Origin of the sequence: Neorhizobium sp. S3-V5DH (genome assembly GCF_004343065.1) — a bacterium.
Classification (GTDB): Bacteria; Pseudomonadota; Alphaproteobacteria; order Rhizobiales; family Rhizobiaceae; genus Neorhizobium; species Neorhizobium huautlense.
In genome coordinates this window covers 1-115,343 of sequence record NZ_SMCL01000015.1, presented here as the reverse complement: position 1 = coordinate 115,343, position 115,343 = coordinate 1, and the positions used below count along the sequence as shown (strand labels likewise).

The following is a 115,343-nucleotide window of genomic DNA, read 5'->3' as shown; positions in this document are numbered from 1 at the left end:
CGGCCTTCAGCTGCAGGCCCTCGACGCCTTTGAAACGAGCGGAACCAGAAGCAAGGCGATGTCGTCCATCACCCGCAGCCTGCGGTATTGCATCCAGATCATCACCCTCGCGGCCGGGGCCTATCTTGTGCTTCAGCAGGAAATTACGCCCGGCGCCATGATGGCGTCGAGCATTCTCGTCGGGCGTCTCCTGATCCCCTTCGATTCGATCATCGAGAATTGGCGGCAATGGGTGTTGGCGATCGCCGGCTGGCGCCGCATCGAGGCCCTTCTGGGCGCGGACCTCGCGGTCCGTCAGTCGATGCCCACCCCGCACTCGTCGGGCGACCTCGTGGTCGATAAACTCCTCTATGCGGCTCCCGGGCTGGAAGTGCCGATCATCAAGGGCATTTCCTTCTCCCTCTCTCCGGGCGAAGTTCTGGGCGTGATCGGTCCCTCGGCAGCCGGCAAATCGACGCTGGCGCGCCTGCTGGTCGGTATCTTGCGCCCCACATCCGGCGGCGTCTTCCTCGACGGCAACAATACCTACCTTTGGGAGCGTGGCTCGTTCGGCGAGGTAGTGGGATATCTACCGCAGTCCGTTTCGCTTCTGGAAGGCACCATTCGGGAGAACATCGGCCGGATGGCCGACAGTGATCCCTACAAGGTGCTGGAGGCGGCGCGACTGGCCGACATCCACGAAATGATCGGGCGCCTGCCGCTCGGCTATGACACGCCCGTCGGCGACGGGCATCTTACCTTGTCTGGAGGACAGCGTCAGCGTATCGCCTTGGCCCGTTGCCTCTACAACCAGCCTCGCCTCATCGTGCTCGACGAGCCGAACGCAAATCTCGACGCGATCGGCGAGCGGGCCCTTATCCGCGCGATCGAGCGCGCCCGCGAAGGCGGCGCCATCGTCATCATCATCGCCCACAGGCCGGCCATCATGCAGGTCGCCGACAAGCTGCTCGTGCTCGAGAACGGCCGCATCACCCAATTCGGACCGCGCACATCCGTTGTCACCACCACGATTCCGGGCGAAATACACCGCGAGGTAGCCGCGATATGATTGAAAAGAACCCAGTTGCGGTCCGCCCCGATCTTTCCGAACGCCGCCTCCAGCGGTATCAGCCAATGTCGCCGGATGCCGGTTCGCCGGATCTGGAAGCCGATCCGTTTGACAACCGCTCGCCGCTCCGCCGCCTCGTCGTCGCGGGGCTCGCCACCGTCCTCGTGTCCTTCGGCGGATTTTTTGCCTGGGCCTTTTCGGTCGAGCTCAGCAGCGCCACAGTCGCCAACGGCACGGTCATCGTCGATTCGAAGCGGAAGACCATCAGCCATTTCGAGGGCGGCGTGATGAGCCGGCTGCTCGTTCAGGAAGGCGATAAGGTTTCCGCAGGCCAGCCTCTGATCGAATTGGAGGATACGAGAGCCCGCTCCAGCCTGCAGTCACTCCAGATCCGACGCATCGGCCTAATCGCGAAACTGGCGCGATTGAAAGCCGAGCAGACTGACGCGCCTCAAATCAGCTTTCCGCGCGAGTTCGGCGACGCTCGGGACGCTACGATCGATGATGCCGTCAGGGCGGAGACGATATTTTTCGAAAAGCGGCGCGACACCAAAGTCGGACGTGTCGAGGTCCAGCAAAAGACCATCGAGGAGCACCTCGAACATGCAACGTCACTGGATATCCAGATCCAGGCCGCCGACCAGCAAATCGGTTTCATCAAAGAACACCGGACGGCGACGGAAATGTTGGTGAAAAAAGGCGCGATACCGCGCACGCAACTCATCGAGATCGACTCCAAGCTAAGCGAGCTTGCGAGGGAACGGGGGGAACTCGTCGGCAACCGGGCACAGGCCGAAAAAGCCGCAGCAGGCGCACAGCTCGCACTGACCGGGATCGAAAGCGACTTTCAGTCGACGATTGCTGGCGAAATCACCACGGCACGCATCGATCTCGCCGACGTCGAGGAGCAGATCACTGCTTCGAAGGACGTGCTGCGGCGCCTTGAGATCCGCTCTCCGCAGGATGGCATCATCAGCGATATCCTGTTGCGCACCCCCGGCAGCGCGGTCACGCCCGGCCAGCCGTTGCTCGAGATCGTTCCGGAAAACGAGCCGCTGCTGGTCGAGATGCGAGTCAATCCCCGCGACATCGACAGCATTGGCGTAGGCTCCCATACCCAGGTCCGGCTCACGGCCTACAATCAGCGCTCCCGCCTGCCGATGGAAGGCACGATCACCTATGTCGCCGCCGACCAGTCTGTAGATGAAAAGTCTAACAGCGCGTTTTTCGTTGCGCGCGCGAAACTCGATCCGGCATCCCTTAAGGCGAACCCCGATGTCCGCCTTTACCCGGGCATGCCCGCCGAGGTGCTGATCCTCCACGCGTCGCGGCGTGCGATCGACTACATCACCTCTCCTGTCCTCGAAAGCTTCAACAGGGCCTTCAGGGAAGACTGACCTTCCGTGGCAGCAAAACAACCGCAGCGCAAAATGATTCAAAAATTGAAGTAATAAAGAAATAAAATACCGAAATTATACTTCGTAATAACCGATACTACCGAAACAATGTACCAATAGTACTCATATTAGGAAATTTATTTCCCGAGATATGACATTTTAGTTCCAGGAAATGCTTGCCTCGTTCTTTGTTGCAGTGCAGTGTTCAGGCGCGAAATCGTCGCACCCGCGCCGAGGACGCAGAACACAAATCCGAAGAGGAGAGGCAGATGGCCACATTGGAAGGCGGAGCATACGACGATGCCCTGTTCGGCTCGCGCTTCAACGATTTCATTCGCGCCCATGCGGGCGATGATTTCGTGAGCGGCGGCAACGGGCACGACATCGTGTTCGGTGGTGAAGGTGACGACCTGCTGTTCGGCGGAAAGGGACATGATTCCCTGTTCGGCGGCGAGGGCAGCGACTTGCTGAACGGTGAAGATGGAAACGACAACCTTGTCGGCGGCTGGGGGGATGACCTTCTGTACGGCGACAAGGGCAGCGATACCCTGCTTGGCGGACATGGCAACGACCTCCTGTCCGGCGGCAAGGGCGCCGACATCCTTTATGGCGGCGATGGTGCCGACATCATCGATGGCGGCGCTGGCAACGACCTCCTGGTGGGCGGTGCCGGCCATGACGTCTTCGTCTTCGACGGCGGCGGCGGAAATGACGTCATCCTCGACTTCAACGCCGGCGAGGATCTGCTGCAGATCTCGAAGGGCATCAATGGCCTCGACGTATCTTCGCCCGAAGACCTGGCCTCCCGTGTCACGCAGGTCGGCGGCAATGTCGTCGTGGACCTCGGCCATGGGGATACACTCACATTGGTCAATGTCGACGCCGACGACATCCATGCCAATCCTGAGAACTACTTCACCGTTCACTGAATATGATTTCTGCGCGCCCTGCCTCCTCCCGCGGGGCGCGCAACTCTGATCCAGAGGGGCAGCGTGTGACGTTCGACGACTCGATAGACGCCACTGACGTTTTCAAAAGCGCAAAGATTTTCCGGCTCGGCGCTGACCTGGCCGTCCTGATCTGGGATATTCCCCCAACCCTTCCCAACACAAAATTCCTGCTCTCGATGGAGCCGTCGCCGGTACCGCTCGTCAGCATGATGCTGCCGCTCGGCGACGGAAGGCAACGCATGTTCTGGGCGATGAGACCGGAAAAGCAACCGGTGAGCGTGGGCATTTGCACGGAACACGGCAGCACAGCCGAAACCTTGGTGATGCAGCCGGCGCGGATGCTCGCGCCCCTCGATGTGGAGGCGCTGTTCGACGATCTCGCGCCGGCTGCCCGCATCAAGTTTGTCAACAACCTGCTGACCGTGTGGCGAAGCGCCTTCCGCATCGCCGGCGACCATCTTTTCCACATGGTGGTCGAAGACGCCCTTCATGCGCTCGTGCCCGAACCGCAGCCGGCCATCATCGTCTGCCAGGTTGCCCAGGGGCGCCATCTGATCGAGACGGCCATCAACCCGGATCTCGGCGACATCACGGCGATCTATGCGGTCGGCGCAGCTTCGATCACCCGCATCGCCGTAAGGCTTGTCCTCGGACGGAACGGGAAAAACGGCCTGCAGCCATGCCATTTCATCGCGGAGGCGCCCTCTCCTTCCCCTCCGCTTCTGGTCGTGCTCCTGAGCAAGAACGGCACCGCCATCCGCCAGCTTGCGGACGGCAAGCCGCGCTATCCTAGTCTTCAGAGTTGGTGGGGCAAAAATCCTGAGGCGGTAGAGCTGCGCGAAATGATCGTCCGTCAGCTCGCCGCGTTGCCGGAAAGTGGTGCCGCCACCGCGATCGACCTTCAGGTGCGTTCGCCGCTGGCGTCAAGCCGGATCGCCAAGTCATCGATGCATCCCTCCGGCGAGGTCGATCTAGCTCTGACGCTCGACGGCGGTCTGCTGGCCGGCGGCTGGTTCCATGCGCCGTCATCGGCATTCGCCGGTATAGACTACGTCAGGGAGGACGGCACGGTCGTGCCGCTCGATGGCAACAGCTATGAATTTCCGGCATGGGCTCAGGGCAAGGATGAGAAGAGCAAGACCGATGTGACCGGTTTTGTTGCCTGGGTCCCGCTGTCGGAGTCGCCGGGGCCTCTCCTGCAGCCGCGGTTTCAGATGCGCCTTGCCTCGGGAGCAATCAGGCCGCTGATACCCACGCCGCAACCTTTCGAGCCTCCGGCACAACGGAACCATCTCCTGCGCGCCGTGCCGCCACAGCATGCGGTCGACGGTGCCTTCCGCACGATCCTCGCGCCTGCCCTGCAAGACATAGAGCGGCGGCTGGGCAGGACCATCGAGGTCGCCTGCACGAAGGACTACAGTCTGCCCAGGAGCGCGCCCCTCGTCTCCATCGTCGTGCCCCTCTACAAGGTCCTCGATTTCCTGCGTTTCCAGCTGTCGGGAATGGCCACGGATCCTTGGCTCGTGGCCAATGCGGAGGTCATCTATGTACTCGACTCGCCGGAGATCCAGGATGAGACGGAGCACCTGCTGGGCGGCCTGCACCTTCTGCACGGGTTGCCGATGAAGCTGGTGACCATGAATCACAACGGCGGTTATGCGCGTGCCTGCAATGCGGGCGCACGTTTCGCACGCGGCGACATACTGGTCATGCTCAATTCGGATGTCGTTCCGAGCGCACCCGGCTGGCTTCAGGTGTTGTCGCGGGGGCTGCTGGAAAGGTGCAAACTGGGCGCCGTCGGCCCGAAACTGATCTTCGAAGACGGCTCGCTGCAGCATGCCGGCCTGTATTTCGGCCGGGACCAGCGCGGGATCTGGCTGAACCACCATTTCCACAAGGGCATGCCCGGCGACTATGCGCCGGCGCAGCATGCCCGCGAGGTTCCGGGCGTCACCGGGGCTTGCCTCGTCGCCCGCAGGGAGACCTACGAACGCGTTGGCGGCTTCACCGAGGACTATGTGATTGGCGACTACGAGGACAGCGATCTGTGCCTCAAGATCCGCCGCCTCGGGCTGCGGATAGCCTATGAGCCGGCGGCCTGCCTGTATCATTTCGAGCGCCGTTCGATCCGCCGCAGCCAGGACTACATGCGTGGCGTTGCAAGCCAGTACAATTCATGGCTGCACACGCAGCGCTGGGAAGACGACATCACCGAGCTGATGGCTGGCCAATTCGGCAAGGACAATGACCGGCCCGTCGCCAAAGGTGTAAGAATCCGGGAAAGGAACGCAGCGTGACCCAGGCAGCACTCCTGCGTTCCACGAAACCGGCCCGGCTGATCGATGAAGACCGTGTTCGCTGGTTGATCGAATCAGTTCGGGAAAATCGTTTCCTGCCGCAACCGGAATCCACCAACGTCTTCGTCGGGGACGGAGATTTCCGTGCGATAGGAGCAGAATTTCTCGGCTACTTCATCCGCATCGGCGGCCTGCGCGAAGACAGCCGCGTGCTCGACATCGGATGCGGTATCGGCCGGATGGCCGTGCCGCTCACCCAATATCTCGATCCGCAGACGAGCCGCTACGATGGCATCGACCCGGTCGAAGGCGGTATCGGCTGGTGCCAGCGGACGATCACGCCCGCCTACCCCAATTTCGCGTTCCAGCGCCTGGACATCGCGCACGAACTCTACAATCCGAACGGCAAGATCAGCGGGAAGGCCTTGAGGCTTCCGTTTCCGGATCGTCATTTCGACTTCGTCATCATGACGTCCGTGGTCACTCATCTGCCGCCCGCGGAAATCCTTGTCTACCTCGCCGAAGTCCGCAGGGTCCTGTCGCCCGGCGGCCGCCTGTTCATGACTGCCTTCGTGGTCGACCGGATCGCGGCGGCAAACGAACACGGGCGGCGCGATCCCCGCCTCGCTTTCCGCCGCTACGGCGAAAGCCCATGCTGGTTCGTGCCCAACCAGCCGCCGCTTGCCGCGGTCGGCTTCGAAGACGGCTTTCTGGACAGGGCACTCGAACGGGCGGGCCTCTCCGTCGCTCTGAAATCGCTCGGCCACTGGCGTGGCACCACCGCGGGCCACCATCAGGACTTCATCGTGGCAAAGCGCCGGGGAAATGGCCGATGAGCAAGCGTATCCTGGTGGCCGCCCACAACCATCCGTCCCTTCATCCCGGCGGGACGGAGATATTCGCTCACGACTTGTTTCGGGCCTACCAGCGCGAGGGGCACGAAGCCCTATTTCTCGGCGCCACGAACCAGATCCATCGCGAGGCCAGACCGGGCACAAGCTTTCAGAGCATCGGTTCGGCGGGAGACGAGATCCTGCTGTGGTCGGGACACTTCGATCGCTTCTTCATGAGCCAGATTGATCTCTACGGTGTCGTACCGGACGTGACGGAACTGCTGCGCGATTTCCAGCCGGACGTGGTTCACCTCCATCACCTGCTGCTGCTCGGCGCTGAGTTCCCTCATATCGTCCGCCGCACCCTGCCCGACTGCCGGATCGTCATGACGCTGCATGACTACTACCCGATCTGCCACCATGACGGCCTTATGGTGCGCACCGGCAGTAAGGAGCTTTGTTACCAGGCCAGCCCCGACCGCTGCCACGCCTGTTTCAAGGACATCCCGCTCGACCGCTTCGCGTTGCGCGAGCGCCATCTGAAGGCCCTCTTGAGCACCGTTGACCACTTCGTCTCGCCAAGCGCCTTCCTGAGGGACCGTTTCGTGCGGTGGGGACTGGAGGAAGACAGGATCAGCGTCATTCCCAACGGCATCCCCGGTAGAAATGCCGGCGCGCACAGAGAACTGCTCCAGGGCGGAAAGCCGGTCTTCGGATATTTCGGAAATCTCAATCCCTGGAAGGGGGTCACCGTTTTGCTCGACGCTGCGCGCCAGCTTCTGGCAGACGGCCTGGATTTCGAACTCCGCGTCCATGGCGGTGCGCCATTCCAGAGCGAAGCCTTCGTCGATGAGATCAACCGGCGCTTTGCCGAAACGTCAGACTCCGTGCAGTCCCGAGGACCCTACCGACGAGAGGATATCGGTGATCTCGTAGCCGCGGTCGACTGCACTATCGTTCCTTCCGTCTGGTGGGAGAACGCGCCACTCGTCATTCAGGAAGCCCAGGCTCAGGGCCGGCCGGTGATCGCCAGCAACATCGGGGGAATGGCTGAGATGGTCGAGCATGGCGTCAATGGCCTGACGGTCCCGCCCAACGATGCCCGGGCGCTCGCCGCGGCGATGCGGAGCATCGTGGAAGAGCCGGACCTGCTGCGCCGGTTCTCCGAAAATGCGCGCAGGCCCGACGACATCGACACGACCGCGCGCCGCTATCTCAAGTGGATGGAGACGGCACAGGTTCAGGCATGGGAGAGCGTATGACCAGTCCCGCAGAACGGCCGGATGTCGCATCCGAGCAGGACAACGCCAAGCCGATGAACGGTAGGGTGGATGCCGTCGACATGGGCAAGATCTTCGGCTGGGCCTTTGACCCGATGGCGCCGGATCAACGGTTGACCATTCGCGTCCTCCTCGACGGCAAGGTGATTGCCGAGGCCATCGCTGACCGCAATCGCCCCGACTTGCGGCGCAACGGTATCGGCGACGGCAAACACGCGTTCGAAATCGCCCTGCCGGATCCCGTTCAGTCCCGGGCGAGCGACATCGTCGTCGTGGCGCGAAATGGAAGCGGTTCCGAACAGGCCCTGCGCGTTCCCCAGCCAAACGAGCAGGCGGCTGAGGCTCTGATAGCCGCACCGCTGGCGAAAGTGCTCGACAAACTCGATCTCCTGATGGCGGCACAGCGGCAGTTGCAGGTCTCGCAGCGCTCACTGCAGCGCGCACCCGAAATCGATGCCGAGAAGACCGAGACCGCCGGCCTGACCGATGTCAACAACGCCATCGAAAGCCTCAAGGTGGATATCGGCCAAAGACTGAACGATCTCGATGTCCACCTGATGCGGCTGGATGGGGTCGTCGCGGGGATGGAAAAGAACCTGACGGCATTGCGCAAGCGCGCCAATGGCGAACTGAAGCCCCTGCTGCTGCTGCTGTTCGTTCTCGTGGGATTTGCCGCTGGCGCCAGCCTTGTGCTGGCCGCCAGAATCTGACCGAGGGAGGATAACGGCGTGCTCGATACGGAACAATCGCCCGCGGCGACCACCAACTCTCCGGTCGCGAGTCCCCCAACCGTCAATCCCCAAACCCCCAATCCCACGCCCGCCAGATATGGAGCCGGCAGGGCAATGCGCTCCGGAAGGGTTATCGGTTGCCGCGTCGACGAAACGACCTTGCTGATCATTGGCCTCGGCCACGTCACGGCTCGTGATGTGGTGCTGGGTATCGGTGAAGATCAGGCCGTCACGCGAAGCTCTTTCGTCACGGAATGGCGGCTGGCCGCGTCCTCGCCGCGAGTCAGGCACGGGTTTGCGGCGCTCCTGACGGCTGGCGACATGGACTTGGCCATGACCACGATCCGGTTCGGAGAAGAGGAGACGGCGACACGCTACATCTTCTCGCCGCGCCTCGCCCCTGCCGAGGAAGCGGCCGCGCTTGTCGTGGAGTCCGCAGGCTCTCAGTCCGTCGCCGTCCTCAACCGGCTCCTGGACGCGCTGATGGCTGGAGATGTCGATCGCCGCAGACTTCAAACAGTGACGGCGCTTTTGCGAGCCGCCCACGCCAGCGACGGTTTCATCGAGCTGATCGGCGAGAGCCATGATGGTGCGACGTTCCTGCAGGGCTGGAGCCGCGGCATGGCTCCAGGACATTGCCGGATGTCCGTGGTCGGCAACGTCACGCCGGTGGTCGCGGAATGCGGCATCGCCACCTTTCCCCGCCCGGACGCTCCCGATGGCGGGACCGGCTTCGTCTGCCTTGTCCGTGCCGACCAGGCGGGCCCCTCACCCGAGATCGAAGGCCTCGTCTTTCGAGGACGCGCCGGCTGGAGGTATGCCGCCGTCCATTCCCGCAAGCGCATTGCAGGACCGCTGGAAACACCCGAACACATCCGCTCCATTCTGCTGCGGACTCACGGCGCGCCAGACCTGCTCCTGTCCCTGCGGGCAGCCGCCAACAGCTTCGAGGGCAAGGAGACCGTTTCCGGCCTGCCCTATCCCGTCCGAATGGGAATAGACAGCGCATTCGAAGCCGATGGAGGAAATCTCCTCGTCACCGGCTGGCTTTACGACCCCGACACTCATATCGCAACGGTCAGACTGCGCCGCCACAATGCCGCGGTCCGCCTCGACGAACGCTGGACGCGTTTCGACCGCCCCGACGTTACCGACAGCTTCAAGGACCAGCAGGACTTCGCGCCGGGCCTGCTGAGCGAACAACTCCCCCATGGATTCATAACCCATGCGCAACTGCCGAGTGAAGATGCGGGTGCGCCGCTCTATTTCGAACTGACGCTGCACGATACGCGCCGCGCGTTTCTGCCGGTGAAGCTCACGCGAGCTTCGGCGCGCCAGGCGGCATTGCGCCAGATCGGCTCCATCGACCCCGCAACCCCCGCGCTGCCGGCGATCGTCGATACGCAGATCGTCCCGTTCCTCAGACAATCCAGAGGATCGACACCGGTCATCGAGACGGTCCTGGATGCCGGCTCCTTCGACGAGGAGGCGAGCCCGCCGATCGTCATCGGGGCCGGGGAAAGCGATGAGGAGATCTTCCCGCTGCTCGCCCTGCTCGCGCTCGATCCGGAAACCCGGCGTGCGCCGATCGTCATCGCCATGCCGGCGGAGCGCTTTCGCAGGCAGAGTGCCCGCCTCAGGGAACTTGCGCGCTTCTATGGTCTCTCGGCCAGGCTGGTGTCGGCAAAGGGAACAGGCGACGTCTACGAAATGCTGGAAGCCGGCACGCAGGCCCTTTCCTGTGAAACCGTCGTCTCGCTTTCCGCCTCACTGATCCCACGCGAGGCGGGATGGTATGGCAAGCTGCTGGCCACCGCCGCGACGCTCAGGGGAAGCATCCTCTCGCCCGTCCTGGCCTACGAGGATTATTCCATCCGCTGGGCGGGATACTGGATCGATGACGGCAACAGCGATGAGCCGGTCGTGGGCCGCTATGCCGGCTACCCGCTCAAGGCCGTTACCGACATGAAGCCGACCCGGATTGCGGCCGCTTCGCTCGAGTGCTGCGCCATGCCGCGCGAAGCCCTGTCGCACGCGGGCGGCCTATCCGGCGGCTATCTGGGCGCGCAGGAAAAGGGACTCGATCTCGGCCTCCGCCTCAGCCGCTCCGGGTTTGACGCCTACCTGCTGCCATCTGTGCAGATGTGGGGCAGCGACGACGCGCGCCATGGTATCAGCGCAACTATGTCGGCGTGTGTGGAAGAGATCGATCGAAAGATCTTCAGGAGCCAGTGGTCGCCCATCCTCACCGCCGAAAAGAGGTCGGCATGAACGAACAGCTTCGCGTCCTTGTTGTTTCGCATGGGCACCCGACTGTCTCGCTCGGCGGGGCGGAAATCGCCTCCCATAACCTGCATCGCGGCCTGAATGCATTACCGAACGTGCAATCGGTTTATCTCGCCCGCGTTGGCCATCCGATGCCGCGTCATGCGGCATCGGCGCTGATGAGCCTGCGCCTTGCCGAGGATGAGCTCCTGTTCCACGCGGACGACTACGACCACTTCTTCCTGTCCAACGGCGATACCCAGTCGATCACCCGCGACCTCCTGCGTTTCGCGCGCGATCTCAGGCCTCATGTCGTGCATTTTCATCACGTGCTGGGCATCGGTCTCGAAGCCCTCTATGCCCTGAGAGAGGCGTTTCCGCACGCAGCCATCGTGGTGACGTTCCACGAATACCTGTCCATCTGCCACAATCACGGACAGATGGTGAAACGGCCCTCCGGCCAGCTCTGCGAAACGGCGTCCCCCGTCGCCTGCCACGGTTGCTTTCCCGACATTCCCGTCTCTCGCTTCCTGAAACGGGAAGTGTTTGCGCGCGGGATGCTCGGCCTTGCCGACGCTTTCATCTCACCCAGCCGGTTCCTGGTGGAGCGCTATGCCACATGGGGCATCGAAAAGGACAAGTTCACCGTCATCGAAAACGGCATCGCCGCGGAAACATCCGCACCCGCGCGGGAGATGCAGGGTCCGAACCCGCGCCGCAACCGCTTCGCCTATTTCGGCCAGATGACCCCCTTCAAGGGCGCCGACGTCCTGGTCGATGCCGTTACCCGCATTCCCAAGGAAATATGGGGGGAGGATTCCTGCCTGATGATCTTCGGCGCCAATCTCGAACGGCAGCCGATCGAATTCCAGGAGCGGATGAAAAAGCTGATCGCGGATGCCGGCCACCGCGTCCGCTTCTACGGCGCCTATCAGAACGCGGACGTGCCGCGGCTGATGCGTTCGGTCGACTGGGTGGTCCTGCCGTCAGTCTGGTGGGAGAATTCGCCCGTCGTGATCCAGGAGGCCCTACTTCATCGTCGGCCGATGATCTGCTCCGACATCGGCGGGATGGCCGAGAAGGTGCGGGACGGAAAAGATGGCCTCCACTTCCGCGCCGGCAGCAGCCAGGACCTTGCGGACCGTATCGTCGAGGTCCTGGGCGACAACCGGACCTGGGAGCGGCTGCGCGGCTCTATGCGGCGGCCCTCCGACCACCTCGCCTGCGCGAGCGACCACGTCAAGCTCTATCGCGCGCTGCTGCGGCGGAAGCTCGATGCTGCAATGACCGAGAGCCCCGCGCTTCTCTCGCACGCGCTTTGACGGTTCTCGTCTCGGGACCGTTGGAAAGGCGTTGATCGCCGGAAGAGCGATCGACCGAACCCTTAAGCATTCGTTCGCAAGCTCGCATGAAATGGAGACTTCCCCACATGCACATGAAAGTCCGCAAGGCCATCATTCCCGCCGCCGGTTTTGGAACGAGGATGCTGCCGGCAACCAAGAGCGTTCCCAAGGAACTGCTCCCCGTCGTCGACCGGCCAATCCTCGATTACATCGTCGCGGAAGCCTTCGCGTCGGGGATAGAGCATATCGTCATCGTCACCGGTCGCATGAAAGGTGCGATCGAGGACTATTTCGACCACGCCTTCGAAATCGACGCCTGCCTGCGCAGCGCCGGCAAGCACGGTCTGGCCGACCGGATGACCCAGGGCACGCCGGACACCGGGAGCATTTCCTTCGTCCGTCAGCAGCAGGCGCGCGGCCTGGGACACGCTGTATGGACGGCCCGCCAGATCGTCGGCGACGAACCCTTTGCCGTCCTGCTCCCCGACATGCTAATGGTCGACGACGAACCGTGCCTCAAGTCCATGATGCATCTCCATGACCGTCACGGCGGCAACATCGTCGCAGTGGAAAGATGCGCGCCCGAGGAGACCCACAAATTCGGGATCGTGTCGCTTAAGTCCACGGCTGAAGGCCCGCTTGTGACCGGTCTCGTGGAAAAGCCGGCGCCCGGTAAGGCGCCGAGCAACCTCTTCATCTCAGGACGTTACATCCTGCAGCCGGAAATCTTCGATCTGCTGGAGAACCAGACGCCGGGCGCCGGTGGCGAGATCCAGCTGACCGACGCCATGATCGCCCTGATGGGAACACAGACGATCAGGCCGTTCGAGTTCTGCGGCCGCACCTTCGATTGCGGTTCGCCCGCCGGCTTCGTCAGCGCCAACCTGCATATGGCCATTGCCCGCGCTGATCTCGCCGATCATGTCAGTATGGAAATCGAGGCCCTGACCTCGGCGCGCAGGGCTGTCGCCTGAAAAACGCGTTCGGAGAGGCCGCGGGTTTCAACCCGTGGCCCGCTCGGCTATTCCGTTTCGCTAGCCTTCTCGGACCGGCCCCTTGTAGGAAGTTGCGTCAGCTGGCAGATCAGGCGCCGAACGGACCTGGCTGATCTTACGACTGTACCGCACTCCGCGACCCGAGGCCGCGTGCGATACGGCCGTCCAGCTCCTCGATCCGCCGGGCAAAGCCGGCATTTCCCGGTTGGTATGTCATCGCGTCCACAAGCATGGTCCGCGCCGTCGCGAGCTCCCCGTCACGAATGTGGCGATTGGCCCGATGATAGAGGAAATTCGCTCGCTCGACCGGAGAGAAGGCCGCGCCGAAATGTTCATGAAACCGGTCGGCCCAGGCGCCATGCCGGGCGATCGCAGCAACGGCGATCTGATAGGGTCGCATCGGCGCCGTAACCCGGGCGGCACGGGCGAGCGCGCGGAGACTTTGAATATCGTCTTTCCTGCAGGCTTCTATCAGTGACAAGGCGCGTGCCGTTCCGGCGAACGCCCGGACTGTTCCATGGCCAGTCATATGCACTGGCACGAGGCGCACGGCGTCCTGCATCCTGCTGATCCGGACCGCATGCTGGTGATCCACCGCATGGAACGGATCGAAGAAGAGATAGGCCCGGCCAGCCGCGTGATCGGACGCGATCCTCATGTTGGCGTGAAGTTCGGGTGAGAAATGTCGCGCAAACCTGCCATCGAAAGGCACGGCTTTCGGGTCGATCGATATCTGGGGACAGAAGGCGATCGCAACGTCGGCGTTGAAGCGCCTCCTATACCGCAAGGCCGCGTAACCGCCCTGGGAATGCCCGTAGAGGATCCGCTCCGGTGCGGCGCGAAGGATGGGCGCGACCACCTCGACAGCCTTGACGACACTCGCCGCCGGGAACCAGTTCGGTCGTCGACTGATGAAGCCGAGGGCCGAGATATCAACCTTCTCGCAGAACCGCTGCCCCCAAAAGCGGCTGCCGTTCGCCTCCATTTCCATCTCGTTAAAGGTTACGAGAAGATAGGGAGATGATCCCGGACGATGTATCACCTCCAAATTTTCATCTGAAAATACGAGCATCCGGCTCCCCAGCAGTAATTATCGTAAAATATACTTCAATATTTGAAATATACTATTCGTCATCAAAATATGCGTAAAAACATGCTCAAAATCAACTACGGATTTATACTCCCGGCTTGCTGCGGCAGGACATGAAGTCCACGATGTGCCACGCACGGGCAAGTTTCTGCATATTTTTGGGCAAGAGGAATGCGCATCGAGCGGATAAGTGCGCGACAGCTCGTTCATGAGAGGCTTGCAGATATATTTCGTTCCCGAGATCGATCCTTCTGTCGGCGGCTTCCATACAGCTGCAAATTTTTCGCAAGTTTTTGCTGCCCTTCCAAAAAGGGCTAGGATTGTCTGGTGAATCGAGAGACAAAGACGGGCCTTGTCTTATGCCACTGCTTCAGGATGTCCGCATGCGCGCTACCGTAATCCCCGCCCCCCAACCCGTGCTTCTCGACGTCGATGGGATGACGGAACAGTTTCCGGTGCGCCGGGTCTATTGCGTCGGCCGCAACTATGCCGACCATGCGATCGAAATGGGTCACGATCCATCCCGCGAACCGCCCTTCTTCTTTCAGAAGAACGCCGACAACCTCTACAACGGCGACACCTTTCCCTATCCATCGGCGTCGTCCAATGTCCACTACGAGGTCGAACTGGTGATGGCCCTCGCCGAAGGCGGCGCGGGGATAGCGGTCGAGGATGCCCTTTCCAAGGTCTACGGTTACGCCGTCGGCGTGGATTTTACCCGCCGCGACCTGCAGGACAAGGCTAAGAAGATGAGCCGCCCCTGGGAGGCCGCCAAGGCCTTCGAGAAGTCCGGCCCCCTATCCGCCATCGTGCCGGCCGCCCGTATAGGCCATCCCAAGACAGGCGCCGTGTGGCTTGACGTCAATGGCACCCGCCGGCAGTCGGGAGACCTCAATCAGATGATCTGGTCGCCAGCCGAAATCATCGCCGAACTCTCAAGTTATTTCACCTTGGCGCCCGGCGACGTCATCATGACCGGAACGCCGGCGGGTGTCGGCGCGGTGGTCAAGGGCGACAACGTCACCTGCGGCATCGACGGCGTCGGTCGGTTGTCGCTGTCGGTTGCCTGATCAAACCCCGGGGAGAAAAACCATGCCGCTCTACGCCCTTGGAGAATTCCAGCCGAAAACCCCTGCCCCAGATCGCTTCTGGATTGCCCCGGATGCGACCGTGATAGGCAAGGTGGAGCTTGGCGAGGACGTCGGCATCTGGTTCGGCTCGGTGCTGCGCGGCGACAACGAGCCGATCGTCGTCGGCGCAGGATCGAACATCCAGGAAGGCGTGATGATCCACACCGATCCGCGTTATCCGGTGAAGATCGGTGAAGGCTGTACCATCGGCCACCACGCGATCATCCACGGCTGCGTCATCGGCGACAACTCGCTGGTCGGCATGGGGGCGACGATCCTGAACGGTGCGAAGATCGGCAGGAACTGCCTGATCGGCGCCAACGCCCTCATCACCGAAGGCAAGGAATTTCCCGACAACTCCCTCATCGTCGGCTCACCGGCAAAAGTCATCCGCACCCTGGACGACGAGGCAGTCGAGAAGTTGAGGCAGTCCGCCCTGCGCTATATCGAGAACTGGAAGCGCTTCGCCCGCGACCTGCGGCAGCTCTAGGCAGCGCAGGCGCTGCACAGCCCGCGGATCTCAATCGTCGTCTTGGCAGGCTTAAAGCCCTTGCGTTTCGCCCAATCGCTCAGGCGATGGTCCACCTCGTGGTCGTGGAACTCCGAGACATGGCCGCAGCTTTCGCAGATCGCGAAGGCGACCGAGCCGTGGCCATGACCATGCCCGCAGCATTCGCTTTCCGGATGGGCGCAGGCGACGAAGGCATTGAGGCTTTCCAGCCGATGCACCATGCCGAATTCCAGAAGCTTGTCGAGCGCTCGATAGACCTGCAGCGGCGCCCGAAAACCGTGGTCACGCAGCTTGTCGAGGATCGTGTAGGCGCTCATCGGCGCGTCGGTGCGGTTGAGTACGTCGAAGACGAGCGACTGGTTCTTGGTCAATACCGGGGCGGATACTGGTGCGTTCATCATCGCACTCCTTGGTTGCCGGCCTTCTCGGCCGTATTTTTCCCCAGGGCCGGGAAAAGGCTTAGAACGAAAAGTAGGAGCGCTGCGACCACGATTGAAGGCCCCGATGGCGTGTCGTAGTGCAGCGAGCCGAACAATCCGCCGATCACGGCGAAGGCGCCGATCAGCGAAGCCAGCACCGCCATCACCTCCGGACTGGACGAAAACCGTCGTGCGGTCGCCGCTGGAATGATCAGGAGCGAGGTGATCAGCATGATGCCGACGATCTTCATGGCGATCGCGATGACCAGCGCCATCAGCAGCATGAAGAAAAGCCGCGCCCGCGCCGGTTTCATGCCTTCGGCCTCCGCCACGTCCTCGCTGACCGTCGACGCGATCAGCGGACGCCATAGAAAGGCAAGCGCTGTGAGCACCACCGCGCCGCCGCCCCAGATGAGCCCGATGTCGCCTGGTGTGACCGCCAGGATATCGCCGAACAGGAAGGCGATGAGATCGATCCGCACCCAGGTCATGAAGGCGACGAGCACCAGACCGATCGCGAGGGCGGAATGGGAAAGGATGCCGAGCAGCGCATCGGCCGAAAGCGATTGGCGCCGCTGCAGCATCAGAAGGAGCAGGGAAACCGCGACCGCAACCCCGAAAACCGTGACCAGCAGGTTGATCCCGAAGAAAAGCGACAGCGCGACACCCAGCAATGCCGAATGCGCCATGGTGTCGCCGAAATAGGCCATCCGCCGCCAGACGACGAAACAGCCGAGCGGTCCGGCGGTCAATGCCACACCGACGCCTGCCAGCAGTGCGCGGGTGAAGAAATCGTCAAGCACGATCGCTCCTCCCGTCTGCGGTGGGCGCATGGTGGGCGTGATCATGTCCGACATGGCCATGTTGATGGTGATCATGGCTATGATCGTGATGGTGGTCGTGAGCGTCGTGGTGGTGTCCGTCGTCCGGATGGCAGTGATCGGTGATCGAGCCGTCCCCGTGCATGACGCGACCATCCGGCAGGTGGGTGTGGTCGTGATGATGGCTGTAGACCGCCAGCGAGCGGGAGTGACCACCGAAGAGCTTCAGATAGTCGGCGCTCTGGCTGACGACCTCCGGCGTCCCGCGGCAGCAGACATGGCCGTTCAGGCAGATCACTGTATCCGTACCGGCCATGACCATGTGCAGGTCGTGCGAGATCATCAGGATACCGCAGCCGGTCGAATTGCGGATCTCGCGGATCAGTTCGTAAAGGGCGCTCTCACCCGCGAAATCGACGCCCTGCACAGGCTCGTCCAATACCATGAGATCCGGCTTCCGGGCGATCGCACGGGCAAGCAAAGCCCGCTGGAATTCGCCTCCCGAGAGATGACGGACCTCGGCATCGACCAGATGCGGAATGCCGGTCGCCTTCAGCGCGGCAGCCAATTCGATATCGGGAAGCGGCCCGGTCAGCCGCATCAGGCGGCGTACCGAAAGCGGCATGGTCCAGTCGATCGCCAGTTTCTGCGGCACATAACCGATCCGCAGGCCCTGCCTCCGGTCAACGGCACCTTCGTTGGGCCGCAGCACGCCGATCGCCAGCTTTGCCGTGGTCGACTTGCCGGCCCCATTTGGGCCTATCAGCGTCACCACCTCGCCGCGGCGGATCGAGAAGTCGATGCCGCGGACAAGCCAGCGGCCGTCGCGTAGAAGCCCGGCATTCGTCAGCGATACCAGCCGGTTCTCGGATTGGGCGCCCAGGGCCCGATCGGTCATCAGCATGTTTTTCCAAAAATCCTGTTGTCAGCCCTCATGGCACACGTTATAGCATAACGCAATTGATGTAATAACATTACACATCAAAACAAGGAAGCATGTCATGAAATTTGCCGCCGCCCTTCTTTTGTCTTCCGCCGCCCTGGTGAACGCACCGAGCGTCTTCGCCGCGCCGGATGTCGTGGTTTCCATCAAGCCGATCCACTCTCTCGTGGCGTCCATCATGAAAGGTGTCGGCGAACCGAAGCTCATCGTGGAGGGTGCGACCTCCCCGCATACCTTTACCATGAAGCCGTCCAATGCGCGGACGCTGGAGAATGCCGACCTGGTGTTCTGGGTTGGTCACGGCATGGAGGCATTCATGGAAAAGCCCCTCGAGGCTCTGGCGTCGAAGGCTAAGGTCGCAACGCTGGAAGACGCACCGGGACTGGAGAAGCTGCCGTTCCGCGAGGGCGGCGCGTTCGAGGCCCATGACGACGGAGACGAGGTTGAGGAACGCGGGCATGCAGGCGAAGATCACGCAGATCACGACGCCGAACACCATGCGGAAGGTCACGAGGATCATGACCATGAAGGATACGACACTCACTTGTGGCTCGACCCGATGAACGCCAAGGCGATCGCCGCCGAAATCGCCAAGGTGCTGGTTTCTGCCGACCCGGCCAATGCCGCGACCTATCAGGCCAACGGTGCCGCCTTGATGAAGGACCTGGACGCGCTGGACGCGGAACTGAAAACGGCGCTTGCACCCGTGAAGGACAAGCCCTTCGTCGTTTTCCATGATGCCTATCAGTATTTCGAACATCGTTACGGCGTGGCCGTCGCGGGTTCCATCACGGTAAGCCCCGAAACGATCCCGGGTGCGGAGCGCATCGGCGAGATCCACAAGAAAGTCACCGAACTCGGCGCGACCTGCGTCTTCGCCGAACCGCAGTTTGAACCGAAACTCGTGGCAGTGGTGACGGAAGGAACACCTGCCCGCTCCGGCACGCTGGATCCGGAAGCCGCGACACTGAAGGAAGGGCCGAACCTCTATTTCGAGTTGATGCGTGGGCTCGCGAGTTCCATGAAGAACTGCTTGTCACAGGGAACGTGACGGCTGTAACCACCAAGATCGCCGGACAACTTCGGCGATCACGCCAGGCCTGCGGACGCTTGAAGGCAGCATTCGCGGGCCTACGTTCTACGGGCACCAATGTGATTGCACGCTTGGAATTCCAAACGAGAGGAATCTGAGGAAAAATGCGATGCCCGAAAACGTAAAGCGTGCTCCGGCAATCGTTCGAAAGGCGTCCGCTGCTGATGTAGACTCCTTGGCCATTATAGGACCCGCAGCCTATGCCGCTAGTTACAGCTATCTGTGGGATAACGGCGCCGAGTTTGCCGGACATCTTGCCACTTTCGGCAACCGGGCCTTTGAGAAATTTCTGGAACGGACAGATACGCAACTTTGGGTGGCCGAAATAGACGGGTCCATCGTTGGATTTTTGTCGATGATCATCGGTTCCCAGAACCCAATCACCCGGGAAATCAATGGTGCCGAAATTCCAAGAATTTACCTCCTGCCCCAGGCCCAAGGTTCCGGATTGGGCAAACAACTCCATGAAGTCGCCGCCGCCGAGGCTCGTGCGAGGGAACTCAGCCACATTTGGCTAGATGTCATGGCATCCGCAGACCGCGCGAAGGCCGCTTATCTGAAATGGGGATTCTCTGTGCTGGGACCCAGAATGTTCAGCAAATCGGTCAAAGCAGGCTATGGGGATATGGTCGTGCTGATCAAATATCTGCTCTAGCGTAAACCTGCAGTCCGCCACCGCAGCTCTCCCCCGATCGGTACGCCGATCCTAAAGCACCTGGTAGACGACATAATCGAAATCGGCACTCTTTGCCCGCCCGGATGTGTCGAAGGCGAAAACGCCGGCGAATGCGCCAGTAAAAGAGCCGTGTTCGCCCCGGCCGCCTTCATCCGAAATAACCCCCGCATCCAGCACGGGACCGAGCGCCCGCCATTCTGCCGAGCCGGCGCTGTGCCAGAAGAACTGCAGTTCGTTGTCGCGGACTTCCATGGCGAGGTGGATTGGGCCCTCTGGCACGGAAACACCGCTTTCCACCGGAAAGGTCATCCGGCTGTTCGGATAGTCGCCGGGGCAGGAGAAGATCGTTACGACACGGCCAAGCTTCTCGTGGAGCGTCACGACGATCGCGTGAAACTTGTGGCGATTGTAATAATGCGTCAGGCCCGCAACCTGCTGATAGGTCTCGGCTGCGAAATCCACCGCCGTCTCCGCTCGGAACGAATGATGCTCCTGTCGGCGCGCGACGAGCGACTGTTCGAACCAGGAACCGATGCTTTCGCGACCGAAAAGCCGCAGATGGCCCGGCCGCTCGGTCAGGCTGAAAAGCCGTTCCGGGTAAGGCGTTCGCAGCCACTGGAATTCGGAAGGCAGCTTGGGGTCATCGAAGTCCCGTCTGATCCTGACAGGCCTCTCCTCGGCCACGGCCCCTGTCGGAGCCGGCACCTCGACGTCCGGGACCACGCCCCCCTGGGCCAAATAAAGCCAGTCATCCTCCCAGATGCACTTCTGCAGCGCCGTTTCGCGGCCAAGGGTGCAGCGCCGCTGCGGCGGAAGCGGACGGCCGCAGAGATGGGTGTGATAGGCCTCACCATCCGGCGTTTCCACATACTGCCCATGCCCTGCCCGCTGAAGAGCAGCTTTCGGATGATCCTTCGACGTGATCAGATGGGTCTGCGGATGCATCTCATAGGGACCGTCGATCGTGCGCGAGCGGGCCATGGTCACGGCGTGGCTATAGCCCGTGCCACCCTCGGCGGTCGTCAGATAGTACCAGCCGTTACGCTTGAAGAGATGTGGGCCTTCAACCAGGCCAAGCGGACTGCCGGCGAAGATGTTCCTGATCGGCCCCTTTAGCGCCTTCGTCCCCGGGTCCCATTCCTGCAGCAGGATGCCATCGAAGGCCGGGTGCTTCGGCGCGCCGCCATAGCTCTCGGTCCGGTGGTTCCATTGCATGTTGAGGAACCACTTGCGCCCGTCGTCGTCATGGAAGAGCGACGGATCGAAACCCGACGAATTGACATAGACCGGATCGGACCATTCACCCTCGATGGTCGGCGAGCTCACGATGTAATTGTGTGCATCCTTGAAGTTGCCGTCGAGCCGCTTGACGTCCGTGTAGACCAGCCAGAACAAACCGTCGGCATAGGAAAGACATGGCGCCCAGATGCCGCAACTGTCCGGATTGCCGCGCATGTCGAGCTGGCTCGCGCGCTCAAGCGGCCGGCGTACCAGCGTCCAGTTCGCCAGATCCCGCGAGTGATGGATCTGCACGCCCGGATACCACTCGAATGTCGAGGTCGCGATGTAATAATCCTCCCCGACACGGCAGATGGACGGATCGGGATTAAAGCCCGGCAGGATCGGATTGCGGATCATGTCTTTTTCCAACGACACAGGGGGATAAGCCCGGCGGGCGGGCCGCCGGGCGCTGTTTCATTCACTTGTTGCGGGATGGCCCCTGGCGCTCCGCCGAAGCCGCCCAGAGATTGATATCCGCATCCTTTGCAAAAGTATCGATTTCGGCCAGCTCCTGTGGCGTGAAATCGGGCTTTTCCAGCGCCTTGACGCAATCTTCGACCTGCTCGGGACGGCTGGCGCCGATCAGCGCGGTGGTAACCCGTCCGCCGCGCAGGGCCCAGGCAAGCGCCATCTGGGCAAGCGTCTGGCCACGTTTTTCGGCGATGGCGTTCAAGCCGCGAAGATTCCCGATATTTCTTTCGTTCAGAAATTCCGACCGTAGCGATTTGCCCTGGGCCGCTCGGCTGCCCTCCGGAATGCCGCCGAGATATTTCGACGTCAACATGCCCTGCGCCAGGGGCGAGAAGACGATCGAGCCGATGCCGAGATCTTCGATCGCATCGAGAAGGCCGTCTTCCTCGATCCAACGGTTGATCATGGAATAGCTGGGCTGATGGATGAGAATGGGCGTGCCGAGCTGCTCGAGGATTGCCGCAGCCTCGCGGGTGCGCCTGGAGTTGTAGGAGGAAATCCCGACGTAGAGCGCCCTGCCCGACCGGACGATATGGTCCAGCGCGCCGCAGGTTTCTTCGAGCGGCGTATCGGGATCGAAGCGGTGCGAATAGAAGATGTCGACATAATCGAGACCCATCCGCTTCAGGCTCTGGTCGCAGGAGGCGATCAGATATTTGCGGCTACCCCATTCTCCATAGGGACCGGGCCACATGTTGTAGCCGGCTTTGGACGAAATGATCAGCTCGTCGCGATAGCCCCTGAAGTCCTCCCGCAGGATCTGGCCGAAGGCTGTCTCGGCACTGCCCGGTTTCGGGCCGTAGTTGTTGGCGAGATCGAAATGAGTAATGCCGAGATCGAAGGCCCTTCGGCAGATCGCGACCTTCCGCTCATGCGGGGTATCGTCGCCGAAATTGTGCCAGAGGCCGAGCGAGATCGCCGGTAGCTGCAGGCCGGAACGGCCGCAGCGGTTGTATTTCATCTTGGAATAGCGGTCTTCCGCCGGTTGCCAGGCCATGACGCCCTCCTCATGTCTTGGATGGACGCGGGCGCGAACGGCCCGCGTCAAACACATAGCGGATCAGCGCAGAAGCGCCAGTGCCTCGTTGATGCCGAGAGCCGCGGGCTGGGTGCAGGTGGTGGACAGTTCGATGAAGCGGCCCTCCTCGCCGGACTTGAGAATCGAGGTCATCACATCCACGCCATGCAGTGTCCGCTCGAGCGAGCAACGGGCATCGCGACCCTCGATGATGGCGATCGCCATATCCGCAAGACCTGCCGTGCGGTAATTGGCACGCGGCCCCTGGGGGCTTTCCTGGTTCAGGACGCCGAAGGGATGGTCCCAGTCCTCCAGGGGCTGGATATCCTTGTTGCGCCCGCTTGCCTCGACCACGCCGCCGAAGAAATTCGGATCGGGGACGAAAAGCGAACCCTCAGTGCCGTAGAGCTCCATATTCGCATGGCGATGCGACCAGACATCCCAGCTGGCCGAGAGCGTGATCGTAGCGCCGCTGACAAATTCGAGGAGTGCGTGGATGGTGGTCGGTGTTTCGACCGGGATCACCTGGCCTTTCAGCGGCTCGCTGGTGATCGTCCGCGTTGGGCTTGCCATGGAGGTCAGCGCCCCGACGCGCTTCACCGGACCAATCAGATTGATCAGGTTGGCAATGTAATAGGGTCCGAGGTCGAGGATCGGCCCGCCGCCTTCCAGAAAGAAGAAGCCCGGATTGGGATGCCACATCTCCATGCCGGGGCTCATGACATGGCAGGTCCCGGACGTGATGCGGCCGATGCCGCCCTCGTCGATATATTTACGGGCAAGTTGATGCGAACCGCCGAGGAATGTGTCCGGGGCGCAGCCGACCGAGAGGCCTTTTTCCCTGGCGAGCGCCTGGAGCGCCTTGCCCTCCTCAAGCGTCACCGTCAACGGCTTTTCGGAATAGACGTGCTTGCCAGCTTCCAGGATCGCCTTGGAAACGGAAAAATGCGCAGCCGGGATCGTCAGGTTGACGATCACGTCCAACTCGTCATTGGCCAGCAGATCTGAGATCGACTGCGCCTTGACGCCGTATTCTTCCGCTCGAGCCTCCGCCGTCTCGTCGTTGAGATCAGCGCAGGCCAGCACTTTCAGGCCTTTGAAAAGCGGCGCCAGCTTGAAATAGGTCGTGGAAATATTGCCGCATCCCATGATGCCGACGCCAAGTTCCTTGGGCATGAAAAACTCCGAAATCTCAGTGATCAATAGGTCTTGAAGGAGGCGATGGACCGCGTCAGCAGCCGGTCGATATCCTTCGGATTGTCGTGTTCGAGGACGTAGTGCTTGGCCGGGGTCTTCCTTAGCGCTGCCGCCAGATCCTTCCACGGCACGGTGCCGTGACCGACATCGGCCCAACCGTCCTCATCCGTATTCTCGCCGGCCGGAGCGATGTCCTTGACATGCACGGCGGTAATCCGATCACCGTGACGCTCGATCCAGGCAAAGGGGTCGGCGCCGCCGCGGATGACCCAGGCGATATCAGCTTCCCAGGCGAGGTCAGGACCGCCGGCGAAGATTTCCTCCTGCGGCGTCGAGCCATCGGGAAGCGCCTTGAATTCGAAGTCGTGGTTATGCCAGCCGAAGACGTAGCCGGCATCCTGATAACGCTTGCCGGCCTCCTGAAGACGCTTGCCGAAGGCGAACCAGCCCGCGGCGTCCGCCGGCCGCTGATCGGGCAGAAGATAGGGGCAGTAGATCGCTTCCATGCCAAGCGTCTTGGCGATCAGCAGCGCTTGCTGCGGCTCCTTTTCGAGAAGATCGAGGCCGAAGTGGCCGGTGGGCATGGTGAGCCCGTTGGCATCGAGATCGGCCCGCAAGGCCTTGAGCGACAGCTCGTCCATGGTGGCGTAAATGCCGCCGTAACCCTCGACTTCCGCATACCCCGCTGCGGCGACCTTTTTCAAAGTTTCGGACAGTGGCGGAAAGTTGCGGGCGCAATAAAGCTGGAAACCAAGTTTCGTCATGGTGATCCTCCTTGAGAAGAGCGTCAGCCTGCCGTCTGGCAGGAATGGAGATCGTAGATACGGAAATTCGGGATCGCGTCCGTCCGTGCGGCGGGCGTGAAGGTGATCCGGCGGCTTTCGCCGGCAGCAAGGTCGAAGGCATTGTCGGAATAGCGGCCGGCCGTATCGCTTTCGATCAATACGAAAAGCGCAAGCCCCTTCGCCTGTACGAGAAGATCGATCGCGCCGTCACCGGCAGGAGACATGGAGAACTCAAGGCCCGCCGGCTCCAGGTCGAGGGCTTTGTAGGTGCCGTGGACATAGTGCCCCTCTCCGCCCATCCCGTTGGATGCGGTAAAGGTCCAGGCCATGATTGAGTTCTCCGGCAGATCTGAAACCGGCAGCCTCAAAGCCGTTACCGCAGAGTCCGGCGTACAGACGGCTTCGATGCTCTTGAGCAGCTTGCGCTCGCCCGAAAGCGTCAGCAGGGAAAGATTGATGGTGACCGTGATATCGGCAGGCGTGTCGTTGACCAGCGAAATCTGGATATCCTTGCCATCTTGGGATGGAATTGCAGCCACCGCAACCGGCTGGAAGAAGCGCCGGGCCATGTAGTGCAGCACTTTCCAGCTGCCGCCATAGTCAAGGCTCGACCAGGAGGCGACCGGCCAGGTGTCATTGAGCTGCCAATAGAGCGTGCCCATGCAATGGGGCTTCAAGGACCGCCAGTAATCGACTGCCGTCTTGATCGCCACGCCCTGTTGCACCTGGCTCAGATAGACGAAGTTCGGAAAATCCTTCGGGAAGCGGAAATTGCGGAACATCGTGCCGGCGATGCGCTCGTTGCCGCCGACATTCTTCTGGTGGTGCTCCATCACCGGCGACGCGATGTTCATGTCCTTGCTCGCCGCATAGGTCTCGATGACTGGCAACGAGGTATAGGACTGGAAACCAAATTCGGAGCAGAAACGGGGACGGACCGAACGGTAATTGTCGAACGGCTTGTTCTCGTGCCAGACCGACCAGTAATGCATGTCTCCCGACCCGTCCGCATGCCATGCATCGCCATAATCGAGGTAGCCGGAGGCCGGGCTCGAGGGCCACCAGATGGCTTCCGGAGCCGCCTTCTTCAGTGCCTGCTCGATCACCCGGTTCAAACGGTCATAAGAAACCAGATAACGATCCCGGTTTTCGAGAGACTCCTTGAACCAGTTGAGCGCGCCGACCAGTTCGTTATCGCCGCACCAGACGACGATCGATGGATGCGAGATCAGGCGCCGCACCTGGTAATCCACCTCCGCCTCGGCATTTTCGAGGAAATCGGGCGTGGATGGATAAAGATTGCAGGCGAACTGAAAGTCCTGCCAGACCATCAAGCCGAGCCGGTCGCAGAGATCGTAGAACCAGTCGGCTTCATAGAACCCGCCGCCCCAGACGCGAAGCATGTTCATGTTCGCGTCGACCGCCGATTGCAACAGATCCTCGGTCTTTTGGGGACTGGTCAACGAAAACAGCGCATCAGCCGGAATCCAGTTCGCACCGCGGCAGAAGATCTCGCGGCCGTTGATGCGGAAGGCGAAGCGACTGCCGGCCTCGTCGGGATCGGTGAGGAGTTCGACGGTCCGTAGGCCGATTTGGCGGGTGACAGTCTCGCCAGGAATATCCACCGTCAGCGTGTAAAGATGCTGATCGCCGCTGCCCGCCGGCCACCAGAGTTTCGGGCTTTCGATCTCGAAGACATGGTGGACAATCGTCTCGCCAGCCTCGATACCGCAATCGAGCCGCACCCGGTCCCCCTCGAGCTCGAAATGCACCGGTACGATGCCGGGATCTTTTGCGTAAAGCGTCAGAGCGACGTGAAGCTCGACCTTGCCTTCACCGTGTCTCTGCCTGGTGACGATATGTTCGATGCGAGCCGTATCGAGCTTGTTCAGCGAGATTTCGCCATAGAGGCCGAGCGGCGCGAGTGCGATATTCCAATCCCAGCCGAAATGGCATTGCGGCTTGCGCAGCATATTGCCGTTCGGGATCGGGCAGTTTCCCGTCGAATACGGAATATAGAAGGGTTGGCGCGCTTGACGCTCGGCCGCAGCTTCTATGTTCGAATGGAAGTGGATGCGGATCGTATTTTCGCCGGGCTGAAGGGCCGACGAAACATCCGGCCGGTAGCGCCGGAAGCAATTGTCGGCCGAAAGTACCGGGACATCGTTTACAAAGACGATGGCGACCGTATCGAGATCGGTGATGTCGAGATACCAGCTGCCGTCCGGATCATCGACGATGAACTGCCGCTCAATCACCCAGTCCTGATGCGCCACCCACTGTACGTCGTTCTCGTTGCGGCCAAAATAGGGGTCGGGAATGATGCCGGCCGCCTTCAGCGCGCTGTGAACGTCGCCCGGGATCTGCATCTCGGTGCGGTGCGCTCCGTCGGCGGACGCAAGCTGCCAGGAGCCGGAAAGGTCTAGGGAAGATTCCATTGGCTCTGCTCAGATGCGGTCTTCTGTCTCGGCGTCGAAAAGTGAGGCCATCGTCATATCGAAAGCAAGCCGGACCCTGGTGCCGACGGCATAACGGCGAGCGCCGCCGATGCGCACCGACATGGTATGGCCCGCATGTTTGAGCCAGAGAAGGTTGTCGGCGCCCATCGGCTCCTCGATGTCGACTACCGCCTCGTGGACCTCGCCACCCTGAATGTCGCCATCCACCTTGATATGCTCGGGCCGGACGCCCAAAATTACCTTGCGCCCTGCCCTCAGCGGCCCCGACGCATCGTAACCGTCGAGCGAGAAGCTGACGTCGTTCGTTCTGAAAACGATGCGGCCGCCCTCATCCACCAATTCTCCGGTCAGGAAGTTCATCGACGGCGAGCCGATGAAGCCAGCCACGAACCGGTTTCTGGGCCGGTTGTAGATGATCACCGGGTCATCAAGCTGTTGAATCACACCGCTCTTCATGATCGCAATCCGGTCGGCGAGCGTCAGCGCCTCGATCTGGTCGTGCGTCACATAGATCATCGTGTTCTTGAGCGACTGGTGCAGACGCTTGATTTCGACACGCAGTTCCGAGCGCAGCTTGGCGTCGAGGTTCGACAGCGGTTCATCGAACAGGAATACGTCGACGTCGCGCACCAGCGCCCGCCCGATCGCCACACGCTGGCGCTGGCCGCCGGAAAGTTCGGCCGGCTTGCGCTTCAGGAGCGGCTCGATCTGCAGGATGCCGGCAGCGCGCGCGACGCGGCGATCGATCTCCTCCTTCGGGACTTTCGCCACTTGAAGACCGAAGGAAAGGTTCTTCTCCACTGTCATCTGCGGATAGAGTGCATAAGACTGGAAAACCATGCCGATGCCGCGGTCCTTGGGCTCTTCCCAGGTGACGTTCCGGTCCTTGATGAAGATCTGGCCTTCGGTCGGTTCGAGAAGCCCCGCAATACAATTGAGCAGCGTTGACTTGCCGCAGCCGGAAGACCCGAGCAACACCAGGAACTCGCCATCGCGAATGTCGAGATTGAGGTTCTCGAGAACCTTCACCGAGCCGAAAGAAAGCGACAGATCGCGAATGGAGACGCTGCTCTGCTTGCCGATGGAAACCATATTGTGCATCAGGCTTACCCTTTGACTGCGCCGGCGGCGATACCGCGAACGAAAAGCCGGCCGGACAGGAAATAGACGATGAGCGGAACGGCACCCGTCAAAAGCGTCGCCGCCATGTTGACGTTGTATTCCTTCACGCCCTGAACCGAATTGACGATGTTGTTGAGCTGAACGGTCATCGGATAGGTGTCCGGCCGGGTGAAGACGACCCCGAACAGGAAGTCGTTCCAGATACCGGTGACCTGCAGGATCATCGCGACCACGAAGATCGGCAGCGACATGGGGAGCATGATCCGGAAATAGATCTGCCAGAACCCGGCCCCGTCGATACGCGCCGCCTTGAACAACTCCACCGGAAGCGAGGCGAAATAGTTCCGGAAAAGCAGCGTCAGGATCGGCATGCCGAAGATCGTGTGGACGATGACGAGCCCCGTAAGTGTGCCGTAGATCCCCAACTCCCTGAGAACGATGACGATCGGATAGATCATCACCTGATAGGGAATGAAGGCGCCGATGATGAGGATCGAGAAGAACAGCTCCGCTCCCTTGAACCGCCAGTTGGCGAGCGCATACCCGCTGACCGAGGCAACCGCGATCGAAACGACCACGGAAGGCACGAGGATGCGTACGGAATTCCAGAATCCTCGGGACAGACCGTCGCAGTTGAGCCCGGTGCAGGCCTGCGCCCAGGCCTTCACCCAAGGCTCGAAGGTAATCTCCATCGGCGGCGAGAAGATGTTGCCGAGACGGACCTCGGGCATGCCCTTGAGCGAGGTGACGACCATCACGTAAAGCGGCAGCAGGTAATAGAGCGCTGCGACGGTGAGGGTCCCGTAAAGCACGATATTGCGGGTCGACAGCATGCGGCGCGGCTTACGGCCGCTCGGGCCGGAGGCAAGGCGGGAAGAAACCGCGTCAAAACCCGCGGCGGTCGTGTTGAGGGTGCTGATATTAGCCACGCTTGCGTCCTCCGAACTCGAGGTAGGCCCACGGGACCACGATGATAGCGACGGTCAGCAGCATCATCGTCGAGGCGGCAAAGCCCTGACCGAGGTTCTGGGCCTGGAACATGTAGTCGTAGACGTATTTTGCCGGGACTTCGGAAGCGTTGCCGGGACCGCCGCTGGTCTGTGCGACCACGAGGTCGTAAACCTTGACGATGCCGCTCGCGATGATGACGAGCGTGGTGATGAATACCGGGCGCATCATAGGAATGATGATAAGAAGATAGGTCTTCCACATCGGAATGCCGTCGACGCGCGCCGCCTTCCAGATGTCCTCGTCGATGCCGCGCAAACCGGCCAGCATCAGGCACATGACGAGCCCCGTACCCTGCCAGAGAGCGGCGATCAGGATGCCATAGATGACGATGTCGGGATCATAGAGCGGATCGAAGGCGAACGAGGTCCAGCCAAGCGAGCGGATGACGGATTGAATACCGAATTCAGGGTTGAGTACCCACTGCCAAACCAGCCCTGTAACGATGAAGGAAAGCGCGAAGGGGTAGAGAAAGATCGTCCGGAAGGCGTTCTCGAACCGAATCTTTTGATCCATCAGCGCCGCCAGCAGAAAGCCGATGACCAGGCTAAAGATCAGCGAAAGGATGCCATAGATGGCAAGGTTCTGGATCGAGATGATCCAGCGGGACGATGCCCAAAGACGTTCGTATTGATCGAGGCCCACGAAGTTGAGCCGTGGCAGAAGCCTGGAATTCGTAAAGGAATAAAACACCGTCCAGAGTGTGCCGCCGAGGAAGATCACCAGGGCGACAAGCATCATCGGGATGGAAGCGATCTTCGCATTGAGGTTGCGGAAGAGCTGGTTGGGTCGGCCGGTCGGAGCATGTGCCGCCATGGTCTCTCCTCTCCAGGGAATGAACCGTTTCCTGAAAACAAATCCTCGTTCCGGCCCCGTATGCTACGGGGCCGGTTTCCGGGGCATCCGGGAGGAAATCAATCCGCCGAGCCGATGATATCCGCGAAGCGCTTCTGCGCAGCTTCCGGAGTGATCGAGGCATTGGCGAAGAATTCGGACATCAGGTCTTCCTTCTGCTTCTGCGTATCGGCCGAAACGAGCTGATCGACGCTCTTGATGATATTGCCCTTGCCGAGGATCTCGAGACCCTTTTTCATGCAGTCATTGGCAGCGGCGAGATCGACGTCGCTGCGAATAGGAAGAGAGCCCTTTTTAAGGTTGAACGCGACCTGCGTTTTTGGATCCACGATTGCCGCAGCGAGGATATCCTGAGCCTTGGACTTCTCTTCATCCTTCAGCAGCGGGAAATAGAATGCATCGCCGCCGGTCGTCAGATACTCGTTGAGACCGAGACCCGGAAGGCAGGTATAGTCCGTTCCGGCCTTCTTGCCGGCAATCTGGAACTCGCCCTGTGCCCAGTCCCCCATGATCTGACCACCAGCCTTGCCGGTCAGGACCATGTTGGTTGCCTGGTTCCAATCCTGGACATTGCTGCCCTTCGCCATGTCGCGGGCCTGGGCTGCAGCTGCGAAGATCTTTGCCATCTCCGGACCACCGGCTGTCTCGGCGTCCTTCTTGACGTAGACCGTCTCGTAAAGTTCCTTGCCACCAAGCGAGATGGTCAAGGTGTCGAACAAGCCGTTCGCCTGCCAGGCCTGACCGCCCAGCGCCAGCGGCTGGATCCCGGCCTTCTTCAAAGCAGGCGCCGCCGCAACCAGATCGTTCCAGTTCTTCGGAACATCGACGCCGGCCTTCTTGAAGGCTTCGTTAGAAAGCCACAGCCACTGCCACGAATGGATATTGATCGGCGCGCAATAGATCTTGCCGTCGATGGTGCAGGAATCAAGCAGGCTCGCCGGCTTGATGACATCCTTCCACTTGCCCTTCTCCGCAACCGCCGTGAGGTCGCGCATCAGGCCTTCCTGGACCAGTTCCTCGGCCTGACGGCCATGGTTGAACTGAGTGGCGCCCATGGGATCGCCGCCGGTGATGCGGCTGATCATGATCGGCCGCGCGGTGCTGCCGGAACCGGCGATGGCGCCATCCACCCACTTGTTGCCTGTCGCGTTGAATGCTTTTGCGAGTTCGCCAACAGCGGCAGCTTCGCCACCGGAAGTCCACCAATGGGTGACTTCCAGATCGGTGGCATAAGCAGCGCTGAACGGCAGCGTTACGGTTGCGGCAAAAGCGGCCGCCATCGCACGAATATTCATGAGTGTCCTCCCTCACTGAAACGTTGCCGTGAAAACCTAGGCCAATCGTCAGGATCGCGCAACCGCTTTTGCCAGAAAAAATTTCGGCCGCGGGATAATACATCTTAAACGTGCTGATACGGACACCTCAGCTGTGAAGGGAGCAATGCAAAACCCCCCAAAGAATAGGAGATTCTCGGAAATTTCTCGAAGCGTCTGCGGCTTTTCCCTTAGCATCTGCAAAAAATGACTTCGCACCTGCGTTGTGCAATCTACGGCGGCAGAAAACGAAATGACATCAAAAATCTTCTCGACATTTTACCTGTATCGTTTCAGTTATTGAATTCTGGTGAGGAGACAGGAAAGGGTCGCCGCCGTTTTCAGGCAAGCTTGAGCTCACTATAGTGGCCACCTGACTCGGGCAGCGACGGCAAATAATGGACGATAGCGGAAGATCAAGGACGGGCGGATCGCAGGTGGTCCGTGAACGTCCCACCTTGAAGACAATCGCCTATATGACAGGTTTGGGGATCACCACCGTGTCGCGGGCGCTCAAGGACGCTCCGGATATCGGCGCCGAGACCAAGGAACGTGTCCGTCTCGTCGCCAACCAGCTCGGCTATCAGCCGAACCGCGCCGGCGTAAGGCTGCGCACAGGTAAAACAAACGTCATCGCCCTTGTCCTGAGCATCGACGAGGAATTGATGGGCTTTACGAGCCAGCTCGTGCACGGGATTTCCGAGGTGCTCGGCGGCACCCAGTATCACCTGGTGGTGACGCCGCATTCCTTCCAGAAGGACCCGATGGTGCCCGTGCGCTACATCCTCGACACCGGCTCCGCCGACGGAGTGATCATATCCCGCATAGAGCCCGAAGACGCACGCGTGCGGCTGATGACGGAGCGGAACCTTCCTTTCGTCACCCATGGCCGCACCGATATGGGCATCGCCCACCCCTATCACGACTATGATAACGAGGCCTATGTCTATCAGGCCGTCCGGAAGCTCGTCGAAAAGGGGCGCCGGCGCATTGCCCTTCTCGCGCCGCAGAGCCGCTTTTCCTTCTACAACCATAGCCGCAACGGTTTCGAACGTGGCCTGGCGGATTTCGGGGGAACGGAAGTTCCCATGGGACGCGTGACGAGCGAGACACCGCTCGACGAGATCCGCGCCCATGCCGAGAGACTGATGCGTTCTGCCGAGCCGCCGGACGGCATTATCTCGATCAGCGGATCTTCGACGATCGCCTTGGTTGCCGGTTTGGAAGCCGCAGGCAAGAAGCTTGGCGTCGATCTCGATATGGTGTCGAAGCAGTCCGCCGAATTCCTGAACTGGATCCGCCCGGAAATCTACACGGTCAACGAGGATGTGCGGCAGTCCGGTCGCGAACTGGCCAAGGCGCTGATGGCACGCATCGACGGTGTTGCACCGGAGCTCCTCCAGAGCGTGGCGCAGCCGGTCTGGTCGAAAAGAGCGCCGAGGGACTGAGGGTTTCACCGCAGAGACGGTCGTCCCTGTCACCCCATTTGACGGCAGGAGCCACGGTTTCGTGCCATCGCCCGGCCGGCTTTCCAGTGCGAAATATCTGTGCATATATATCGCCATGGGCGACGTTACCAATACTCCCGTTTCTCGTAGCCTGCCCGCCGCTTTCTGCGGCGGAACACTGATCGGGGGAGTCGGCGGCCTGATAGGCCTTGGAGGTGCCGAATTTCGCCTGCCTCTGCCGATCGGCCTGTTCAGGTTCCCGGCACTGGAAGCCGCCATACTCAACAAGGCGATGAGCCTGGTGGTGGTCGCCACCGCGATCCCGTTCCGTAGCGGAACAGTTCCCCTCGGCGCGGTCGCCGGTCACTGACCGGTCATTCTCAACCTTCTTGCAGGAAGCGTGCTCGGCGCCTGGCTCGGTGCGGGAAGGACGACGCGCCTACGGTCGGAAACGCTGCACAAGGTCATTGCCGCCATGCTGGTCGCCATCACGGTGGTCCTTGTCCTGGAACATCAGCTGACATCCAGCCAGGCTCTGGTCACCGGGCCGGCTCAGCTCGTCGCGGGTGTGATTGCGGGCTTCATCATCGGCATCGTCGCTGCATTGCTCGGCGTAGCAGGCGGTGAACTGCTGATCCCGACGCTCGTGCTACTCTTCGGCGTGGATATCAAACTGGCGGGCAGCCTGTCCCTTGCGGTGAGCCTCCCGACCATGCTCGTCGGCTTCACCCGGTACAGCCTTGACGACAGCTTCTTCGCCATCACCAGAAACAGACTGTTCCTGATGATAATGGCGATCGGGTCGATTGCCGGCACATTTCTGGGAGGCATGCTTCTGGGTCTCGTGCCGGACGCCCTTCTGCTGCCGGCGCTGGCCTTGATCCTGCTGATTTCCGCAGTGAATGTGGGGCGGCACGCCTGACTTACCGAGTCACCGTCGCCATGCGTCGATTGCGAATGCAAAAAGCCCGCCTTACCGGCGGGCTTCGATCTGCAGGAATTGCTTTCCCGATCAGGCAAATTCAGCGAGGCCGCTACCCCATGGGCCGTGGTGCTTGTCGACGCCATCGACGCGGTCGAATCCATGCGCGCCGAAGAAGTCGCGCTGCGCCTGGATTAGATTGGCCGTGCCGCGCCCGCGGCGATAGGCATCGAAATAGGAAAGCGCCGAAGCGAGTGCCGGGGCCGGCAGGCCGGAAAGCGCCGCAAACGACACGACCCGGCGAAGAGCGCCATCGGTATCCTTCACCATCTGCGAGAAGGCCGGGGTGACGATGAGGTTCGCCACATGCGGATCCTTGGTGAAGGCCGAGGTGATTTCATCCAGGAACTGCGAGCGGATGATGCAGCCGGCGCGCCATATCTTGGCGATCGTCGGCATCGGCAGATTCCAGCCGTATTCGGCGGAAGCGGCGGCCATCACCGCAAACCCTTGGGCGTAGGCGCCGATCTTGGCCGCGAGCAGCGCATTTTCGAGATCGGCGATAAAAGCTGCCTTGTCCATTGGCGTGTCTGAAATCTTCGGGAGGCCGAAAATCTTTTCTGCCGCCACGCGTTCCTTTTTCTGCGAGGACAAAATACGGCCGGCAACAGCGGCTTCGATGGCGGTCGCCGCGACGCCCATGTTCTGGGCTTCGATGACCGACCATTTGCCGGTCCCCTTCTGGCCGGCGGCGTCAACGATCAGATCGACCATCGGCTTGCCGGAGATCGGGTCCGCGGCCTTCAGAACCTTCTCGGAGATTTCGATGAGATAGGAATTGAGGCGGCCGGTATTCCATTTGCCGAACACTTCGCCGATCTCCGTCGCGCTCATGCCGAGGCCGTCGCGCAGGATGCCGTAGATTTCGGCGATCATCTGCATGTCAGCATATTCGATGCCGTTGTGGATCGTCTTGACGAAATGGCCGGCGCCATTCTGCCCGAGCCAGGCAACACAGGGTTCGTCGTTGAATTTGGCGGAGATCGAGGTCAGGACCTTTTCGACACGCTTCCAGCTTTCCTCGGTGCCGCCGACCATGATCGACGGACCGTGCCGGGCACCCTCTTCGCCACCCGAAACACCCATGCCGATGAAGGTCAGGCCGCTATCGTTCAGATTGTCGAAGCGGCGCATCGTGTCGCGGAAATTGGCATTGCCCGCGTCGATCATGATATCGCCTGAAGACAGATAGGGTTTCAGAAGCTCCATCTGCTGGTCGACCGGATCGCCGGCCTTGATCATGATGATGATCGGCCGCGGCGGGCGGATGGAGGCGACGAAATCTTCCAAAGTCTCGCAAGGGACGATTTGCCCCTGCAGGTCACCTGCCTCGGCGTAAAACTTGCGTGTGGCCTCTGGAGAGCGGTTGAAGACGGCGATCTTGTTGCCCTTCTCGGCGATATTGAGAGAGAGGTTAGAGCCCATGACGCCGAGCCCGATAAGGCCGATTTCTGCCTGTTCCACGGATGTGCCTCCATTTGAAGATTCGCGGCTGTTGTCGCATTCAAACCTTCAAACAGCAAGGCAGGCACGACGCTAAACGATTAAATTTCCATCACACTCACCCCCCGTCGTCAGCCCATAACGTAACGATCATAGAGCGAAACGATCTTGTTTTGTTCCATCTTTCCGGGTTAATCTGGAGGGACGACGGCAAGAGACGGAGAAGGTCATGTCGATATTGCCCGCACGGATCATCCATATCAGCATCGCAAAGCCCTGGCAGGAGGTCTACGCCTTTGCCAAGAGCCCTGAAAACATGCCCCTCTGGGCATCCGGCCTCGCATCCGGCCTCACCCGGGAGGGCGAGGAATGGGTGGGAGACGGTGGTCCGATCGGGAACGTGCGCGTTCGCTTCACGCCGGACAACCCGTTCGGCATCCTCGATCATCGAGTGACGATGGAAAGCGGCCTCGTGGTGGAAAACCCCTTGCGTGTCGTGCCGAACGGAGATGGCGCCGAGGTCATGTTCACGCTCCTGAAGCGCCCCGACCTTGACGACGCTGCTTTCGAGACGGACGCCGCAACCGTTTCGAAGGACCTCGGGACGCTGAAAAGCATTTTGGAAAATAAGCAATAGGAAGGGCGTAGCCATGGGTAGCAAGGGAGCAGACCGGAAGATTGACTATGTCGAGTTTAATGTGCGCGACATAGGAAGGGCCAAGGCATTTTACGGCTCGGCATTCGGCTGGACCTTCACGGACTACGGTCCGGATTATTGCGAGTTTCAGGACGGCCGGCTGACGGGAGGTTTTGCAAATTCTGCAAACGTGAGCGCCAAGGGCGGGCCGCTTGTCATCCTCTTTGCCGACGATATAGAGGACGCGCAGGCGCGGATCGAAAAAGCCGGCGGCGTGATCCTCAAGCCGATCTTCTCTTTTCCCGGCGGACGGCGCTTTCACTTCGCCGATCCGGAAGGATACGAACTGGCCGTCTGGTCGGACAAATAGCCAGGTTAAGCGGCAGGGCGGCGGCGGCGATCAGCCGTCTCCTGCATCACCACGAGCGCGCCGAGCTTCGCTGCGCCCGAAAGACATGGCGACATTCGGCAGCGAATGACGACCGTTTGGCCGTCGATCTGGTCGGCATAGGTCAGCGAGAGATTTTCGCCCGCAAAGCACCGGTCGATACTAGCCCTGAATTCCTTCTGGAAATGATGAACGCCGACGAACTCGGCAAAATGCCGCCCTATCAGTTCTTCACGCGGCACGTCTAGGCGACGGGCATTGGTCTCGTTCGAATAAAGGATCCGGTAGCCGGAGCCGACTACCACTATACGATCGGATATCCGGTTTAAAAGCGCGTCGTTAAGAAAACCGTCAGCCAAGGCGTCCGCCAACACCGTGGCGCCGTCTGCCTCCGGATCAGTATGCTGATCCACAGACACGGGAGGATCCGTCAGCAAATAACGCTCGACCAGCATCTGTAACAGGTGGCCGGTGCGCCGTACGCAGCCCCTGTCGTCGGCCTCCTCGTTCAGGAGGTTGATCGCAAACCGGAATTGGGCCTGGATATTGGCCGGTTCTTTCTCCTGATTGGAGAAGATTGCGAGCAGAAGTGGGTCGAGCTCCCGGTCGAGAGCCGCAGTGGTGTGCGTATCGTCCCGTTCGATTGCCTGCCGCAGATCAGCATACTTGGACCAGAAAAGATCGATCAAAGCTTCCAAAAATGCACCCTCTCCCGTCTCGGAGACATGCCGGTCCTTCCCCCGAAGCTCGGCGTCTCTGCCATTCAAAGCGAATCACATTGATTCTTTTCTCAAAATCGGACCCAATTTGTGGCCGATGACTTAATACAGGAAAATCGCAGATACGGACATTGGTCTGGAAAGTAATGCGGTCATAGGGACCACTTAATCTTCCAGCGGTCGTGGTACCAGAGCCATTGCTCGGGATACTCCCGGACCCAGCTTTCCACCTTGTCATTGAGAATCTGGGCGGTGGCCTGAACATCGAGATTGCCCTTTTCGTCGCGCGGCAGTTCGATCTTTGGCTCTATCTCGAGCCGGTAGCGGTTGTCCGGCAGACGGATGCAGCGGGCGGGATAAACCTCGGCGTTGAATTGCCGGACGAGCTTGCCGAGCAGCGGGTTGGTCCTTACAGGTCTCCCGAAAAAGGTCGTTTTCAGCCCTTTGCGGAACTTTTGATCAACGAGTACCCCCACGCCGCCGCCGTGTTCGAGCCTGCGCGCCAGCGCGAAAGATGAGCCCGCATGCGAGGGCACGAGCTGGCCCATACGGCTTGCCCTAAAATCGAAGATTTTCTTTGCAATGTACGGGTTGTTCGGCGGACGGAAGAGAACCATGACTTCCAGGCCGAACGCCTTGCCCGCAACCGGCAGCAACTCGAAATTGCCGGTGTGCCCGGTAAAGACGATGAAGGGACGCGGATTGTCGCGCAGGTCGACGAAGATCGGAATGCCCGACACTTCCACCCTGCCCGGCTTCGGCCGCTCCGGGTCAAAATCGAACAACCGGTCGAGGAATACGTATTCCGCCGCTAGACGGCCCATATGTCCCCAGCTGGCGACCGCGATCTCCTGCAACTCCTCCTCGGCCTTTTCGGGATAGGCATTGCGCAGATTGGTCAGCATCAGCTTATGCCGGCTGAGCTTCGGACCGACGCGACGCGCCATGCGGTCGGCAAAGCGGATCGCGGGATCGGCGGGGAAAACTTTGAGGAGATTGAGAGCCCCGAAGGCGATCTGCGCCACCAGCCATTGCTGGAAGTTTCTGAGTGCGATCACGATACGGGTGAGGAACATCTTCACGGGGCGGCAACCTCAATCCATGCGCAGCACGATCTTGCCGAAGATCTGCCGGCTTTCCATCCGTGCCAGCGCCGTGTCGATGTCACCGAAGGTGACTTCCGTATCGATGACGGGATGTACGATGCCTTGCGCCATCTTCTGCATGGCGTCGGCCATGTTTTCCATCCGGCAGCCGAAGGAGCCAAGCAGTTTCAGCTGCTGCTGGAAGAGCATCATCAGGTTCATCTCAGTCGAGACACCAGACGTCGAGCCGCAGGTAACGAGGCGGCCGCCCCGCTTCATGCACAGCATCGAGCCGGCCCAGGTATCCTTGCCGACATGCTCGAAAACGACGTCGACGCCCTTCTTCTTGGTGAGCTTGCGAACCACACCTTCGAAGCGGTCCGTCCTGTAGTTGATGACGTGATCCGCGCCGAGCGCCTTGGCGCGCTCGATCTTGTCGTCCGAGCCTACGGTCGTGATGACGGTGCACCCCATCTTCTTGGCGAGCTGGATCGCTGCCGTGCCGATGCCCGAGCCGCCGGCATGAACAAGTATCGTCTCGCCCGGCTGGAGTTTTGCGTTGTCGAAGAGCATGTGTTCCACGGTGCCGAAAGTGACTGGGGCAAGTGCCGCGCCAACCGCATCGACACCCGGAGGCGCCGGGACCAGCAGGCGGGCGGGCAGATTCGTCTTCTCCTGCGCGAAGCCATCGAGATGGAAGCCGTGCACGCCAGATACGTTTTCGCAGAGGTTGTCGCGCCTTTCGCGGCAGGGCTTGCAGAGGCCGCAGGTGCGAGCACCGTAGATCGACACAAGCTGTCCCGGCAGGACGCTTGAGACCCCCGGGCCGATCGCCTCGACGACGCCGGAGGCTTCCGCGCCGATCGTCAATGGCATCTTGCGTTTGGCAAATGCCATACCGCGCCAGCCCCAGACGTCGATGTGGTTCAGCGCCACCGCCTTTACGCGGAGCGTCACTTCGCCCGGGCCGGGCGCGTCAGGCTCCGGAATATCGACGGCTTCAAGCTTGCGGTCATCGATCAGTTGCAGAGCGCGCATAATAGGTCTTCCTTCGCCCGGAGGCGTTAAATTCGTCAAACGTGGTTGGCGACGGTCTCTACAGCATCGGCCCCAAAATCGAAATGATTTTTGGAAGGCACGATGCGTAGATTCGAGAATTTAGAGGGCCTTTTGCGCGTCCGAGGGACGCACGGTGCTCTAGGCCGGTTCCAGCGCCATGACAAGGCTGGCGTTCTGGCCGCCGAAACCGAAGGAATTGGAAAGAACCGCCTTCGGCCGAGCATTGCGCTTCGTATTCGGCACCACATCGAGCACGATCGTCGGATCGGGATTGGTGTAGTTGATGGTGGGCGGCAGCGTGCCGGTCAGCATCGTCTGGAACGAAAAGACGGCTTCGACGGCGCCGGCAGCCGTCAGGGTATGGCCGATCATCGATTTGTTCGAGGAAACCGGGATGTCCTTCAACCTGTCGCCGAAAACGGCGAGCATGGCGCCATATTCCATCTTGTCGTTTTCCGGCGTCGACGTGCCATGCGCATTGATATAGCCGATCCCGCCCTCGTCCATGCCGGCGTCGGCGAGCGCAGCGCGGATGGTGGCGATCGCCGGGCCGCCGTCCGGCGAGGATCGGGTGCGATGAAAATGATCCGCCTTCTCGCCGCAGCCCTTCATGATGCCAAGCACCTTTGCACCGCGGGCAACCGCCGACTCGAGCGATTCCAGCACCAGCGTCGCGGCACCTTCCGCGATGACGAAGCCGTCCCGGTCCTTGCTGAACGGTTTCGATGCCTTCTCCGGCGGATCGTTCTGCGTCGACAGCGCCGACAGCAACGAGAACCGGATCAGCGCTTCGGCACTGACCGATCCGTCTGTAGCAACAGTGAGTGCGCGATCTGTGCGCCCCTGGCGGATTGCTTCGACGCCGAGCTGGATCGCAGTCGCTCCCGACGCACAGGCCGTCGATAGCGTCACCGGCAGGCCGCGCGTGCCGAATGTGTCGGCAAGGCGTTCCGAGATGGAGCCGAACTGTACCGCTTCGAGAAAGACCGGATCGGGGCGCTCCCGCATCGCCGCCAGGAAGCGATCATAAGCATCGCCTTCCGCCTTTGATGGCGGTGCGCGATCCGCAAGCGCGAAACGGTCGCTCCATTCGGGTTCGACCGGCGGCGCAGCCAGGAAAAGCGGGCCTTCGAAATCGCCCGAAAGCCCAGCCTGCGCGAGCGCTTCGGCGGTGGTTTCGCGGGCAAAGGCGAAAGAGCGCTCGACGGAATTTTCAGCCGGCACCGCGATGAAATCAACCGTGCCGCTGATCCTCGTCGAGAGCTTCTCAGTCGGGAAGCGGGTGATCTTATGGATGCCGGACGTCCCCGAGGTGAGCGCTGCCCAATTGTCCTGCAGCCCTTGGCCGAGCGAGGTAATGACGCCCATGCCGGTGACCGCGACGATCGGGCGGCCGAGATGATCCTTGAAGCGATTGTCGCTCATAAAGCTCTCCTTCACGCTTCGGAAGAAAGGACCGCTAGGCCCTCGCCGCGCGTGTAACCGACCGTCGTCACCACCGCATGTTTAACGGCCGCCGTCATCGGTTTTTCGTTCTGCGCATCGAATGTAGGAACGCACGCGGCGCCATCCAAGCTGAGTGCGGCGAGCGCCAGGCCAAGGGGGAACTGCGCTTCCATCCCATGGCCGGTGACGCCGCCGAACGCTCGAACCGGAGCGCCCGGAAATTCCTTGTCCAGCACCGCTCTTTCGCGAGCTGCAAGGTCAACGATACCACTCGTGCCCGAGAAGACGATCGTATCTTTTGCAGAAAGACCGGATGCGTGGCCGGCCAGACGGGCAAGACGCTTTTCGAGCCTGCCCTCGTCGCGCTGGCCGCGATCGCCCTCGATCGCGTCGATCACCGCATAGATATGGGCGCCCCGCGCCTTGGCATGCGCACGCGATTCCAGCACCAGGAAAGCGCCGACCGACCCCATGATCATGCCGCCGCCGTTATCGGCCGAGCGTGACCAGATGGGATGCCAATCGCCTGTCGCATGCGCCCGGATACCCTCGACGAGAAGGATGATGTCAGCGCGCTCGGCAACAAAGGCGCCACCGACGAGGCTGTGGCTCGACTGGCCGGATCTGATTCGGTGAAAGGCCGTCTCGACGGCTGAAATACCAGCCGACTCTTCACCCATGAAGGTCCGCGACGAACCGGTAACCTTGTGGACAATCGAGATATTGCCGGCAACCAGATTGGAAAGCTGGGCAAGAAACAGCGTCGGGCGCAGCTCCGTGGTAAGCTTCTCGTTCAAAAGCATTTCTCGGTCGTTGCGCTTCAACGCCTCGTCGACGATCAGCGAATCGACCTTGATGTCGCGCTCGCCGCCGCCCGCGGCGACGATCATGTCCATCGAGGCACAGGCGTCGGCATCCGTCTTCAGGCCCGCATCGTCGAGAGCGAGGCCCGCGGAAAATACGCCGAGCCGCTGCCAGTTCTCCATCTGCCGCTGATCACCTCGCTTCGGGATCTGCGTCGACCAGTCGATTTCGGGCATCGGGTGGATCGGATAAGGAGAAAACCGCTCGGTCTCGACTTTCGGGATTCCAGCTTCCGCCGCCGAAAGCAGGGCGACATGCGGCTCCTTGCCGACGCCCTGGCAGGTGACAATCCCGATCCCGGTAATCACGACATCATTGTCAGACTTCATCATGTCCTCTTTGCCCGCCGTCTCGACGGCCGGGCTTTAAGCGCTGGCGGCGATCGCAGCTATCAAGCCGACTTCTTCCGCACGTTTGCGGATGATCGGCGCCAGCGGAATCTCGCTGAAGGGCATGGTGCGCAGTTTCAGCTGCGCGTCACAGACCTTTTTTCCGCCGCTGGAAATCTTTGCTTTCGTAACGGCGTAGCCGGAGCCCTCATGCTCCAGAAGCGCCTCGATGTCGAGCACCGCATCCGGCTCAACAAAGGTGCGCATCTTGGCGCCGTCGACCGACATCAGGAACGGCATCGCCGCAAAATCGGAGGCAGCAAGAACGAGGAATCCGGAGGCCTGCGCCATGGTTTCGATCAGCAGAACGCCGGGCACCAACGGCATGCCGGGAAAATGGCCCTCGAAGACGGGGCTCTTTGCCGGCACGACCGATTGCGCCTTCAATACCTTGGTCCCGAGATCGACCGCTTCGATGCGGTCGATCATCTGGAAATATTCGAGCAACATAAGATTGCCGGCGGCCTATCAGGCCTTTGCCGCCCTCAGCTCGTCGATCTTTGCGCAGAGGTTCTTGAGGACGAAGTATTCTTCCGTCGAAACCTTGCCCTCGTTGACTTCCTGGGTCCACTGTTCCAGCGGAATCTTGATGCCGAATTCCTTGTCAATCGCGAAGACGATATCCAGAAAGTCGAGGCTGTCGATGCCGAGGTCATCGATGGTATGGCTTTCCGGCGTGATCGTTTCACGATCGATTTCGCTGGTTTCAGCGATGATGTCGGCAACTTTGTCGAATGTAGCAGTCACGCCCATGTCCTCTGAAGAATATCAAAATCAAGGTTCCACATAGGGAAATCGATACCAAATGCCAATGGCTTCGTTTTTCAAGCACGAATTTGCATGGGAACTGTTGCCTAAACAGCAATTGCCGGGCGGCCCTCGACCAGTGCAGCGCGGATGACCTCGAGCACCGCATCGGACCGAACGAAAGTGCAGACCGATTGGCTGGGATGGCCGTCCCAGGGCGTTCCGACGAATCTGCGGCCGCTATCCGGTGCCTGGATCGTTGCGCCATCGGCAATGCCGCCCGAAACCACCCGGACCGGTCCGGTGCGGACGGTGAAGAGGTCCGGCCGGACCAGATAAACGCAGGCTGTGCTGTCATGAACCGCCATCCCGGAGACCCCGGCACGGCTTCGATAGAAATCGATGTAATATTGCGAAAGATCGGAGAGAAGCTGCAGCGATCTCTCCCCCGATTTCACCATATGGGCGAGATAATCCGCCGACATGATCGTCTTCATGGTCACGTCGAGCCCGACGATGGTGACTTTCCATGGCGCGGTGAAGAGAATATCCGCCGCTTCCGGATCGCCGTGGATATTCGCTTCCGCTGCCGGGGTGACATTGCCGCCGACGTCGAAGGCGCCGCCCATGACGACGACTTCCTTGACCAGCTGAGCGATCTCCGGATCCGCCCGCAGAGCCAATGCCAGGTTGGTCATGCGTCCCACCGCGATCAGCGTGATTTCCCCCGGATTGGCACGAACCGTCTCAATGATAAACCGATGCGCCGGACGCGAATCGAGCGGCCAATCGATCACCTGCGGCACGCCGATATTGCCGAGGCCATCGGCACCATGGACAATCGATGCTGCGCGATCGTCGGTGCGGGACAGATCGATCGTCTTGTCGGCGCCTTTCGAAATAGGGGCGGAGATCCCCCACTCCCGATGCAGAAACTGCGCATTGCGAGTAGTGAGGTCGAGCGGCACGTTGCCGAAGACCGTCGTCACGCCTAAAAGATCGATCTCCGGATGCCGATGCAGAAAGAGCAGTGCCATCGCGTCGTCGACGCCGGGATCCGTGTCGAAAATGACCTTATGCATGTGCTTCATCCCTATCTTCGGCAGCTTTCAAGGCCGCGCACAATAGCGCCAAACGCTCGAAGAGCAATCCCGCTTTGGGCATGGCTGTTCTCCGGAAGCCCTCCTTGAACCGATCCTCATCAGGGGCGATAAGCGCCTCGTCATTCACATCTCCCTCCGCCGATCGAGTCCACTCTTGAACGACCTCGCCACGCATCTTGTTCTTCTGCTCTTTCTCGCATCCTTCTTCGCCGGTTTTGTCGATTCCATCGCCGGTGGCGGCGGGCTGATCACCATCCCGACAATGCTGATCGCAGGGATCCCGCCGTTGGAATCCCTAGCCACGAACAAGTTGCAATCGCAATTCGGCTCCGCCTCGGCAACCATCGCCTACGCACGACGCGGCCATGTCAATCTGAAAAGCCAGATGCCGATGGCGATTATGTCGATGATCGGCGGCGCCGTCGGCGCAGGCCTGGCCTCGCTGGTGCCTGCGGAATGGCTGGCGGCAGCCATTCCCTTCCTGCTCGTTGCGATCGCCATCTTCTTCTCCGTCAAGCCGAACCTCAATGATGCCGACCGTCACCAACGGGTGACACCGTTCATTTTCGGCCTTAGCGTGGTTCCACTCGTCGGTCTCTACGACGGGATATTCGGGCCAGGCGCCGGCTCCTTCTACATGCTTGGATTCGTGCTCCTCGCGGGCTTCGGCATGCTGAAGGCGACCGCCCATACCAAACTCATCAATCTCGGCTCGAATTTCGGCTCGTTCCTGGTCTTTGCGGCCACGGGTTCGGTGCTGTGGAAGGTCGGACTGCTGATGGGTGTCGGTCAATTCCTCGGCGCCCAGGTCGGCTCAAGGCTCGCGATGAAAAACGGCGCGAAGCTGATCAAGCCGCTGCTGGTCTTCTCCTGCCTGGCGCTTGCCATCAAGCTGATCGCCGATCCCGCCCCCCCATCAGGATCTGGTTTGGCTTTTAAAAGAGAGCCCGAAAATCCGATACTGCGTCATCTCAACCCTTCATCCGGAGCGGTAAGCCGGCCGCTACGAAATAGACGTCATCGGCCACGGCTGCTATTCTCTGATGCAACCGGCCGGCATGGTCGCGAAACTCCCGCGCCATCTTGTTTTCCGGAACGATGCCGAGACCGACTTCGTTGGACACCAGAATTATCGGAGCGGAAAGCAATCGCAGCACGCCTGTCAGTTCGGTCGTGGCGGCGTCGATATCCCGCTCCTCCATCATCAGGTTGGTGATCCAGAGCGTCAGGCAGTCAACCAGAATCACCCTGCCCGGTCCATCAATGCTCTGGATTTGCACCGTGAGATCAAGGGGTATCTCGTGCGTTACCCATTGCTTACCGCGATCTGCGCGATGGCGGGCGATACGCTCGCGCATTTCTTCGTCATAGGCACGCCCCGTGGCAATATAATGCCGCTCGAAACCCGTGGCCCGAGCAAGCGTTTCGGAAAAGGCCGACTTGCCCGAGCGGGCGCCGCCAAGGACGAGGGTCAGCTGACCGGAGGTTTTCATGGCAGAATATGGCCTGTTCCAGAGGGGACCGGACGATTCGTAGACAAAGGAGGCGTCCGGCCCTGTTGGTGTTGGCTCTGGATTTTCATTACCATCAGATGGTGCCGCGTCGTGAACGACGTGTCAATCTCTCGGGGATCGAGCCATCGAGATCGAATAAAAGAAGCGAATTGACCCGAGGGCAACACAGCACGAGCCGAAATTCATGGCTCCGACAACGGGGCGACCGGTACGCACTACCTGATCCGGCGCCGAAGGCAAGCTGACCGCCTGCATGACAACGAATAGCGTGACATTCTTACCGGATGGTTAGTGAGATCGCTCTGTGAGAACATTTCTCGCTGCAAGCCCAAGAAATATCCAGCGCCCAGACGCACAGAGCTGTCAGCGGTGGCCCCATACCACTCTAGCCGTGTCCTTTCGAGGCAATCATTTAAAAGTGACCTTTGAGAGCAGCACGAAACCGGAAATCCTGTGCTTCCAAGAGGTTGGGCGCGGTCCATCGCAACCGGCCGACCTCTTGAAGGTTGATTTCCTGCGGGGAAGTCGTACCCTCATTTTTAGAAAGCGGAAATGTGAACCGGGCGTCACCGCGACGGCACAAGGGAAACACTTCCGATCACACTCGATCGAAGCTGGAACTCCTTCACGCCGCGATCAGCACTTGCGGCCCACGCGCAAAAACTGGAAGATCGCGACGCCAGACGGAGGTTTGAAATGAAGAAACTGTTCGCTTCCGTAGGGTTCGCTGTCGGGACTTTCGTTCTTGCCGGGACCGCACAAGCCGATTGCGGATCCGTCTCGATTGCGGAAATGAACTGGGCTTCGGCAGGTGTCGCCGCCAATGTCGACAAGATCATCCTGGAAGCAGGTTACGGCTGCAAGGTAAAGCTCGTACCAGGCGACACGATGACAACCTTCACCTCCATGAACGAAAAAGGACAGCCCGACATCGCGCCGGAGTTCTGGGTGAACTCGGCGCGGATCCAGCTCAACAAGGCGACTGCGGACGGCCGTTTGGTCATTGCGGCGGAGATTCTCTCCGATGGCGCAGTGGAAGGCTGGTGGATTCCGAAATTTGTTGCCGACTCTCATCCGTCCATCAAAACCGTCCAGCAGGCGCTGGCTCATCCTGAACTTTTCCCGGCTCCCGGAAATCCTGCAAAGGGGGCAATCTTCAACTGCCCCCGAGGCTGGAACTGTCAGGTTTCCACTGCCAACCTCTATAGGGCGCTTGGCGCCAACGAGAAGAATTTCGAATTGGTCGACACCAGCTCCGCCGCGGAACTCGACGACGCGATATCAAATGCTTTCGCGAACAAGACAGGCTGGCTGGGGTATTACTGGGCTCCAACCGCCATCCTTGGCACATACGAGATGGTGAAGCTCTCGTTTGACGTGCCGCACGACCCCAACGACTGGAATGCCTGCACTTCGGTTGCCAATTGTCCCAATCCCACGGTCAATTCCTATCCGACGTCGCAGGCCTATACCATAGTCACAAAGGGACTGGCAGACCGGGCTACGGATGCAATGGAATACATGAAGAAGCGGAAGTGGACCAATGCCACGGTGAATAGCGTCCTGGCGTGGCAGTATGAGAATCGGGAAACGAACGAAGACACGGCCAAGCATTTTCTTGAAACGCTGCCGGACATCTGGACCAAATGGGTGCCGCCGGGGGTCGTGGAAAAGGTCAAGGCGTCGCTCTGAGACCTATGCGTGGCCGTTTCCGGATAAATGGCCGGAAGGGTTTGAGGGCAGAATTGACTAAAATGCCTCTGCCGGTAACGTCGTTCCGGATAGGGAGCGCAAAAACAATAAACAAGAGGGGAATTTCATGGCGCATAGCCTTCAGGCGCTGCACCTTTGTAACTACCGGGCGTGCAATCGGCCGCGGTTGAGTCTGGAGGCTGCTCGTGGCTAGCCATGGAATAGAGATCAAAGGGCTCTACAAAATCTTCGGACCGCGGGGGGCGGAGTATGTGGGCGCCGTGAAGGCCGGCATGACGAAAGCCGAGCTCAACGAGAAACATGGTCACGTCCTTGGCCTGAAGGACATCAATATCTCCATGCCCGCCGGCGGCATCACGGTTGTCATGGGGCTTTCAGGCTCGGGAAAATCGACCCTGATCCGCCACATCAACCGCCTGATCGAGCCGACAGACGGCGAGGTCATCTACGACGGCAACGATATCTGTCGGATGAACGAAAAGGACCTGCGGGATTTCCGCCGCCTCAAGACGGCGATGGTCTTCCAGAAATTCGCGCTGCTGCCGCACCGCACCGTTATCGAAAATACAGTTTACGGCCTCGACATTCAGGGCATCCCGCGTCAGGAAAGCATGAAGCGCGGCCAGTATTGGATCGAACGGGTCGGGCTTGCAGGCTTCGAGCGGCATTACCCCAATCAACTGTCGGGCGGCATGCAGCAGCGTGTCGGGCTTGCCAGAGCTTTGACCAACGATGCCGATATCCTGTTGATGGACGAAGCCTATTCGGCGCTCGATCCATTGATCCGCGTCGACATGCAGACCGTTCTCCTTACGCTTCAGGCCGAACTGAAGAAGACGGTCGTCTTCATCACCCATGATCTTGATGAGGCGCTGAGGCTGGGCGACAAGATCGCGATCCTGCGCGACGGCCAAGTGGTGCAGCAGGGTACGGGTCAGGAAATCGTGCTATCGCCGGCCGACGATTACATCACTGCCTTCGTCAAGGAGGTCAATCGCGGCCGCGTGATCCGGGCGAGCACTGTCATGCAGCCGATCGACGGAGCGCCGGACGGAATGCCCATTCCCGGCAGCTCAACGCTCGAATCCGCCGCAAGGCTCATGACGGAAGCCGGCCACAGCCGTGCGCTGGTTTTGGACGAGAATGGTGCACCGAGCGGCATGCTAGACCTGCGGACCATCATCACGGCAATGGTCAGTCCCGCCAGCCACGAGACGGAGAAGATGGCGGCGGAATAAAAAGGGGCCGCGTCGCCCACGGACGCGCCTGCTGTCACTTGCCATCATATAAAGCAATCTTTATATGATCGGATTACGTCGCAGGAGAACCGCCATGACCGCTGCCAATGTACTGACAGAACTGCTTGCCGAGAAAGGCGTGCTGTTGGCCGACGGCGCGACAGGCACCAACCTCTTCGCGATGGGTCTCGAAGCCGGCGATGCGCCCGAGCTCTGGAACGAAGCGGCACCCGAAAAGATCGAAAAGCTGCATCAGGATTTTGTCGATGCGGGCGCGGATATCATCCTCACCAATTCCTTCGGCGGCACACGCCACCGGCTGAAATTGCACAAGGCTGAGGGCCGGGTTCACGAACTGAACAAGCTCGCGGCGGAAATCGCCCGATCTGTTGCCGACAAGGCGCCGCGGAAAGTCATCGTCGCCGGCTCCGTCGGCCCGACCGGAGAGCTTTTGATTCCGCTCGGGGCCCTTTCCTACGAAGATGCGGTCGCCGCCTTCGCCGAGCAGATCGAAGGCTTGAAAGCCGGCGGCGCCGATGTCGCCTGGATCGAGACCATGTCCTCTGCCGATGAAATCCGCGCTGCTGCTGAAGCCGCGGTCAAGGTCGGCCTGCCTTACACGTATACCGGCTCTTTCGACACGGCGGGCAAGACCATGATGGGCCTCGACCCGAAAGACATCCATGGCGTCGTCCAAGACATCGGCGCCGAGCCGGTTGCGGTCGGTGCCAATTGCGGAGTCGGGGCTTCCGATATCCTGTCGAGCCTTCTCGACATGACGGCGGCAGCGCCGGATGCGATCACCATCGTTAAGGGCAATTGCGGCATTCCGGAATATCGCGGCGCCGAAATCCATTACTCCGGAACCCCTCCGCTGATGGCCGAATATGCCCGGCTTGCCCGCGATGCCGGCGCGCGGATCATCGGCGGCTGTTGCGGCACGTCTTGTGAGCATCTCGCTGCGATGCGCAAGGCGCTTGACGAATACACGCCCCGTCCCCGCCCGACGATCGAGGAAATCGTCGACAAGATCGGCCCGCTGCGCAATAAGACCGCGAGCGAATCGGGCGGCGAGTCCGGCCGTGAAAGACGCCGCCGCCGCGGATAGGGTATCGGCCTCCAAATCGGGCGCGGATCGGTCAATCCGATGCTTGGAAAACAGGGCCGAGGAGGACCAAGATGGCGAACATATCTCCGATCGGCAGCCGGGAGACGGTGGCGGAAAGCCTTGCCGCACTTCTGCCTGAAAACCAGTCCTGGCTGACGCTCCTGATGCAGAACCCGTCGTCGGACGATCTGCTGCTGGACGGACTGCACCTTTATCTCGACCAGGCTTCCGAGGCGAAATTCCTGAACTCGCTGAAGCTGCAGAAGTGCGGGGAATGGGTGGGCAATGCCGCCCCTGCCCGGCTGCAGATCAGGCTGGCGGAAGCGGCGAAATCCAGCCAGCATCCCGCCTATGCCGCCTTCCGGGACGGGCTCACCCGCTCCGGCGGGCTGGAGCGGGCTTATCCGAAGGCAAGTATCTGAGCGGATTGGTCCGCCTAACGGCGGTCGAGCGTCTCGGCCAGTCTCACAAGATCAAGAAAACCGCCGCGATATCCGAACGGGTCGTCGCCACGCGCGTCGCGCGCCATCTTCAGGATTTCGTCGTAGGAGTAAGCCTCCAGGGTATCCGTGCCACGCAGCTTCTGGCCGAAAGCCGAAACCGCAGTGGCGAACCGCACCTCCTGCGGCGCGGCCGCAAAGTCGCGAATTGCGTTCACGTCCGTCACCGGTGTGGTGATGAGCTTGCTCAGGTCGCCCTCCGGCTCCTTGTAGCGGATCTTTACGAAAGCAAGCTCATCCGACACCGGAGCCTGGGTTGACGCCGCCGCAGGCGCTTCATATCGCAGCGGATCGTTGAGGGTCGAGGCGCTGCCTTTGGGCGTAATTTCGTAAATCGCTGTGACGGAATGTCCGGAACCGATGTCGCCCGCGTCCACCCGGTCATTGTTGAAGTCCTCACGCTTCAGCGCGCGGGTTTCATAGCCGATCAGCCTATATTCCGCGATCCTTTCGGGATTGAACTCGACCTGGATCTTGACGTCCTTTGCGATCGGAAAAAGACTCGCCCCGGCCTCCTCCACTAGCGCCTTCTGCGCTTCCGCCAATGTATCTATATAGGCTGCGGTGCCATTACCGTTCTGGGCAAGCGTCTGCATCAGGCTGTCGTTGAGATTGCCATGACCGAAGCCGAGCACGGAAAGGAAAATGCCATCCTTGCGGCGCCGTTCAATCAGCCGCTTCAACGCCTCGTCACTCGATACGCCGACATTGAAGTCGCCGTCGGTCGCAAGCATCACCCGGTTGACGCCCCCTTGGATAAAGCTCTGGCGCGCGAGGCGATAGGCGGATTCGATGCCCTCCGCACCGGCGGTCGAGCCGCCCGGCTGGAGGTTGTCGATGGCGGCAAGGATCTTGTCCCGCTCGCGGGCCGAAGTCGGCTCCAGCACTGTTCCGGCATTGCCGGCATAGGTGACGATCGACACCTTGTCTTCCGGCTTCAGCCTGCCGACCAGCAGCCGGAAGGCACTTTTGAGCAGCGGCAGCTTGTCCGGCGCGTTCATCGAGCCGGAAACGTCGATCAGGAAGACGAGATTGGCGGGCGGCGCAGCAGCTGGAGCATTCTCATAACCCTTGATCGCCACCTGCATCAGCTGCGTGCCGGTATTCCAAGGCGTAGGCGTGACGGTCACGGTGGCCCGGAATGCTTCCCCCGCCGTTTGCGGCCGCGGCCAGTCATAGGGGAAATAGTTGATCATCTCCTCGACGCGCACGCTGTCCGGCTCGGGCAGATGTCCATCCATCAAGGACCGGCGGACAAAAGCATAGGAGGCGGTATCGACGTCGACGGAAAAGGTCGAGACCGGATCGGTCGCAACGCTTTTTACGGGATTGGGATCCGCATTGGCGAAACGGTCACGCCCTTGCTCCAGCGGCGGCAGCAGTTCTCGCTCTGCGGGCGCAAACCGGGGTGCGGCGGCGAGCGGCGCAGCACCCTCGGCCATCATCGGTTGGGCTGGGGCGGGCATGGGCGGCGAGAGGGCCGCGGGAGGCTCCGCCATGCGCTCTGCCGCTCCGCCGGAGGGGCCAGCCTCATAGTCCAACGGCTTCGACGCAGGTAGCGGGCTTGCGGCCTCCTCCTCCCGTTGACGCTTAGCCTCGACGGGCTTCACAGGGGCCTTCGGCACATCAGCCATCTCGGGCAGAGCCACCTGCCCGGATGTCGGCAGGTTGCCGCGTGTGATTTCGAAAGTGAGAAAGGCAGCCGCGGGAATAATGAGCAGCGTCGCAAGCGCCGAGCCTGCCAGATAACGATGCTGAGTGGTCATGTTGGTGCTCCAGATCCGGTTGAGGATGGAGCTTTGACGCTGCCGCCAGGATTTTCCTTGGGCGCGGTTTGCGTTTTTTTCTTCGGCGCCGAATGCCTGCATGGCGGCAGCGAGCGCACGGGCGCGTTTCTCGGATGATGCAGTCGGAGCCGGGGGCAGAGTACCGAGCTTTTCGAATTCGTCCGTCATGGTCAAACCGCCTCCTTCTTCAGAAGGTCCTTCAATCGTTTTCGCGCCTCGTGCAGGTGCCAGGAAACAGTGTTTTCGCTGCAGTCCAGAACCTCTGCCGCCGCGGCGTGGCTGAGCCCCTCGCTATGGACGAGCAGGACCGCGTCTCTTTGTTTCTCGGGCAAAAGCCGCACTGCTGCCCACAGCCACTCGCCCCGCCCGTCGTTCTCCGGCTCGAGCTGCTGGAAGAAGATCGGGTCATTGGCGAGCCGGCCCTCGTCACGCCGACGGCGCAACGACTGCCGTTGATGGTCACGCACCACGTTCAGTGTCAGCGCATAGAGCCAGGTGCAAAAGGCGGACTGGCCCTTGAAGGACCGGATGGAGCGGCCGAGCCGGATACAGGCTTCCTGGGCAATGTCCTCGGCATCAACCTGCGTCCCGCACCAGCGCCACGCGACGGAATGGATGAAATCGTAATGGGTTTCGATAAGCACGCCGAAGGCATCCCTGTCGCCGTCACACGCCCTTTGAAGGATTTCCGCGCTCACGATTCCCGCCCGATTGCCGCCGTTTCCAGCTTAGACGTTTCCCGATGCAATTCCTTGGGGTGGCTCGCAAAAAATGTTCGGCTCAGCCCATCAGCGCCTGCATATGAAACTTCAACTGCTCCGGCAGATAGCGGAATTCTGTGCCGACCGGGCAGGCATTGCGGGCGAGACAGCCTGAGACGACGCAGGTCTTCTCACCGGGTTCGCTGCCGAGATAAGAACGACAGGTCACAACATCGAATCCGGACCGGTTGACCACCCCAGCGGGACAAGCCGTGAGGCAAGGTTTTTTGATGCAGCTATCACAAGGAGGGCCTGCGGCTTTCGCGGAGGCCTCGATCTCGAACGGAAAACCCAACGCTCCGCGATAGCCGTGCCAAAGGCCAAACTGCGGGTGGATGAGAAGGCCGAGTGGCGACGGCTTCAGGCCTTCCGCCCGCATGGCCCATTGCTGAAATGGCTGCCAGGGCGGATCGGATGGGAAATAGGCGGTCGCTCCGAGCTTTTCGGCGAGCGGCCGGATCACCCTTTTCGACCAGGTATCGAGCGGGTCGACGCCGTTATAGCCTCGGAGCCAACTCCTGAACGATGGCCAGATGGAACCGCCGGCATTGCCGAGCAGAACGACGGCGAGCGCGTGATTGCCATTAGTCAGAAGCGGCCCCTCGCCCCGCTCGAAATTCGCGACGCCGCGGACCAAGATGCCATGCAGGCCGAGCACAGCGACAATCGAGCCTGGAATGGCCAAAGGGTCGCTCATCGCGGCCCCTGATATTTGTAGTGCGGGCGCCAGACCCCTTCCTGGATGAAGTCGGCGACCAGCCTGGCGCCGCCTTGCTCCCTGGCGGCCTCGGGCTCTCTTCAGGTGAATGCGTCGGGCATGGAATCCTTGCGATCTTTGATGAAGGCGAGCAGCGCCTCGTCGATTGCCGGATCGAGCGGCGGCGCCTCATAGGAGTCGAGCCATGCACGGCAGAGCGCATTGGCGCGCTGCTCGATGCGCTTCTCGCCTTCGATTTCCCACTGTTCGAAGGAGTTGTTGTCCATCAGAGCCGAGCGGTAGAAAGCCGTCTGGAAATGCGCCTGGGTGTGGGCGCAGCCGAGATAGTGGCTGCCGGGCCCGACTTCCCGGATCGCGGAAAGCGCCTGCCCTTCCTCCGACAGATCGACGCCCTGTGCCATTTTCTGCATCATGCCGAGCTGGTCCTGGTCGATCATGAACTTTTCATAGGACGACACCAGACCACCTTCCAGCCAGCCGGCGGCATGCAGAACGAAATTCGTGCCGGCGAGCAGCGTGGTGTTCAGCGTATTGGCCGATTCGTGTGCGGCTTGGGCATCGGGCACCTTCGAGCCGCAAAGCGACCCTCCGGTGCGGAACGGCAAACCAAGACGGCGGGCAAGCTGCGCCGCGCCGTAGGATACCAGCGAGGGCTCCGGCGTCCCGAAGGTCGGAGCGCCCGACTGCATCGAGATGGAGGCTGCGAAAGTGCCGAACAGCACCGGCGAACCCTTGCGGATGAGCTGAGTCATCGACGCACCAGCAAGCACTTCCGCCAGGATCTGAGCCAGCGTGCCTGCGACAGTCACCGGGCTCATCGCGCCTGACAGGATGAAGGGCGATACGACGGATGCCTGGTTATGGCGCGCATAGACCTTGAGAGCACCGAGCATGGTGCCATCGAAGACCATTGGCGAATTGGCGTTGATGAGGTTCAGCGTCACGCAATTGTTCTCGACGAAATCGTCACCGAAGACGATCTTCGCCATGGCGATTGTGTCTTCGGCCCGCTCCGGCGCGGTGACAGAACCCATGAACGGCTTGTCCGAGTACTTGATATGGCTGTAGACCATATCCAGATGGCGCTTGTTGACCGGCACGTCGACCGGTTCGCAGACGGTGCCTCCGGAAGAATGCATGGACGGCGCCATATAGGCGAGCTTCACGAAATTGCGGAAATCCTCGATCGTCGCATAGCGGCGCTTGCCATCGAGGTCACGCACGAACGGAGGACCGTAGACCGGCGCAAAAACGGTCGCGTTGCCGCCGATCTGGACGTTGTGCTCCGGATTGCGCGCGTGCCAGGTGAACTCCCTAGGCGCAGTCTTCAGAAGTTCGCGGCATAGACCTTTCGGGAAATGCACCCGATGGCCCTGCACGTCGGCGCCGGCTTTTTTCCAAAGATCCAGAGCTTCGTCATCGTCGCGAAATTCAATGCCGATTTCTTCAAGGATAGTATCGGCATTGCGCTCGATGATTTGCAGGCCCTCCTCGTCCAGCACCTCATAGACGTTGATCTTGCGGGTGATGTAAGGAAGCGACGGACCGGGACCGCTGCCCGTACGCGCGGCGCGGCGCCCTGCCGCTCCCCGTTCGCCACGCCCGCGTCGTCCTGCGCCGCCTGCCGGTTCCGTCTGCTGGGTCAAGTCGTCCATGATGTTCCTCGCCTTGCGCCATCGTTTGCGCCTGTCCTTCTGATGCGCCATGCTAAGCTGCGGCGCAAGCCGAACCCTGCCTTTCTGCGGCACCGGTTTGTGCAGGACAGACATTTGCGACGACCGCTTCGTCGTTTTTCCGACGCGCCGCTGTCGCATACGAAAGAAATTGCGAAACAATTTGAAGGTACAGATAGTCGACGACGTGAGCGTCTGATTTGCAGGCCCCTCGAACCCTAGGGAAGTATTCCATGTCTGACGATGAAATCATCCTTTCGGAACTTTCCGACGAAGAACTCGTGCAACAGATGCACGACGACCTCTACGACGGGCTCAAGGAAGAAATCGAAGAGGCCACCAACATCTTGCTGGAGCGCGGCTGGACGCCCTACGATGTCCTGACCCAGGCGCTTGTCGAGGGCATGCGGATCGTCGGCATCGACTTCCGGGACGGCATCCTCTTTGTGCCCGAGGTGCTGCTGTCGGCCAATGCCATGAAGGCAGGCATGACCATCCTGCGTCCGCTGCTGGTGGAAACCGGCGCGCCGAAGCTCGGCAAGATGGTCATCGGTACCGTGAAGGGCGATATTCACGACATCGGCAAGAACCTCGTCGGGATGATGATGGAAGGCGCCGGTTTCGACGTGGTCGATCTCGGCATCAACAACCCGGTTGAGAACTACCTGGAAGCAATCGAACGGGAAAAGCCGGACATTCTCGGGATGTCCGCGCTGCTGACCACCACCATGCCCTATATGAAAGTCGTCATCGACACCATGAAGGAAAAGGGCATCAGGGACGACTATGTCGTGCTGGTGGGCGGCGCGCCTCTCAACGAGGAATTCGGCAAGGCGGTGGGCGCCGACGCCTATTGCCGCGATGCGGCAGTCGCCGTCGAGACCGCGAAGGACTTCATCCGCCGCAAGCATAACAGCCTCGCCGCCGGCAGCTGATGCCGCTCACGGCGAGGTTGCCGGAATAGACATCAGCGGGCAGCGCGATCAACCTTGCGGCCGGCATCCTGAGTAGCGTCGACGGCATTCGCCGTGTCCTGACCCATGCCGCGAATGGTATTGCCACAGGAGGAGAGCGAAACCATTGTCGCAAAAAGTGCGGCGATCACCGTGACTGTCTTGGCCGTCATGATAGAATACTCCGATGGATATGGATCAAATTGTTCCGGGAAGCGAACTTCCGCCGAAGGAACGTGCAAACTGTGAAAAAGTTCACGTGATCGCCTGCGGCGCCATCGCACGGGAGATTCTCGCCGTCTGCAGGCAGGCCGGCCTTCATCATATCGACCTCCATTGCCTGCCCGCGATTTGGCACGCCTATCCGCAGAAAATCGTTCCCGGATTGGAACAAGCCGTCGCGGAGGCCCGCGCAAGAGGTTTTGAGAAGATCTTTTTCGCCTATGCGGATTGCGGCACGGGCGGCGATATCGACAGGCTTTGCCAGCGCGAAAACATTGCCCGCATCGAAGGCCCCCACTGTTACTCGTTTTTCGCCGGAAACGAGGCGTTTGCGGCCAGGGCGGACGACGACCTGCTTTCCTTCTTCCTCACAGACTTTCTCGCGCGCCAATTCGAGGCTTTCGTCATCGAGCCGCTCGGCCTCGACAGGCATCCGCAGCTGAAGGAAATGTATTTCGGCAACTACCGCAAGCTCGTCTACCTCTCCCAAGAGGAGGACGAAACCCTGCAGGAAAAAGCAAGGGCGGCGGCCGATTACTTGGGTCTCCAATATGAATACCGCTACACCGGTTATGGCGACCTCACGCAGGCGTTACACCTAGCTTAATCGTTTCTTTCTGCTTGTCGGGAAAACTGCGCTCCACACATATCGGAGTTGCATATGCAGGAACAGAACCGTTCCCGAATCGTGGTGATGACCGCGGGGGGAACAAACCCGCAGGTGATGATCAACGCACTGGCCAGGCATTTTCCGGACCTGCATGTCGTTCAGGAAGAACCAGAATCCAAGAGCACGTTGCTGCGGCGCCGTGCCAAGCGGTTCGGCTGGTTCACCGCGCTTGGGCAGCTTGCGACCATGGTCGCATCACGACTCGGGAAGAGCGTTGCTGCCAAGCGCATGGAAGAGATCATCCGCGAGTACGGGCTTGCTGCCGAACCCAACCCAGCCATCCCGGTCACGCATGTGCCATCACTCAACGATCCGGTATGTCTCGCCACGGTGACAGCCTTGGAACCCGCGGCAGTCTTCACCATCTCCTGCCGTATCCTGTCGCCCGCGACGCTCGCCGCCGTCTCCTGCCCGGTCATCAACTTCCATGCCGGCATCAACCCCATGTATCGCGGCCAGATGGGCGGTTACTGGTCCCTGGTCGAGCGGGACGAGGGGAACTTTGGTGCGACGGTGCACCTCGTCGACAACGGGATCGATACCGGCGGCACGCTTTATGAAAAGCGCCTCAAACCGTCGCCGCGCGACAGCCTTGCGACATATCCGCTGCTGATGACGGCCGCCTGCGTCGACATCAGCGTACAAGCACTGGAGGACGTCATCACGGGAACGTTGAAGCCCCGTCAGCCTCAAGGCCCCTCCTTCTTGCGGTTCCCTCCACCGATCTGGACCTGGCTCTATCACGGCCTTACGAAGCGCATCTGGTAGCCGCGTCGCTTTTTGCTCTGTGCGACGTCGTGGCAAGCGCAGTCTTGGCCGGCGCACCCGTGCATGCTGCCCTCAACACGGAGGAATTCATGGCCGACCGCATCATCGTCTACTGGCGGGATATTCCGGCGCAGGTGATCGTCAAGAAGGGTAGGCAAACCGCCAAGCGGGAGCTGTCGCTGCGCTTTACCGAGGCGATCGACATGTGCGCCATGCGGACGGGCGCATCGGAGACGGATGACTACCTTGCCGAGTGGCGAAAGGCGGAGCCCTTTCCCGTATCGGACGATCTCGAAGCCGAAGCGGACAAGGCCGCCGCCGATCTGGAGGCCGCTTACGACAAGGACAGGCTTGTCACCCTGGTGAAGGCCGGCGGGCGCGAAGCGGCCTGACACTCAAGCACTGACATCAATCGGCGCCCAAGACCATGCGCCTGGAGGAACATATGACACGTACCATCGTCGCGTCCGCAACCCGGGAAATCGTGATCGGCTTCGACCAGCCCTTCTGCGTGATCGGCGAACGCATCAACCCGACCGGACGCAAGAAACTGGCGGCCGAGATGATCGAAGGCAACTTCGACACGGTCATCAAGGACGCATTGGAGCAAGTCGCAGCCGGCGCCACGATGCTCGACGTCAACGCCGGTGTGACGGCGGTCAACCCGAACGAGACCGAGCCGCCGCTTCTCGTCCGGACGATGGAGATCGTCCAGGGCCTGGTGGATGTCCCGCTTTCGATCGACAGTTCCGTAACCGCCGCGATCGAGGCGGCGCTGAAGGTGGCAAAGGGCCGTCCGCTCGTCAATTCAGTAACGGGCGAGGAGGAGAAGCTGGAGGCCATCCTGCCGCTCTGCAAGAAATACGACGTGCCGGTGGTGGCGATCTCAAACGACGAGACCGGCATCTCCATGGATCCGGATGTGCGCTTTGCCGTGGCCAAGAAGATCGTCGAACGCGCGGCGGACTACGGCATCAAGGCGCATGACATTGTTGTCGATCCGCTCGTGATGCCGATCGGAGCTTTGGGTTCGGCCGGATTGCAGGTTTTCGCGCTCCTCAGACGCCTGCGTGAGGAGCTGAAGGTCAATACGACCTGCGGGCTTTCCAACATCTCCTTCGGACTGCCGCACCGCCACGGCATCAATGCCGGTTTCATCCCTATGGTGATCGGCGCCGGCATGACCTCCGCCATCATGAACCCCTGCCGGCCGCAGGAAATGGAAGCCGTCCGCGCCGCCAACGTTTTGAACGGCACCGATCAGAACTGCGGCAACTGGATCATGACTTATCGAGACTACAAGCCAGCTGAGGCCGGAGCTGCCGCGACCGCTGCCCCGGCATCGGCGGCTGGGGGGCGTCGCGGCGGTCGCGCCGCCCGGGCTGGCGCCGCCGCCAGAATGGAGTAGAACGCGCCTTCAAACGCGCGAGCCTAAGAGAATGAACGATACCTCGAACCACCCCCTCGTCCTTTTCATGCCGTCCGGCAAACGCGGCCGTTTCCCGGTGGGGACGCCCGTGCTCGAGGCTGCGCGCCAGCTCGGCGTTTATGTGGAGAGCGTCTGCGGCGGGCGGGCGACATGCGGCCGCTGTCAGGTATCGGTGCAGGAAGGCCATTTCGCCAAACACGGCATCAGGTCCTCCGAGGACCACCTCTCGCCGATCGGGCCTAAGGAAGAGCGCTACGACCGCGTACGTAGCTTGCCGGAAGGACGCCGGCTTTCCTGCTCCGCCCAGATTCTGGGCGATCTCGTCATCGACGTGCCGCAGGATACGGTCATCAACGCGCAGGTGGTCCGCAAGGCCGCCGACGAGCGTGTGTTCGACCGCAATCCGGCAGTTCGCATGTGTTACGTCGAAGTCGAAGAGCCGGATATGGAAAAGCCGCTCGGCGATCTCGATCGGCTCAAGGCAGCACTCTCCGCCGAATGGCATGTCGACGATCTCGATGTCGATTTTCACCTGATTCCCCAAGTTCAAGCGATCCTGCGCAAGGGAGAGTGGAAGGCGACGGCCGCAATTCACAAGGACCGCGACGACGACCGTCCGCGCCTGATCGCCCTTTATCCCGGCCTGAAGAACGAAGCCTACGGCATCGCCTGCGACATAGGCTCGACGACCATCGCCATGCATCTTTCCTCGCTGCTGTCAGGACGGACGGTCGCTTCCGCCGGTACGTCCAATCCGCAGATCCGCTTCGGTGAGGATTTGATGAGCCGCGTCTCCTACATCATGATGAACCCCGACGGCCTGGACGCAATGACGGCTGCCGTGCGTGACGCGCTGAACGGGCTGATCGACAAGGTATGCGCAGATGGTGGCGTGTCGCGCGAGGATATTCTCGATTGCGTCTTCGTCGGCAACCCGATCATGCACCACCTTTTCCTCGGTATCGACCCCACCGAGCTCGGGGGGGCGCCTTTTGCACTTGCCGTCTCTGGCGCAGTTCAGGTGAAGGCGAGCGAGATCGGCTTGCCGATGAACAAGGGTACGCGGACCTACGTGCTGCCCTGCATCGCCGGCCATGTGGGTGCCGATGCCGCCGCTGCGACGCTATCGGAAGGTCCGCACCGGCAGAACGAAATGATGCTGATGGTCGATATCGGCACCAATGCCGAAATCGTGCTCGGCAATTCTTCCCGCGTTGTCGCCGCCTCCTCTCCCACCGGCCCCGCCTTCGAGGGCGCCGAGATTTCATCGGGCCAGCGTGCCGCGCCCGGAGCGATCGAGCGCGTCCGCATCAATCCCGTAACGCTGGAGCCGCGCTTCCGCGTGATCGGCGCCGAGCAATGGTCCGACGAGCCGGGTTTTGCCGAAGCGGTCGCAGCCACCGGCGTGACCGGCATCTGCGGTTCGGGCATTATTGAAGTGGTCGCGGAAATGTTTCTCTCCGGCATAATCTCCGAGGACGGCGTCGTGGACGGGTCATTGAGCTCGCGATCGTCGCGTATTCTGCAGAACAGGCGCACCTACTCCTATCTGCTGCACGAGGGGGAACCTCGGATCACCGTCACGCAGAACGATGTGCGCGCCATCCAGCTCGCCAAGGCGGCTCTTTATGCCGGCGTGAAGCTATTGATGGACAAGCAGGGCATTGCCCATGTCGACCGCATCGGCCTCGCAGGCGCCTTCGGCACGTTCATCGATCCCAAATATGCAATGGTGCTGGGCCTTATTCCGGATTGCGATCTGTCCAGGGTAAAAGCGGTCGGCAACGCAGCAGGCACAGGTGCCCGCATGTGCCTGTTGAACCGCAGTTATCGACGTGAGATTGAGGAAACCGTCAGGAAGATCGAAAAGATCGAGACGGCTCTGGAGACAAAGTTTCAGGACCACTTCGTCGCCGCCATGGCGCTGCCGAACAAAGTGGACGACTTCCCTCAGTTGAGCTCTGTCGTGACCCTGCCGGAGCGGAGGATGTCGGAAGCCGCCACGGGTGGTGATGGCGGCGGCCGCCGCAGACGGCGGCGGGATTAAAGACCAACCGGTGAGGCAATCGATCCGAGGATCGGTTGCCTGTCCAATGGAGAGCCGCCCGCCACGGGCAATTTCTACGCCGCGGCGGCGACCATCGCGCCAAACGCCTCGCGGATGCTCTCCGCGACGGCCTTGCCAGGGATCGACAATTGCGGCGCGGTAAGAAGCCGTATGTCGAAGCTGATCAGCTCCGGCAACCCCTCCTTGGGTCCGAGCACCTGCATGTCGTCCGTGACGTAGGACCGCGGGAAAGGTGCGACGGCAAGGTCGGAGAGCACCGCTGCCCGTTGCGCCATCGTGTGGGCGCTGGCATAGGCGATCCGGTAGCTTCGCTTATGTCTCTCAAGCTGTGTGATTGCATCCTGCCGCCACACGCAACCGTCCTCCCACACGGAGATGGGCAGCGGATCGCGCAGATAGGCCGTACCGCATTTTGCCCCCGCCCAGACGAGCTTTTCAGTATAGAGCACCTCACCGCCGGTCGGAAAAGGCCGTGTCGCGCAATTGATGAGCGCGAGATCAAGCCGCTGTTCGTCCATGCGTTTGCGAAGAAGAATACTCTGATCCACCGTGACGTCGACCATGATGCCCGGAAAGCTCTCGCCGAAATCCTTGAGCACCTTCGGCAGGAGCCTCTCGCCGACATCATCGGGAGCGCCGAGCCGTACAACCCCTGAAAGTTCGGGCATGACGAAGCGCGAAACCGCTTCATTGGAAAGCGCCAGCATGCGTCGTGCATAGGAAAGCAGCATTTCGCCGTGCTGGGTCAGCGTTACCGAACGCGCATCACGCAGGAAAAGCGTCGTCTTCAACTGCTCTTCCAGCTTCTTGATCTGCATGGAAACGGCGGATGGCGTTCGCAGCACTGCATCCGCGGCGGTCGAGAAATTGCCGGTCTCCGCGATCGCGACGAATGTACGCAAAACATCATTGTCGAGCACCGGGAGCGGCGGACGGAACGGGACGGTCATGAGATGCTCCATCAAAAAATCTGAACTTAAACACCATATCATTTCGTTTGATTGAATGTCAAACCCGGAGCATAGTCCACACCATCGGAAGCAAGCGTCAATTCCCAACAGAATTTCATGAGACGCATCACATGCATCCGATTGATTGATGGATCGGCGACGCTCATTATCCCAGTCAAGCACCGCCTGCAATGACCCAAGGAGAACTGCTATGACTATGATCACCTATCAGGAGAGCGACGGCTCCCGGTTTCGGCCGTCATCGTTCGTCTCGTTCGTCCGCCCTGCCCTGCGTCTCACCGTAAGACTTCGGGATGAGTGGCAGCGTCGCAAGACGGAGAAGATGCTGGAAGGCCTTCCCGCAGAAATCCGCAAAGACATCGGATGGCCGACGACCAATGCCGCACCGCGTAGATAACTCCCCGGACACATGGCCTGCATGTTAAAAGGATGCGGGCCATGTGATATCGTGTGTTCCGTGGATGCGAATTTTTAGATATGTCGAAAGCTGCGACACCCCGATGTCGCAAAAATTTTATTCCCTCGTCGTCAAAAGCCCTTCTCCCCTCCATTTTTCCATGCCAATGTCGCTTTTGAATTAGAGGCAGGCCGCGATGTACGGCCACGGCAAGGGGAATGATCGCATGGACATATCCAGCAAATACCCGGCGAAGAAGCGTTCCCTCGTCTTCTTTCTGGTGCCGAACTTCACCATGCTGCCTTTCGCGGCAGCAGTCGAGACCCTGAGAATCGCCAACCGGATGCTGGGTTATCCCGCCTACACCTGGCGTCTCTGTTCCGCCGACGGTGAAAAGGTGCAGTCCTCGAGCGGCATAGAACTCGAGGTCAACTCATCGCTTGCCGATGAGCGGCGCTACCTTTCCGGTGAAAACCGGCCGAACATGGTCATTGTCTGCTCCGGCGTCTATGTCGAAGAATTCCAGAACAAGTCCGTGAATGCCTGGCTGCGGGAGACTTACAATCGCGGCATTGCGGTCGGCAGCCTTTGCACCGGCGCCCATGTTCTTGCTCAGGCCGGACTGCTGAACGGCAAGCGCTGCGCCATCCACTGGGAAAACCTGCCCGGTTTTGCCGAAGCCTTTCCGCAGGCGGAGGTTTACGCCGACCTCTACGAAGTCGACTCCAACCTCTATACCTGCGCAGGCGGCACGGCGTCGCTGGACATGATGCTGAACCTGATCGGCCAGGATTTCGGCGAAAATCTCGTCAACCGGGTCTGCGAGCAGCAATTGACCGATCGGGTGCGCAATCCGCACGACCGTCAGCGCCTGCCATTGCGGGCCCGCCTGGGCGTCCAGAACGCCAAGGTGTTATCGATCATCGAACTGATGGAAAACAATCTCTCGGAACCACTGTCGCTCGTGGAAATCGCAGAGGACGCCGGATTGTCCCGACGGCAGATCGAACGGCTGTTCCGCCAGGAAATGGGCCGTTCTCCCGCACGCTACTATTTGGAAATCCGCCTCGACCGGGCCCGGCATCTGCTCGTTCAGTCATCGATGCCGGTCGTTGAGGTGGCCGTCGCCTGCGGCTTCGTTTCAGCGTCGCATTTCTCCAAATGCTACCGCGAGGTCTACAATCGCTCGCCGCAACAGGAACGGGCTGAGCGCAAGCTCAACATGAACACTTCCCGCACCGGCGTCGTGGTCTGAACCCGAAAAACGGATCAGCCCCGAATGGTGCTGCCTTTCATAACTACGCCGGGCCTCCTTTTGGGAGGCGCCGGCGCAGAAGCTGGCACATTGGCCGTCTTGGGGCTTCAGGCGACGCTTTTGACGGCCGCCGTCTCCTTCAGCTTTGCCTGCATCGAACGTATCTGAACCAGCGTGTCCAGGTTCTGGTTGACGCGGCAGTAGAACTCCTCGTCGATGAAGGGGCGCAGCATGAAATCATTGCCGCCTGCCTTCAAAAAGCGAGCGGACAACAGCCGGTTCGAGGAGGACGAGACCCCGATGATTCGCAACTCATGTGACCCGCGCACCGAACGTATCCGACGCGTCAGTTCGAAACCGTCGATATCAGGCATGTTGTAGTCCGTTACCAACAGACCGATGTCAGGGTTCTTCTTGAGAATTTCCAGTGCCTTGGCGCCGTTTTCTGCGAGGCTGACACGAAAATTGTAGCGCTTGAGGCGGCTGGAAAGCAACGCTCGCGCTGTGGGACTGTCATCGACGATCAGCACATGATGGCGGTGATTGGTGAGGAAGCGGCAGACCGATTCAGCCAGCATTTCCACGGCGAAGACATTGTCCTTGAGGATATAGTCGACGATGTCCTTGGACAGCAGCTTGTCCCTCGTGTCTTCATGGAATGTCCCGGTGAAGACGATCGTCGGGATCGAGAGGTCGATCAGATATTCCAGCGCCTCCCCGTTCTCCGCACCCGGCAGATTTATATTGGAGATCGCCAGCGTGACCGGCTCGCCGGATTGATCATAGGCAAGCTGCAATTCTTCGAAATTGCGGCAAATTTCGACCTCAATGCCAAACAGCTCCTTGAGCCGCGTGCCGATCATCGAAGTAAAGACATTGGAATCCTCCGCAACCAGGATGCGGGAATTTGCCAGTGACTGGCCGGAATACTGCATCCCGGAAATGCCGAGGAATGTCATAAAGCCCCTTATCAGTAAGTACTGTCCCCTCTTGGAACACTCTTACTGTCAACGGTTTGCAGAACCGTTAATCCCGGCAACCAGGACCGCTTCAAAATGGAACGGGCGACTTAAGAGCCGCCCGCCAACGTCAAGAAAGCTGTTTCAGCCCGTTGTTTCAGGCGCGGAGCGCTGCATTGTCCGCGTCGAACGGACTTTCCGGCACCACGCTCGCGTTATACAACGTGCCCAAGATCTTGATCTTGAGCTTGGTTCCGGTCTCGGCATAACCGGGTTTTACCATGGCAAGAGCCAGCGACTTGCCGATTCGCCAGCCATAGGCACCATTGGTGGCACGGCCGATCAGCTCGCCCGCCTCGTTGTAGATCGCCTCGGAACCGCGCGCATCCACATCGTTGGCGCCCTCCACTGCCAGGGTGCAGAAATTCCACTTGAGCCCCTTTTCCTTGTAGGAGAGCAGCCCTTCCTTGCCGAGGAACTCCTTGTCGGTCTTGATGAAGCGGTCGAGGCCGGATTCGTAGGCATTGTATTCGATCGACATTTCGCGCGGAATGAGCCGGTAGGACTTCTCGACCGACATGGCGAGCATGGCGCGAATGCCGAACGGCTTGATTCCGAACTCGGCGCCAGCCTCCATCAGCTTGTCGAAAATATAGTTCTGCATCTCGATAGGATGGTGCAATTCCCACCCGAGTTCGCCGACGAAGTTGACGCGCAGAGCGTGGGCGGAGGCGATGCCGATGGCGATCTCCTTGCCGGAAAGCCAAGGAAAATCCTTGTTCTCCAGGCTCGTCCTGGTGAGCTTCTTCAAGACAGAGCGGGATTTCGGACCGGCGAGTACCAGCACGCCGAGCTTCTGGGTAATCTGCTGCAGCCGGACGGAACCATCTGTTGGCGCAAGCTTACGTAAGTAGTCGTGGTCATGAGCCTCATAAGCGCCGGCGGAAACGAGATAGAAGCGGCCCGGCGCCCATTCGTAGACGGTGAACTCGGAACGAACCCCGCCACCCTTTGTCAACAGATGGCAAAGGGCGATCCGTCCCTGCTTCTTCGGTATTGCGTTGGCGAAAATCGATTCGAGCCATGCGCGTGCACCTGGGCCGGAAACCTCCATCTTCGCAAAGGCCGACATATCCAGTACGCCGACATTCTCGTGGACGTTCTTCACCTCGTTGCCGACATGCTCGAAATAGTTCGAACGGCGGAACGACCATTTTTCAACAATCCGGCCGTCTTCCAGGGCGGGCGCATGGTTGTGGCCGGTGATGACCTCGGCACCAACGCCAAGCTCATCCTTCGGCACTTCGTAGCCCTCAGGCGCAAACCAGTTGGCGCGTTCCCAGCCGTAGACGGAGCCGAAAACCGCACCGAGATTCTTCAGCCGGTCATAAACGGGCGTCGTCTTCAAAGGACGGGCGGCTGAGCGTTCCTCATCCGGATAATGCATCGTGAAAACATTGGCATAGGCCTCTTCGTTCTTCTCGATAAGATAGCCTTCCGTAGCGTAAGGTCCGAAGCGACGAGGATCGACGCCCATCATATCCACGGTCGGTTCACCGTCGACAATCCACTCTGCCAGCTGCCAGCCGGCACCGCCTGCCGCGGTGATGCCGAAGGAGTGCCCCTCATTGAGCCAGAAGTTTTTCAGCCCGGGAGCCGGTCCGACGATCGGGGAGCCGTCCGGGGTGTAGGCGATCGCGCCGTTATAGACTTTCTTGATACCGACGTCTCCGAAGGCGGGCACCCGCGTGATCGCCGTTTCGATATAGGGCATCAGCCGGTCGAGATCCTCCTGGAAGAGTTCGTATTCGCTCTCGTCCGACGGGCCGTCGACGTAACAGACGGGCGCGCCGACTTCGTAGGGGCCGAGCAGCAGGCCTCCATTCTCTTCCCGCATGTACCAGGAGGAGTCTGATTCGCGCAGGACCCCCATTTCAGGCAGGCCCTTCGCCTTGCGTTCCTGAATTGCCGGATGCGGCTCGGTGACGATATACTGGTGCTCGACCGGAATGACCGGAATGTTGATGCCGACCATCTCCCCGGTCTTGCGGGCAAAGTTGCCGGTGCATGAAATGAGATGCTCGGCGGTGATCTCGCCCTTGTCGGTCGTCACCTTCCACAAGCCGTCGGGTTGCTGCGAAATTGCAGTGACGGTGGTGTTCCGGTAGATGGTAGCCCCCCGATCTCGCGCGCCTTTGGCGAGCGCCTGGGTAAGATCGGCAGGCTGGATATAACCGTCGTCTGGATGCTGGATGGCTCCGAGAATTCCGTCGGTTTCGCAAAGCGGCCAGATTTCCTTCACCTGCTCCGGGGTCAGGATATTCACTTTGACCCCGATGGTTTCCGCGATGCCGGCATAATACATATACTCTTCCCAGCGGTCCTTGGTGCGGGCAAGGCGAATGTTGCTGACATTCGAAAAACCGACATTCATGCCGGTTTCGTTCTGAAGCTCCTGATAGAAGCGCACCGAATATTTATGGAGCTGGCCAACCGAATAGGACAGGTTGAAGAGCGGCAGAAGACCGGCAGCATGCCATGTCGACCCGGAGGTCAATTCCTTGCGCTCGATGAGGACGGAATCGCTCCAGCCCTTTTTGGCCAGATGGTAGAGCGTTGAAACGCCGACCACGCCGCCGCCGATCACCACCGCCCGTGCATGTGTCTTCATGGAATGAACCCCTCTTCGGCCTCGAGTGACCGTCTGTCAATCTGCTGGGACTATGCAATTCCGGCCGGTCGGCCAAACGCCTGATTACGACATGCCTGCATCCAGCTCGCGACCCGATACGACATTCCATCATCCGAAGACGGAAGGCGGTCAGGCGCCGCCCCGGCCATCGGCTTCGTCCGGCAGGATGGGCTTGCCGCGATGAAAGACGATCTCCTGCTGCGGGAATGGAATAGCGATCCCTTCGTCCCGGAACCGCTTCAGGATTGCGATCCTGAGATTGTTCCGAATGCGAAGTCCCTCGCCCATATCGGCGAGGTGGAAGCGCAGCTCGAAGTTCAGCGACGACGGGCCGAAGCTCAGGAATTCCACATGCGGTTCGGGATTGCGCAGAACCTCGGGAATCTGATCGACGAGCTCCAGCAGAATATCCATCACCTTCTGCGGTTCGGTGTCGTAGCTTACCGAGACCGGTACTTCCGAGCGGCCGATCTTGTTGCGGTGGGTCCAGTTGCCCACAGGCGAATTGATGAGATCGGAGTTCGGCACGATGATCGACTGCTTGCGGAAGGTCTCGATCTCGGTCGCGCGTACCGAGATGCGCTTGACGATCCCTTCCGTGGCGCCCGTTATCACGTGATCGCCAACCTTGAAGGGGCGTTCCACCAGCAGGATCAGGCCGGACACAAAGTTGGACACGATGTTCTGCAAACCGAAACCGATACCGACCGAGAGTGCGGAGGCGACCAGCGCAAAGCTCGACAGGTTGATGCCCGCTGCCGAAACGCCCACGATGACCGCAAGGCCGATGCCCAGATAACCGATGCCGGTCTTGACCGAATTGCGCACGCCGAGGTCGACTTGGCTTCGCGCCAACACATTCCCGTCTATCCACTTCTGCACCCAGCGGGTGACAACGTATCCAACGCCGAAGAGGAGGATGCCGCCCAGGATGCCGATGATCGAGATGGAAATATTGCCGATGCGGATCTCCGTAAAGAAGCCGTAGATCCAGGCTTCGATATCGGCGATCTGGAAACCCCAGGTGAGCAGGATCAGCGGTATGCCGAACAACAGCGCGAAAGCGTAAATGCCGAGACCCGCCACAAGCCCGGCCTGGTCGAGCGCCACCTCGTTGAAATTGAACCGATCCGCGAGCCTTCTGCCCGCGGCCGTATCGGTAAACGCGCCCTGCTTGGAAATTGCCTTGCCCGACAACAGACCGACGTAGATCAGCACGATCACCGCGCCGGTGAGGACGATCTGGGTCGAAGCGAAGCGGGCAAGCCCCACATAGCCCGTCAATACCGCGAGAATGAGCAGGCCACCCATCACTCTCAGCAGCAGTGGGAAAAAGCGCGGCCATGCGTGGCCATGTCCGTCTGGCTCCTCGCCTTCGACGAGCCGTGGCTTGATGAAGGAGATGGCAATCAAAATGAGGCCGATGATGAGGGAAGCCAGCAGGCTTTTTACGATTGTCAGGACAAGCGGCGAACTCAACGCCTCGCTGATCGCGCCGAGCAGATAATCCAGTCCGTTGACGACCGCCATTACAAGGATCGCCCATGTCAGAAGGCGCGCTCCCCGATTGGTAAGGCGCACCAGCCGCCATTCCGGTTCACCGGGAGCCATGACGCCGTAGGTAAGCTTCCATACGAAATAGACAAACCACACGAAGCCAAAGAAAGTCGCGACGATCGGCGAGATATCGGCCCTTAAAACATTGAACCCGTCGAGGAAAACAAAGGAAGCTGCGAGAAAGGCCGCAAGCGACATCGTCTGGATGACTGTCGACCAGAAGGCAACCGAAAGACGACGGATGTAGGATGGCGTCTCGTGGTTCTCTCGGCGGATGAACCGGCCGAAAAGCCTGTAGCCCCCGCGCAGAAACAGAAGGCCCGCGGCAAGCGACAAAGCCATTGCGCCGAGGAGCTGCAGCTTCTTGAACTTCCAGATAAAACCGATCCAGCTTCCGAAAGTGGAGCCGAAGTTGCGGACCTCCGCCACAAAGGCGTTCCCGGCATCGGCGAAAAGCTCTGCGGAGAGTTCCGTATGGCGAAACAGGGTCTGAGTGAAAAGCGTGCGGCGAAGATTGGTGATCGTATTGGCAAGCTGAGTAGCGCTGTTCGACAGGTTGCCGGCATCGTCAACGATGATGTTCAACTGCGAACGTTCGTTGAGAAGGCGACTGCGTTCTTCGGCGACCGCAGGCACCTCAGGCGGCTGCCCGCTGGCCGGCGGCTCCCCAAGGCTGGCAAGGCGCCCCTGGATCTGTTCCACGCGCGTTTTCATCGCGTCGGAGGCGGCGCGCATTTCCTTGACGATCTCCTCGGCTTGAAGCCTGAGCTCCGCCAAACGGGCATCGTCATGGGATTCATCCTGAATCCGTGTGCGGAAACCATTGAGCTGCTGACGAATGGCGTCCAGCTTGCTCTTCATGTCTTCGTTGATCGAATCGACCGTCACGTCGGTTTTGGCTGGCGGCTGCGATTGCTGCTGCGCCTGCGCCAACACATTTGCCGGCACACCGACAAGCGCGGCGCTCGTTGCGATCAGAAAAGCTGCGAAAAACACGCGGGCCACGCGCGAAGAAGTTGAACGGCCGGTCTTGAAGGGTCGTGCCAAGGGTCTGCTCTTTATCTCTCTCGATCGGATTCGCGGGCGAAAATAGAGGCACTTCAAGGCGAAGAAAAGGAAGCTTGCGCGGCTCTCTCAAGAATTGGAACAAACGCAGGGAACCCGGGAACATTTTTCGCGTTACCTTCCGCCACAACCAACAGGAGGGTAGGCTTATGGAAGGTGATGCAGGGATCGGCTGGATTGCGGCAATTATTATCGGCGGCATTGCCGGATGGCTCGCCGAGCAGTTCATGAAGAGCAATATGGGCGTCCTCATGAACATTCTTCTCGGCATTGTTGGCGCCATCATCGCCAACGCCATTCTCAGCGTCTTCGGCGTCGTGCTCGGCGGCTGGATCGGCTATCTCATCGCAGGCTTTATCGGGGCCTGCATCCTGATCGCTGTCGGTCGCATGATACGCCGCTAGCGCCTGATATCAGAAGCCGGCGCCGGGTTTCGACAGATATTCGAGCTCGGCGGCGGTGGATTCCCGCCCCAAAAACGCGTTTCGGTGCGGAAACCGTCCGAATTGCCTGATCACCGCCCGGTGACGTTCCGCGTAGTCGAGATATTCGGCATCTCCCAGCAGCGCAAAAAGCTCCACCGATCGATCCTGCTCGGCGAGATTTTCCGAATGTTCGAACGGCAGGTAGAAAAAGCCGCGCTGCTCCGGCGGTACAGCGAGATCGGCGCCAGCTTCAATTGCAAGCTTCGCTTCCCTCAGCGCTAGCCAATCGGTGGCGAATGCCAGCGGCGTGCCACGATAAAGATTGCGTGGGAACTGGTCGAGCACGATGACGGCTGCCAGACGATCTTGAGGAGAGCCACGCCAAACATCGAGCTCACCGCGGGCAAGCGACAGATGCGTCGGCGCAAAATGCCTCCGCATCGCCTCGTCCAACGCCTCGTTTTTCTCGAACCAGTCCTTGCGATTGAGCTCCTTGAACCAAAAGGAAAACACCTCGTCAGGGGTCTTGATATCGGTCTTGGCCATGGGCGTTCCTCAATCGAGCCGGCAAGTGGAGATATCTGTGCCGAGCAGGCGCGAGAGGGCCTCCACGACCAAATTGTGATCTTCCCGCTGCGGCAGACCCGACACCGTTACGGCGCCGATACAGCCGACGCCGGTGACCGCAATCGGAAAGCTGCCCCCATGAGCCGCGTAATCGGCGGACGACAGACCGAAACGGGATTCGAGCGTCGCATCCTGCTGCGCGAGTTTTCGACCGATCAGGTAGCTCGACTGAAAAAACCGCAGGACAATGTTGCGCTTGCGCCGCACCCAGCTTTCGTTGTCTGGCGACGAGCCGGTAAGAGCCGCGTAAAAGGCCGGCATGGAATGCAGCCGCACGTCGATCGCCACGCCAAGACTTCTTTCGGTTGCCATATGACGGAGCAAGGATCCCAGATCCCAGGCGGTACCGAGGTCGAACCGATCGAAGACGAGGGACCTCTCCTGCTCGGTGATCCTGGCGATATCCTCCTCGATGGCCATGCCTGTTCTCCCTATGCTCGTTTGGACCGCGCGGGCATAGATGACGACAAAGCGGACGAAAGTAAAGTTCAGCCGGTAGCGGCGAACTCTTGAGCCGGCAAGAAAGCGGCGAGCTCGTCGACGGCGAAACCAATTCTCTGGCGCAGCGGGTCCGAGACTATCCGATAGTCGGAAAAATCCTTGTCGGAAGCATAGACGGCTGTCGGCAAGGTATGGGCCATGAAGAAACCGAAGAGCGGCCGCAGCTGATGCTCGACCATTAACGCATGCCGGTCACCGCCGCCTGTCGCGGTAATCAGGACGGGCTTGGCCCGAAGCTGCTCTGGATCGATCAGGTCTATGAAGTGTTTGAAGAGACCCGAATAACTTCCTTTGTAGGTCGGCGAACCTATGATCAGCAGATCCGCTCCGACCACGTCGTCCAAGACAGCGGCGGCGGTCGCGTCGAGGTCGCGTTGGTGTTGCGCTTGGCCAAGGGACGGCCCGACATCTGCCATATCATAAATTAAAGGCTGGAAGCCGTATCGGTGAGCGGCGATCCTGGCGATATGCTCGACCAGCACGAAAGTCTTGGAGGGCCGGTTATAGCTACCGGCAAGACCGACAACCTTCAGAGCCATGGAAAATCCCTTCAAAATGATTTGCTACAGACTACCGCCATTTTTCGAAGGTGGAAGGAAAGGAAACGCCTCAGACGGGCCGTAAGAAGAAATTCATGCCATCAAAACCGGATCAGGCGATGCGAGCCGACGGCGGCGCGGTTTGTGCGATCTGGACGGCGATCGCCTCGGCAAGCAGGCTTGCCTGAACCCGAATATCCGGTACGGCCGTTATCTCCCAGAATTGGCCAGCCGTAAGCGCACCGGCGGCAAACAGACCGGGTTGGGCTTTGCCGTCGGCGTCCAGAACCCTGGAGCGGGGATCGACAGAAATACCCAGGCCGAGGTCGTCCATGACGAGAATTTTCCTTTCCCGCATTTCACGCAGCAATGGCGAGTGCCCGATGCCGGCCCGTTCCATGCCCGTGCAATTGACGATCCAGTCGGCGCGAATGGAGGCGAACCGCTGGGTGCCGCGCCGACGGTAACCAATGCTCGCGCCGGCGCTTTCATCCTCGATAGACCGAATGAAGCCGGCATGCACGATGACCGTCTCGTTCTTGATCAGCGCGTCGAAGCGGGCGAACACTTCCGGAGCAATTCGGTGACGGTGAATATTCCACCAGGTAAACGCATGACGGAGAAAACGCGATCGCTGCTCCCGGTTCAAAGACTGCCACAACGCTTGGGTCCGGGGCCTCAGCCCGTCGACAACCCCGCGCCAATCGGCGCCGCTCTTTATCTGCCGACGCAAGGCATGCAACAGCTGGCTGATCTCGCGGCTGTCCGGCAGCGCCGGAGTGACCGGCATGGCACGCCGCAGGGGATGCGGCTGCGGCACCAGCCCGCGGCGCGACAGCACATGAATCTTGCCGCGATGCCCGTGGGCCCGTAGTGACAGAACCTGATCGATCATCGTCAGCCCGGACCCGAGAATACAGATCTCGTCCGCTTTTCCCACACGCGAAAGCCAGCTGAGCCGCCACGGGTTTTCGATGATGCGAGGCCGGACGCTTTCTGCGATGCGATCTCTCGACACCGGCAGATCGGCATTGCCTACACCCAAGGCCAAGACGACGTTTCGGGCCGTCAATTCGCCCTCGTTGTCGAGGCAGAAGCCGAGATGGTCGCTCTCGCACCGTACGCAGGCAGTTGCCTTGGCCTTGACGAAGTCCACATGAGCCCGACCGTGCCGTGGCCGCAAGAGTGCCGCCAACGTATCCCGCAGATAGAGGCCGTAGTCGCCCCGTGTCGCGAAATCCTCAGCGAAAACTGCCCTACCCCTTCGCCGCAGCCACTCGACGAAATCGTCCGGCTTGTCCGGATACACGCTCATTCGTGCTGCAGGCACATTTAGTCGATGCAGATAGAACTCGGTGCGATAGGCGGTTCCGCGTCCGAATCCCGGATCGTCTCCTACGACGGCGATAGAGGCGGATGGCGGCAGAACCCGCAGCAGATTGATGGTGAGAGCGATTGCAGAGAAACCGGAACCGACGACGGCGACATCATAGGTCATCAGGCACACTCCTCGTCCGTTGCAAATTGGGCGAAAGGGCAGTCGCAAAGCCGCCGCCCCCAGTTACCCAGGCTACGGCAAACCTTTAATCTCTACCAACTTAATAGAGATTGACGAAGAGTAAAGAGTTTTCCCGTTTCCGTCAGCGGCACGACTGCTCGGGACGCGGAAGGGCCAGTGTGTCTGCACTCGGATTGGTATTGTCTGGCGTACCCGGTGGCTGGCAGTGATCTTCATGATCGACGGTGCCAGTCGTGCTATTGGTCGTCATGGAATCGGTGACGCCCGGCGGGGGCGTTACAGCCAAGGTTTCCATCTTGCCGGCCGGCGCCGCTGCCGTGCCTGGTTTCGTGGTGGTGTCGGTCGCCGGCGCCTGCGCAAATACAGGTTCCGCGAATGCAAGGGTTAACGCTATTAACGTTGCCAGCCTCGTCTGCATGTCGAGCTCTCCTCGGATAGACCAGCAACACAACCGCAAGCGGACCTTCTTGGTTCCGCCAAGCGCCCTGTTGGGCTTTAGCGCATCAGTTCATGGATCGAAGACAACAGCCGGTCGTGCTGGTAGGGCTTTGGCAGGAATACCGTGTTGGCAGGCAACAGCATTGGATCAAGATTGACGACGCCAGAGGTGATAATGATGCCCACATTGGGCCGAACGGCGCGGATACGCCGGGCAAGCTGCAACCCATCCATCGAGCCGGCCATGTTGACGTCGGTGAACACGATATCGATATCGGAGCGGTTGCGGAAAAGCACCATTGCCTCATCGGCATTCCCGGCCTCAAGGACCACATGGCCGACTTCTTCCAGTCTATCGAGCGTTGTGAATCGGATCAGCGGCTCATCATCGACGATCAGCACAACGGCTTTCTGCGCCATCAAAATCTCCTAAATTGCGCCCCATCAGGACCGCGGGATCAATATGCTCTGCAATTGTCGCGAAATCCGGGCCTATTTGCGTGACGCCATATAGGGGATGGGCGAGTCAGCGGCAAGCATCGGTCCTTTCGGCACCAAATTCCTGTCGGCGCCTGCCGCTGTTCGCGGGTTTTGATCCTTAAGAGCCGGTGCGCGCATTCGTCATCTCGACAGCCGGACTTTTGCGGAGGACTGGTGTCTGATGTTTTGGAGTGGGTAATTGCAGATGAATGATGTCCGGCGGGATACTATCGATGAGGAGCTGGTTCGCAACGTCGTCCACCTCTTCTACGGCAGGGTCAGGGCCGATCCGTTGCTTGGCCCGATCTTCGAAGGTCGGATAGGGCCTGACTGGGACGCTCACCTTCAACGTCTGACATTGTTCTGGTCCGCCCTCGCTTTCAAAAACGGTGCTTACTCCGGTAGCCCCCATGGAGCTCATCAAGGACTTGCCCTGACTGCTGAGCACTTCCAACGTTGGCTTCACCTCTTCGAGGAAACCCTGGAACAGACATGCCGCGGAGAAGCCATGGATTTTTTCCGCGACCGCGCGCACCGCATCGCCGACAGTCTTCAGATCGGCCTCGGCATCGGGCCTAAGGCGCTCCGCCTTCCCTGAAACGCAGTCGAAATCTGCACCGCTCGTCGGCTGCCGCTATCGAGGTGATTGCGTTGCATCAACGAAAGAGATGTTCATTCACCGCATGGTCCGTCGGCCATAGCCAAGGCTATCGACCGGGACAGGAGCCGAGCAATGCAGAAGAAGCCTCAGCGAGTGGTCGTCGGAATTTCCGGTGCCTCGGGCGCCCCGATCGCTGTTCGGATTGTCGAACGGTTGGCTGAGCTGCCGGAAATCGAAACCCACCTCGTGGTTTCGGATGCCGGAAGACGGACGCTGCAGCACGAGGTCGGCACGCAGGCGCTTGCCTATATCCGTTCGCTTGCTCACAGGATATATCCGGCCGGGGACATCGGAGCTGCGATAGCAAGCGGCTCCTTCCCTGTTCAGGGAATGATCGTGGCCCCTTGTTCCATGCGCACCCTCTCGGCCGTGGCGACCGGGCATGCCGATACCCTCATCATCAGGGCCGCCGACGTGCAGCTCAAGGAAAGGAGGCGGCTTGTACTGCTCGCCCGGGAAACGCCGTTGCATCTTGGCCACTTGCGCAATATGTGCACCGTCACCGAAATGGGAGCGATCGTCATGCCGCCGGTGCCTGCCTTCTATCACAAGCCGCAGACAATCGATGATATGGTCGATCAACTGGCTTGCCGGGCGATCGATCTGCTGGCTCTGGCCATCGGGCCTATCGCTCGCATGTGGGAAGGCCAAGTTGCGGCCGATCAATGCAGCAGCGCAGGTATCAGTTCGGGAACGGCGGCAATAGATCGGTGGCCGGCAGAGTAACCGGCCCCTTTCCTTTAGCTCCTTGCGGAGGACTCATCATGCACATCGAACGCGACGAAAATGGTGACTTTGTCCTTGAAACGCCTGAGCTCGCCCAGCGCTTCGGTCTGTCGAGCGAGGAGTTCCGAAAGAGCCTCAGGCAAGGACACATCACGAGCAGCGTCGAACGGGGAGAAGGAGAGGACGCGGGAACCCATAGGCTCAGCGTGCGGCTTGGAAACCGCAGATGGCGAGCCATCCTGAGCGCTCAAGGCCAAGTGGCGCAGGAAGAGATGACGTTCGTCAGGAATTCACCTAAACCACGTCATTCCTGATCCAGAACTTCCGGCTGCGCCAACGGCTTCCGCCTTATTTGCTTGCGCGCAAAGATAGGCCGGCCCTGTTTCGGCATTTTCCTTCCCTGCACCTGCTTGCGGAACGCCCTCGGGCAAAATGAGAAACCTCGTCCTGCCGCAGTTTTGAAGGGAAGGATTATGACAATCACGGCTAAGCTAAGCGCGCAGAACCTTGCCGCGTTGGAGCAAAATCACACAACGCTTCTCCGACTGTGCCTGACGCTTGAGGAGATTGCCGCCTCTTTGCCCGATGAAATCGACACCGCCACCTGCCTCGATACGTCGAAGAACATAGCGGAGCTGATAAAGGCGACGCATGCTCTGGAGGAAGAGGTGCTGTTTCCCGACTTCAGCAGCAACGCAGGATCCTATTTTGCGCCGCACATGATCGAACAATTGAAGGCGGAGCATCGATGCGATCTGCTCGCCGGTCAGGAAGTAGAAACTACCCTGAAAGAGCTTGCCGACAACAAGTGCGCGTCTGCCAGTTCCGCCCGCTATCTGCTCCTGGGTTTTCTGGAAGCCCTCAGGCGGCACGTGCATTCGGAAAAGCTGATCATCGAGGCGCTGCTGGTTGCCGAAGCTGAGGGTCGGGAGGTCTTGTGCTAGCGGGACTACAACCGTCTTCGCGTTAGCCAAACTTACTCCAGGAACGCAGCCCGGCCAGAGGCCGGACTGCCAACGCCCCGGGAACGGCTTCTACGTTCAGGCAGCCAAGTAATCTCGGAACGGTTCCTGATGCGCATCCCCTGTCTGAAATGTCCCAAGCTGCTCGCGCAGTTTTTCCGTTTCCCCTGCCAGCGACTGCGTCGCCGCATTGGTCTGTTCCACCATAGAGGCATTCTGTTGGGTGATCTGGTCGAGCTGGCCGACGGTCGAAGTGATTTCGGCCAGCGCGATCGATTGTTCCATGGAAGATTGCACGATCCCCAGAACCTGTTGATTGATGATCTGCACATGCCGCTCGATGCCGACGAGAGCCTCGCCGGTCCGCCCGACCAGAGCGACGCCGCCGGAAACGTCCTTCGACGCCAGCGCAACGAGATCCTTGATCTCTCGGGCAGCAGCAGCGGAACGCTGCGCCAGTTCGCGTACCTCCTGCGCGACGACTGCAAATCCCTTGCCTGCCTCTCCGGCTCTCGCCGCCTCGACTCCCGCATTGAGCGCCAAAAGATTGGTCTGGAATGCTATGTCGTCGATCACACCGATGATCTGTCCGATCTGGTTCGAGGATCTTGCGATGTCCTGCATGGCCGCCACGGTATCGGCGACGATTTTAGTTGCCTCCGATGTGTCGGCATTGGCGATTGCAACCGATCTCTTGGCTTCGTCGGCCCCGCTCGCAGACATCTTCACCGCGGTTGCTACCTCCTCCAGCGCAGCGGCAGCCTCTTCGAGCGCTGCCGCCTGGCCGGCGGTACGCCTTGAGAGATCGTCGGCTGCGCCACGCAACTCTCCGCATGCCACGTTGATGCTATGGGCATTCGCCCCGGCGAGCGAGACAAGGCTTTCGAGTGTCTCGACCGACAGATTGTAGCTCAGCCGCAGCGGATCGAGGCCCGATGCCAGTTCGTTGACGATGCGATGGCGAAGGTTGCCGCCTGCAAGCTCCCGCAGGCCCTGGTCAAGTTCGCTGAGCGCCATTTCCAGGGATCGAGAGCGAGCGGCGCGTTCTTGTTCAAGAGTGTCCGCCTCCGCCTGTCTTTGAGCCGCACGCTGCAAGTCTTCCTCACGTTCTTGCGCCGCACGCTGTTTGGCGGCTTCGACGGCATGCCGCACGGCGAGAGCCATCGCACCGACTTCGTCCTTCGAGTCCACGGAGACGGAGGTTTCGTCCGCTTCACCCCGGGCCAATTTCTCGACCACCTTTGTCAATTGCTGAAGCGGGCGAACCACGCCCAAACCGATCGAAATCGAAAGTGCGATGGCGGCGATCAGCGCAACGGCCAGCACCGTTCCCACCGTGACGAGCGCGCGCATCTCTTGCCCCGCAAGAGCGACCGCATCGTCGCGCAAAGAAGACAAGACCTTCTTCTCGACCTCGCGAAGACGGTTGATCCGTTCGCTTGCAGCACCGTACCAGTCGGACACCTTCCAGCCCGTGAAGTCGATATTTGCCCCTGCCCTGAATATCTCGCTTCGCATCGAAGCCAGTCTCGGTTGGGCATCCGGGCCTACAGCCTTCAGATCCGGCCCCAGGGAAGGATGGGCTTCCTCGAATTCTTGAAGGAGGGTCGCCTGGGCTCCGTAGAGACGCGAAAGCTTCAGTAGTTTTTCCGCATCGATTTTACCCGAAGAAATTGCGGCGTTGCCAATCGCCCGTTCCTGACCCGCAAGTTCCTTTGCCTGCGAGAACAGGTTGTACGCTGCCAATTCACCCGACAGGCTGCTGTTCTTCCCCTGTGCCACGAGATCACGCGGGATCTGAAGAAGTTGTGCGACGAGGCCGGAATAGAAAGTGGTACTTTCTTCAGGCGTGACTGCGGATTGGTCGATCCTCTGTCGGAACTGAGCCAGGGCCAAGAGCTTCTCACCGAAATCTGTAGCACGGCCGACCGATGCTTTTTCGCCCTTTGCGGCGACGGCGGAAGCGAGTTGGTCGAACTCCAGACGGATCGTGCTCAGATGCCCGCGGCTGTCTGCCGCGTTGCTGCCCAACAACGCAGCACTCTCTCCGCGCTCGACCTGCAGCTTGTGCACCGCTTCCCCGAGGGCCGAAACGTAGTCGGTCACGTCGACAAGTCGATCTGCAGCGCGATACGCTTCTGCACTCCTGCCTATCCTCTCGTAGGAAAGGCCCAGGACAAGTAGAACGGGAAGGCAAACGGCAATCAATATTCTCTTGGTAATTCCGACGTCTGACAAACGCATGACCGGTGGCTCCGAAGACCCGGCATCATGCCGATACGCCGTTATTCATTCTCGGCGACGCAACCGGTTATCAGCGGTCCGCATCGGCTTCTTTGCTAAACCGCAAACAGTTGACACCATTGCAGAATTTCTCCCTGCAATCGAAGCGCCATTTGCTCGTGAAAAACCGCTATTGTTTGCGCTGGGTCAAACATCGCCCTGAAGGCTGCCGCTAGCCTCCGGCCGATTCCAGCAGGACCCGCCAAGATGAGATTCCCCGCGACACTCGCCGCCCCCCTTAATGTCATTCCAATGGCGGCGATCGAGCGAACCACATCCATGCTGTTCCAGCGGGTGACGACGCAACATCCCCATCTGTTTGCCCGCCTCGGTGAGCATATCGAAAAGCGCTTCGCCTTCATGCCGACCGACATTCCGCTCGTCTTCGTTGTCTCACCGGCACAGCCATCCATCCACGTGGCGCGAAGGTTACCGGTGCCGCCAACCGCGGATGCCTCCGTCGAAGGCCCACTCTTCATGCTGCTCGCGCTGCTCGAAGGCCGTTGCGACGCGGACGCCCTTTTCTTCTCGCGCGATCTCACCGTCAGCGGAGACATGGAGGCGATGCTGGCGATGCGCAACGCCCTGGACGACTGCGATATCGATCTACCGCGTGACCTCTCCGCGCTGGCCGGCCCGCTTGCGCCGATCGTCGGGCGTGTTGCCGAAAGCATTCGACAGCGCGCGCTGACTGAGGAGGCTTCCCGATGGAACTGATTTGCCCCGCCGGCACACCCTCAGCATTTCGCGAAGCGGTCGACGCGGGAGCGGACGCCGTCTATTGCGGCTTCCGCGACGAGACGAATGCGCGCAACTTTCCGGGACTCAATTTCAGCCGGGACGAATTGCGCGAAGCGATCGCCTATGCCCGCAGCAAAGGTACCCAGACATTCGTCGCCCTCAACACGTTCATGCGCGCAGGCGATGAAGAGATCTGGTACCGAGCCGCCGCCGACGCGGTAGCGCTGGGCGCCGATGCGCTCATCCTTGCTGATTTCGGCCTGATGGCCCATGTCGCGGAGCACTATGCCGACCAGCGGCTGCATGTCTCCGTGCAGGCGTCCGCCTCCAACGTCGACGCGATCAACTTTCTGGTCGACGCCTTCAACGCCAAGCGCGTGGTGCTTCCGCGCACGCTCACCATCGCCGACATCGCTCGCATTGCGCCGAAGATCCGCTGCGAAATAGAGGTCTTCGTCTTCGGCGGCCTTTGCGTCATGGCAGAAGGGCGCTGCTCGCTGTCCTCCTATGCGACCGGGAAATCGCCGAACATGAATGGCGTCTGCTCGCCCGCCAGCCACGTCCGCTACCGCAAGGAAGCCGATGAACTCGTCTCCGAGCTTGGCGCCTACACTATAAACCGCTTTGCCACCGGAGAAGCTGCCGGCTATCCGACGCTCTGCAAGGGCCGCTTCGACATAGCAGACGAACGGGGCTACGCCTTTGAGGACCCGGTATCGCTCGATGTTATGGGCGAGATCGATGCGCTGACCGCCGCCGGCGTCAGCGCACTGAAAATCGAAGGCCGACAGCGCGGCAAAGCCTATGTGGCGGAGGTCGTTTCAACGCTGAAAAAGGCGTTGTCAGCCAAGGCGGACGATCGTCCGGCCTTGCTTGCCCATCTTCGCGGGCTGAGCGAGGGACAGAAGACGACGTCGGGTGCCTACGAGAAGCGTTGGAGATGAAGATGGAGACCGCCCGCCCCTCGCTGACCATGGGACCCGTCTACTATCTTTGGGACAGCGCCAAATGGCGCGATTTCCACTTCCGCATCGCCGATGAGGCTCCTTTCGAGCGGGTTGTGATCGGAGAGACGGTCTGTTCCAAACGCCAGCACTTTATCGAACCTCACATTGCCGAGGTTATCGAACGGCTGGAAAATGCCGGCAAGACAGTGCTCCTCTCGACGCTGGCTCTCGTGACGCTGGAGCGGGAAAGCAGGCTGATCCGGGAGCTTGCACGCGACAGCGAGTACATGGTCGAGGCGAACGACCTCTCGGCACTCGGTCTTTTGAACGGCAAGGCCCATAGCGTCGGGCCGTTGATCAATGTCTACAATTCAGCGACCGCCCGGCTGCTTGCCGGACGTGGTGCATGCCGCATCTGTCTACCGCCGGAACTCCCCTTTTCGTCGGTCAAGCGGGTCATTGCTGAAACTCCGGGAGTTGACTTCGAGGTTTTTGCATTCGGGCGCATGCCGCTTGCGATCTCCGCACGCTGCGCCCACGCGCGCTCGAAGGGAAAAATCAAGGACAATTGCCAGTTCGTTTGCGGCGATGACCCGGACGGCCTGCCGGTGAAAACGCTCGATCGCCAGTCTTTCCTGGCCTTGAACGGCGTACAGACGATTTCCCATACCTGCCAGGCACTTCTCGGCGAACTACCCGACCTTGCCGCCTGCGGCGTTTCGGCAATCCGGATTTCACCTCAAGACTGCGACATGGTGGCTGTCGCGTCCCTCTACAGCGCCGCGCTCGACGGCGCGATCGGCGCAGACGAGGCGGTCGACAAGCTCCGGATGCTCTATCCCGCCGCACCGCTATCAAATGGTTTTCATCATGCACGCGAGGGTGCCGCCTGGGTTGCGCGAGCCCGCGACACCGCCCAAGCGGGGTGACTTCGCGTAACGTCGATCAAGGCCGACCACGCTGATGTGCTGTTTTCGGACAGGAAGTCAGTGTTTCGTCACCACGCCTCAGACTTTTCGCCCAGGTCCCATTGCACATGGTCGGAAAGCAAAGGTAGGTGCGCTTTCAGCCGACATGATGCCGGTTAGGGGCTCGCGGACCCCGGCTCGCAAGAGTTGGAGAGCCCCGCTTCCATTCCACGAAAGTGATTTTGAGCCATAGTGGCAACGACGAGCAACACATGACCGCGGCCATGAACTGATGATCGCAACCCTCGCTGATCCTAGACAGCGCTCCGCATCCACGCGCAAAATGCTTTGACGCCGGTAATCACGCCGCAATCTCCGTCTACGCTCCCGACAGCGAGATTGACCACCTGAAGGCTCTCCTTTAGAAGGCTGCTTTCCGTTCCGAAGCAGGCACTTCGGGATTTTTGTAACGCTCCGGAGCTGAGACGGATGGCGCTTTTTCCGCAGCACAGGCGGATCAGAGGCGAACGCGACGAGCTTGGTCTGGTGTCGCGCTGGCCGGCGATTGCCGTGGCGCTGCTGATTGCAGCGCTTATCGGTCTGCTCTCGGGTGTCGTCAAGGACGTGCAGATCGCGCGTGGCATCCAGTCTGCCGGCAAAAGCACTGACGCGCCGCATCTTTCCAAGCGAGAGCCGTTAAGGGCGCTTGCCGCGACAGATCGCAAGGATGGGACTGCTTCTCATTCAGCCAATGCAGATGGCGCTCTCGCGCTCTACTCCACAGAAATCACCTTCCCACTTTATTCCTCGGCCCAGACGCCGAATGCCACCGCAAGAACCAGAGGCTTTCGGTTCTGGCATGGCTCGCTGCCGCGAGCTCCGCCGCTTGCCGTCTGAGGACGCGCCTTCGGCGTTTCGACAATATGAGCATTCTTGCCCTTCCGCTCAGGAAGCGACGGGCTTAGCAGGATTAGAAACATGAGAAATTCCCCGTGGCTGGTGGCGAGCTATGCTCTCATCATCATCATCGGCATTTTGGTGGCGCTGCCGAACGTCATCCCGCAGTCCACCCTCGACCGTCTTCCGTCATGGCTGCCGCACAACCGCGTCTCCCTCGGCCTCGATCTGCGCGGCGGCTCACACCTCGTGCTGGAAGTGGACCGCGCCGACTTGATCAACGAGCGCGTCCAGAGCCTTCTTCAGGATGCCCGCCGCGTTCTGCGCGACAAGAACATTAACACCTCGGCGATCCGTCGTTCGGGCGAAGCGATCACAGTCGCACTTCGTGACCCGACACAGCGAGACGCGGCCGTCACGGAACTGCAGACGCTCGCGAACCCTGTGGGCCTGGGAACAGCGGTCGGCGGCAGCGATCTTGCGATCACAACGCCATCCGACAACACGATCTCGATCGCCCAGACCGAAGCGGGGATCAACTCCCACATCACCGCGGCGGTTGATCAGAGCCTTGAAATCATCCGCCAGCGTGTGGACCAGGTGGGTGTTGCCGAACCGACCATCCAGCGTGTCGGCTCCGACCGGGTTCTCGTCCAGCTTCCGGGTGAACAGGATCCGTCGCGCCTGCGCCAGCTCCTCGGTTCAACCGCCAAGATGAGCTTCCACCTGCTTGGTCAGCAGGGAGAACCAGGCGTGACGATGCTGTCGGACGACGGCGGCAACCAATATCCGGTTCTCGATCGCGTCGAGCTTTCCGGCGATCGCCTGACGGACGCCCGCGCCGCCTTCGACCAGCAGACCAACGAACCGGTCGTCAATTTCCGGTTCGACTCGGCCGGCGCCAACCGCTTCGCCCAAATCACCCAACAGAATGTCGGCCGTCCCTTCGCGATCGTCCTCGACAACAAGGTGCTGAGCGCACCGGTCATCCGTACGCCGATCACCGGCGGCTCTGGCCAGATCTCGGGCGGCTTCTCGGTCGAGGAAGCCAATACGCTCTCGGCATTGCTGCGCGCCGGCGCCCTGCCCGCCAAGCTGACAGTCATCGAGGAGCGCACCGTGGGCGCCGACCTCGGGTCCGATGCCATCGAGATGGGCATCTTCACCGGCATCATCGGCTTCGGCCTCGTCGTCGGCTTCATGTTCTTCCTCTACGGAGCTTGGGGCATTCTCGCCAACGTTGCTCTCTTCATCAACGTCATCCTGACCTTTGCCGGCCTGACCCTGATCGGCTCCACCCTGACGCTGCCGGGTATTGCCGGTATCGTGCTCGGCATCGGTCTCGCGGTCGATGCGAACGTTCTCATCAACGAGCGCATCAAGGAAGAAACAAGAAAGGGACGCAGTGCCTTTGGGGCGATCGACGCAGGTTTCAAGCGCGCCTACTCGACCATCGTCGACAGTAACGTCACGGCCCTTATCGCTACAGTCCTGCTCTTCTGGTTCGGATCGGGTCCCGTCCGCGGCTTCGCCGTCACCATGGGTCTCGGCATCGCAATCTCCATGTTCACGGCAGTTTCCATCGTCCGCGTCGTGATGGTCTTCATTGCCAGCCGCCAGAAACTCAAGAAGATCGAGATCAAGCCGCTCCTGCCGATCAACTTGATCCCGGATGGAACGCATATCAATTTCATGAAAGGTCGTTTCGTCGGTATCGGCGTGTCGCTGATCTTGTCCGTGGCCTCGATCGTCCTTTTCGTCACACCCGGCCTTAACTACGGCGTCGACTTCCGCGGCGGCATTCAGCTCGAAGTGATCACCCAGAACGAGACCGATCTGGCAGCCTTCCGCTCAGGCCTCGATGAACTCGGCCTCGGCGAAGTCGCCCTGCAGGAGTTTGGCGCCAAGAACCGCGTTCTCGTCCGCGTCGAGCGCCAGCCGGGCGGCGAACAGGCGCAAACCGATGCGGTCGAAAAGCTCAAGGCCGAAGTGGTCAAGATCGATCCGACTTCAAAGGTCGAGCGTACCGAAGTCGTCGGCCCGAAGGTCAGCGGCGAACTCGCGACGGCAGGCATCCTGGCGGTCGTGCTCGCGTCGCTTGCGATGCTCGTTTATATCTGGGCGCGGTTCGAATGGCCCTTCGCGGTCGGCGCTATCGCAACCCTTGTGCTCGACGTCACGAAAACAATCGGCTTCTTTGCGTTGACCGGTCTCGACTTCAACCTGACGGCTATCGCGGCGCTGCTGACACTCGTCGGCTACTCGGTGAACGACAAGGTCGTCGTTTATGACCGGATGCGCGAAAACATGCGGCTTTATAAGAAGATGCCGCTGCGCGAACTGATCGACCTGTCAATCAACGAAACGCTGGCACGAAGCCTCTATACCTCCGTCACGGCCTTCCTCGCGATGCTGCCGATGGCGATCTGGGGTGGCAGCGCGGTGGAAAGCTTTGCCATCCCGATGGTGTTCGGTATCGTGATCGCGGCTTCCTCGTCGGTCTTCATCGCCGCGCCGATCCTGCTCTTCCTCGGGGACTGGCGCACCCGGCGCAAGGCCAACCAGGCCGAGGCCGCCGGCGAAACGGCGATCGAGGACGGCGATCGCGCAAAGCAGGCCTGAGCGTCACATTCAGCAATACCGAAGGGCGGGTGAGAATCCGCCCTTTTGGTTTTTCCCTCTAGAAGTCTCGGTCATGTTCGATTTTGCCGCCTATGCGGGTCTTTTCTCCGCAGCCTTCATCGCCGCCACCATTTTTCCGATGCAGTCGGAGGCGATCCTTGTAGGGCTGATCCTCAGCGACCGGTATTCACTCGCGGGACTGCTTCTCGTGGCGTCGGTCGGCAATACGCTGGGCGCTGCGGTCAACTGGTTCATCGGCCGCGGGGTTGAACAGTTTCGAGACAAGCGCTGGTTCCCCGTCACGCCGGAGAAACTCGAGCGGGCGCAAATCTGGTATCAGAAATACGGAAAATGGTCCCTTCTGCTGAGTTGGCTGCCGATTGGTGGCGACGCCGTCACTGTCGCTGCCGGGGTCATGAAGGAGCCGCTGCCGATCTTCCTGATCCTCGTCTTTATCGGCAAGGCCAGCCGCTACCTGGCGCTCGCAAGCGCGACGCTGAGCGTCATCTAAGCCAACCGCCCGCGTCAGTCGTCCGAGACCCACCTGGCGGGCAGCGCTTCGAACGATGCTTCATTCCCAGGGATTCGGACGCTGCGGACATTATCGAGCGGCTTCCGCCGGGAGATTTTATATACGGCCGCCGGAGGTAGATTGCGCATGGTCCCGCCGACATGGGCAGCCTTGAGGCCCAGGCGATCGAGGATCGGCCGGGGCACCGGGCACCGCGGGCCATAGGTAAATTGATAGAAGGCCGCGCCGGGACGGAGATAGGTAAAAGCACCCAAGAGAATAGCCGTCACCTTTCTAGGCGACATGGATAGGATCGGCAGGCCGCTTACCACTGCACCGACCGGTTGGCCCTCGAAGAGATGCCCATGGTGGAGCCTCCCCGCATCCATCTGAAGCACGCGCGCCTTCGGAAAGCGGCGCTTCAATCCCGGAATAAATTCCGTTCCACACTCGATCAAGGTCAGATCGGATTCGCTCACGCCTCGAGCCAGCAGGGCACGAGTGAAGACACCGGTACCTGGCCCCAGTTCAATGATCGGGCCCTCCATCGGTGCGATTTCCTGCGTCATCAGCTTGGCAAGAGAATCTCCCGATGGCGCAATCGCTGCCACACGTAGCGGATTGCTGATCCAGGAGCGTAGGAAATAGAGAAAATCCGAAACGGCCGCATCCGGGGGCGGCAGTAAGGCTTCATCGGCGGAAAGCTGCCCCGCACCCCTCGCCCGGCACTTGCCGTCGCCATTGCAATTCCAAACCATGGAACTCTCCTGATCACCCTGATGCCGTTGCGACGCAATCCGCAGTGGACTGCACATATCAGATCCGCACGTGGCATTTTCAAGGAAATCCCGGACGCCACATCGCATTGGTGGAACAACGAGACTTTACCCGCATTAAGCGAGACGGACGATAGTTGCTGAGGGAGGGCGAAATGGATCAGCCGGTTACCGAGCCGCACGAGGAAGACACGGAACTGAAACGTGTCATCGGCCCTGGACTTCTCCTGTTGTTCATCGTCGGCGACATCCTGGGGACCGGTATTTATGCCCTTACGGGGCAAGTGGCAGCCAGGGTGGGTGGTGTCGTCTGGCTGCCCTTCCTGGTGGCTTTCGTCGTGGCGCTGTTGACGGCCTGCAGCTACCTGGAACTGGTCACCAAATATCCTCGCGCCGCAGGCGCGGCGCTTTATGCCAACAGGGCCTTCGGCATTCATTTCGTTACATTCCTGGTCGCCTTCGCCGTCATCTCGTCAGGCATCACGTCCGCGGCGACCGCCTCGCGCGCCTTTGCCTCCAATTTTTCCACCTCTCTCGGCCTCGATCTCGGAGCCTGGGGCGTTCCGCTGATTGCCGTCGGCTTCATCGTCCTGGTCAGTCTGATCAATTTCCGGGGTGTCGGCGAAAGCCTAAAGATGAACGTGTTGCTGACGGTCGTTGAGCTGACCGGCCTCCTGATCATCATTGCCATCGGCTTCTGGGCGATTGCCGGCGGCCAGGGCGATGTCTCCCGCGCCTGGACATTTGCGACCCCCGAGGGCAGCGGCATCTTCTGGCCGGTGATTGCGGCAACCACGCTCGCCTTCTTCGCCATGGTGGGCTTCGAGGACTCGGTCAACATGGCGGAGGAGTGCAAGGACCCCAGCCGCATGTTTCCGAAGGTGCTCCTGAGCGGTCTCGTTATTACTGGCCTCATCTACATTCTCGTCGCCATCTCGGCGATTACGCTCGTGCCGGCCGCCGAACTCGGCGAAGGGGAAACCCCGCTCCTCAAGGTCGTTCAGGCGGGCGCCCCCGGTTTTCCGATCAGCATCTTCGCCGTCATCACGATGTTCGCGGTCGCAAACTCCGCCCTGATCAACATGATGATGGCGAGCCGGTTGATCTACGGCATGAGCCGCGAAGGCGTATTGCCGGCCTCGCTGGGCAGGGTACACACAGTTCGTCGGACCCCGCATGCCGCGATCCTCTTTACGTCGCTGCTCGCGATTGCTCTCATATTGTTTGCGGGAGGTGTTCCGGCTCTGGGCGGTACAACAGCGCTGCTGCTGCTTTGCGTCTTCGCAGTAGTCAATGTATCGGTGCTGGTGCTGCGCAAGGACAAAGTCGGGCACAAGCATTTCCGCACGCCGACCTTGCTTCCGGTGCTGGGCGCAATCTCCTGCACCTTCCTCGCCGGTCCCTGGACCGGGCGCGATACGATCCAGTACGTGATCGCCGCCTTCCTGTTGGGCCTCGGCATCATCCTATGGTTTGCCACAGTGCAGATCATGCGCACCAGCCGGCAACCAGCATGACTAGGGTCTCGCCACGATTGAAAGCCGCCCGTCGTCGCCGACATGCGGTGTGACATCCAGATAGCTGGGCAGCCGCGGGTGGCTCGTATCCATCGGGTGGCTATGGGTGGCCGTAATGACCAGGACATCGGCGCCGGCCGCCTCCCCCGCCTGGACACCCGCGAGCACGTCTTCGAATACTAGAACATCCGAGGGTCTGACGCCGAGCCGTTCGGATCCGAGGATATAGCCCTGCGGGTTCGGTTTGCCGACCGTCACGTCTTCGGCGGTCACCATGTAGCGTGGTTGGGCAATTCCGGCAGCTTCGAGCCTGCGCTTGGCAAGCTCGATCGGAGAAGACGTCACGATTGCCCATCGTTCCGGAGGTATGGCGGACAGGAATTCGACCGCACCAGGTATCGGCACGACCCCCTCCACATCCTCGATCTCCCCTTGAAGGATCACATTCGCTTCGTACCTCGGATCGACGCCGGGAAGACTAAGTGCCGTGATGGTGTCGATGCCGCGCTTGCCGTGCATGGTGGGCAGGAATTTTTCCACATCAAGTCCCATAGCAGCCGCCCACCGTCCCCAGACGCGTTCGGCAGCAGCAATCGAGTTCAGGATCGTGCCGTCCATGTCGAATAGGAAAGCAGCATATCGTTTTTCCGGGAGAATGATTTTTGCTTCAGGCAAGGAGGACAAGGAAATTTCCTTTGCGCGGACAGGATAAGGAATCGAGCGACACTCGTCTCCCCTTTCGACTAGCCTGTGCTCGCGAGGGAGGCAAATGACGGATAGACTGATCTGCGCAGACAGTCAGTGCAAATGCGGTAAATTCTCCGTATCGCCAGGAACAACGTCCATTCCCCGGAGTTACCGCCTCGTGGTCGCGCCTCTTGCTTCCGCAAGCGATGCGGCGCGCCTTTCTCCAAGGAGGGATGAAGATGGACGACAAGACCAATCCGCGCGCTCCGGGCGGCATGCCCCAGGGCTCCGATGATCGCACTTTGACGAACCGCCAGGGCCACCCGATCACGAACAACCAGTCGCAGCGCACCGTCGGCAGCCGCGGTCCCGCGACGCTTGAGAACTACCAGTTCCTTGAAAAAATCACACATTTCGATCGGGAGCGTATTCCAGAGCGTGTGGTGCATGCCCGCGGCTTCGTCTGTTATGGCGGATTCGAGGCGACCGGAAAAATCGGCGAGGAGCCTGCCTCGAAATACACTCGCGCAAAACTCTTTCAGACGGCGGGGAAGAAAACGCCGCTTGCAATACGCTTCTCCACAGTGATCGGCGGCCGCGACTCCTCCGAAGTCGCGCGTGACCCGCGCGGCTTTGCGGTGAAGTTCTACACCGAAGACGGCAACTGGGATCTCGTCGGCAACAATCTCGCGGTCTTCTTCATCCGCGACGCCATCAAGTTTCCGGATGTGATCCATTCGCTGAAGCCAGACCCCATCACCTTCCGGCAGGAGCCGAACCGCATCTTCGATTTCATGAGCCAGACACCGGAATCGATGCACATGCTGACGCATCTCTTCAGCCCGCGCGGCATCCCCGCGAGTTATCGGCACATGGAAGGATTTGGGGTCAACACCTACAAGATGGTCAATGCACAGGGCGACACGATGCTCGTGAAATACCACTTCCATCCGCGCTGTGGCCTCGCCAGCTTGACGGCGGCCGAGGCGGCAAAGGTACAAGGACAGGATCTCGGTTCCGCCTCCAAGGACCTCTATGAATCCATCGAGAGGGGCGACTATCCGCAATGGGATATGTACGTCCAGATCATGGAGGATCACGATCATCCCGAACTCGACTGGGATCCGCTGGACGACACCAAGATCTGGCCGGAGAAGGATTTCCCGCTTCGGCACATCGGTGTCATGACGCTGAATCGCAACGTCGAAGACCACTTTAACGAAAACGAACAGATCGCTATGGGCACAGGCGTGCTGGTCGACGGCCTCGATTTCTCCGACGACAAGATGCTGGTCGGCAGGACTTTTTCCTACTCCGACACGCAGCGCTACCGCGTCGGTACAAACTATCTGCAACTGCCAGTCAATCAGCCGAAGAATTCAAAGGTCTCCACCAATCTCAACGGCGGACAAATGTCCTATCGTCGCGACCTTGCCCCGGGACAGAATCCGCATATCAACTTCGAACCGTCGATCCATAACGGGCTGCACGAGGCTACGCAGGAAGCGCCCAACAATCCGCCGGAGATCCATGGCCGCCTGACGCGCAGCGTCATCGAACGCCGCAACGACTATATCCACGCCCGCGGCCGCTATTGCACGATGATGGATTGGGAGCGCGACGATCTCGTCTTCAATATGTGCGACCTGCTTGGCCAGTGCGAACGCGACGTGCAGGAACGGATGGTCTGGCATTTCTTCATGGTTCATGACGATTATGGCAAGCGCGTTGGCGAAAAGCTCGGCATCTCCGCCAATGATGTCAAACATCTCGGCCCGCTGCCGAAGCAGGTTTTGACCGAAGCCGAAAACAAGCGCCTGCAGAACCTCGGTAACAACGGCGACAAGATCGATCCCACAGTCTGGGGCCAGTGGACCAGTTCCGTCAAGAACCACCGCGCTTCCGCGGAGGAAGTGCTGACAGGAAAGCTGCCGGCCCAAGGCATGACGCAAAGTCAGGCTGCGGAATAACGGTCCTTTCTCCGGCCTTCCAGGAGGGCCGTCATTACAAACGCATAGGGACGCGCTTGGCTGCATGCGACGCCCGGCGCTATTCCCATGGCGATACTCATGCCGCCTGGAATCGCGCCAGCCGTTGGCGACGCTTTGGCGACCGTCTTGCCGCTTTCGGCCGATCTGCGATAAAGCTCGCGAAAAAGCGAAGCGGAGGAGCACGTGACTGCAGTTTCTATCCGGCATGCGGATCTCGCCGATCGCGGCGTACTGATTACCGGCGGCGGATCAGGCATTGGGGCCGCTCTCGTCAAGGGTTTTGCGGCCCAGGGCAGCAAAATCGCTTTCCTTGACATCGCCGAGCAAGAGAGTCGAAGATTGGCCGACCGCGTGTCGGAAAAGTCCGCCCACCCGGTTATTTATCTAAAAGCCGACCTGCGTAACGTCGCCGAGACTCGCGCCGCCGTGGACGAAGCCGCCGCTAGGCTGGGTTCGCTGTCCGTACTCGTCAACAATGCCGGTTGGGACGACCGGCATGACTTCGATGCGGTAACGGAAGAATACTGGGACCATAGCCAGGATATCAATCTGAAGCAGATGTTCTTCGTCTCGCAGGCGGCTGTGCCCCATATGCGAAAGACCGACGGCGGCGCGATCGTCAATTTCTCCTCGATTGCCTATCTGCTCAATATGGGAGAGCTGCCGGCCTACACGACCGCCAAGGCCGGCATCATCGGGCTGACGAAGAGCCTGGCCGGAAGACTTGGGCCGGAGAACATCCGCGTGAACGCCATTCTGCCGGGCATGATCGTCACAGAACGGCAGAAAAAACTTTGGCTGACAGAGGAAGGCATCGGCGCGATGATCGAACGCCAGTGCCTGAAGCGGGTGCTGGTGGCCGAAGACCTCGTCGGCCCATGCCTGTTCCTTGCTTCCAACGCCTCCGCCGCCATGACGGCTCAGACGATCGTCATCGACGGAGGCGCTTTGTAGAGCGATTCCAGCAGAACTATCCGATGAATTGCCGCGCGGGCTCCCGGTGGAAGAGCCCGCGCGGCCTGGAGGTCAGCTTACTCCGCTGGAGAGAGAGCGGGCGCCGCCTCCGTGCCGTGCTGCCGCAGAGGGCGGCTGCCGGTAAGCAAACGTGCCAGCATGTAGAAGACCGGCGTCATGAAGATGCCGAAGAAGGTCACGCCGATCATGCCGGAGAAGACCGCGATACCCATGGCGGCGCGCATTTCCGAACCCGCCCCCGTCGAGACGACCAGCGGCACGACGCCCATGATAAAGGCCATGGATGTCATCAGGATTGGCCGCAGGCGCAGCCGGCTCGCCTCCACCGCCGCCTGGAATGGCGTCCGACCCTGGAACTCCAACTCCCGGGCGAACTCCACGATCAGGATCGCGTTCTTCGCCGAAAGCCCCACCAGCACCACCAGCCCGATCTGGGTGAAGATGTTGTTGTCTCCACCGGTGAACCAGACGCCCGTCAATGCGGCGAGCACACCCATGGGCACGATCATGATGATCGCAAGCGGCAAGGTCAGGCTCTCATACTGCGCGGCGAGCACGAGATAGACGAGCAGCAGTGCCAGCGGGAAAACGACGACGCTCGAATTGCCTGCCAGGATCTGCTGATAGGTGAGATCGGTCCATTCGAAATCGATCCCCGAAGGCAGCGTCTCGTCGAGGATCTTTTCGATCGCCGCCTGCGCCTGCCCCGAGGAAAAGCCCGGTGCCGGACCGCCGTTGATGTCGGCGGAAAGGAAGCCGTTGTAGCGCGTGGCGCGTTCCGGCCCCGTCTGCGCATCCACCTTCAGCAGTGCCGAGAGGGGGATCATCTGGCCCGACTGCGAACGGACCTTCAACTGGCCGATGTCCTCAGGCTTGGCGCGGAATTGCGCATCCGCCTGAACCCGGACGCTGTAGGTACGGCCAAAGGCGTTGAAGTCGTTGACATAGAGCGAACCGAGATAGATCTGCAGCGTTTCGAAGACATCGGTCACCGAGACGCCGAGCTGCTCGGCCTTGGCCCGGTCCAGATCCGCGTAGAGCTGCGGCACGTTGATCTGGAAGCTCGAGAAGATGCCGGCCAGTTCCGGCGTCTGGTAGGCCTTTGCAAGCACTGCCTTCGCCGCTTCGTCGAGCGCCTGATTGCCGAGGCCGGCTCGATCCTCGATCTGCAGCTTGAACCCACCCGTCTGGCCGAGACCGTTGACCGGCGGCGGCGGGAACATGGCGATGAACGCATCCTGGATACCGGCATATTTCTGGTTCAACGCCATGGCGATGGCGCCGCCCGAAAGCTCAGGCGACTTGCGCTTTTCGAAGTCGTCGAGGATCGCAAAGACGATGCCCGCATTTGAGCCGATCGTGAAGCCGTTGATCGACAGCCCCGGGAAGGCGATAGCGTGTTCGACGCCCGGCTGCTCCATGGCGATGTCGCTCATTCGCTTGATGACGTCTTCCGTACGGTCGAGCGTCGCCCCGTCCGGAAGCTGGGCAAAGCCGATCAGATATTGCTTGTCCTGAGCCGGCACGAACCCGCCAGGGACGGCATTGAACATGCTGTAAGTCAGGGCGACCAGAGCGAGATAGATGACCATCACGAGGCTCTTGCGCGAAAGCAGCCCGCCGACAGTGCGCCCGTAGCCGTTCGAGGCGGCTCCGAAGGCACGGTTGAAGCCACGGAAGAACCAGCCGAAGATGGCATCCATGAACCGCGTCAACCAGTCCTTCTTGGCGTGGTGGTCCTTGAGCAGTAGGGCTGCCAGCGCCGGCGACAGAGTGAGCGAGTTGATCGCCGAGATGACGGTCGAGATTGCGATCGTCAGCGCGAACTGCCGGTAGAACTGGCCGGACAGGCCCGAGATGAAGGCGAGCGGTACGAAAACGGCGACCAGAACCAGCGCGATCGCAATAATCGGGCCGGATACTTCCTTCATGGCGCGATAAGTCGCGTCCCGCGGACTGAGCCCGCTCTCGATATTGCGCTCGACGTTTTCCACGACGACGATCGCATCGTCGACCACGATGCCGATCGCGAGCACCAGCCCGAACAACGTCAGCGCGTTGATCGAGAAGCCGAAGGCATACATCACCGCGAACGTGCCGATGATCGAGACGGGAACGGCAATCAATGGGATGATGGACGCCCTCCAGGTCTGAAGGAAGAGGATGACCACGAGAACGACAAGCGCGATTGCTTCGAGCAGCGTTTCGATGACCTTCTCGATCGACGCACGCACGAACTTGGTCGTGTCATAGACGATTTCATATTTGACGCCGGAGGGCATAGCCAGCTGGAGTTCGTCCATCGTCGCCCGCACATTGTCGGCGATCTGGATTGCGTTCGAACCGGGCGCCTGCAGGACAGCAACGGCTACGGCGGGCTGTCCATCAAGCAGAGAGCGCAATGTGTAGTCAGCAGCCCCGAGCTCGATACGCGCAACGTCGCGAAGCCGCGTGATCTGGCCTCTCTCGCCGCTCTTGACGATGATGTTGCCGAATTCCTCCGGCGTCTGGAGACGGCCCTGGGCGTTGACGTTGAGCTGCAAATTGACGCCTTGCGGGCTCGGTGACGCACCGATAATGCCTGCTGCGGCCTGGACGTTCTGCGAACGGATCGCATTGCTGATGTCGCTTGCGGCGAGCGAATGTTCAGCCGCCTTCTGCGGATCGATCCAGACGCGCATGGAATAGTCGCCCGCCCCGAAGACCTGCACCTGCCCGACCCCCTCGATCCGTGCGAGCCGGTCCTTGATGTTCAGCGTCGCATAGTTGCGGAGATAGGTGATGTCGTAGTTGCCCCCGGTGGAGACCAGGTTTACGACCATGATGAAGTCGGGTGAGCTCTTTACCGTGGTTATGCCGAGCGCGCGGACTTCGGCAGGCAGGCGAGGTTCGGCTTGCGAAACCCGGTTCTGTACGAGCTGCTGCGCCTTGTCCGGGTCCGTGCCGAGCTTGAAGGTGACGGTAACATTGAGAACGCCGTCGGAGGTCGCCTGGCTCGACATGTAGAGCATGTCTTCGACGCCGTTGATCGACTCTTCAAGAGGCGTGGCAACCGTCTCGGCGATAACCGTCGGGTTCGCGCCGGGATAGGTGGCGCGCACGACCACTGACGGCGGTACCACCTCGGGATATTCTGAAATCGGAAGAGCGCGCATGCCGATAAGGCCGGCGACCACGATAAGGATCGACAGGACGGCTGCGAAAACCGGTCTATCGATAAAAAACCGGGAAATATTCATGTCAAAGCCCTCTCTCCGGGGATGAACAAGAAACGGAAAGCGCCCGTCCCGCAGCCGGAGGGCTGCAGGCGACAAAGGCGTCGGTGATATTTTGAGGCCGACCGGCCGTTGCCGGTCGGCAGATTACTTCGTGGCGACCTTCGCCTCGTCCTTCGGCTCTACGACGGCACCCGGACGGATCCGCTGAAGGCCGTTGACGACGATCCGATCGCCGGGATTGAGGCCCTTTTCGACGATCCGCATTCCTTCAACCGTTGAACCCAGCTCCACCTGCCGGTATCCGACGGTATTGTTTGCATCCACCACAAAGACGAACTTCTTGTCCTGGTCGGTGCCGACTGCCTTTTCGGTGACCAGGAGATGATCTTCCGCTTTCGGCTGCCCCATGCGAACCCGCACGAACTGGCCGGGAAGCAGACGACCGCCCGGATTATCGAAGACGGCGCGCACGCCGATCGTCCCGCTCGAGGCATTCACCTCGTTGTCGATAAGCTGCAGCTTGCCGCGGATAGTTACGTCATCGTCTGCAAGCGTGCTTACTTCGACCGGCACCTGCTCGATAGCGGGAGTGCCATTCGCGGAGGGGAGCTGCGACAGTACTCGCCCCACCAGTTCCTCGCTGGCGTCGAAGCTCGCATAGATCGGGTCGCTGGACACCAAGGTCGTCAGCGGTGCAGCCTCAGAACCTGCCGCCACGAGATTTCCAATGGTAATTTCCAGCTTGCCAACCCGGCCAGCGATCGGCGCACGGATCTCGGTATAGTCGAGATTGAGCTGCGCCACCCTCAGAGCCGCCTTGGCGGACTGCAGATTGGCCAACGCCTCGCTCTGTGCGCTCTGCCGCTGGGCAAGATCACTCTGGGAGATGGTGTTCTTGGCCGCGAGGTTTTTGCCGCGTTCCAGTTCTGTGGCGGCAAGCTGGACCTTCGCTTCGGCTGAAGCAACCTGTCCTTCGGCTTGAGCGACAGACGCCCTGTAGGGCTCCGGATCGATCGTCACCAGAAGGTCTCCCGCCTTGACCAATCCGCCTTCGCGGAAATGGACCGACTGGATAATGCCGCCGACGCGCGGACGGATCTGCACCCGGTCGACAGCTTCCAGCCGGCCGGAAAATTCCTGCCACGTCGTAACACTACGTGGTTCGACCGTGGCGACGGTGACCGGAACAGCGGGCGCCTGCGCGGATGCCGACGCAGGCGCTGCATTCGCACCCTGCGGCAGGTCGAGATAGACCGAAGCTCCTGCGATCAAGGCGGCAGTGCCCAGTCCGGTGCCCCACAGGGCCCAGTTCTTGATCTTCGATGTCATTATACTCTCCTTGCGGCCCAGTAATACGGCCGCCATTGCCTTCAAATATTACAACTTACGCACTTAATTCTCGGACGAATTCCGCAAACTCGGAGCACAAGGGCTCCATCCATTTGCCGTCGCCGTCCCTGTAAATGCCCGTCCAGCCATAGCCGGCCGGGAAAATCTTGCGTCGCACCTGAACTCCGGAAGCAGCAAGCCGATCGGCATAGCCGATTGCCTCATCCCGCAATGGATCATCATCCGATGTCACGATCAGAGCCGGAGCGACATCCAAAAGGCGCGAACAGAGGCAGGGTACCGCATAGGGGTGCTGGAACCCGCATGCCGAGCGGAGATAATGACTCCAGCCGGCCGCCCAACGCTCCCCCATGCCGATTTCATCCGCCTTGCGGAAGGACTTCGTCGCCATCATAGGATCGATCATCGGCGAAAGAAGAACCTGACCGTTTAGCTGACCCGGCATCTGGTCGCGGGCCTTCAGAGCCACACCTGCGGCGACATTGCCCCCCGCTTCATCACCGGCAACCAACAGCAGCGATTTTGCGCCGCCGAACTGCTTGCGGCGGCTGCTCAGGCAATCAAGCGCCCTGAAGGCATATTCCATCGCCTGAGGAAAAACGTTGTGCGAGACGCTGCTGTAGTCAGCCTCCAGCACCACCGCACCTGTTTCCGCCAGAGCCTTTCCGATCGGATGCTCAGGCTCGGCGCGCCTCTCATCCAGAAAGGCTCCTCCGCGAAGATAAAGCACCAGCGGCGGCGTCTTGCCCTTTGCCGTGCCTTCATACAGACGCATGGGCACAGGCGGCTTTGCCGACCTGTCGAACGCTATGTTTTCCCATTGCACCGTCATTGAAAAATCTCGCTCGGCACCCTTAGTGACAGGGGTGCTTGTCGCCAATCTCAAAGCTGATATTATTATTCGACCAAAATCATACTAGATCACGACATTCGACAACACTGTTCCAAATTTCAGGACAATGCTGCGACGCAGCGGAGACAGATCACATGGACCAGCTTTCAGCAATGCGCGTCTTCGTGCGCGTGGTGGAAACGGGCAACTTCACGCGCGCTGCCGCGACCCTCAACATGCCCAAGACCACGGTCACCAATCTCGTTCAGAGCCTTGAGGGGCATCTTCGCACGATGCTACTCAACCGAACGACCCGCAGGGTGATGGTGACCACCGATGGCGCACTCTATTACGAACGGGCAGTGCAAATCCTGTCCGAGCTGGACGAACTCGATGGTAGCATGTCCAATTCCCAGACGCAGCCCTCTGGCCGTGTGCGAGTGGAAATGGCTGGCGCCTTTGCAGACCTGCTCGTTATCCCGTCGCTCTGCGACTTCTATCAGCGATATCCGCAGATCAAGTTGGATATTGGCGTGGGCGATCGGCTTGTAGACTACATTGCAGAAAACGTCGACTGCGCGCTGCGTGCCGGTACGCCGACCGACCAGTCGTTGATCGCCCGTAAAGTCGGGGAGATCAGCATGCAGGCCTATGCAGCGCCTCTTTACATCCGCAATAGAGGGGAGCCTCAACATCCCAGGGATCTTGGAGCCGATCATTTTTCGGTGGGTTATCTGAACGCCAACGCGGGCCGCGTGATGACGCTGGAGTTTACGCGAGGCGAAGAGATCGCTGAAATCACCCCCAACTACATTGTGTCCGTCAACGACGCCCGTTCCTACGTGAACGCCGCGATCTCCGGCATGGGCATCGTTCAGGCGCCGCGCTTCATGGTCCGTGAGGCCGTGGAGAAAGGCGATCTGGTCCAGGTGCTCCCGGACTGGAATTGCGAACCCCTGCCCCTCTACATCGTCTATCCACAGACCCGCCACCTCAGCAACAAGGTACGGGTCGTCGTCGACTGGCTCGCAAAACTCGTGCAAAACCTGAAGGTCGAGGAAAATCGCGAGCAGATCCGCAAGGCCAGCTAAAGATATCGTCGCGAGGGCCGAGAAACCGTACCTTCGGAATTTTGGTGCCTCGACTCATCCGAGAATGATAAGCGCTGCCAGAAGGGTCTTTGTTGGCGATCGGAATACACAGATCATGACACGCTGGGGACATGTCGCAATCGCCGTTATGGGTGGCATCGCAGCCGCCCTTCACGTCGGCAAAGTCCCGCCCGCGATTCCCATGCTCCGCGCAGAACTCGGCATCGATCTCGTCGCCGCAGGCTGGCTTATGGGCTTGGTGAGCGTGCTCGGGGCAGCTTGCGGTATATTCATTGGCCGCTTTACGGACTACCTCACCCACCGCCGGGCTATGGCCCTCGGTCTCGGCCTGCTCATTGCGGGAAGTCTTATGGGAGCCGGCTCGAATTCCGAAATGCTGCTCCTTGCGAGCCGTACCATCGAGAGTGTGGGCCTGATTATGGCCTCGGTCGCGGCACCCGGCCTGATCGCTGCTTCCATCGATGCCCGCGATACCGGTCTTGCATTTGCTCTTTGGGGTATCTGGATTCCGGCAGGCGTGTCGGCAATGATGATGATCTCGCCGTTCCTCCTGTCGGGTTTCGGCTGGCGTGGGTCATGGATCTTTGCCGCCGCCGTCAGCCTGATCCCGATGGTCGCGCTGATGCTTATAAAAGTCCCGAAGCCTGCTCATGCCGATCGATCCTTTACATCGCTTGCGACGGCGGTGCGCCTGACCGCCATACAGCCGATGTCATGGGTCATTGCCGGAATCTTCCTTGCCTACAGCTCCAGCTTTATGGCGGTCTTCGGGTTCCTGCCGACACTGCTCATCGAAGAAATGGGGATCAGCCTTACCGCCGCCTCGATCATGACCGCGCTTGCTGTGTTGGCAAATGCCGTGGGAAATGTATTGGGCGGCCTCCTTGCCCGTTGGGGCGCACCCCGCTGGACGCTCATTGCCGGCCCCTGCATAATGCTGACGCTCACCGCCTTTGTCGTCTTCGGCTACGGCTTTCCACTCTGGCTTCGGTATGGAGCCTCCGTCGCCTACGCGGTCTCCGGTGGCCTCTTGCCCGCAACGATCATGGGTTCCTTGCCTGTCTATGCGCCTCGCCGGGATCTGGTCGGGACGTTCAGCGGCTTCGTGATGCAAGGCTCCAATATCGGCCAGTGCTTCGGTCCGATGCTGCTGGCATCGATCGTCGCGGCCTCCGGCTGGTCCGGGGCGCCCTACTATATCCTTGGCACGACTTCGCTGGGTTTCGTCCTCGCCCTTTGTCTCCGGCAGATGGAACAACGAATCGCTGCGCAGGCGGCTTAGCCGTATGGCGACTGACAGGGGCGGCGTGGACCTCCGTCGAATGGCTGGTAACTGTTATCGTCCGGGCGATAAGAGCGGTAGCGGCCGAAGCACCATTCCTCGTGAATCCCTACCGGAGCAGCATTATCTGCCGCCTCAGGCTCCGCATAATCGGCCCGCATGCCGTAAGCCGGCTGATCATCATAGGGAATTTCCTCTGGCCGAGGAGGCCTCCCATCATCGTAGGACTGATTAGCGGACCTGGCCGCGGCATCCTCCGCGATGGGCGCGGCAGCCTGCGCCGGTGCAGCGCCTGGCGCCCGGCACTGACGCCGCGAACTTCCCCCATAGGGTTGATAACTGTTGTCCTCGACGCGGTAAGAGCGATAGCGGGCATAACACCACTGAGCGTGAGCGGCGTTGATCGATGGGGACGAAGGGGTTGCTCCCCCCACCTCCCGGGCCGCGGGCATTGTCTTGCTCATCTCATCAGACGGTTTTGGGCCGATCGAGGCAGTGAAGGTATTGTCGACCTCATTGCTTGCGCCGCCAACTCCGGAAGCCGGTGCAGCCGTCGGTGTTACAGGCGTAGGCGCCGCGGCAACCGGCGGCAATCGCTCTAAATTCTGCCCGGACGTGTCCACCGGCTTTGGCCTCGTGGTCCAGAGGTCAGGTGTGTTTATGTGAGCGAATTTATGCGGCTCTGGTTCGGCGATTACGTTGGCCGTAATGATCACTCCGCTCAAGAAGACCAGCACGAGCAGCACAAGGCTCGCCAAAAAGAGAAGGATGGGCTTCATGACCGCGCTCCCATAAAAGGTTTACGCTCCAAATGCCGGCCCAGGCCTCTCGGTTCCGCTTAAAAAAGCGAAATGGACCAAGGTCTGATTCACGGATGATTACACCGCGAAATCGTGCTCTACCCTCAAACCGTTGTCAGAAAGAATGGTGGGTGATGTAGGGCTCGAACCTACGACCCGCTGATTAAGAGTCAGCTGCTCTACCAACTGAGCTAATCACCCAAGAACCGACTGTTGCGAGGCGTCCTCGCCAGCGGTGTGAGGGCGTATAAAGGGGAACTTCCGGCTTGTCCAGCGCTCCTGCGAAAATTATTTGCCCGAGCAGCCAAAAAATCATTGCAGGTGAAACCTGCAGGCGTCCGAGTTAGGCCCAATTCCTTCTCAACAGACAAATGGAAACCCTTTCAACGGGTTAGTATCGGATGCGTCACCGTCGATAGATCAACCATATCAGATATCCAGATCACCTTCCGCAATCCTTACAGCCTGCCCGCCGATGCGGCCCCTTGCGATATCGCCGTCTTTCACATCGATATGCAGATGAAGGTAGGACGGCCTGCCCATCTCGATCCCCTGCTCCACCAAGATCGGATGGTGCCCGTCGGGAAGGGAATCGAAGTGGCGGATCGCACCCGACAGCGCCGCGACCGCCGCGCCCGTCGCCGGATCTTCCGAAATCCCCATATCCGGAGAAAACATGCGCGCGTGAAATTTCGCCTGGTGGTTTACGCCGCCGCGGCAATAGACATAGGCGGAAGCAAGTCCACCCTCGACAAACGGGGCAGCTTTCTCCCAAAGGGCCGGATCGAACTCGAGGTTGCGAACGACTCCGATATTGTGCAGTGGAATCATCACGAACGGAACGCCCGCGCTCCAGATCGAGGCGACGTGGTTCTCAAAGCCGATATCGCTCTGCTTGACGCTCAGCGCATCAGCCAGACCCTGCCGATCAAGCGGAAGATTGATCCGCTGTGATTTCCTGGGCAGGTCGAATTCTGCAAATCCAACCTCGCCCGCGCGCAGACGCACCGCGCAACGCACCGGCCCGACATTCTCCTCCAGCACGCAGACGAGATCCAAATCAACCTCGCCTGCGCGGTAGTCGCGCTCGGCAAGCGCGACCGCCGTGCCGACCGTCGGATGCCCGGCGAAAGGCAGCTCTCTGCCCGGCGTAAAGATGCGTAGCCGGGCGGCGTAGGCGGGATTTTCGGAAGGCTGCACAAAAACGGTTTCGGAAAGATTTATTTCCTTGGCTATGGCCTGCATGGTTTCATCTGCCAGACCGTCTGCGTCGAAAATTACTGCCAGCGGATTGCCGGAAAGCTTCTTATCGGTAAAGACGTCATAGATGCTGTAGCGACGCGCCAACGGAAACTCCCTCCATGATTCCGATCGCGTCAAACTGCCCGACCGGTTGGTCTCGCGCAACCCTATTCGGCAAGCGTTTGCCTCTCTCGGAAATACCAGTCGAGAACCGGCAGCATGCCGACGTTGTAGGGATGGGCGGCGTGATCTCCCGACCGGATCGCCACTGGTCCGGCAATTTCCTTGTCTTCGGCAACCTGCATATGCCGCTCGATCCGGGCGATCATCTCATCCGCCGTCAGTGCAAAACGGAAAAGGCGAAACAACGTCACCGCCCGATGAAAATGAGCCACATAATATCCGTGGCTTACCTTTGCGTCCTGCAGATCTATCCCCGTCTCTTCCAGCACTTCGCGCCGCATGTTGCGCTCCGGATCGCAGAAACCGTCCACGACGTCCTCCGGTTCGAAGGAGCCGCAGGCAAAATAGACCATGCCCGCATTGGCGGTATGCTCACCCATCCGAATGGCAACCAAGGCACCATCGGACGATTCCAGAACCGGATAGGCATAGATGTGAAGGCCACCGTGCCGTTCCGGCTGCTTTCGCCACCAGAGGAAAGTGGAGAAAGGAACGATGTGCCCTTCGCTGAAAAGACCATCCCACTCCAGACCTATACGCCGCTGCAGAATCATCCGGCCATCGAAGAGCGCCGGTTTGGCCGCGACCTCCCGCACCCAGTTTTCGGCAGCAGCCTCGCGTTCGGCAATATGGAAAGGATGATTGCCTGTGAGGACGCGCATCTGGACACTTTTCACGTGAAAGACGGTCCTCTCCCGCGGCCAGCCGCAAAAATCTTCGGAAAGGCCGGCGGTCATGCGATCTCCAGCGTCATCACGAGGGGACAATGGTCGGAAGCCTTCGGCCGATCCCAGCCGATCCGCGGGAAGCGCTGCACCTCCTGGCCAGGAGGAAAAACCGTGCGATAGGGTTGCCCACCTCTGACAATCTCCGGAATTACGTCCTGGTTGCGCTCCGCAAGCGCCGGCGATAGCCAGATATAATCCAGCTGGCAAAGATGCTGCTCTTCCGGACCACGGGCATGATAGAGGGTCCAGCGATCCATCACATCCCGCCGCTGCACGGGATTGATGGCAAAACCGTCGTCGGTGAAGACGTCGAGGGCGCTGACCACCTCCTGCCGCGGCTCGAACCGGTAACCCTCGCGCCGGGTGCCGATCACCTGCACTTTTTCCTGGTAGTCGTTCATATCGCCGCAGATTGCGAAATTCTTGTCCGCTGTCCGTCCCGTGCCGAAGCGACGTTCAACGATATGGCGAACCGCTTTTGCCTCTGCGACGCGGATTGCCATGGTGCCGGTACGTCCGTCGCCGTTGTCGCGGGCGCTGCTCATGGATTTGAAGTGGACGACGTAAAGCGAAAAAGGCCTGCCGCCGATCTTCAGATCGAGTTCCAGGCAATCCCGCTTGAAGATCTTGTCGTGCGGCTGGTTGGTCAGCGCCAGGTCGCCATTGAACAGGTCGAGATCCTGATAAGTCAACATCGCGTGGCTGCGCACATCGACAACCTCGATCTTCTCTCCATCGCGCGTCTCCTCGCGCATCAGTACCGCCACATCGATTCCGCGGGAATCGTTCCCCTCGACAAGGTACTTCTGGCGGTAGCCGTTACCGACCATGCGGTAGAGGTAGCCGTATTCGAATGCCTGCAGCGCCGGCATATTGTCGACCTCCTGCAAGCAGAGGATGTCGGCATCGGCTTCCGCAATGGCAAGGGCCGAAAGCTGGCGCGTGTCATCCGTCTCTGCGATCTGGCGGGCCTGTTCGAGCTGATTATAAATCGCCTTGTCCTGCACCTCGTAGAGCCTGAGCACGCGATCCTGGCGAAGCTGATTGCGCCAACCTGAGAAATCGAATCTGGTCATCAGGTTTTCGATGTTGAACGTGCCGAGACGCAGCGCCATCCGGAGGTTTCCCTATTCCTGTCAGCACCATAACGAGACGTTTGCCGAATGGCTACAGCCGCCAGGCCGAATGGATCGCAACCTCAAGCACGTCCCCCGCCTTCGCCGGCTGGCGGCTGAAGGCGCGCAAAGTCTGGCCGTCCGGCAGGGCAAGGCGCAACGCGTACCGTTCACCCTCGAACAAGACGGAAAGCACGGTAGCCGGAATACCGTTCGGCACGACTTCGACATCCTGCGGACGCACGAGCACATCGGCGGCCGGTCCGCTGCGGGACTTCGCCAGCATCGCCTGCATCGCAGGCCAGTCCAGAAGGCGCTTGTCATCATGCGGTGATGCAAGCGACAGGACCGCCCCTTGTCCGACCAAGCCACCGACGAGCCGGCCTTCCGGCCGTGCATAGATCTCTTCCGGCGTTGCCACCTGCAGCAGCCGTCCTTCCGACATGACAGCCACATCCGTGGCCAGCGCCATGGCTTCCGCCTGGTCGTGAGTGACATAGATCATCGTTGCACCCGAGCGGGCATGGAACTCGCGAAAGGTCTCCTCCATCTCCTGGCGCAGATGCCGGTCGAGATTAGCGAGCGGTTCATCGAGCAGAACCACGTCAGGTTCCGTAACCAGGCAACGGGCCAGCGCGACGCGCTGCCGCTGTCCGCCGGAAAGATCGGCGGGGCGGCGATCGGCGTAGCTTTCCAGCCGGACGGCTGCAAGCGCCTCCGCGACCTTGCGCTGTCGCTTCTCCCTGGAGACGCCGCGCACCTTGAGCGGAAAGCCGACATTTTCGGTGACGCTCATATGCGGCCAGAGCGCGTAGGACTGGAAGACCATCGCCATGTTGCGGTGCTCAGGTGGCACCATCTCGCCAGCGTCCGCCAGCACGCGTTCGCCAAGCAGGATGGAACCGTCAGTCGGCTGTTCGAAACCCGCAATCATCCGCAGAACCGTCGTCTTGCCGCAACCGGATGGCCCGAGCAGCGCCAGGAAGCCGCCTTCCCTTACGGTCAGCGACACGTCGTTGACCGCAGGTCTGCCGCCCATTTCGAATGACTTCGAGAGGCGGTTCAGGATCAGCTTCGCCACGGCACCACACCTTTCGGCAATCGTTTCGCCATCAGTTCCAACACGATCATCATCGCCACCACCATGACCACCACGAGCACGGAAAGCGCCGACGCGAGATTAAAACTTCCGCTGTCATCGAGATTGTAGATCGCCACGCCGAGCGTCTGCGTGCCCGCCGACCAGAGAAGCGCAGAGATCGTCAACTCGTTGCAGGCGATCAGAAAAACGAGGATCACCGAGGCACCAGCTGCTGGAGCCACGAGCGGCACGAGGATGTCTCTGAGCCGGCGGCCGAAGCCGGCGCCGGCAAGCCTTGCCGCCTCCTCGAGCGACGGATCGACCTGGCGGAATGCGCTGACAACCGGTTTCAAGCTTACAGCGAAGAAGCTTGAGAAATAGGCGATCAGGATGATCCAGATTGTTCCGTAAATGGAGACGCCAATGATCGGGATAGGCGCGGCAAAGAGCAGGATGAAGGCAACCGCTAGCACGATGCCCGGCAGTGCATAGGGAATTTCGGCCAGTGCCGATATGACACGGGTAAAGCGGCTTTTTCCTCGCACGAGGAAATAGCCGGTGAGCACTGTCACCACAAGGAGACCGAAGGCCGTGCCAAGCGAGAGACCGATCGAATTGGTGAAGGCGGTGCGCGTCACCGCCTGCCGGAAGAGAATTTCCCGATAAGCGTGAAGCGTAGCGGTCGAGGTGCTCAACGGCACTCCATAGGCAGGCGCCAGGGAGCTGGCGACGAGAGCCGTCAAAGGCATGAAAAGGATCACGAAGATCGTCAGCCAGAGTCCCAGTTCCGCCGTCCGGCGCCAACTCCCCAACCGGAAGACCGCGACTTGGCCCGAAAGGCCGATGACGCGATAGTCGCGTCCACGCAGCACCCTTTCCTCAACGGCAAGACCAGCGATCGACAGGATGGCGATAAGCGCGGATAGAAGAGAAACGTCTCCAAACGTGCCGGGACCGAAGCTTGCGAATTTCGAGTAGATGAGCGTCGGCAGCGTATAGATCGAGGCCGGGATGCCGAGGATCGCCGGGATGCCGAAATTGCCGACGCAGGACACGAAGGCAATCGCTGCTCCGGCCGTGAAGCCTGGTAGCGACAGCGGCAGGATGACATCTCTCAGCACCTGCCAGGACGATGCTCCGGCAAGCCTTGCAGCCTCCACCCCATCACGCGGCAAGGCTAGCAAGCCTGCTCTGAGCGAGAGATAGACGAGCGGTGCGTTCTGCACACCGTAGAGAAGCGCGATCCCCCCGATCGAATAGAGCGGCTGCGGCGAGCCGAGCGGCGGAGCGAGACCGATCGCCTTGAGGAGGGTGCTGGAAGGACCTGTCATGCCGATCCATGAGAGCGCCGTCACCTGCGGCGGGATCATCGTCGGCAGCATGAAAAGGAAGCCCAGCGCGGTCCTGCCGCGGATATCGAACAGCGTCAGCAACAACGCGAAGCCGCCACCGAGAAGCACAGCCGCGAGCATCCCGAAGAACGAGGTGAAGAGCGTATTATAGGCCGCCTGCCAGACCCCCGGATCGCCGAGCATCTGACGAGCGCCACCCTGCATGGCGGAAGCGATGCCGGTCACGGCCAGCCGCCCGAGCGGCAGCGCGCTGAGAAAGAAGATCACAGTTATGACAAAAGGAAACAGCCAGCGTGGCTGGCTGTTTCCCCGATGTGAGGCTCGCGTCATAAGGCGCTTATATCAGCCTTTGATGCCAAAGATATCCGAGAAGGTTTTGACGTCCTTCTCAGAGTTTTTCAGAGCTTCCGACGCCTTAATCGGCAGCACCTTGATCTGGTCGCGCGGCGGGTAGCCGGCCGGCAGATCGACACCCTTGCGAGCCGGAATGTAGCCGAGCTTTGCCGCGACCTTTTGACCGTTTTCGGACAGAAGATAGTCGATGAATTTCTTGGCAGCGTCCGCATGTTTGGTGGAAGCAAGGATTGCAGCCGGTTCGGTGACGGCGGAAACACCTTCCTTGGGGAAGACGAACTCGACCGGCGCGCCCTTGGCCTTTTCACGGATCGGCAGATAATCCACGACCACACCGTAGGCCTTCTCGCCGGAGGCGACGGACTTCAGGACCGCACCATTGCCGCCGGCAGCGATCGCGCCATTCGTCTTGAGCTGCGTGTAATAATTCCAGCCAAGATCCTGAACGCCTGCGAGCGTCTGGGCGTGAATCAACGCGGCACCGGATGCAAGCGGGCTTGGCATGGCGATCAGGCCCTTGGCTTCGGGCTTTGCGAGATCCGCCCAGCTCGTCGGCTTCATCGCGGCCTGGGTGTTGTACATAATGCCGGTGGTGATCAGCTTGGTGGAGTGGTAATAGCCATCGGCATCGTAGAGGCTCGGATCAAAATTGGCGGCTTCCGGCGACTTGTAGGCCAACAGCTGGCCAGCCTGCTTCATCCGCTCGAGAGTAACGGTATCGGCGATCAGAAGAACATCGGCGGCCGGGTTGCCGGCCTGGATCTCAGCATTCAGCTTGGCCATTATCTGCGGTGTCCCGTCGCGCACCCACTGCACGTCGAGCCCCGGATTGGCAGCCTTGAAACCATCAATGGTCGCCTGGGCGTCCTCGTTCGGCTGGCTTGTATAAACCACGAGATCGGCGGCCTCGGCAGCACCGGCAAGCATGCCGAAAGCCACGAGGGCCGTGAAAGCGGAGAGAAGGTTTTTCATCGGGGCGTCCCTGTTCGAAGATAAGCGGCGGACGATAAGCATTCCAGATTGACAGCCATGTGACAGCTTTGGAGAAACTTCAAGCTTTCACCGCACCAACCTCCAATTCCGCCGCAACCGCGGAAATTTACTTTATCAATACTTTTCCTGTGGCGAGGCTTCATACCGAGGTCACTCGCAATTGTATTCATTCACAAATCCTGCCATGCCCTGCATGGGGTAATATTGCGGGGGCACAAGATGAAAAGTCGCGAGCACTGGGGCGCACGGCTGCGCTATGAGTTCGACAAGAGCATGGCGGGAGGCGCGATCGCGCTGATCGGCTGGCTGGCACTGATTTCGCTGATCGTCATCATCCTGGCCGGTCTTTTCCTCTCGTTGACGGGCATCGCACCGGAAGGCGGAGAGCCGATGGGTTTCATCGAGGGCGCGTGGGAATCGCTGATGCGCACCTTCGACGCAGGCACTATGGGCGCCGACCAGGGCTGGAACTTCCGCCTCATAATGCTGCTGGTAACGCTCGCGGGGATCTTCGTCTTCTCCGCGCTTATCGGTGTCATCAGTTCCGGTCTCGAAGAAAAGCTGAGCGAGTTGCGCAAGGGCCGCTCCCGCGTGCTCGAAACCGAACATACGATCATCCTCAACTGGTCGCCGTCCATTTTCGACGTCATCTCCGAGCTGATCATCGCCAACCAGAGCCGCCGCAATCCGCGCATCGTCATAATGGCGAACAAGGATAAGGTGGAGATGGAGGACGAGATCGCCGCCAAGATCGCCGACCGCAAGAACACCAAGATCATCTGCCGCAGCGGCGATCCGACCGATCTCTATGATCTCGGCATCGTGAACCCGCAGACATCCCGTTCGATCATCGTTCTCTCGCCGGATGGTGACGATGCCGACTCGCAGGTGATCAAGACCGTTTTGGCATTGGTAAATGATCCAAACCGGCGACCGGAAAAATACATGATTGCCGCCGAAATCCGCGATGCCGACAATGCGGAAGTCGCGCGCATCGTCGGCGGCGGGGAAATGCAGCTCGTCCTTGCCGACGATCTTATCGCCCGCATTGTCGTCCATACCAGTCGCCAGGCCGGTTTGAGTGCCGTCTATTCGGAACTTCTCGATTTTGATGGCTGCGAAATCTATACGCTCGACCAGCCGGATATTGTCGGCAAATCCTTCGGCAATGCCGTGCTTGCCTACGACAACAGCACCCTCATCGGCCTTTGCGACAAGGACGGTGCAATCCATCTCAATCCTAACCCCAACCGGATAATCGCGCCCGGCGAGCGTGCCGTGATCATTTCGGAAGATGACGCCTCGATCAGAACCTGGTCCGGGGACATGGGCATCGACAAGAATGCCATCCGGCCGATCATCAAGCGTGGCAAGACGGCGGAGCGCACCCTCATCCTCGGCTGGAACCGCCGCGGGCCGATCATTGCGTCAGAGCTTGCCCGTTACGTGGCGCCCGGCTCGCAGCTGACGATCGCGGCTGATACGGCGGAATTCGAAAGCGAGGTCGCGGCCCTGAAGCTCGACCCCGCCCTCCTGAGCGTCCGACCCCGGGTGATCGATACCAGCAGTCGCCGTGCACTGGACAACCTCGATATCCCGTCGTTCGACCATGTCCTGGTGCTCGGCTACAGCGATGACATGACTGCGCAGTCAGCCGACACGCGTACGCTCATCACACTCCTGCAGCTACGCAAGATCGGCGAAAGAGCCGACAAACATATCAGCGTGGTCAGTGAGATGATCGATGTGCGCAACCGCGAACTTGCCGAAGTCACCCGCGCAGAAGATTTTGTCGTCAGCAACAAGCTGGTCAGCCTCATGCTCGCCCAGGCTTCGGAAAACGAATCCATGGCCGCGATCTTCGACGAGTTGCTGGATGAGGCAGGATCGGAAATCTACATGCGGCCTATGAGCGACTACGTGGATATCTCAAAGCCCCTGAATTTCTTCACCGTGGGTCTCGCCGCCCTGCGCCGCGGCGAAGTCGCGCTTGGCTATCGCCGCCAGCGGGCGGATGACCCGGATATCCGCAATCTCGGTGGCGTTGTCGTTAATCCGAACAGGTCAGAGAAAATCACCTACACCGACAGCGACATGCTTATCGTGCTGGCCGCCGACTAATCGGACAGCCGAAGAAACCAAAGAGCCTGCCGTTCCGCGGCAGGCTTTTCCCCAAGGACTGGGCGGTCAGGCCGCTGCCCGGATTGCATTGGAAATCAGGCGGCCGAGCCGCTTGATACCTTCTTCGATCATCGCCTCGTCGGCGCAGGAGAAGCTCATGCGCAACGTGTTGGCATTGCTGCCATCCGCATAGAATGCCTTGCCCGGAACGAAGGCGACCTTTTCCGTGGCGATCGATTTCGCCAAGAGTTCGGCGCCGTCCATGCCTTCCGGCAGGGTGACCCACACGAACATGCCGCCTTCCGGGCGCGTCCAGGTGGCGGTCTTCGGCATATACTTGTCGAGTGCCGCCAGCATTGCATCGCGGCGCTTGCTGTAGACGGCCTTGATCTTGGCGACCTGGGCGTCGAAACCGCGCGAGGCAACGTGCTCGATGGCGATCTGGTTGATCGTCGAGGAATGCAGGTCGGCCGCCTGCTTCATCAGCACAAGCTTGCGGATGACCGGCATCGCTGCAACCACGAAACCGACGCGCAGGCCCGGCGCCAGCGTTTTGGAGAAGCTGCCGGTATAGATCGTCCGGGTATTTTCGATGCCGCCCTTTCGCGCGATATCAAGCGCCATGATCGGCGGAATGGCCTGCCCGTCATAACGAAGATGCTGGTAGGCGGCATCCTCAATGATTGCGATATCGAGCTCGTCGGCAAGCGCAAGCAGCTTTTCGCGCCCGGCCAGGTCGATCGTCTCGCCGGTCGGATTGGAAAAATCGGCCGAAAGATAAGCGAACTTGACGCCGCCGCCCAACTTGGCCGCAGTGTCGCGATAGGCCTCCGGCGTGCGATTGCCATTCAGCGACAGCTGGTCATAGTTCGGCTCGTAGGCATTAAAGGCCGAAAGCGCACCGAGATAGGTCGGCCAGGTGACCAGAGCCGTATCGTTCGGCGACAAGAAGAGCTTGCCGAGATAATCGAGCGCCTGCTGCGAACCGGACGTGATGAAGACATTGTCAGGTGTGCAATCGATGCCGATCCTGGCGACGTCGCGGGCGATCCATTCGCGCAGCGGCTTATAGCCTTCGCTGACCGAATACTGCAGCGCCGAGCCGACTTGCGCACTGGAAAAAATGTCCGAATAAGCTTCCTTGAACGCTACGTCTGGAAACAGCGCCGGATCTGGAATGCCGCCTGCGAAAGAGATGATGTCGGGTTGGTCGAGCAGCTTCAGCAATTCCCGGATTTCCGAAGCACGCATGCGGCCGGAGCGCGTCGCGAAGATATGTTCCCAATCAAGCACGGAATGTTTCCTCTTATTTCAACCTTATATGTCCGATCTTTACACAAAGATCGATAGGTCAGCAATACTGACCTATCGGGTTTTTCCCGGTTTTCTCTTGTTTAGCATTGCCCGAACGCGCTTGCCAGAAGAGGCAAGAAAAGAGAGGTTCCGACTGTCTGACTCACAAGGATTCAGACAGCTCTAGAGGAGGGAAAACATGCTCAAGAACATGGATCCGGCGTTGAACGCCGATGTGCTTCACGCCCTGCGTTCGATGGGACATGCAGACACCTTGGCGGTGGTGGACACAAATTTCCCGGCCGACGCGATTGCGCGGCAGACGACGCTGGGCAGGCTGCTCAGGATGGACAACATTTCCGCTGCCCGAGCGATGCAGGCGATCCTCTCCGTGCTGCCCCTCGACACGCCGCTGCAGCCAGCCGTTGGTCGAATGGAGGTCATGGGGGCTCCTGACGAGATCCCGGCACCGCAGCAGGAAGTACAGGCCGAAATCGACGCGGTCGAAGGCCAGTCAACGCCCATGTACGGCATCGAGCGCTTCGCCTTCTACGAACAGGCGAAGAAAGCCTATTGCGTCATCGCCACCGGTGAAACCCGCTTCTACGGCTGCTTCCTGCTGACGAAAGGCGTGGTACCGCCTGCCGGCTGAAAAAGGAAACGCCACGCATCAATGGCGATGCGTGGCGCAGTCTGAAAAGCGGAAAGCTTAGTTGACGGTCTTGTCGACCAGCTTGTTCTTGCCGATCCAGGGCATCATGCCGCGAAGCTTGGCGCCGACTTCTTCGATCTGATGGCTGTCGTTCATGCGGCGGATACCCTTGAAGCGGGCCATGCCGGAACGATATTCCTGCATCCACTCGGAGGTAAACTTGCCGGTCTGGATGTCCTTCAGGACGCGCTTCATTTCGGCCTTGGTTTCTTCCGTGATGATGCGCGGACCGGTGACATACTCGCCCCACTCGGCCGTATTGGAGATCGAGTAGTTCATGTTGGCGATGCCGCCTTCATAGATCAGGTCGACGATCAGCTTCACTTCGTGCAGGCATTCGAAATAGGCCATTTCCGGCGCGTAACCGGCTTCGACCAGCGTCTCGAAGCCGGCGCGGATCAGTTCAACCAGACCGCCGCAGAGAACGACCTGTTCGCCGAAGAGGTCGGTTTCGCACTCTTCCTTGAAATTGGTTTCGATGATGCCCGAACGGCCGCCGCCGACGCCGCAGGCGTAGGAAAGCGCGAGCTCAAGCGCATTGCCGGATGCGTTCTGGTGAACGGCGACCAGGCACGGCACGCCGCCGCCCTTCTGGTATTCGCCGCGCACTGTGTGCCCTGGGCCTTTCGGGGCGATCATGACAACGTCTACCGAAGCCTTCGGCTCGATCAGGCCGAAGTGGACGTTGAGGCCGTGTGCAAATGCGATTGCAGCGCCATCGCGGATGTTCGGAGCGATCTCCGACTTGTAGATGTCGGCCTGCAATTCGTCAGGCGTCGCCATCATCAACAGGTCGCCCCACTTGGCGGCTTCGGAAACGGTCATCACCTTGAAGCCGTCGGCTTCCGCCTTCTTGATCGTGGCGGAACCGGCCTTCAGAGCGATCGCGACATTGTTCGCACCGGAATCCTTGAGGTTCAGCGCATGGGCGCGACCTTGGGAGCCGTAGCCGACGATGACGACATTCTTCGCCTTGATGAGATTGAGATCGGCATCACGATCGTAATAAACGCGCATTGTATGTTCCTTCCCTATGCGTGTGGGTTTGTTAATGGGTTATCGTCCCGCGGAAATGCCGAGCGTTTCCGCCGATTGTTTTTGCGTGCCGTGAAGCGTCAGGAAGGCTTCCACCGCCTTCTGCGCCTGGCGCGCATTGTCCTTGAGGCCCGGCTCGCCGAGCAGCATGCGCACATGCAGGTCTGACACGATCAGTCCATAAAGGGTGTGGTATGCGCTATCAGCATTGTCGAAACGCAGGAGCCCTGCCCGCTTGCCCTGCTCGATGAGCGCAATCGCTCGACGGTCGATCTGGCGGCGACCATGTTCGATGAGGAGCTTGCCGAGCTTGGAGCCCTCGCGGCCCGCCTCCGCCTTGTTGATCTGGCCGATCGCCAACCGGTTAAGCGCCAGCGACACGTCGCCCGCCAGCACTTCCAAGAGGTCGCGCGCAAAGAGTTCGAGATGCTCGCGCAAAAGGTCCGCCGTCAGGCGCTCGCCGGAACGCTCGTAGGTGCGGACCTTGCTCGCCTGATGGGCAATCATTGCGGCAAGCAGCCCTTCACGGTCGCCAAACCACTTGTAGAGGCTTTCCTTCGAACAATTGGCGGCACGCGCCAGACCCGAAGTCGTCAACGCCTTCTCCCCACCCTCCACGAGCAGCCGAAGCGCCTGTTCCAGAACGGCGTTCTGGCGCGGCGTAAACTCAGGCATATTCGTAGCGTCGGGTCTCACGGCGATTTTCCTTTCAGTACCGTACGGTACGGTTCTGCCTATAAAGCATCCGACGCGATCGTCAAGCCCGTTCTTTGACGAGTCTCATCGAGGATGAAGGATTCTGCGCTGGATGTTCAGCTCCCTGTGTCGCAGCGACAAAGCGCTCGAATTCCCGGTTGATTGCAGGTCTCAGGTCTTTATTCCGCAGCAGCGAGGATCGCATCTACGTCCCTCAGTGGCGACACGCCGTAAAGGCGGCTGTATTCCCGGCTGAACTGCGATGGGCTCTGGTAACCGACCCGATGGCCGGCACTGCCGACATCGAGGCCTTCCAGAAGCATAAGCCGCCGAGCCTCGTGCAGGCGCAGCTTCTTCTGGAACTGCACCGGCGTCATCGCCGTCACCGATTTGAAATGGTGGTGGAGCGAAGACGGGCTCATTCCGACATGGTCTGCAAGGTCCTCGATCCGCAGCGTCCTGTGAAAATTGGCACGCAGCCAGGCAACCGCTCGGGCGATGCGGTTGCTGCGGCTTTCCGACGTCGCGATATGCAGCAGCCGCGGCCCATCCGGCCCGGAGAGCACCCGATAGATGACTTCCTCCTCGATGAGCGGCGCCATGGCCGCGATATCCTCCGGCCGGTCGAGCAGGCGAAGCAGCCGCGTCGCTGCGTCAAGCAGTTCGGGCGTTGCGACATTGGCGACGATGCCGCGCATAGCGTCGGTGCTGGAACTCGGTCGCGGAACGTCGACCCGCTCCAGAAGCGCGGAAAGCCTGCCCGGATCGATTGCGAGGACGAAACATAAATGCGGCGCCTCCGGGCTTGCGACCGTGACGCGCGATGTCACCGGCAATTCGATCGAGGTGAGAAGACAATCCCCGACGCCGTATGCGATTGTCTCGTCCCCGAGCTTCACGCTCTTGGTGCCTTGCAGCACCAGGCAGATGCAGGGCCGGTAATCCATATAGAGCGGCGCGGACGGGACCGACCGCCGGCCGAGCACGAGGTTTTCGATGGCCGTACACACCTCCCCGTCCTTCGGAACATGCCGTGCGGCAATTGAGGCCGCCTCGTGGTAGGGGTTGAAGGGCAGTGTCATCGAGACCTCCGATCAGCAAGTGAGTGCTTCCACTAAGCTGAATTAGACCTCCGAGCCAACAGGTTTGCCATCACTTTTGCAGGATCGTGCAAAAAGCTAGCAGGATCGCTCTAACGCTGTTGCACAGCCCGGAGGCATAGTCCGGCCGTCCAATTCCCCCTAAACCCAACAGATGAATGGAGCTTTCCATGGCTATCGCTAGAGGCTATGCAGCGACCGATGCGTCGAAACCCTTAACGCCTTTCACCTTCGAGCGCCGCGAACCGAATGACGACGACGTCGTCATCGACATCAAGTTCGCCGGCATCTGCCATTCGGACATCCACACCGTTCGCAATGAATGGAAGAACGCCGTCTATCCGATCGTGCCGGGCCACGAGATCGCCGGAATCGTGACTGCTGTCGGTTCGAAGGTCACCAAGTTCAAGGTCGGCGATCACGTCGGCGTAGGCTGCTTCGTCGATTCTTGCGTCGGCTGCGCTGCCCGTGACCTCGACAATGAACAATACATGCCGGGCCTCGTGCAGACCTATAACAGCGTCGATGCCGACGGCAAGACGGCGACCCAAGGCGGTTATTCCGACCACATCGTCGTCAAGGAAGGTTACGTCCTCTCTATCCCGGACAACCTGCCGCTCGACGCTTCCGCGCCTCTGCTCTGCGCCGGCATCACGCTTTATTCGCCGCTCAAGCACTGGGGTGCCGGTCCCGGCAAGAAGGTTGCGATCGTCGGCATGGGCGGACTTGGCCATATGGGCGTCAAGATTGGCTCAGCTATGGGTGCCGATATCACCGTACTCTCCCAATCGCTCTCCAAGAAGGAAGACGGCCTGAAGCTCGGCGCGAAAGAATACTACGCCACCAGCGACGCATCGACCTTCGAAAAGCTCGCCGGCACCTTCGACCTGATCATCTGCACTGTGTCCGCTGAAATCGATTGGAACGCCTATCTCGGCCTGCTGAAGGTCAATGGCACCATGGTCGTCGTCGGCGCTCCGGAAAATGCCATTCCGGTCCACGCCTTCTCGCTCATTCCCGGCCGGCGCAGCCTCGCCGGCTCCATGATCGGGTCGATCAAGGAAACCCAGGAAATGCTGGACTTCTGCGGCAAGCACAACATCGTGTCGGAGATCGAAAAGATCAACATCCAGGATGTCAACGAAGCCTATGAACGCGTCCTGAGGAGCGACGTCCGTTACCGCTTCGTCATCGACATCGCCTCGCTGGCCGCCTGAGACAAAAAAGTCGAAACGGGAAGGGCGGTCCGCGGACCGCCCTTATACATTGAGAGGCCGGAGCGTCTGTTATGATGCTCCGGCCTCGTTTGTCATTGGGGTGATCGCAACACCGCAATGGCTGAGGGCAAAGCG

Annotated in this window: 104 protein-coding genes, 1 tRNA gene and 2 pseudogenes (1 of these 107 running past the window's edge); 50 read left to right on the top strand and 57 right to left on the bottom strand. The window is 60.3% G+C overall.

Annotated elements, in window-relative coordinates; translation table 11 throughout:
* The 10 genes from EDE09_RS19490 to EDE09_RS19445 form a co-directional block, all read left to right on the top strand.
* Nucleotides 1-1,048, top strand: partial view of a type I secretion system permease/ATPase gene (locus EDE09_RS19490; protein ID WP_105373437.1) — the 3' portion only. The gene continues 713 nt to the left of window position 1, outside the view; the window shows 1,048 of its 1,761 coding nt (coding positions 714-1,761); its start codon lies beyond the left edge, outside the window; its stop codon occupies nt 1,046-1,048.
* Nucleotides 1,045-2,445 carry an HlyD family type I secretion periplasmic adaptor subunit gene (locus EDE09_RS19485; RefSeq protein WP_105373438.1) on the top strand — a complete coding sequence of 467 codons (1,401 nt, stop codon included), beginning with the start codon at nt 1,045-1,047 and terminating at the stop codon, nt 2,443-2,445. The genes EDE09_RS19490 and EDE09_RS19485 overlap by 4 nt, the downstream gene beginning before the upstream one ends.
* A gap of 269 nt (nt 2,446-2,714) precedes the next feature.
* The gene (locus tag EDE09_RS19480; protein WP_105373439.1) at nt 2,715-3,374 is read left to right on the top strand and encodes a calcium-binding protein; all 660 of its coding nucleotides are present in this window, start codon (nt 2,715-2,717) and stop codon (nt 3,372-3,374) included.
* A gap of 65 nt (nt 3,375-3,439) precedes the next feature.
* A complete protein-coding gene (locus EDE09_RS19475; RefSeq protein WP_105373526.1) occupies nt 3,440-5,692 on the top strand; it encodes a glycosyltransferase family 2 protein in 2,253 nt (750 codons plus the stop codon).
* Entirely contained in the window at nt 5,689-6,528 is an 840-nt protein-coding gene (locus tag EDE09_RS19470; RefSeq protein WP_112796668.1) for a class I SAM-dependent methyltransferase, read from the top strand. Before EDE09_RS19475 ends, EDE09_RS19470 begins: the two co-directional genes overlap by 4 nt.
* Nucleotides 6,525-7,787 carry a glycosyltransferase family 4 protein gene (locus tag EDE09_RS19465; protein WP_132412443.1) on the top strand — a complete coding sequence of 421 codons (1,263 nt, stop codon included), beginning with the start codon at nt 6,525-6,527 and terminating at the stop codon, nt 7,785-7,787. Before EDE09_RS19470 ends, EDE09_RS19465 begins: the two co-directional genes overlap by 4 nt.
* Nucleotides 7,784-8,515, top strand: coding sequence for a hypothetical protein (locus tag EDE09_RS19460; RefSeq protein ID WP_105373442.1), 732 nt, complete (start codon nt 7,784-7,786; stop codon nt 8,513-8,515). Before EDE09_RS19465 ends, EDE09_RS19460 begins: the two co-directional genes overlap by 4 nt.
* Nucleotides 8,516-8,650: 135 nt before the next feature.
* Nucleotides 8,651-10,807, top strand: a complete 2,157-nt coding sequence (locus EDE09_RS19455) for a hypothetical protein (protein WP_132412449.1) — start codon at nt 8,651-8,653, stop codon at nt 10,805-10,807.
* Nucleotides 10,804-12,123, top strand: a complete 1,320-nt coding sequence (locus EDE09_RS19450; protein ID WP_132412441.1) for a glycosyltransferase family 4 protein — start codon at nt 10,804-10,806, stop codon at nt 12,121-12,123. The genes EDE09_RS19455 and EDE09_RS19450 overlap by 4 nt, the downstream gene beginning before the upstream one ends.
* Before the next feature lie 107 nt (nt 12,124-12,230).
* The gene (locus EDE09_RS19445; RefSeq protein ID WP_132412439.1) at nt 12,231-13,118 is read left to right on the top strand and encodes a UTP--glucose-1-phosphate uridylyltransferase; all 888 of its coding nucleotides are present in this window, start codon (nt 12,231-12,233) and stop codon (nt 13,116-13,118) included.
* Between the two features lie 136 nt (nt 13,119-13,254).
* Here the strand turns inward: EDE09_RS19445 and EDE09_RS19440 are convergent, their stop codons facing one another.
* Nucleotides 13,255-14,211: a hypothetical protein gene (locus tag EDE09_RS19440; RefSeq protein ID WP_112796655.1), complete on the bottom strand. Its 957-nt coding sequence runs from the start codon at nt 14,209-14,211 to the stop codon at nt 13,255-13,257.
* Between the two features lie 401 nt (nt 14,212-14,612).
* Here EDE09_RS19440 and EDE09_RS19435 point away from each other — a divergent pair, with 401 nt between their 5' ends.
* Together EDE09_RS19435 and EDE09_RS19430 are read left to right on the top strand one after the other, a co-directional pair.
* Complete coding sequence (locus tag EDE09_RS19435; protein ID WP_132412437.1) at nt 14,613-15,299, top strand: fumarylacetoacetate hydrolase family protein; 687 nt, start codon at nt 14,613-14,615, stop codon at nt 15,297-15,299.
* A 22-nt stretch (nt 15,300-15,321) separates the two neighbouring features.
* On the top strand, nt 15,322-15,849 hold the full coding sequence (locus EDE09_RS19430; protein ID WP_132412435.1) for a gamma carbonic anhydrase family protein: 528 nt from the start codon (nt 15,322-15,324) through the stop codon (nt 15,847-15,849).
* On the opposite strand, the gene EDE09_RS19425 is transcribed toward EDE09_RS19430, so the two are convergent.
* The 3 genes from EDE09_RS19425 to EDE09_RS19415 are packed head-to-tail and all read right to left on the bottom strand — an operon-like array spanning nt 15,846 to nt 18,014.
* Nucleotides 15,846-16,268 carry a Fur family transcriptional regulator gene (locus EDE09_RS19425; protein WP_105373529.1) on the bottom strand — a complete coding sequence of 141 codons (423 nt, stop codon included), beginning with the start codon at nt 16,266-16,268 and terminating at the stop codon, nt 15,846-15,848. The genes EDE09_RS19430 and EDE09_RS19425 overlap by 4 nt on opposite strands.
* Entirely contained in the window at nt 16,268-17,122 is an 855-nt protein-coding gene (locus EDE09_RS19420) for a metal ABC transporter permease (RefSeq protein WP_205839358.1), read from the bottom strand. The genes EDE09_RS19425 and EDE09_RS19420 overlap by 1 nt, the downstream gene beginning before the upstream one ends.
* The gene (locus EDE09_RS19415) at nt 17,085-18,014 is read right to left on the bottom strand and encodes a metal ABC transporter ATP-binding protein (protein ID WP_112796649.1); all 930 of its coding nucleotides are present in this window, start codon (nt 18,012-18,014) and stop codon (nt 17,085-17,087) included. The genes EDE09_RS19420 and EDE09_RS19415 overlap by 38 nt, the downstream gene beginning before the upstream one ends.
* A 97-nt stretch (nt 18,015-18,111) precedes the next feature.
* Here EDE09_RS19415 and znuA point away from each other — a divergent pair, with 97 nt between their 5' ends.
* A complete protein-coding gene (znuA, locus tag EDE09_RS19410; RefSeq protein WP_132412433.1) occupies nt 18,112-19,104 on the top strand; it encodes a zinc ABC transporter substrate-binding protein ZnuA in 993 nt (330 codons plus the stop codon).
* Nucleotides 19,105-19,255: 151 nt separating this feature from the next.
* A complete protein-coding gene (locus EDE09_RS19405) occupies nt 19,256-19,801 on the top strand; it encodes a GNAT family N-acetyltransferase (RefSeq protein ID WP_112796645.1) in 546 nt (181 codons plus the stop codon).
* 51 nt (nt 19,802-19,852) lie between these two features.
* On the opposite strand, the gene EDE09_RS19400 is transcribed toward EDE09_RS19405, so the two are convergent.
* The 9 genes from EDE09_RS19400 to EDE09_RS19360 all read right to left on the bottom strand — a co-directional run bounded on the left by EDE09_RS19400 (nt 19,853) and on the right by EDE09_RS19360 (nt 31,313).
* Nucleotides 19,853-21,460, bottom strand: coding sequence for a glycoside hydrolase family 43 protein (locus tag EDE09_RS19400; protein WP_112796643.1), 1,608 nt, complete (start codon nt 21,458-21,460; stop codon nt 19,853-19,855).
* 61 nt (nt 21,461-21,521) lie between these two features.
* Complete coding sequence (mgrA, locus tag EDE09_RS19395; RefSeq protein WP_112796641.1) at nt 21,522-22,571, bottom strand: L-glyceraldehyde 3-phosphate reductase; 1,050 nt, start codon at nt 22,569-22,571, stop codon at nt 21,522-21,524.
* 63 nt (nt 22,572-22,634) lie between these two features.
* Entirely contained in the window at nt 22,635-23,768 is a 1,134-nt protein-coding gene (locus tag EDE09_RS19390) for a Gfo/Idh/MocA family oxidoreductase (RefSeq protein WP_132412431.1), read from the bottom strand.
* A 23-nt stretch (nt 23,769-23,791) separates the two neighbouring features.
* A complete protein-coding gene (locus tag EDE09_RS19385) occupies nt 23,792-24,553 on the bottom strand; it encodes a sugar phosphate isomerase/epimerase (RefSeq protein WP_112796639.1) in 762 nt (253 codons plus the stop codon).
* Nucleotides 24,554-24,576: 23 nt separating this feature from the next.
* Nucleotides 24,577-27,012: a glycoside hydrolase family 2 protein gene (locus tag EDE09_RS19380; RefSeq protein WP_132412429.1), complete on the bottom strand. Its 2,436-nt coding sequence runs from the start codon at nt 27,010-27,012 to the stop codon at nt 24,577-24,579.
* Nucleotides 27,013-27,021: 9 nt separating this feature from the next.
* Nucleotides 27,022-28,125, bottom strand: coding sequence for an ABC transporter ATP-binding protein (locus EDE09_RS19375; protein ID WP_112796689.1), 1,104 nt, complete (start codon nt 28,123-28,125; stop codon nt 27,022-27,024).
* Between the two features lie 14 nt (nt 28,126-28,139).
* Nucleotides 28,140-29,084: a carbohydrate ABC transporter permease gene (locus EDE09_RS19370; RefSeq protein ID WP_105373455.1), complete on the bottom strand. Its 945-nt coding sequence runs from the start codon at nt 29,082-29,084 to the stop codon at nt 28,140-28,142.
* Nucleotides 29,077-29,979, bottom strand: coding sequence for a sugar ABC transporter permease (locus EDE09_RS19365; RefSeq protein ID WP_112796634.1), 903 nt, complete (start codon nt 29,977-29,979; stop codon nt 29,077-29,079). The genes EDE09_RS19370 and EDE09_RS19365 overlap by 8 nt, the downstream gene beginning before the upstream one ends.
* 98 nt (nt 29,980-30,077) lie before the next feature.
* Nucleotides 30,078-31,313: an ABC transporter substrate-binding protein gene (locus EDE09_RS19360; RefSeq protein WP_112796632.1), complete on the bottom strand. Its 1,236-nt coding sequence runs from the start codon at nt 31,311-31,313 to the stop codon at nt 30,078-30,080.
* A gap of 416 nt (nt 31,314-31,729) precedes the next feature.
* Between EDE09_RS19360 and EDE09_RS19355 the strand changes: the two genes are divergently transcribed.
* Both EDE09_RS19355 and EDE09_RS19350 read left to right on the top strand, forming a co-directional pair.
* Nucleotides 31,730-32,779 carry a LacI family transcriptional regulator gene (locus EDE09_RS19355; RefSeq protein WP_112796629.1) on the top strand — a complete coding sequence of 350 codons (1,050 nt, stop codon included), beginning with the start codon at nt 31,730-31,732 and terminating at the stop codon, nt 32,777-32,779.
* 115 nt (nt 32,780-32,894) lie between these two features.
* Nucleotides 32,895-33,701, top strand: a pseudogene (locus EDE09_RS19350) (sulfite exporter TauE/SafE family protein).
* Nucleotides 33,702-33,791: 90 nt separating this feature from the next.
* On the opposite strand, the gene gndA reads toward EDE09_RS19350, so the two are convergent.
* Entirely contained in the window at nt 33,792-35,225 is a 1,434-nt protein-coding gene (gndA, locus tag EDE09_RS19345; protein WP_112796626.1) for an NADP-dependent phosphogluconate dehydrogenase, read from the bottom strand.
* A 208-nt stretch (nt 35,226-35,433) separates the two neighbouring features.
* On the opposite strand from gndA, the gene EDE09_RS19340 reads away from it, so the two are divergent.
* A complete protein-coding gene (locus EDE09_RS19340; RefSeq protein ID WP_112796624.1) occupies nt 35,434-35,841 on the top strand; it encodes an SRPBCC family protein in 408 nt (135 codons plus the stop codon).
* 13 nt (nt 35,842-35,854) lie between these two features.
* Nucleotides 35,855-36,211, top strand: a complete 357-nt coding sequence (locus EDE09_RS19335) for a VOC family protein (RefSeq protein WP_112796622.1) — start codon at nt 35,855-35,857, stop codon at nt 36,209-36,211.
* Between the two features lie 5 nt (nt 36,212-36,216).
* On the opposite strand, the gene EDE09_RS19330 is transcribed toward EDE09_RS19335, so the two are convergent.
* From EDE09_RS19330 to EDE09_RS28280, 9 genes are all read right to left on the bottom strand, one after another.
* The gene (locus tag EDE09_RS19330; protein WP_112823787.1) at nt 36,217-36,927 is read right to left on the bottom strand and encodes a PAS domain-containing protein; all 711 of its coding nucleotides are present in this window, start codon (nt 36,925-36,927) and stop codon (nt 36,217-36,219) included.
* A 173-nt stretch (nt 36,928-37,100) separates the two neighbouring features.
* Nucleotides 37,101-38,030 carry a lipid A biosynthesis lauroyl acyltransferase gene (locus EDE09_RS19325; protein WP_105373463.1) on the bottom strand — a complete coding sequence of 310 codons (930 nt, stop codon included), beginning with the start codon at nt 38,028-38,030 and terminating at the stop codon, nt 37,101-37,103.
* Nucleotides 38,031-38,042: 12 nt separating this feature from the next.
* Nucleotides 38,043-39,071: a zinc-binding dehydrogenase gene (locus tag EDE09_RS19320; RefSeq protein ID WP_112796618.1), complete on the bottom strand. Its 1,029-nt coding sequence runs from the start codon at nt 39,069-39,071 to the stop codon at nt 38,043-38,045.
* 159 nt (nt 39,072-39,230) lie between these two features.
* Nucleotides 39,231-40,517, bottom strand: a complete 1,287-nt coding sequence (locus EDE09_RS19315; protein WP_112796616.1) for a beta-ketoacyl-ACP synthase — start codon at nt 40,515-40,517, stop codon at nt 39,231-39,233.
* Between the two features lie 11 nt (nt 40,518-40,528).
* Nucleotides 40,529-41,734, bottom strand: coding sequence for a beta-ketoacyl-ACP synthase (locus tag EDE09_RS19310; RefSeq protein ID WP_112796614.1), 1,206 nt, complete (start codon nt 41,732-41,734; stop codon nt 40,529-40,531).
* A 33-nt stretch (nt 41,735-41,767) separates the two neighbouring features.
* Nucleotides 41,768-42,241 carry a 3-hydroxyacyl-ACP dehydratase FabZ family protein gene (locus tag EDE09_RS19305; RefSeq protein WP_112796612.1) on the bottom strand — a complete coding sequence of 158 codons (474 nt, stop codon included), beginning with the start codon at nt 42,239-42,241 and terminating at the stop codon, nt 41,768-41,770.
* 18 nt (nt 42,242-42,259) lie between these two features.
* Nucleotides 42,260-42,544, bottom strand: a complete 285-nt coding sequence (locus EDE09_RS19300; protein WP_105373468.1) for an acyl carrier protein — start codon at nt 42,542-42,544, stop codon at nt 42,260-42,262.
* Between the two features lie 101 nt (nt 42,545-42,645).
* A complete protein-coding gene (locus EDE09_RS19295) occupies nt 42,646-43,620 on the bottom strand; it encodes a nucleoside hydrolase (RefSeq protein WP_112796687.1) in 975 nt (324 codons plus the stop codon).
* Nucleotides 43,613-43,816, bottom strand: a complete 204-nt coding sequence (locus tag EDE09_RS28280) for a hypothetical protein (RefSeq protein ID WP_165924234.1) — start codon at nt 43,814-43,816, stop codon at nt 43,613-43,615. Before EDE09_RS28280 ends, EDE09_RS19295 begins: the two co-directional genes overlap by 8 nt.
* Here EDE09_RS28280 and EDE09_RS19290 point away from each other — a divergent pair.
* Nucleotides 43,796-44,580, top strand: a pseudogene (locus tag EDE09_RS19290) (TSUP family transporter). The gene EDE09_RS28280 and the pseudogene EDE09_RS19290 overlap by 21 nt on opposite strands.
* Before the next feature lie 32 nt (nt 44,581-44,612).
* Here the strand turns inward: EDE09_RS19290 and cobU are convergent.
* The gene (gene cobU, locus EDE09_RS19285) at nt 44,613-45,134 is read right to left on the bottom strand and encodes a bifunctional adenosylcobinamide kinase/adenosylcobinamide-phosphate guanylyltransferase (protein ID WP_112796606.1); all 522 of its coding nucleotides are present in this window, start codon (nt 45,132-45,134) and stop codon (nt 44,613-44,615) included.
* Nucleotides 45,135-45,851: 717 nt separating this feature from the next.
* Between cobU and EDE09_RS19280 the strand changes: the two genes are divergently transcribed.
* The 4 genes from EDE09_RS19280 (at nt 45,852) to EDE09_RS19265 (ending at nt 49,636) form a co-directional block, all read left to right on the top strand.
* Nucleotides 45,852-46,847, top strand: coding sequence for a glycine betaine ABC transporter substrate-binding protein (locus EDE09_RS19280; protein ID WP_112796604.1), 996 nt, complete (start codon nt 45,852-45,854; stop codon nt 46,845-46,847).
* 206 nt (nt 46,848-47,053) lie between these two features.
* The gene (locus EDE09_RS19275; RefSeq protein WP_105373472.1) at nt 47,054-48,106 is read left to right on the top strand and encodes a glycine betaine/L-proline ABC transporter ATP-binding protein; all 1,053 of its coding nucleotides are present in this window, start codon (nt 47,054-47,056) and stop codon (nt 48,104-48,106) included.
* Between the two features lie 94 nt (nt 48,107-48,200).
* Complete coding sequence (bmt, locus tag EDE09_RS19270; protein WP_112796602.1) at nt 48,201-49,214, top strand: betaine--homocysteine S-methyltransferase; 1,014 nt, start codon at nt 48,201-48,203, stop codon at nt 49,212-49,214.
* Between the two features lie 71 nt (nt 49,215-49,285).
* Entirely contained in the window at nt 49,286-49,636 is a 351-nt protein-coding gene (locus tag EDE09_RS19265) for a hypothetical protein (protein ID WP_105373474.1), read from the top strand.
* Between the two features lie 14 nt (nt 49,637-49,650).
* Here EDE09_RS19265 and EDE09_RS19260 read toward each other — a convergent pair whose 3' ends face one another.
* The 4 genes from EDE09_RS19260 to EDE09_RS19245 all read right to left on the bottom strand — a co-directional run bounded on the left by EDE09_RS19260 (nt 49,651) and on the right by EDE09_RS19245 (nt 54,635).
* Complete coding sequence (locus EDE09_RS19260) at nt 49,651-51,669, bottom strand: VWA domain-containing protein (RefSeq protein ID WP_112796600.1); 2,019 nt, start codon at nt 51,667-51,669, stop codon at nt 49,651-49,653.
* 2 nt (nt 51,670-51,671) lie between these two features.
* Nucleotides 51,672-52,199, bottom strand: a complete 528-nt coding sequence (locus EDE09_RS19255) for an RNA polymerase sigma factor (RefSeq protein ID WP_112796598.1) — start codon at nt 52,197-52,199, stop codon at nt 51,672-51,674.
* Nucleotides 52,200-52,281: 82 nt separating this feature from the next.
* Nucleotides 52,282-52,959, bottom strand: a complete 678-nt coding sequence (locus tag EDE09_RS19250) for a 4Fe-4S dicluster domain-containing protein (protein WP_112796594.1) — start codon at nt 52,957-52,959, stop codon at nt 52,282-52,284.
* Nucleotides 52,960-53,060: 101 nt separating this feature from the next.
* A complete protein-coding gene (locus EDE09_RS19245; RefSeq protein ID WP_105373534.1) occupies nt 53,061-54,635 on the bottom strand; it encodes a trimethylamine methyltransferase family protein in 1,575 nt (524 codons plus the stop codon).
* A 251-nt stretch (nt 54,636-54,886) separates the two neighbouring features.
* On the opposite strand from EDE09_RS19245, the gene EDE09_RS19240 reads away from it, so the two are divergent.
* Nucleotides 54,887-55,588 carry a B12-binding domain-containing protein gene (locus EDE09_RS19240; RefSeq protein WP_105373478.1) on the top strand — a complete coding sequence of 234 codons (702 nt, stop codon included), beginning with the start codon at nt 54,887-54,889 and terminating at the stop codon, nt 55,586-55,588.
* 32 nt (nt 55,589-55,620) lie between these two features.
* Here EDE09_RS19240 and EDE09_RS19235 read toward each other — a convergent pair whose 3' ends face one another.
* Nucleotides 55,621-55,734 (bottom strand): entericidin, encoded by a 114-nt coding sequence (locus EDE09_RS19235; RefSeq protein WP_245422967.1) that lies wholly within the window; start codon nt 55,732-55,734, stop codon nt 55,621-55,623.
* Nucleotides 55,735-55,793: 59 nt separating this feature from the next.
* Between EDE09_RS19235 and EDE09_RS19230 the strand changes: the two genes are divergently transcribed.
* The 5 genes from EDE09_RS19230 (at nt 55,794) to EDE09_RS19210 (ending at nt 60,742) form a co-directional block, all read left to right on the top strand.
* Entirely contained in the window at nt 55,794-56,435 is a 642-nt protein-coding gene (locus EDE09_RS19230; RefSeq protein ID WP_162712210.1) for a DUF1638 domain-containing protein, read from the top strand.
* 54 nt (nt 56,436-56,489) lie between these two features.
* On the top strand, nt 56,490-57,266 hold the full coding sequence (locus EDE09_RS19225) for a formyl transferase (protein ID WP_112796591.1): 777 nt from the start codon (nt 56,490-56,492) through the stop codon (nt 57,264-57,266).
* Between the two features lie 89 nt (nt 57,267-57,355).
* Nucleotides 57,356-57,658 carry a virulence factor gene (locus EDE09_RS19220; RefSeq protein WP_112796589.1) on the top strand — a complete coding sequence of 101 codons (303 nt, stop codon included), beginning with the start codon at nt 57,356-57,358 and terminating at the stop codon, nt 57,656-57,658.
* A gap of 53 nt (nt 57,659-57,711) precedes the next feature.
* Nucleotides 57,712-58,674: a methyltetrahydrofolate cobalamin methyltransferase gene (locus EDE09_RS19215; protein WP_105373482.1), complete on the top strand. Its 963-nt coding sequence runs from the start codon at nt 57,712-57,714 to the stop codon at nt 58,672-58,674.
* 31 nt (nt 58,675-58,705) lie between these two features.
* Nucleotides 58,706-60,742 (top strand): ASKHA domain-containing protein, encoded by a 2,037-nt coding sequence (locus EDE09_RS19210; RefSeq protein WP_112796586.1) that lies wholly within the window; start codon nt 58,706-58,708, stop codon nt 60,740-60,742.
* Nucleotides 60,743-60,816: 74 nt separating this feature from the next.
* Here EDE09_RS19210 and EDE09_RS19205 read toward each other — a convergent pair whose 3' ends face one another.
* On the bottom strand, nt 60,817-61,713 hold the full coding sequence (locus EDE09_RS19205; RefSeq protein WP_105373536.1) for a LysR family transcriptional regulator: 897 nt from the start codon (nt 61,711-61,713) through the stop codon (nt 60,817-60,819).
* A gap of 211 nt (nt 61,714-61,924) precedes the next feature.
* Between EDE09_RS19205 and EDE09_RS19200 the strand changes: the two genes are divergently transcribed.
* Nucleotides 61,925-62,131, top strand: coding sequence for a hypothetical protein (locus EDE09_RS19200; protein WP_105373484.1), 207 nt, complete (start codon nt 61,925-61,927; stop codon nt 62,129-62,131).
* 226 nt (nt 62,132-62,357) lie between these two features.
* Nucleotides 62,358-63,386, top strand: a complete 1,029-nt coding sequence (locus EDE09_RS19195) for a GlxA family transcriptional regulator (RefSeq protein WP_105373537.1) — start codon at nt 62,358-62,360, stop codon at nt 63,384-63,386.
* 107 nt (nt 63,387-63,493) lie between these two features.
* Here the strand turns inward: EDE09_RS19195 and EDE09_RS19190 are convergent, their stop codons facing one another.
* The 3 genes from EDE09_RS19190 to EDE09_RS19180 all read right to left on the bottom strand — a co-directional run bounded on the left by EDE09_RS19190 (nt 63,494) and on the right by EDE09_RS19180 (nt 69,641).
* Complete coding sequence (locus tag EDE09_RS19190) at nt 63,494-64,345, bottom strand: response regulator (protein WP_105373485.1); 852 nt, start codon at nt 64,343-64,345, stop codon at nt 63,494-63,496.
* A gap of 157 nt (nt 64,346-64,502) precedes the next feature.
* Entirely contained in the window at nt 64,503-67,016 is a 2,514-nt protein-coding gene (locus tag EDE09_RS19185) for an FAD-dependent oxidoreductase (RefSeq protein WP_105373486.1), read from the bottom strand.
* A gap of 150 nt (nt 67,017-67,166) precedes the next feature.
* The gene (locus tag EDE09_RS19180) at nt 67,167-69,641 is read right to left on the bottom strand and encodes a DUF3772 domain-containing protein (protein WP_245505202.1); all 2,475 of its coding nucleotides are present in this window, start codon (nt 69,639-69,641) and stop codon (nt 67,167-67,169) included.
* Nucleotides 69,642-69,808: 167 nt separating this feature from the next.
* Between EDE09_RS19180 and EDE09_RS19175 the strand changes: the two genes are divergently transcribed.
* Nucleotides 69,809-70,063, top strand: coding sequence for a GlsB/YeaQ/YmgE family stress response membrane protein (locus tag EDE09_RS19175; RefSeq protein WP_105373487.1), 255 nt, complete (start codon nt 69,809-69,811; stop codon nt 70,061-70,063).
* A gap of 9 nt (nt 70,064-70,072) precedes the next feature.
* On the opposite strand, the gene EDE09_RS19170 is transcribed toward EDE09_RS19175, so the two are convergent.
* The 6 genes from EDE09_RS19170 to EDE09_RS19145 form a co-directional block, all read right to left on the bottom strand.
* Nucleotides 70,073-70,630, bottom strand: a complete 558-nt coding sequence (locus tag EDE09_RS19170) for a DUF924 family protein (protein WP_112796582.1) — start codon at nt 70,628-70,630, stop codon at nt 70,073-70,075.
* A gap of 9 nt (nt 70,631-70,639) precedes the next feature.
* Nucleotides 70,640-71,131, bottom strand: a complete 492-nt coding sequence (locus EDE09_RS19165; RefSeq protein ID WP_112796580.1) for a heme-degrading domain-containing protein — start codon at nt 71,129-71,131, stop codon at nt 70,640-70,642.
* A gap of 68 nt (nt 71,132-71,199) precedes the next feature.
* Complete coding sequence (msuE, locus tag EDE09_RS19160) at nt 71,200-71,751, bottom strand: FMN reductase (protein WP_105373490.1); 552 nt, start codon at nt 71,749-71,751, stop codon at nt 71,200-71,202.
* Between the two features lie 112 nt (nt 71,752-71,863).
* A complete protein-coding gene (locus EDE09_RS19155; RefSeq protein ID WP_112796578.1) occupies nt 71,864-73,249 on the bottom strand; it encodes an FAD/NAD(P)-binding protein in 1,386 nt (461 codons plus the stop codon).
* A 142-nt stretch (nt 73,250-73,391) separates the two neighbouring features.
* Nucleotides 73,392-73,688, bottom strand: a complete 297-nt coding sequence (locus EDE09_RS19150; RefSeq protein WP_105373492.1) for a hypothetical protein — start codon at nt 73,686-73,688, stop codon at nt 73,392-73,394.
* 77 nt (nt 73,689-73,765) lie between these two features.
* A complete protein-coding gene (locus EDE09_RS19145; protein ID WP_105373493.1) occupies nt 73,766-74,134 on the bottom strand; it encodes a response regulator in 369 nt (122 codons plus the stop codon).
* Between the two features lie 259 nt (nt 74,135-74,393).
* On the opposite strand from EDE09_RS19145, the gene EDE09_RS19140 reads away from it, so the two are divergent.
* The 4 genes from EDE09_RS19140 (at nt 74,394) to EDE09_RS19125 (ending at nt 76,519) form a co-directional block, all read left to right on the top strand.
* Nucleotides 74,394-74,786 (top strand): group III truncated hemoglobin, encoded by a 393-nt coding sequence (locus tag EDE09_RS19140; RefSeq protein WP_132412447.1) that lies wholly within the window; start codon nt 74,394-74,396, stop codon nt 74,784-74,786.
* A gap of 135 nt (nt 74,787-74,921) precedes the next feature.
* Entirely contained in the window at nt 74,922-75,575 is a 654-nt protein-coding gene (locus EDE09_RS19135) for a UbiX family flavin prenyltransferase (RefSeq protein ID WP_105373495.1), read from the top strand.
* 38 nt (nt 75,576-75,613) lie between these two features.
* Complete coding sequence (locus tag EDE09_RS19130; RefSeq protein WP_112796572.1) at nt 75,614-75,889, top strand: DUF6522 family protein; 276 nt, start codon at nt 75,614-75,616, stop codon at nt 75,887-75,889.
* A 159-nt stretch (nt 75,890-76,048) separates the two neighbouring features.
* On the top strand, nt 76,049-76,519 hold the full coding sequence (locus EDE09_RS19125; RefSeq protein WP_105373497.1) for a hemerythrin domain-containing protein: 471 nt from the start codon (nt 76,049-76,051) through the stop codon (nt 76,517-76,519).
* 96 nt (nt 76,520-76,615) lie between these two features.
* On the opposite strand, the gene EDE09_RS19120 is transcribed toward EDE09_RS19125, so the two are convergent.
* Entirely contained in the window at nt 76,616-78,781 is a 2,166-nt protein-coding gene (locus EDE09_RS19120; RefSeq protein ID WP_132412427.1) for a methyl-accepting chemotaxis protein, read from the bottom strand.
* A gap of 246 nt (nt 78,782-79,027) precedes the next feature.
* Here EDE09_RS19120 and EDE09_RS19115 point away from each other — a divergent pair, with 246 nt between their 5' ends.
* The 6 genes from EDE09_RS19115 (at nt 79,028) to EDE09_RS19090 (ending at nt 85,446) form a co-directional block, all read left to right on the top strand.
* Nucleotides 79,028-79,537, top strand: coding sequence for an SCP2 sterol-binding domain-containing protein (locus EDE09_RS19115; RefSeq protein ID WP_112796564.1), 510 nt, complete (start codon nt 79,028-79,030; stop codon nt 79,535-79,537).
* Nucleotides 79,528-80,505, top strand: a complete 978-nt coding sequence (locus EDE09_RS19110) for a peptidase U32 family protein (RefSeq protein ID WP_112796562.1) — start codon at nt 79,528-79,530, stop codon at nt 80,503-80,505. The genes EDE09_RS19115 and EDE09_RS19110 overlap by 10 nt, the downstream gene beginning before the upstream one ends.
* 2 nt (nt 80,506-80,507) lie before the next feature.
* Nucleotides 80,508-81,437, top strand: coding sequence for a U32 family peptidase (locus EDE09_RS19105; RefSeq protein WP_112796680.1), 930 nt, complete (start codon nt 80,508-80,510; stop codon nt 81,435-81,437).
* A gap of 468 nt (nt 81,438-81,905) precedes the next feature.
* Entirely contained in the window at nt 81,906-82,313 is a 408-nt protein-coding gene (locus EDE09_RS19100; protein WP_112796560.1) for a hypothetical protein, read from the top strand.
* Between the two features lie 81 nt (nt 82,314-82,394).
* Complete coding sequence (gene secD / locus EDE09_RS19095) at nt 82,395-84,935, top strand: protein translocase subunit SecD (RefSeq protein ID WP_112796558.1); 2,541 nt, start codon at nt 82,395-82,397, stop codon at nt 84,933-84,935.
* 73 nt (nt 84,936-85,008) lie between these two features.
* Nucleotides 85,009-85,446, top strand: coding sequence for a YqaA family protein (locus EDE09_RS19090; RefSeq protein ID WP_112796556.1), 438 nt, complete (start codon nt 85,009-85,011; stop codon nt 85,444-85,446).
* Between the two features lie 14 nt (nt 85,447-85,460).
* On the opposite strand, the gene EDE09_RS19085 is transcribed toward EDE09_RS19090, so the two are convergent.
* Nucleotides 85,461-86,204, bottom strand: a complete 744-nt coding sequence (locus EDE09_RS19085) for a phospholipid methyltransferase (protein WP_245505201.1) — start codon at nt 86,202-86,204, stop codon at nt 85,461-85,463.
* Between the two features lie 173 nt (nt 86,205-86,377).
* On the opposite strand from EDE09_RS19085, the gene EDE09_RS19080 reads away from it, so the two are divergent.
* Nucleotides 86,378-87,739: an APC family permease gene (locus tag EDE09_RS19080; protein WP_112796554.1), complete on the top strand. Its 1,362-nt coding sequence runs from the start codon at nt 86,378-86,380 to the stop codon at nt 87,737-87,739.
* On the opposite strand, the gene EDE09_RS19075 is transcribed toward EDE09_RS19080, so the two are convergent.
* Nucleotides 87,740-88,423, bottom strand: coding sequence for an HAD family hydrolase (locus tag EDE09_RS19075; protein WP_112796552.1), 684 nt, complete (start codon nt 88,421-88,423; stop codon nt 87,740-87,742).
* A gap of 242 nt (nt 88,424-88,665) precedes the next feature.
* On the opposite strand from EDE09_RS19075, the gene EDE09_RS19070 reads away from it, so the two are divergent.
* Both EDE09_RS19070 and EDE09_RS19065 read left to right on the top strand, forming a co-directional pair.
* Complete coding sequence (locus EDE09_RS19070) at nt 88,666-90,396, top strand: catalase (RefSeq protein WP_245505200.1); 1,731 nt, start codon at nt 88,666-88,668, stop codon at nt 90,394-90,396.
* Nucleotides 90,397-90,600: 204 nt separating this feature from the next.
* Nucleotides 90,601-91,371, top strand: a complete 771-nt coding sequence (locus EDE09_RS19065; RefSeq protein WP_112796550.1) for an SDR family oxidoreductase — start codon at nt 90,601-90,603, stop codon at nt 91,369-91,371.
* A 77-nt stretch (nt 91,372-91,448) separates the two neighbouring features.
* Here EDE09_RS19065 and EDE09_RS19060 read toward each other — a convergent pair whose 3' ends face one another.
* The 3 genes from EDE09_RS19060 to EDE09_RS19050 form a co-directional block, all read right to left on the bottom strand.
* Nucleotides 91,449-94,631 carry a multidrug efflux RND transporter permease subunit gene (locus EDE09_RS19060; RefSeq protein ID WP_112796548.1) on the bottom strand — a complete coding sequence of 1,061 codons (3,183 nt, stop codon included), beginning with the start codon at nt 94,629-94,631 and terminating at the stop codon, nt 91,449-91,451.
* 123 nt (nt 94,632-94,754) lie between these two features.
* On the bottom strand, nt 94,755-95,939 hold the full coding sequence (locus EDE09_RS19055) for an efflux RND transporter periplasmic adaptor subunit (protein ID WP_112796546.1): 1,185 nt from the start codon (nt 95,937-95,939) through the stop codon (nt 94,755-94,757).
* 55 nt (nt 95,940-95,994) lie between these two features.
* Complete coding sequence (locus EDE09_RS19050) at nt 95,995-96,792, bottom strand: alpha/beta hydrolase (RefSeq protein WP_105373510.1); 798 nt, start codon at nt 96,790-96,792, stop codon at nt 95,995-95,997.
* Between the two features lie 155 nt (nt 96,793-96,947).
* Here EDE09_RS19050 and EDE09_RS19045 point away from each other — a divergent pair, with 155 nt between their 5' ends.
* Complete coding sequence (locus tag EDE09_RS19045) at nt 96,948-97,883, top strand: LysR family transcriptional regulator (protein ID WP_105373511.1); 936 nt, start codon at nt 96,948-96,950, stop codon at nt 97,881-97,883.
* 115 nt (nt 97,884-97,998) lie between these two features.
* On the top strand, nt 97,999-99,186 hold the full coding sequence (locus EDE09_RS19040) for an MFS transporter (protein ID WP_162712208.1): 1,188 nt from the start codon (nt 97,999-98,001) through the stop codon (nt 99,184-99,186).
* Here the strand turns inward: EDE09_RS19040 and EDE09_RS28725 are convergent.
* The 8 genes from EDE09_RS28725 to EDE09_RS19000 form a co-directional block, all read right to left on the bottom strand.
* Complete coding sequence (locus EDE09_RS28725; protein WP_132412425.1) at nt 99,183-99,965, bottom strand: BA14K family protein; 783 nt, start codon at nt 99,963-99,965, stop codon at nt 99,183-99,185. The genes EDE09_RS19040 and EDE09_RS28725 overlap by 4 nt on opposite strands.
* Nucleotides 99,966-100,111: 146 nt before the next feature.
* A tRNA-Lys gene (locus EDE09_RS19030) sits at nt 100,112-100,187 on the bottom strand.
* A 228-nt stretch (nt 100,188-100,415) separates the two neighbouring features.
* Nucleotides 100,416-101,333: a PhzF family phenazine biosynthesis protein gene (locus EDE09_RS19025; RefSeq protein ID WP_112796540.1), complete on the bottom strand. Its 918-nt coding sequence runs from the start codon at nt 101,331-101,333 to the stop codon at nt 100,416-100,418.
* A gap of 62 nt (nt 101,334-101,395) precedes the next feature.
* Nucleotides 101,396-102,148 carry an NUDIX hydrolase gene (locus tag EDE09_RS19020; protein WP_112796538.1) on the bottom strand — a complete coding sequence of 251 codons (753 nt, stop codon included), beginning with the start codon at nt 102,146-102,148 and terminating at the stop codon, nt 101,396-101,398.
* Nucleotides 102,145-103,254: an endonuclease/exonuclease/phosphatase family protein gene (locus EDE09_RS19015; protein ID WP_105373515.1), complete on the bottom strand. Its 1,110-nt coding sequence runs from the start codon at nt 103,252-103,254 to the stop codon at nt 102,145-102,147. The genes EDE09_RS19020 and EDE09_RS19015 overlap by 4 nt, the downstream gene beginning before the upstream one ends.
* A 52-nt stretch (nt 103,255-103,306) precedes the next feature.
* Entirely contained in the window at nt 103,307-104,335 is a 1,029-nt protein-coding gene (locus EDE09_RS19010) for an ABC transporter ATP-binding protein (protein WP_112796534.1), read from the bottom strand.
* Nucleotides 104,323-106,017, bottom strand: coding sequence for an iron ABC transporter permease (locus EDE09_RS19005; RefSeq protein WP_132412423.1), 1,695 nt, complete (start codon nt 106,015-106,017; stop codon nt 104,323-104,325). The genes EDE09_RS19010 and EDE09_RS19005 overlap by 13 nt, the downstream gene beginning before the upstream one ends.
* A 12-nt stretch (nt 106,018-106,029) precedes the next feature.
* Nucleotides 106,030-107,013, bottom strand: coding sequence for an ABC transporter substrate-binding protein (locus tag EDE09_RS19000; protein ID WP_112796530.1), 984 nt, complete (start codon nt 107,011-107,013; stop codon nt 106,030-106,032).
* A gap of 240 nt (nt 107,014-107,253) precedes the next feature.
* Here EDE09_RS19000 and EDE09_RS18995 point away from each other — a divergent pair, with 240 nt between their 5' ends.
* Nucleotides 107,254-109,155 carry a hypothetical protein gene (locus EDE09_RS18995; protein WP_112796527.1) on the top strand — a complete coding sequence of 634 codons (1,902 nt, stop codon included), beginning with the start codon at nt 107,254-107,256 and terminating at the stop codon, nt 109,153-109,155.
* A gap of 66 nt (nt 109,156-109,221) precedes the next feature.
* On the opposite strand, the gene EDE09_RS18990 is transcribed toward EDE09_RS18995, so the two are convergent.
* Nucleotides 109,222-110,448, bottom strand: coding sequence for a PLP-dependent aminotransferase family protein (locus tag EDE09_RS18990; protein WP_112796525.1), 1,227 nt, complete (start codon nt 110,446-110,448; stop codon nt 109,222-109,224).
* A 199-nt stretch (nt 110,449-110,647) separates the two neighbouring features.
* Between EDE09_RS18990 and EDE09_RS18985 the strand changes: the two genes are divergently transcribed.
* Complete coding sequence (locus EDE09_RS18985; RefSeq protein WP_132412421.1) at nt 110,648-111,100, top strand: RbsD/FucU family protein; 453 nt, start codon at nt 110,648-110,650, stop codon at nt 111,098-111,100.
* 57 nt (nt 111,101-111,157) lie between these two features.
* Here EDE09_RS18985 and ilvC read toward each other — a convergent pair whose 3' ends face one another.
* From ilvC to EDE09_RS18970, 3 genes are all read right to left on the bottom strand, one after another.
* Nucleotides 111,158-112,177: a ketol-acid reductoisomerase gene (ilvC, locus tag EDE09_RS18980; protein ID WP_105373521.1), complete on the bottom strand. Its 1,020-nt coding sequence runs from the start codon at nt 112,175-112,177 to the stop codon at nt 111,158-111,160.
* Between the two features lie 39 nt (nt 112,178-112,216).
* On the bottom strand, nt 112,217-112,870 hold the full coding sequence (locus EDE09_RS18975) for a TetR/AcrR family transcriptional regulator (RefSeq protein ID WP_112796521.1): 654 nt from the start codon (nt 112,868-112,870) through the stop codon (nt 112,217-112,219).
* 200 nt (nt 112,871-113,070) lie between these two features.
* Complete coding sequence (locus EDE09_RS18970) at nt 113,071-113,973, bottom strand: AraC family transcriptional regulator (RefSeq protein ID WP_112796519.1); 903 nt, start codon at nt 113,971-113,973, stop codon at nt 113,071-113,073.
* Between the two features lie 188 nt (nt 113,974-114,161).
* Here EDE09_RS18970 and EDE09_RS18965 point away from each other — a divergent pair, with 188 nt between their 5' ends.
* Nucleotides 114,162-115,208: an NAD(P)-dependent alcohol dehydrogenase gene (locus tag EDE09_RS18965; RefSeq protein ID WP_112796673.1), complete on the top strand. Its 1,047-nt coding sequence runs from the start codon at nt 114,162-114,164 to the stop codon at nt 115,206-115,208.
* Nucleotides 115,209-115,343: the final 135 nt, after the last annotated feature.

Coding starts and splice junctions, on each gene's coding strand:
- EDE09_RS19465 (WP_132412443.1), top strand. CDS start 6,525: ATGAGCAAGCGTATCCTGGTGGCCGCCCACAACCATCCGTCCCTTCAT.
- EDE09_RS18970 (WP_112796519.1), bottom strand. CDS start 113,973: ATGACACTGCCCTTCAACCCCTACCACGAGGCGGCCTCAATTGCCGCA.
- EDE09_RS19375 (WP_112796689.1), bottom strand. CDS start 28,125: ATGGTTTCCATCGGCAAGCAGAGCAGCGTCTCCATTCGCGATCTGTCG.
- EDE09_RS19310 (WP_112796614.1), bottom strand. CDS start 41,734: ATGATGAAGTCTGACAATGATGTCGTGATTACCGGGATCGGGATTGTC.
- EDE09_RS19225 (WP_112796591.1), top strand. CDS start 56,490: ATGCAGGAACAGAACCGTTCCCGAATCGTGGTGATGACCGCGGGGGGA.
- EDE09_RS19400 (WP_112796643.1), bottom strand. CDS start 21,460: ATGATCCGCAATCCGATCCTGCCGGGCTTTAATCCCGATCCGTCCATC.
- EDE09_RS19460 (WP_105373442.1), top strand. CDS start 7,784: ATGACCAGTCCCGCAGAACGGCCGGATGTCGCATCCGAGCAGGACAAC.
- mgrA (WP_112796641.1), bottom strand. CDS start 22,571: ATGGCCTGGCAACCGGCGGAAGACCGCTATTCCAAGATGAAATACAAC.
- EDE09_RS19360 (WP_112796632.1), bottom strand. CDS start 31,313: ATGAATATTCGTGCGATGGCGGCCGCTTTTGCCGCAACCGTAACGCTG.
- EDE09_RS19440 (WP_112796655.1), bottom strand. CDS start 14,211: ATGCTCGTATTTTCAGATGAAAATTTGGAGGTGATACATCGTCCGGGA.
- EDE09_RS19420 (WP_205839358.1), bottom strand. CDS start 17,122: ATGCGCCCACCGCAGACGGGAGGAGCGATCGTGCTTGACGATTTCTTC.
- EDE09_RS19380 (WP_132412429.1), bottom strand. CDS start 27,012: ATGGAATCTTCCCTAGACCTTTCCGGCTCCTGGCAGCTTGCGTCCGCC.
- EDE09_RS19455 (WP_132412449.1), top strand. CDS start 8,651: ATGCGCTCCGGAAGGGTTATCGGTTGCCGCGTCGACGAAACGACCTTG.
- EDE09_RS19105 (WP_112796680.1), top strand. CDS start 80,508: ATGGAGACCGCCCGCCCCTCGCTGACCATGGGACCCGTCTACTATCTT.
- EDE09_RS19265 (WP_105373474.1), top strand. CDS start 49,286: ATGGCGAACATATCTCCGATCGGCAGCCGGGAGACGGTGGCGGAAAGC.
- EDE09_RS19305 (WP_112796612.1), bottom strand. CDS start 42,241: ATGTTGCTCGAATATTTCCAGATGATCGACCGCATCGAAGCGGTCGAT.
- EDE09_RS19185 (WP_105373486.1), bottom strand. CDS start 67,016: ATGAAGACACATGCACGGGCGGTGGTGATCGGCGGCGGCGTGGTCGGC.
- EDE09_RS19195 (WP_105373537.1), top strand. CDS start 62,358: ATGGACATATCCAGCAAATACCCGGCGAAGAAGCGTTCCCTCGTCTTC.
- EDE09_RS18985 (WP_132412421.1), top strand. CDS start 110,648: ATGCTCAAGAACATGGATCCGGCGTTGAACGCCGATGTGCTTCACGCC.
- EDE09_RS19235 (WP_245422967.1), bottom strand. CDS start 55,734: ATGGTTTCGCTCTCCTCCTGTGGCAATACCATTCGCGGCATGGGTCAG.
- EDE09_RS19055 (WP_112796546.1), bottom strand. CDS start 95,939: ATGACATCGAAGATCAAGAACTGGGCCCTGTGGGGCACCGGACTGGGC.
- EDE09_RS19175 (WP_105373487.1), top strand. CDS start 69,809: ATGGAAGGTGATGCAGGGATCGGCTGGATTGCGGCAATTATTATCGGC.
- EDE09_RS19315 (WP_112796616.1), bottom strand. CDS start 40,517: ATGAGCGACAATCGCTTCAAGGATCATCTCGGCCGCCCGATCGTCGCG.
- EDE09_RS19245 (WP_105373534.1), bottom strand. CDS start 54,635: ATGGACGACTTGACCCAGCAGACGGAACCGGCAGGCGGCGCAGGACGA.
- EDE09_RS19015 (WP_105373515.1), bottom strand. CDS start 103,254: ATGGCGCTGCGTCTCGGCACGTTCAACATCGAAAACCTGATGACCAGA.
- EDE09_RS19260 (WP_112796600.1), bottom strand. CDS start 51,669: ATGACGGACGAATTCGAAAAGCTCGGTACTCTGCCCCCGGCTCCGACT.
- EDE09_RS19280 (WP_112796604.1), top strand. CDS start 45,852: ATGAAGAAACTGTTCGCTTCCGTAGGGTTCGCTGTCGGGACTTTCGTT.
- EDE09_RS19135 (WP_105373495.1), top strand. CDS start 74,922: ATGCAGAAGAAGCCTCAGCGAGTGGTCGTCGGAATTTCCGGTGCCTCG.
- EDE09_RS19320 (WP_112796618.1), bottom strand. CDS start 39,071: ATGCGCGCTCTGCAACTGATCGATGACCGCAAGCTTGAAGCCGTCGAT.
- EDE09_RS19050 (WP_105373510.1), bottom strand. CDS start 96,792: ATGACGGTGCAATGGGAAAACATAGCGTTCGACAGGTCGGCAAAGCCG.
- EDE09_RS19405 (WP_112796645.1), top strand. CDS start 19,256: ATGCCCGAAAACGTAAAGCGTGCTCCGGCAATCGTTCGAAAGGCGTCC.
- EDE09_RS19230 (WP_162712210.1), top strand. CDS start 55,794: ATGGATATGGATCAAATTGTTCCGGGAAGCGAACTTCCGCCGAAGGAA.
- cobU (WP_112796606.1), bottom strand. CDS start 45,134: ATGAAAACCTCCGGTCAGCTGACCCTCGTCCTTGGCGGCGCCCGCTCG.
- EDE09_RS19150 (WP_105373492.1), bottom strand. CDS start 73,688: ATGCAGACGAGGCTGGCAACGTTAATAGCGTTAACCCTTGCATTCGCG.
- EDE09_RS19340 (WP_112796624.1), top strand. CDS start 35,434: ATGTCGATATTGCCCGCACGGATCATCCATATCAGCATCGCAAAGCCC.
- EDE09_RS19085 (WP_245505201.1), bottom strand. CDS start 86,204: ATGGTTTGGAATTGCAATGGCGACGGCAAGTGCCGGGCGAGGGGTGCG.
- EDE09_RS19430 (WP_132412435.1), top strand. CDS start 15,322: ATGCCGCTCTACGCCCTTGGAGAATTCCAGCCGAAAACCCCTGCCCCA.
- EDE09_RS19005 (WP_132412423.1), bottom strand. CDS start 106,017: ATGACGCGAGCCTCACATCGGGGAAACAGCCAGCCACGCTGGCTGTTT.
- bmt (WP_112796602.1), top strand. CDS start 48,201: ATGACCGCTGCCAATGTACTGACAGAACTGCTTGCCGAGAAAGGCGTG.
- EDE09_RS19070 (WP_245505200.1), top strand. CDS start 88,666: ATGGACGACAAGACCAATCCGCGCGCTCCGGGCGGCATGCCCCAGGGC.
- EDE09_RS18975 (WP_112796521.1), bottom strand. CDS start 112,870: ATGCCTGAGTTTACGCCGCGCCAGAACGCCGTTCTGGAACAGGCGCTT.
- EDE09_RS19365 (WP_112796634.1), bottom strand. CDS start 29,979: ATGGCGGCACATGCTCCGACCGGCCGACCCAACCAGCTCTTCCGCAAC.
- secD (WP_112796558.1), top strand. CDS start 82,395: ATGAGAAATTCCCCGTGGCTGGTGGCGAGCTATGCTCTCATCATCATC.
- znuA (WP_132412433.1), top strand. CDS start 18,112: ATGAAATTTGCCGCCGCCCTTCTTTTGTCTTCCGCCGCCCTGGTGAAC.
- EDE09_RS19210 (WP_112796586.1), top strand. CDS start 58,706: ATGAACGATACCTCGAACCACCCCCTCGTCCTTTTCATGCCGTCCGGC.
- EDE09_RS19190 (WP_105373485.1), bottom strand. CDS start 64,345: ATGACATTCCTCGGCATTTCCGGGATGCAGTATTCCGGCCAGTCACTG.
- EDE09_RS18995 (WP_112796527.1), top strand. CDS start 107,254: ATGAAAAGTCGCGAGCACTGGGGCGCACGGCTGCGCTATGAGTTCGAC.
- EDE09_RS19355 (WP_112796629.1), top strand. CDS start 31,730: ATGGACGATAGCGGAAGATCAAGGACGGGCGGATCGCAGGTGGTCCGT.
- EDE09_RS19425 (WP_105373529.1), bottom strand. CDS start 16,268: ATGAACGCACCAGTATCCGCCCCGGTATTGACCAAGAACCAGTCGCTC.
- EDE09_RS19000 (WP_112796530.1), bottom strand. CDS start 107,013: ATGAAAAACCTTCTCTCCGCTTTCACGGCCCTCGTGGCTTTCGGCATG.
- EDE09_RS19215 (WP_105373482.1), top strand. CDS start 57,712: ATGACACGTACCATCGTCGCGTCCGCAACCCGGGAAATCGTGATCGGC.
- EDE09_RS19390 (WP_132412431.1), bottom strand. CDS start 23,768: ATGCCCAAGGAACTTGGCGTCGGCATCATGGGATGCGGCAATATTTCC.
- EDE09_RS19090 (WP_112796556.1), top strand. CDS start 85,009: ATGTTCGATTTTGCCGCCTATGCGGGTCTTTTCTCCGCAGCCTTCATC.
- EDE09_RS19110 (WP_112796562.1), top strand. CDS start 79,528: ATGGAACTGATTTGCCCCGCCGGCACACCCTCAGCATTTCGCGAAGCG.
- EDE09_RS19300 (WP_105373468.1), bottom strand. CDS start 42,544: ATGGGCGTGACTGCTACATTCGACAAAGTTGCCGACATCATCGCTGAA.
- EDE09_RS19435 (WP_132412437.1), top strand. CDS start 14,613: ATGCGCGCTACCGTAATCCCCGCCCCCCAACCCGTGCTTCTCGACGTC.
- EDE09_RS18965 (WP_112796673.1), top strand. CDS start 114,162: ATGGCTATCGCTAGAGGCTATGCAGCGACCGATGCGTCGAAACCCTTA.
- EDE09_RS19450 (WP_132412441.1), top strand. CDS start 10,804: ATGAACGAACAGCTTCGCGTCCTTGTTGTTTCGCATGGGCACCCGACT.
- EDE09_RS19485 (WP_105373438.1), top strand. CDS start 1,045: ATGATTGAAAAGAACCCAGTTGCGGTCCGCCCCGATCTTTCCGAACGC.
- EDE09_RS19480 (WP_105373439.1), top strand. CDS start 2,715: ATGGCCACATTGGAAGGCGGAGCATACGACGATGCCCTGTTCGGCTCG.
- EDE09_RS28725 (WP_132412425.1), bottom strand. CDS start 99,965: ATGAAGCCCATCCTTCTCTTTTTGGCGAGCCTTGTGCTGCTCGTGCTG.
- EDE09_RS19040 (WP_162712208.1), top strand. CDS start 97,999: ATGACACGCTGGGGACATGTCGCAATCGCCGTTATGGGTGGCATCGCA.
- EDE09_RS19100 (WP_112796560.1), top strand. CDS start 81,906: ATGGCGCTTTTTCCGCAGCACAGGCGGATCAGAGGCGAACGCGACGAG.
- ilvC (WP_105373521.1), bottom strand. CDS start 112,177: ATGCGCGTTTATTACGATCGTGATGCCGATCTCAATCTCATCAAGGCG.
- EDE09_RS19060 (WP_112796548.1), bottom strand. CDS start 94,631: ATGAATATTTCCCGGTTTTTTATCGATAGACCGGTTTTCGCAGCCGTC.
- EDE09_RS28280 (WP_165924234.1), bottom strand. CDS start 43,816: ATGCGTGGCGAGGTCGTTCAAGAGTGGACTCGATCGGCGGAGGGAGAT.
- EDE09_RS19155 (WP_112796578.1), bottom strand. CDS start 73,249: ATGACCTATGATGTCGCCGTCGTCGGTTCCGGTTTCTCTGCAATCGCT.
- EDE09_RS19080 (WP_112796554.1), top strand. CDS start 86,378: ATGGATCAGCCGGTTACCGAGCCGCACGAGGAAGACACGGAACTGAAA.
- EDE09_RS19445 (WP_132412439.1), top strand. CDS start 12,231: ATGCACATGAAAGTCCGCAAGGCCATCATTCCCGCCGCCGGTTTTGGA.
- EDE09_RS19115 (WP_112796564.1), top strand. CDS start 79,028: ATGAGATTCCCCGCGACACTCGCCGCCCCCCTTAATGTCATTCCAATG.
- EDE09_RS19170 (WP_112796582.1), bottom strand. CDS start 70,630: ATGGCCAAGACCGATATCAAGACCCCTGACGAGGTGTTTTCCTTTTGG.
- EDE09_RS19335 (WP_112796622.1), top strand. CDS start 35,855: ATGGGTAGCAAGGGAGCAGACCGGAAGATTGACTATGTCGAGTTTAAT.
- EDE09_RS19240 (WP_105373478.1), top strand. CDS start 54,887: ATGTCTGACGATGAAATCATCCTTTCGGAACTTTCCGACGAAGAACTC.
- EDE09_RS19250 (WP_112796594.1), bottom strand. CDS start 52,959: ATGAGCGACCCTTTGGCCATTCCAGGCTCGATTGTCGCTGTGCTCGGC.
- EDE09_RS19295 (WP_112796687.1), bottom strand. CDS start 43,620: ATGCATAAGGTCATTTTCGACACGGATCCCGGCGTCGACGACGCGATG.
- EDE09_RS19205 (WP_105373536.1), bottom strand. CDS start 61,713: ATGACCGTCCCGTTCCGTCCGCCGCTCCCGGTGCTCGACAATGATGTT.
- EDE09_RS19165 (WP_112796580.1), bottom strand. CDS start 71,131: ATGGCCATCGAGGAGGATATCGCCAGGATCACCGAGCAGGAGAGGTCC.
- msuE (WP_105373490.1), bottom strand. CDS start 71,751: ATGGCTCTGAAGGTTGTCGGTCTTGCCGGTAGCTATAACCGGCCCTCC.
- EDE09_RS19415 (WP_112796649.1), bottom strand. CDS start 18,014: ATGCTGATGACCGATCGGGCCCTGGGCGCCCAATCCGAGAACCGGCTG.
- EDE09_RS19385 (WP_112796639.1), bottom strand. CDS start 24,553: ATGACGAAACTTGGTTTCCAGCTTTATTGCGCCCGCAACTTTCCGCCA.
- EDE09_RS19120 (WP_132412427.1), bottom strand. CDS start 78,781: ATGCGTTTGTCAGACGTCGGAATTACCAAGAGAATATTGATTGCCGTT.
- EDE09_RS19140 (WP_132412447.1), top strand. CDS start 74,394: ATGAATGATGTCCGGCGGGATACTATCGATGAGGAGCTGGTTCGCAAC.
- EDE09_RS19130 (WP_112796572.1), top strand. CDS start 75,614: ATGCACATCGAACGCGACGAAAATGGTGACTTTGTCCTTGAAACGCCT.
- EDE09_RS19220 (WP_112796589.1), top strand. CDS start 57,356: ATGGCCGACCGCATCATCGTCTACTGGCGGGATATTCCGGCGCAGGTG.
- EDE09_RS19200 (WP_105373484.1), top strand. CDS start 61,925: ATGACTATGATCACCTATCAGGAGAGCGACGGCTCCCGGTTTCGGCCG.
- EDE09_RS19125 (WP_105373497.1), top strand. CDS start 76,049: ATGACAATCACGGCTAAGCTAAGCGCGCAGAACCTTGCCGCGTTGGAG.
- EDE09_RS19020 (WP_112796538.1), bottom strand. CDS start 102,148: ATGACCGCCGGCCTTTCCGAAGATTTTTGCGGCTGGCCGCGGGAGAGG.
- EDE09_RS19045 (WP_105373511.1), top strand. CDS start 96,948: ATGGACCAGCTTTCAGCAATGCGCGTCTTCGTGCGCGTGGTGGAAACG.